Genomic DNA, 100,368 nt, shown 5'->3' with positions numbered 1-100,368 from the left:
ACCTCTCCACACCCACCACTTCCTTTTGGATATACAGTGGCTAAAAGAACATGAAAAAGGAGCAGTAGTTCAGTTGGTTAGAATACCTGCCTGTCACGCAGGGGGTCGCGAGTTCGAGTCTCGTCTGTTCCGCCATTATCATTCCTTCCTAAGGTCCTTCTAATTTAATCTCATCAAATACCACTTATAAATTTTATTTTTGTTTGAAAAATATTTTTTAATTTTTCATGCTATTTACATTTCTAGAGAAGAGCTGCCGTTTTAATGGTAAAAATCTAGCAGCTAAAGAGAGCGGATTAATAATTGAAAGTTTAGCTTTAACAGCTTCGTTAGATTAATTTGTTTTCAATAGCATATTTTGTGAGGCCTGCTGCTGAGTGAATGCCTAATTTATTTTTTAGATTTTGTCTGTGTGTCTCTACCGTTCTTACACTTATGTTTAAATTTTTCGCGATTGTTTTATTGGCAGCACCTATCGCTAATTCTTTCAATACAGCAAGTTCACGCTTTGTTAGTTCTTCTTTTGTATCTTCTTGGCCATGAAAAAGAGCTTGAGATGCACCAGAGCTAAAATAACTGCCGCCTCTCATGACGGTTTCAATAGCAAGAACAAGCTCAGCTGCGGGTACATCTTTTAATACATAACCGCTTGCGCCTGCTTGAATGAGCGATAAAATGTATTCTTTGTCCTGATGCATGCTTAACATAAGGATCTTTATATCAGGCTGCTCTGACTGAAACCGTTTTGCTGCTTCTATACCATTAAGTACAGGCATAGAAACATCCATTAATACAACATCAGGTTTTAGCTTTTTAGACTGCTCTAGGGCTTCTAACCCATTATTAGCAGTTCCAAGTACCTTAATGTTGTTTTCTAGCTCTAATCTTGCTCTAAGGCCGTCTAAAACGAGTATGTGGTCATCAACGAGAAGTACATTTATCGAAGACATGCTGTGTATCCCTCAGAATTTAGTTTTTTGTTTTTATTTTAAGATATTACTTTCAAGAGTTGCTGTAATTTTAGTTCCGCGTTTAGGTTGAGATCTGCAATTATAGTCCCCCCCAATCAGTTCAATGCGCTCTTTCATATTGATAAGGCCAATGCCTTGTCGTCTTGTTTTAATCGCTTGTTTGTTTTGGCTAAAACCAATGCCGTTATCGATACATTCAAACTCTATTCTTTGATTAAAGAGAGAAAGGTGAAAGGATACTTTGTTAGCTTGCGCATGTTTTTCGATATTAGACAGGCACTCTTGAGCAAGGCGATAAAGTGTTATTTCGGCTTCGTCAGATACACTGTTTTCATCAAACTGAATAAATTTCTTAACTTTAATATTGGTTCTTTCTTCAAACTGATCAAGAAGTGAGTTGAGAGCGGTTTTTAAACCTAGATCATCTAGTGCTGTTGGACGTAGGTTATGGCTTATTTGTCTTATTTCTTGGATGCTTTGAGTGATTACTTCTTCAGCTGTATCTAAATGAGCCTCAACTTTATTTGTATCGTGAGCCTTGATTAGAGTATTTTTGGCTAACTCAATACGAAACTTACAAGAAACTAATAATTGATTGATGCCGTCGTGTAAATCTCGTGAGAATTTTCGTCTTTCACTCACTTGTAGCCTGACAAAGCGTTTTACTAAGGCTTTAAGGCGATCATCTGCTAATTTGTGCTCGTGCAAATTGATGGCCAAGCTTAGTAGAATAACTAAAATAATGGTTGCCGCAATGATGGCTAGAACAGTGAAAAAACTTTCTCTAATATTTTCATTAATTGTGGCATCCGCTTTAGCTAGTTCAGCATAAATGTCATCTAAATAGAGGCCTGTGCCAAACATCCAGTTCCAGCGCTCAATTTGAGATACATAGCTTAGTTTCTCCTCTTGACGCATGCTGCTTGGCTTTTCCCAGATATAACGATGAAATCCACCGCCATCTTTGGCTGCAGCTTTGAGTAAATGCTGGATTAATAAATTACCGGATGAATCTTCAAAACTCCAAAGGTTTTGGCCAACAAAATTTGGTTGAATAGGGTGGACCAAGTTAGTTCCATCTTGGGTGTAGGCAAAAAAGTACCCTTCATCACCATAGGTTAATTTATCAAGAATTTGTTTAACTTGTTCTTTAGCGCTTTCTTCATCCAAATTTGGATTTTCTAACGTGCTTTGAATGGCCGAGAAAGCGAGGTCAACCTGGTCTTTTAAGGCTTCTTTTTTTACCTTAATGAGGTTGTTTTCATAAATTCTGAGTTCTTCGCGTGCAAGTTCTTTGGCTGATGTGAGGCCAAGGTAGGTAATAATTGCGGTTGCACACAATAGGGGGACCACAGTCAAAAATAAAATCTTAACTTTTAAGTTCACGAACTTTGCCTTATTTATTATTTTTATTTTGGATCCCTCCAACTTGAAAAGGCCGCCCATTAAATGAGCAGCCTTGTTTTGATCTTAAATCATTTAGCTATCCCATGCCATAAAAGTCAGGGAATAGAATGATACTAATGAGTACTAATACCTGAATTGCTATGAAGGGTAGTACGCCCTTATATATATCCATGGTTGTAATTGATTTGGGTGCAACACCTTTTAGATAGAAGAGACTAAAACCAAAGGGTGGTGTTAAGAATGAAGTTTGTAAGTTCATTGCGATTAATACCGCAAACCAAATCATATTGATGCCTAGTGTTTCAGCAACAGGTGCTAAAATTGGCACTATGATAAAGGCGATTTCTACGAAGTCGATGAAGAAGCCAAGAATCAAAATCGCGACCATAGATAGGATAATGAAGCCCCACTTTTCACCAGGTAAAGATAGTAATGCTTCTTCAACAATATAATCACCACCAGTGTAGCTAAATGCCATAGAAAAGGCTGTGGCGCCCATTAATATAGCGAATACCATAGCTGTCACTTTTACTGTTTCTAGGCTTGAGTCAAACAGCATTTTAAGATTGAACTTCCTATATAGGATAGCTAGGATCAATGCGCCAACTCCGCCTAAAGCAGAAGATTCAGTTGGTGTTGCAATACCTGTGAAAATTGAGCCCAATACAACAAGTACAAGTGTCAGAGGCGGTACAATTGCTTTTAAAGCAGCAACAACCTGTTGGCTACGCGTACCATCTTCTTCGTTATAAGGAATTGCAGGTGCTGATTCAGGGTTTAAAAAGGTAGTGACTAAAATATAAACAATGTAGCAACCAATTAAGATCATGCCTGGTGCAATTGCAGCCTGGAATAAGTCTCCCACAGGAATACCAAGGACATCACCTAAAATGATTAAAATAATCGAAGGAGGGATGATTTGACCTAGTGTGCCTGACGCACAGATAGTGCCGCATGCTAAAGACTTGTTATATTTATATTTAAGCATTACTGGTAGGGAAATTAATCCCATTGCTACAACACTGGCTCCTACTACGCCTGTTGATGCAGCAAGTAAAGCACCTACTAAGATGGTTGAAATTGCTAAACCGCCACGTACACCGCCAAATAATTTACCCATTGCTTCTAATAGCTGCTCAGCAAGCTGGGTTTTTTGTAGCACTATCCCCATGAAGACAAAAAGAGGTACTGCCATCATAACAGTGTTTTCCATATAGCTTTGTATACGGAAAGGCATGAAGGCGAACATATCAAAACCTTCAGCAAAAACACCAAAAATTAAAGCTATGCCGCCAAAAGTAAAGGCAACCGGAAATCCAAAGAGTAGCATTACCAATGCTACGAAAAACATTATTATACCTATCATACTTCTTACCTAATCTTTTGCTTATTATCTTTATATTTATCTGTAATGTAGAAATGAGCTTTTTTGTTAGTGCTGGATTGGATCGTGGTCAAACCCTGTTTTACTCAAGCCACGAATTGCATTAATGCACCTTAGCAACATGCCAACACCGCTGATAGCAATAGAAAAGAAAGCGAAAGGAATAACGGCTTTGATTATCCAGCGATAAGGTAGGCCGCCTGGATCTCCACTTGTTTCACCTAATTTAAAGGCTTCTGTTGCAAAACCAACACCGTAATAGGCAACGAGTGTGGCGAAAGGGATAAGTAAAAAAAGGCAGCCGAAAAGATCTATCCAAGCTTTACCTTTAATTGATAAGCGCTCGTAAAATAAGTCGACTCTTACATGGCCGCCTGTAGCGAGGCCATAGGGGATACCTAAAAGAAAAATAGCAGCGTATAAGTGCCATTCTAACTCTTGCATGCCAATCGATACGTCATTAAAAACGTAGCGCATTAACACATCGTAAAATACGTTTAGTAGCAATAAGATGAATAGCAGGGCAGAGAGCTTGCCAAGTAATATGCTATAACGAGATATCACTCGTTCAAGATTAAGTAAAAACATAGATGCACCTGGATTTAGGTTAATGCTAAAAGGAGAGAGGACTAGAATAAAACTTCTTTATTCTAGTCCTTAAAGCGGTTGATTCTAGTTGGCTGTGTCGTCTAGGCCATCAAGATATGCGCGGTCGGAAATATTTGTCCAAACACGTGCTTTTTTCAGATATGCCGCTTGAGATTCAAGAATTTCTTTTGCTAATGGGTCAGCTGCCGCTTTCTCATCAAGTAATTCTTGGTTTGCTTTACGCATAGCATTGAGAACATCTTTCGGGAAGGTTTTTACTTCTACATTTGGATATTCGGTTTTCATTGTTGCCCAGTTTTCACCACTTTCATGATATGACTGAATGTACATGTCATAGGCAGATACTTTCATTGCGGTACGTAGAATTTCTCTTAGGTCGTCAGGCAATTTTTTCCAAGTACGCTGATTGACTAAGAATTGAAGTTCAGTACTTGGCTCATGCCAACCTGTATAGTAGTAAGGTGCAATTTTGTGGAAACCCATGCGTAGATCTAGAGATGGACCTACCCACTCAAGCGCATCGATAGTACGACGCTCTAGTGCAGTGTAAAGCTCACCAGATGCTATGTTAGTTGGTTTAGCGCCCAATTTAGCCATGACTTCACCAGCAAAGCCTGGAATACGCATTTTAAGACCTTTTAAGTCTTCAACAGAATTGATTTCCTTTTGAAACCAACCGCCCATTTGGTTGCCAGTGTTACCACCTGGGAATGATAGTAAGCCAAATGGCTTATAAACATCTTGCATTAAGCTCATACCACCACCGTAGTAGAACCAACCATATTGCTCAGGAGTAATCATACCGAATGGCATAGTTGTGAAATAAAGTGTGTTAGGTACTTTCCCTTTCCAGTAGTAAGACGCTGAGTGTCCCATGTCGTATTGACCAGAACGAACCATGTCAAAAATACCAAAGGCTGCTTTGTGTTTGTTTGAAGAGTCTATAGTGATTTTTAAACGGCCACCTGACATCTCTTCAGCGATACGAGCCATGTTTCTTGGTGCGTCCCCGAAGATAGGAAAGTTAGCAGACCAAGTTTCAGCTAGCTTAAGTTTGTAAACTCTATCAGCTGCAAAGCTTGGCATTGTGAAAGCACTCGCAAGTACTGCGGTTGTTGCAATGAGGGTTTTATATTTTAAATTTTTCATTATTTTTATTGTCCTGCAATATGTTTATTGTTTGCTGGTATTACAAAAGCACTAACACTATCGCTTAGGAAGTGATCAAAATAAATTGGCAAGAATACGTAACTTGAGAGGGAGATTACTGAGATCGAACTCGGTATTAATACGTAGTTTTCGTATTTTAAAAACGGAAGAATTTGAGGTGATTAATGAACTTTAATCTTGTGCTTTAAAAGCAAAAACCCAGCCGAAGCTGGGTTTTTTATATAACTTTCTTTGTAAGGCATTTTCGTTAGAAAGTGGTGTTAACCGCCAATGCAAAGATGTTAGCGCTGATGTCATAGTCAGCTGAGAATGAACCACGTGATGCATCTTCACCAGTTCCGTCTTTGTCAACCTTCGCAGGGTCCGATGTTAGGTGAATGTATGAAAACATAACTTGAGTAGATTCAGACACATTATAAGTACCGCCTAATGTTATCCATTGTCTGTCACTACCTGGAGCACGTGCCGAAAGGTTATTTGGATCAGAAGGGGAGTTATCAACTGCATAACCTGTTCTTAAGATTAGATCTTCAGAATAATCATAAGTTAGACCAGCTGAGTAAAACCAGACATCTTTATAATTAAGCGTTACTGTTGAGTTACTCAAGCTAGTTGTTGCGTCATCATAATCAATGTCTAGTGCTTGAACTGAGCTCCAGCCGGTACGCATAGCGGTTAAGCCAAGTGTTAAATCATCTGTTAACTCTTGCTCTAAACTAAGGGTTAATAGTGAAGGAAGCGTATTATCAGCTGTAATGTTTGCATCAACAGTGCCTAAGTTCGTCTGAGCAGTGGTACTCATGTTGGAGAAGTCGACTTTACCTTTTTGGTTAACATCAACTTCGCTGCGATAACCGATACCAACTCGTGTACCTTCTTGTGGTTCCATTGCTATACCAACAGACCAACCAAAAGATAAATCATCTTCAAGTTCTTGGCTGCCATAGCCATCAGCATCCCAATCAATAACTTCTGCTTCGAGTGTCATTGAGGCACTGTGAGCTTGAATACTTGCACCTACATCTATCCAATCATTAACACGATAAGCAGCGCTTAATGATAAAGAAATATCTTGTAATTCTGTTTTGGTGGCATGGTATTTACCAGCCCAGTCATCATCATAATCACTTGAAATAGCATATGGAATGTTTAAAGATACACCGACAACTGTTTTGTCATTGATCGGAACGGCTAAATAAATAGAAGGGATAATTGCGCTTTCTGAAGGGTCAGAGCTTCCTTCAGTTGAGCTAACTGTCGGTCCGCCAAAACCTGATATTGATGAGTTTGTCGCTGTTTGGTTCTTCATTTCTACAGATGGTGAAACATAAGACCCATTAATATATAGAGAGGTCTCAGTTGCATTGGCAAATAGCGCAGGGTTCCAATAACTGAATGAGATATCCGTATCACTTGCAGCATTACCAGCGAGCGCTGTACCTGATGCTGTTGCACTTTGTTCGTTTACCGCAAAGCCAGCTGCAGAGATTTGTTGAGAGATTAAAGTCGCTGTTGCAAGGGTTATTCCAGCAACAAGTTTGGTTTTCTTGAACATAGTAAATTCCTCATTATTATTTTTATGCTTGCGATTACTCTGCGGTAATTCAGCAATCCTTTCTTATTACGCTTACATAAATCTCATGAAAACTATGAAGTTACTCATAAAAGACTAAATGGATAAGAATCAAGGCAGACTCAGTATTTAGTATTAAGAAACCCATAACAACGTCATAAAAGGTCAAAAAGACCAACAAAAACGTTCAGAATTCGTTCAAGATATTACTGTAAGCTATTCAGAGAGTGATACTTTATTCTTTACAGGCATTAAAATAAATATGAAATTGGTATTTTTACTTATAAATTACGCTAAATTTCATCAATTAATTTCATTATATGAAAAGTGGGTGAAGTTTTACCAACTTGGTGAATATAAAAAATTTATTTTATCAATAAATTTTGTAGGAATTGAAATTGAGTTGTATGTAAAAATCAATTTTAGGTTTAAATGCCATCGTAACTTTGATGTGACTATAGATAAATTAACTGAAAATTTGGTTAAAAAAACTTCTATTTAGCCCTGCTTGAATAAGCTGGTGGATTGATAAATTACTAGATATAAAAATCTAAAAAGGATTTGTTTTATGCTTGCTATATAGCAACAGTAGGAAGAATTCCTCGATAAATGAGAGGAATCAATAATTGGTTTTTAGCTATCCAAATTTAGTTGATGTTTTAAGATGAGTAAGGGCTTAGTAAGTGTCTTTAATCCTTAAAACACCATACGAAGCTGTTTTGCTTTCTCGTTATCATTGTTAGTCCATTCTTGCATTGGTGTCGGTTTTCCAAAGTAATAGCCTTGAAGAGTGTTACAGCCAAGTGAACCAAGCAGGGTTGCTTGCTCTTTCGTTTCTATGCCTTCAGCTACGACTTTCATATTAAGAGACTTAGCCATTTCTATTGTTGATTTGACAATATCAAGGTGTCTTTGATCAGAAGGAAGAGGGGCAACAAAGCGACGGTCAATTTTCAAAATGTTGGCAGGAATGTCAATCAATTGGCCTAAAGAGGCCTGGCCTGTACCAAAGTCATCTATGGCAATTGAGAAACCATATTGAGATAAAGTCCTTAGGCGCTTATGAATAAGTTGGTTTGTCATCACACTACTGGTTTCTGTAATCTCAAGCTCAAGCATTTCGCTTAACCAAGCATAATCAGCACTTAAAGACATAAGTAAGGCAAAGAAGGTGTCATCCATTAACTCTTGGCCTGCAAGGTTAATGGCTACAGGTGTCTTGATATGTTCTTGATGCCAAGAAGCTAATAAAGAAACAAGCTCTCTCAGCAAGTTTTCAGCAAGCTTAGGCAGTAGTCCTAAATTCTCTGCAATACGGATAAACACCATAGGTGATATGTGTTTACCATTTTCCAACTGCCATCTTGCAAGAGCTTCAAAAGAAACTATGGTGCCGTCTGCTGAAACCTGTGGCTGTAGCCACAAATGTATATCGTTACGTTTAATTGCTTCACTTAATAAAGTACCAAGTTGGTACTCTTCAATCAGATTAGATTCTCGAGTGTGATTATAATATGCGAGCCTGTCTGCGCTAGTGGCATTTTCTAATGCCATCTCACAATGCTCTATTAACTCTTGTGCACTTTTGCCGTCAGCAGGTGTATAGCTAATACCAACATGGTATTCCAAATTGATTGCTTCACCGTTTAACTTTAATTGAGTAGGTAAAACAGATTGAACAAGGGCAGATAAATTTCGCTGTATTAAATAGGTGTGCCCAATAGGGATAAAGCAGGCAAATTTCACGCCCCTTAATCGGCCTGTAATTGTCTTATCTGAGAGGTTTTCTTGTAATTTTCGGGCAAAGCTAACAATGACCTGGTTGGCTCTTTGTTGGCCAAACTGTTTATTTAACAGCTTGAACTGGCTAATGCGGATAATAAACATTGCCCCTGTTTTATGTTCCTGGCCTTTTGTTATTTTCTCATTTACTAGTTGGCAAAAATTAGCATGATTAGGGAGTTGCGTCAGAGCGTCATATTTAGCTAAACGAGAGTTCTTTTCTTGCGTATGGTTCAGAACCTTTCGCATTGCTTTGAGATGAGTCACATTCTGTAGGTGCATGACGTAATAGCCATGGGTTGTCAGGTTTGATCTATGGAGTTCGAAGTGAATGCTTTCATCAGACCTTAACTGGCAATTGCTGGCGTTTGATTGCCAAAAATATTTTTCACTCGATTTACCTATTGGTGATAACCAACGATTTATAAAGGTTTCTTCGAGTTGGTTGTTATCTTCAAAGCCAAGCAAGCTGGTTGCTTTTTGGTTAGCTTTTAATATTTGTCCATTTCGATTGCATAATAAGGTTGCAGTACCAGTATGCTCAAAAATTTCTTCGTAGAGTTCATTGTTACGGAAAATCTTATGATTTAGCTTTTCCATTTGCTTTGCATTCGCTTCTAAAGTGTAAAAAATACGGGAAATGGCGAGTGGTATAGCAATATTAATAAAGATAAATACAGCCGTATGAAAATGAATATGGGAGTCAAAGACTAAAACGTTTTCTCCAGCAAAAGGCAGCTTTGTTCCAAAGTCAGTCACTATATAGGCATAAGTAATAAAGTTGAATGCCATGGCAAGTAAAGACGCTTTAACACCAAAGAATAAACGAGCAAGTATGGGAATGCTGTACAAAAACATAAGGCCATAGGTGAGCGTTTGATCGTCTTTAATAAAAGGAATAGTCAGTAGTGAAAAGGTAAGAAGAGAAATGATAAAGGTGGCTGAAAGTTTGCTTGAATAATGTTTGCTGGCTTTGAGGAGGTAGAGAGTGAGTAGAATAAAACTGATATTCAAAATAACGAGTAATGGACCCTCATTATGCCAGGTTTCTATCCCTGAAAAGAGCGTAATGCAAGAGGCAAAGCTCAAGGCTGCGACGAGAAGAATACGTAACGCACTTTTACGAAAAGTATCCTTATCATGCAGAGCAAGCTGCTCTTCTTTAATTAAAAAAAAATCTTTTAAAAAACTTATCAACATCAATCAACTTTTAGGTATAGCGTGGAACAGGTATAAAAACCTTAACTTTGAAACATAGATATAGCAAACCTTAATATTACAGGTCTGCTTGTATTTTGCAAAAATATCTAAAAATCAGATGCTTAAAAAGAGAGAAGAACAAATTTTATGTAAAAGTTGAATGTTTTTTGAACATCTGTTCACCACTTATATCATTAGACCCTAAGTTTATGTAGGTGATTATCCCATTTCCATTTCGGCATACGAGCCAGCGTTAGCTTGTCATTTGTAATGGGATTCACAAAAATGCGTTTTCCTTTACCTGTGGTAATTAAAAACTCATTTGGGTTCTGGCTAGGAGAAAGTCCACACACATCTTGAAAATTATGATGTGTAAGGTACTTCCAAGAGCTTGCTTGCCAATAGACGACTAGATCGCCCCTTGGTGAGGAGATAGCCAAAGTTTCACCAGAAGCGTCATAGGCTACACTACCGCAATAATGTTTAAGGCGGCGGTTTATATCCTGAGGGAGCGGCAAGAATTGAAACTGATTAGAGTTAATATCAGCGACTGCAATTAAAGGGACATCATCCCATTTATCACCTTGATATTGGAAACCTACCGCAACGCTTCCTTCTTTATTTATATCTAGGTGACGAATGCTTAGTTGATGAAGCTCCTCATTTAAAGTCAGCTTGTTTATCAAGTTTCCAGTCTTCAATGAGATAAAACATAGGCTTGCTTGCATTGTCTCTAAATTGAGGATTCTTCTGTCGTTATCTGGGTGGGTTTGTAATCCACCGTTAGCAACAACAAGCGTATCACTATCAAGCAGGCATGATTCATGTGGTCCAATACCATAACTTGAAAACTGATTAACGATTTCACCCGTCGCAACTGACCTAATAAATATTTTTCCCTGACCACTTGGGTAGTGATTTTCTTGGGTAATAAGAAACAGGCCATCTGGAGAGAATAAACCATGCCCATAAAAATGGTGATCCATCTCAGGTGTAATTCTACTTATGCGTTTACCGCTATCAACATCGTATAGATCGATATAAAAACCAGGTCGTCGTGCGACAACCGCAATGATAGATTTATTTGGATGAACAATTGGAGCATGAGCCCTTTCTGGTAGCGCTTGCTGCCACTTTATCTTTCCTTCTTGGTCGAAAACTGAAAAAAAGTGCTGATCTTGATTAAGGCTAAAAGCAGAAGCAAATAACACTTTCTTGCTTGAGTCATTACCTGCTAATACTTTCCATGAAGAGAGCCCAGAAAGGGCAGCTCCTCGTGTTAATAGTTGACGTCTAGTTAACACCTTAATCTCCGTCGCGGCTATTAAAGCCAATCTGGAAACCAAGTTTAGTAACAAGACTTAGTAATTCATTTTGAGCTTTAGAGAGTGCAGAAACGACGGGTTTAGCTAGCTCAACTCTAGTGTTTTTAGCCAAGGAATCTGAATAAAAATCATCAGGTAATTTACTGGCCTCTACTAGAGCTTGTTTAAATGATTCATCTAGTTGCTTCGCAAGCTTAGGTTCAGTTGCTAATGCTTTTTGGTAGAGAGAGTTTTCTCCTGCGTGATACAAGGCATTATATAAGGTGATGTTTTGCTTAATCGCATTAAGAGATTGCTCACTGCGATAAAACTCAGCTAATTTAAGGTTGGCTTTACCACGCCAACCTATAGGCGCTTCAATTTTACTCTCTTTCACCATAGACATGTGTTCAAGCCATTGTTGAATCATTTTTTCAAGGCTAAGTGAAACAATATCACCTACTTCATCTTCATCTAAGAAAGTCCAATCGGCCAATTGACCTGTTTGCCATTCTTGATAAATTCTGTCGGTACTTTGTTCATGGTGTTGGCCAACTTGAACAAGTAATTGGCAATATTCAGGTTTGTTCATTGGGTCAAATTGAGAGCGATACAATAATGATTCTATGGCCGTTAAACCTCGAACAGCAATACTGGCAGAACGCCAAAACTTGTCATCTGAGGTATCAACATCATTTTTGATCAAGCTTGTAAGCTGTCTTTGCGTTAAGCCTTTTTTGTCTGGCCAATATTCGAATGAATAATAGCGCATAAATAATGTCACAGGCCCAAAGTTAAGCCATTGTACTTGTTGCCAATCTTGTAAGTTATCCGCAAAGGCAGTTTGAGTATGAGAGAGTTTCTCTGCATTTGGTTGTTGGCAAAATGCTTCGATACTGCGACTTAATTTCGCAGCAGATTGAGAGAAATCAAGATAATTTGGTGAAATAAGCTCTTTGTTAATACCATTAAAGGTATCTAGCCAAGGGCTTTGTTTTTCCATATCCGCTGCGCTCACAGCGAAAGGAAGACTTAAAGAAAGGAGTGTAATAGGAAGCTTTAACAATGTTTTCATCTATAGGGATTCCAAAAAATAAATTAAGTCGTTTCTTTGTGTTTTATTTAATTGTAAAAAGCCTAATTGGCTTTGCTTTGCTTCACCGCCATGCCAAGCAATTGCTTCGACTAAATTTCGTGCTCGACCATCATGTAAATAACTTTCTCTACCTGAAGTTATTTTATTAAGCGCATTTCCCCATAAAGGGGGTGTACGCCATTCTTGTCCATTGGCATTAAACTCATTACCTGTATCTGCAAGGTCCGGCCCCATTTCATGTAAGAGGAAGTCACTAAACGGATAAAAAGTCTTGCTGGCAAGCACCTTATATTCAGTCTTATTGCTTGTTGTCATTTTTGGTGTATGGCAACCAGCACAATTAAGTTGGTCAAAGACTAACTTACCTTGCATGAATTTTTTGTCAGAAAGGTTTCTAATTTTGCTTGGGGCAGAAAGAGCAGAAAACTTATTTACTAAGAGCATTATTTGGTTACTTACTTCAAGATTATCCAAATGTTCGCTATTACCGTTAGCTAGATTCAAACAGGCTGTTTGGGCTTGCGTACAATCACCATAAGGAGAAGTAACAAGTGGCGTAGATAATCCAAGATCACCATTAAAAGCGCTTTGATTTTGTTCAGATAAAGTGGCGACTGTGGCTTTCCAGCCAAACTTGCCTACAGCCCAAGTCTGGTTGATCTTATCCCAAACTCGATTTGCTCTACCACTAATGCCATCACCATCTTCGTCATGGATATCTTCATTAGCCAGTATTGTTTCTTCATCAAGAGCATCAATTAGACCTACGCCAGTTAAAGCAGGGGAAACCCTTCCAGATAAAAATGTGTCTTTATTAAACTCGCCGTACCCTAATTTATTTAGAGAGTAGTTTGGCTTCCTTAACTCAATGGGCGTGTTATCGATAAAATTAAGGGTGGAATACTCATATTCAACAATTAGCTCAGCTTCTGGTGGCAGCTCAGTGGTTGATAATGTTTGGAGTTGAGTGCCGTAACGAGTGTCTCCTGTTACCGCGGTTTTGGGATCGAACCCAGTAGGGCGTGGCCAACGTTTGAGCCTGACAAAGAATGAAGGCGTTGTTATCGCACTTTGTAGATTTGCTGGAGCATGACCTTTGGCATTATTTAAATGGCAGCTGTGACAAGAGCGAGCATTGTATAAAGGACCTAAACCATCACTTGCAGTGGTTGAAGAGGGTGATGCAACCCAAAATTTTTCGAATAGTGATCTACCAATGCTATGGTTAAATTTCTCTTCAGCGGAAAGGCTTGCAAAAGGTTGCTGGAATGCGTTTGCATCAATTTTGCTGGTGGCAGCATTTGAGCTAGTCGAAAATGCAAAAAAACTGGCAACAAGTAAACTTGCTCCAGCATTATGGAATAAAGCGTTCAATGTTAGGCTCTGCATTAATTCATGAGGTAACTAAAATCGTATCGTATCTTTATATATGTAAAAAGAGACAGCAAAAATTGCTGCCTCTTTTTCAGTCTTTTTAGAATACAGCGCTTGGGTTATCCAAACTGTCTGATCCTTCAAGAGTAATATCTTCAAGATCTAATAGACGAATGATTTCTTCAGTTGTTCTTGTTTCAGCAACTAGAGAGTCAACGAAATCTTGTACCAACTGGTTACCAGCTTGGTTACCCATGCCGATTAGAACGTCAAATGTTTGACCTACTTGTGCAGCGTCAACCATAGCCTGACCAGCAGTTTGGGTGTTTTCTAGTTTACCTTTCATTTCAGCATCTAGAATAGAGTCTTGCGCGCTAACTAATGCAGATAGAGAAGCACCTTTAACCCAAGAACCATCAACACGTTGGTACTCACCTAGGTAAACATTCTGAATGCCTTTTGCATCGTAGAAGTGTGAGTAGTGAGTGTTGTCAGAGAAACAATCATGCTCTTCTTCTGGATCGTGTAGCATTAGGCCTAACTTAGTACGTTCACCACCAAGTTCACCGTAAGCCAAGCTACCCATACCTGTTAGGATTGTTGCCAAGCCTTGCTTGTCACCTTGGTCTAGGATTGCTTGACGAGCTTCACCGTTAGCACCCCAGTTAGCAGCCATTTCTTCAAGATCTGTGATTAGCAAATCAGTTGCCGCAACAAGGTAAGCTGCACGACGGTCACAATTACCACCAGTACAGTTGTTTACATCGTAATCAGTAGCAGGGCGCTCACCTGCACCAGGGTTGGTACCGTTCAAATCTTGTCCCCATAATAGGAATTCGATTGCGTGGTAACCAGTTGCAACATTGGCTTCAACTTCATCAGCTTCGTGAAGTTCTTGTAGAAGAGCTGGTGTAATGTCGCTTGTATCTACTTGTTTGCCGGCAATTGTCAAAGAGGTAGAAGCAACAACGTTTGCAGTATAAAGAGGGTTTACATCTGAATCAGTACCATAATCAGTTGCAACATAGTCAATCAGACCTTCATCAAGAGGCCAAGCGTTAACTTTACCTTCCCAATCATCAACAACAGCATTACCGAAACGATAAACTTCACTTTGCTGATAAGGTACACGTGAATCAATCCAAGCTTGACGAGCTTTCGCCAAGTTAGCTTCTGTTGGGTTTGCAACAAACTGATCAATAGCAACTTTCAGTGTTTGAGCCGTTGTTAAAGAGTCAGTGTAAATTGCTTGCGCAATATCAGAGTAATTAATTACAACATCATTTGCTGTGATTGTTTTGTTAGGCTGAACGCCCTGTGATCCACAAGCAGTAAGTAAAGTTGCAGCAACACATGCCGCAATCGGTGTAACAAAACGTTTCATTTAAAAACTCCAATTAAGTAATATTTTAGTTAACTTAATAGGTATCGTAGTTAAAATGAAAATCATTATCAAGTGCATTATTGAACTAAATTCGTTTTTTAGAACAATTGCTTGCTTATCTATAACAAGATTGACCAAAGTCATTAATTGCTAAATCATCAAAGTTTAAAAGACAGCCTTTTTCTCTTAAATGCGATTCATTTTCCCAAGAAACTTTTAAGTTTTGAGGCTTACTTGTTGGATAGCTAGGGATAAATCGATAAGAGGCTAACAACTCCAATTCTGTATTCGGTGCTAACTTAACCGTACTTCCAACTAATTTTTGGCGTGTCTCGATATTGTATAAGCTGTAGTCAGTTGTATATTCGGTTGCCCCATTGGCATGTTCAAAGGTTAACCAAATCTTTTTAAAGGACTTACTTTCGTTACTTGGGTTACTTAACTTTATACGTGTATGTATGACTTGAGCTGTATAACTAGGTTGGTTATTAGAGGTATTTACATAGGTGTAATTATTATTCTCAGCTTGCCAAGGTAAGCGATTACCAAAAGAGATGTCTACCAGTTGGATGCTCTCATTTGCAAACTGCTTAGCTGTCCAACTAAGCATATCTTTTACAGGGGAATAGGCGGCTAATAAAAAGAGAACAAGAATAAGGTAGATATTATTGAATAGACCTAGCTTTAATAATGAGTTTTTCATATCTGCAATCTCGGTAGCTGTTTATTTGTACAGTACTGTATAAATAAACAGGCGGTGCGTCAAGACTCAATTTTTATAGATATCCACACACTCTGTAATAAAAATATAATTTTTTTAAATTTAATTTTGCAAATGAGGTGACAGTCTGACCTATGGGTATTTTAAGAAAAAAAACTACTGTTTAAATAAACAGATTCGGAAAAAAAACAGCACAAAAAGAGCAAATTTTTTTTCTTAAAAAATATTGACAGTTGAATTTAAGAAAATCCTTTTTAACCACGATTAATTATTAAGATTATGTTTTATAAAGAAAAAAATGTAATTCCCACAGATTTTTTCACGGATTTTGTGGACAGAATTATTGTCAAGTGACTCCATGAATTGAAAGCAATTTTTTTGAGCATAATTTCATGCTAAATCCTGCTAAACCAAGTTAGCAAATCTTTCCTTACTTACCTTGCAGCACGGGTTTTATCTGTATTTTGAGATTGAGTTTTGTTTTTAATTTGCCTGTGGATAACTTTTTTTTGTAATAAAAATTTAATTTGTTTATAGCGTGGGGCTGCATTGAAATGAGCGAATCTCTATAATGCCTGCCTCAGTATTTAGGTGATCAGCAATTGAATAAAGTAGATGTTTTGATAATAGGTGCAGGCGCATCAGGTTTAATGTGCGCAGCAAATGCGGCTTATCGTGGTAGGTCAGTCACACTGATAGACCATGCAAATATGGCAGGTAAAAAAATTATCATGTCAGGAGGAGGCCGCTGTAACTTTACGAATATGGATGCTTCTCCTAAACATTTCTTATCTCAGAACCCCCACTTTGTGATATCGGCTTTAAAACGCTATGGGCCAAGTCATTTTGTAGAGCTAATGGACAGGCATGGCTTAGAGTATGTTGAAAAAGCACCTGGTCAGCTATTTTGTCAAAAGAGCGCAAAAGACCTACTGTCTATTTTGTTGACTGAATGCGAATGGTCAGGCGTAAATATCTCTTTAAACACCAAGGTTGTTAAAGTGACAGACTTGGGTGAGTGCAAAGAAGTAGAAACAAACCAAGGTACCTTTATTTGCGAATCCTTAGTGATCGCAACAGGAGGGCTATCCATCCCTTCTAAAGGAGCGACTGGGTTTGGTTATCAAATTGCAGAACAGTTTGGCCTTGAAGTGTTACCCACAAGAGCAGGCTTAGTGCCGGTCACCTTGCAACCAGATTTGAAAGCGAAATTCGAACCCTTAGCGGGTGTAAGCTGTGATGTGTCTGTAACAGCCAATAAAACAAACTTCACAGAGCCCATGCTATTTACTCACAGAGGTTTAAGTGGCCCTGCTATTTTACAAATATCCAACCATTGGCTGCCGGGAGATGAACTTAAAATCGACCTTTACCCTGCTGAGTCTATCTACTCATTATTGGTAGAAGCGAGAGAAAAGAACCCGAAAAGCCAAATTGATAAAGTGCTATCCCAGCTATTACCAAAACGCTTGGCCAGTATGCTAATTGAAGATCATAAGTGGCAAGGTGTTCTAGCTGAATATGGTAATCAAGCATTCGAAGAAATCGCCGAAACACTGCATAACTGGGTCATTAAACCCAACGGCACAGAAGGCTACCGCACAGCTGAGGTGACCTTAGGTGGGGTGGATACCAACTATGTATCTTCAAAAACCTTCGAAGCAAAAGAGGTTAAGGGCTTATTTTTTATTGGTGAAGTGCTTGATGTCACAGGTTGGTTAGGTGGATATAACTTCCAATGGGCTTGGGCGAGTGGTTATTGTGCTGCGCAATATGTGTGATGGCTTATCTATAAATTAATAAGTGACGTTCTCTTTATTAGCACTTTTTGCAGAAGCGCTTTTCTCTGAAGTACTTTTTCTGAAACACCTCTAAAGCCGAAACCATCGTTTCGGCTTTTTTGTATCTTATTTGTATAGCTTATCTGCTTGGCTTATGTGGACGATGAAGCGAAGGCCAAACTTAAGTGCGTGTCGATGGTTAACAAACTAGAGTCTTTTTGGAAGTGGATGCGTTTTGTTGATTTTAGATTGACTGTCTGTTGAAGTGTTGATTGATGAGCCAATGCGTACATTATGCGCCCAAGTAAAAGGGGGGGCACTTTGGTTTAGTCACTAGCCACATAGTGAAGTATCGCGGGAATAATGTCTGTCATGGTATTGATGAGCCTTTGCATACTGTTTCTTCTGGTGGCAATCACCTTGGCGAAGTTCGGGCCTTCCTCGTTGAATACTATGGAAACGGTGTGGCCCATTCCCTAGAAAAGCCTTTGCACACACTCACCACAAGAGACCGTTTTGCTTTGGTAATGGTGAAAGGCGTGGCTTATCAAATCGTCGATATTGGAATCAGAATGTTACAACCTCATGAGCTTTTCTTAGCCATGGGCTTTCCTGCAGATTATAAAATATCTCATGACTCAGAAGGTAAGAAGCTTTCAAAAACCAGCCAAGTTGCCCGTTGTGGTAATGCGGTTTGCCCACCACTGGCCGAAGCCTTAGTGATTGCCAATTACCAAGAATCTAACAAAGTGCAGGTGGCTGCATGAGCACTAGATCTAAGTAAATTGAATGTGTGTTCAGTTTTAGATTGCTGATAGGATGCGGGAATAGTCTATAGATCAATGGGTTAGGGGGGATTTTGAATATTCATCTGTTTTTAATTTTAAAGAAGAGGATAACTAATGTTTGTTAACTTTAAAAAAGCAGCAAAGAGTAATTTTTTAGAATATGGTTGGAGTCCATTAGTACTCTTCATTGCGTATTATTATTTATTTTTTTCGTCAGAGTCTATTAACCAAATTCTTTACTTGTCTTACTGGATTGTATTAGTTGCTTTATTAATATCGGCCATATCTAAAATGCGATCATCTCTTTATCCAAATGAATTTGGAAAAAGAGTTTTAGATTTTACAATTTTGGTAGTTATTTCAATTTTTTTGTTTGCTTTAAAGTACAAAAGTACTGGCTTAGTTGGACCTGATGGTATTTCTCATAGTCCAGAAGATAGTCTTTATTTTTCTGTGGTAACTTGGACCACGTTAGGTTATGGCGATTTTAGAGCTGTTGGAGAGGCAAGGACTTGGGCTGCCGCTGAGGCTTTAGCTGGTTATTTTGTTTCAGCAATCTATATTGGAATCTTTCTTAAATGGATCAATAAGGATAGAGAGAAAAGTTAAGTGAGCTTGTAGAAGTAACTTTCTTTAAACCTAATTAAGCTCGTATTATAAAATGTTGGAGGAATAGATAGATTGGAAACAGAAATGGAGTTTATGAAATATCTTGCACCGCTTGTAGGGGTGGTTCTAGGGGCACTAATCGCACCTTGGGCTGAGCAGCGAAAAAGGACATACGAAGTTAAAAGCAAAATGAAGACGTTGCTTCTTGAGGTATCCGATTTGAAAACTGATGCAGAGCGTATGCTTGATATAGCATATGAAACTTACTCTAAATCTGTTTTAGCGGAATTTTATGGGTTGAATAATGGATACACTAGTAGTTATTCAATACCGAGAATAATAGAGCTTTACTCTATAGATCAGACTTTCTCAGAAGTTTATTCTTCACTAACTTATGAGCAAAGAAATGCGATTAAATCTATTTTCAAAATAGTTGATTTTATAAATAATAAAATCGAAATACTTGCTGAATCAAGTGACGGCGAAGCTAAAAAATTAGATAAAAATGCTGCTAAATCAATAGTTAACACCCTCTCAACTCTAATTTATCTTACTTCTAGAATGCACTACGAAAATGATCGTTTTGTATATTATAGAGAACTAGAAGATAAAGCCATGATTGAAAAAACTTTAGAAGCATATGGGTATTCATTAGAATTAACCGATATTATCGACAGATATAATGAAGGAAAAATATCTACTAAGTGAAAGCGAGCCATAAAACAAGAATTACATGTCTTTCATTGACACAATGAGAAAACAACCGCTACGCATTACAATTCGCTGGAAAAATCCAGCGAGGGGATTCTTACCCTGTTTTACCATAGCGACTTAAAACACGCACCGCGTGTTTTTTTGTGGACGAGATTTGCTTGTTAGGATACGTCTTTATTAGTTCGGCTTTGTCCAAAAGCAGAGCGCTTGAGTTCAAAAAACTATCTAATCTGATCTAAAAATTAGTTCTTGATTCAAAAAATACCCGCACGTCAGAATTGGCGAGCGGGAATCACTGTGCGTCAAAAGCCTATTTTATCTTGCTACTTTATTGATTGAGTGCGTCGTTTTAAAACCCCACTCAATCACCTAATCAGGTGGTTTTAAGCGTAATAATATCAATCGCTTCAGCTAGCCTTTCTGCAATGGTATCGACTTCTTCTCCTGTAATAATGAGCGGAGGAAGCAGGCGGATAGTTGACCCAAAGCGGCCACCGAGTTCGACAATTAAGCCTAACTTGAGAGCTTCTTGTTGTATTGCTCTAGCGCGTTCGCCATCCACAGGATATTGCCCAAGGCCATCTTTTTCTGCAAGTGGGTTAACTATCTCGACCCCAAGCATGAGTCCACGACCACGAACATTACCTACTAAAGGGCTTTTGATCTTGGCTAAATGGTTTTTGAGTCTAGCGCCCATGTCTCTTGCATGCAGGTGAAGTTTTTCTTCTAAAAGATGGCGCATTACAACACGGCCACTAGCGAGGGCTAATTGGTTACCTCTAAAGGTTCCTGCGTGTGCGCCTGGTTTCCAAAGGTCAATTTCACTCTTGTACACAATGACAGCCATTGGTAGACCGCCGCCAATCGCTTTTGATAATACGATAATGTCTGGCTCGATGCCGGCGTGCTCAAAGGCAAAAATTTCGCCCGTTCTTCCCATGCCTGCTTGCACCTCATCAACTATGAGTAAAATGCCATGCTTTTGAGTGAGTTTTCTAAGGCCTTTTAGCCATTCGTTATCTGCAGGAATCGCACCTGCTTCACCTTGCACCGCTTCAAGTATGATTGCAGCAGGTTTTAGTACGCCAGATTCTGGGTCAGTCAGCATGGTTTCAAGCTGATTTAAGCTGGCTTTTACGCCGTCTTCACCAAGGCCATAAGGGCAGCGTGGTGCATAAGGGTAAGGCATAAATTGTACATCGGGCACTATGGCACCAATTGCAGATTTAGGGCCAAGGTTACCCATAATGGAAAGGGTGCCTTGGGTCATGCCGTGATAAGCACCGGAGAAAGCAAGAATGGTGTTTCGGCCTGTTGCTGTCTTCGCAAGCTTGATCGCCGCTTCTACAGCATCAGCGCCACATGGGCTACAAAATTGCACGCGCGCTTGTTTCGCTATGTTAGCTGGAAGTAGCTGAAACAGTGAGTCGATAAACTCTTCTTTAACAGGCGTGGTGATATCCAAAGTTTGAAGAGGGACACCACTGTTTAAAGTTTGCGTAATGGTTTCTGCTATTTCAGGATGGCTATGACCTAATGCGAGTGTTCCAGCAGCCGCTAAACCGTCAATGAAGACTTGCTGTTCTGTGTCTTGTAAAAATATGCCTTGGCCTCTGGTTAGCGCTAAAGGGATACGTCGAGGATAGCTACGTGCGTTTGATTCCCTATTTTCTTGATTCTCTAAGTGAATAGTCGATTCTAGAGCGCGGGTAGGTTGCTCTAAAAATGTATTTAAATTTAATGGCTCTTTATTCGAACCCTTGATCGATAACATCGTTTGATCGTGCTTTGGTACGACGATCTCGCTATTGGTGTAATTCACTGTGACTCCAAACTATAAAAAATACACTTAGAAATTTTTTGCTCTAACTGAGTGCAAAGGCTATTTAACCAGTTTTTAACTTATTGATTAGCCATTGCGTCCTGAAGGCTTTTAGGGCGCATATCTGTCCAATTTTCTTTAATCCAACTTAGGCACTCTTCTTTGTTTCCTTGTTTTCCAGCCTGGCTCCATCCAGCAGGAATGTCTTTGTATTCAGGCCATATTGAATATTGTTCTTCACTGTTAACGACGACACTGAATGTGGTGTTTGGATTATCAAGACTCATGTTTTTCTCCGAATTCTGTTCCATAAAAAACGCGTGTTTTTAAAAAATGATATTTATGAATGAGATTAAAAACGTAGTTTATAATTTAAATGCAAATAATAATCAATCTTATTCTGTTTTTTGCATAAATTGTGTATGATCCCCCGCAATAACGCTAATAAAGCTTTGCCTAATAAAGAAATTGGCGTTTTTCTGATAAATATTTTTTAGATTTGTAGGGTTTTTTTAATGCTAATTCAGAAGGAAGAGATTGTTGATTTGAGTGTTTCTACTCGTCAGTTGGAAGGCCAAGGTCTTTTACCTCTTGTAATAGAACCTAGAGCAGAAGCGGACTGGCGCACTTGTTTTACTGATATTAAAGAAGTGATTGATGCTCAGCTAGAAAAGGTGGGTGGTGTTTTATTGCGCGGATTCAAAGTTTCTGATGAAAAAGACTTTCAAGAGTTTGCGAAAGCCTTTGGTGAAGAACTTTTAAGTTACGACTATGCCTCGACACCTCGCAGTAATGTGGAAGGTAAGGTTTATACATCAACAGAATATCCTTCTCATCAAGTGATCCCCTTGCATAATGAACAAGCTTATACCTTAAGTTGGCCAATGAGAATTTGGTTCTGTTCGTTGAAAGTGGCAGAAGAGGGTGGTGAAACACCGATTGCCGATAGTCGACAAATTTATAATTTAATTGATCCAGACATTCGTGCTCGCTTTGAGCAAAAAAAGCTCATGTATGTTCGCAATTATGGTAATGGTCTGGACTTGCCATGGGAAAAAGCCTTCAACACTGAAAGCAAGGCGCAAGTTGAATCCTTCTGTAACGAGAATCAAATCGAATTTGAATGGTTAAGTGATGAAGAATTGCGTACCCGCCAGATTTGCCAAGCCACCATGTCTCACCCAAGAACAGGCGAGAAAATTTGGTTTAACCAAGCACACCTTTTCCACGTATCTAATTTACAACCTCATGTACGTGAAACCTTAATTTCTATCGTAGGTGAAGAGAACCTGCCTCGAAATGTTTATTACGGTGATGGCACTGCCATTGATGAAAAAGATCTAGACCATGTGCGCCAAGTAATGGACGACTGTGAAGTGAAATTCTTGTGGGAAGAAGGCGACATCATGATGCTGGATAACATGCTAACGGCTCACGCGCGAGGCACCTTTAAAGGTGAGCGCAAAGTGGTTGTGGCTATGGCTGAGTCAAATCAATAACCCAGTAGGCAGCGAATTTCATCCGAAATCTAAGTTTTTAAAGTCCAAATTGTCAGGGCACTAACGTCATTTTAAAGCGACCTCTAAAAGAGATGAGGTCGTAGGAGAGTTTTCATGGGTCAGGATTATCTGATTGATACCCCTTCTTATTCAAATCTTATCGAACTGTTGGAGCACCAAGTAGCTTCTAATGGTAATAAAACTTGTTTTACCTTGCTGGCGAATGGTTCTGATGTCGCTGAAACGATTAGTTATGCCGAGTTAAGTACGCGTGCGCGTGCCATGGCGGTTGAGTTGAGGGCGTTTTCTGACCCGGGCGATCGAGCTATGTTGTTAATGCCAAATGGTATCGACTATATAGTGGGCTTTTTTGGCTGTATATATGCTGGGCTTATTGCAGTAACTGCCTATGCTCCGCAACAACGTCGTCGTGATTGGGGTCGTTTGAGTAGTATTTTGAAAGATTCAGATGCAAGCCTCGCGCTTTGTAGTGCTGAACATCAAGATCAGGTGAAAGCTTGGTTAGAAGAAGGTGACCAAAACTGTCAGCAATTTGTTGTGGGTGAAGAGAAAATTACCTCAGCAGAACAATGGGTCATGCCAAACATTCATGCTGAGAGTGTGGCTTATCTACAATACAGCTCAGGTTCAACCGGTTCACCAAAAGGTGTGATGCTGGGGCACGGTAATTTAATACACAATACCGCGTTAATCGTTCAAGAGTTCTCAATGACCGAAACCACAAATGTGGTGACTTGGCTGCCTATGTACCATGATATGGGGTTTGTAGGTGGTGTCTTGGCGCCTATATGTGCTGGTACCTCTGTATGGTTACTGCTCCCGCCTGTTGTTTTGCAAGCACCATTCCTTTGGCTTAAGGCCATTTCTGATTATAAAGCGGTTGTGAGTGGTGGGCCGAACTTTATCTATGAGCATTGTGTTGCACGAGTCAGTGAAGAGCAAAAACAAGTTTTAGATTTAAGCCATTGGCGTTTTGCAGCAAATGGTGCTGAGCCAATTCATACAGCGACTTTGGAAAAGTTCAACCAAGCTTTTGCTGAATGTGGACTGTCTGAAAATACACTAAAACCTTGTTATGGCATGGCAGAGACCTGCTTGTTTGTCACTACTACGGCCAGTGATCAGCCTAGTCGAAGTGTTCAGCTTGATAAGGCCGAGCTGCAAAAAGGTAAGCTGGTTAGAGCAAATGTTACTCACTCAAACGATGACGCCTTGTTGGATGAGCTGGTGGCTGTACCTTCTTCTGGTCGTTTGAATGACCAAATGTCGGTTTGCATTGTTGACCCTGAAACTAAGCAAGTGCTTGCAGATGACAGAGTGGGTGAAATTTGGATTCGCGGTGGCAGCGTAGCACAAGGTTATTGGAACAAGCCTGAAGTGAATGCTGAAGTATTCAATAATGAAGTGCTTTGTGATCCACAAACTACCAAAGATGTTGCTGACAATAACGGAGGCTATTTACGTTCAGGTGATCTTGGCTTCATTCTAGATGGCTGGCTTTATGTCAGTGGTCGTGCAAAAGAAGTTGTCATAGTGAATGGTCGAAATCTTTATCCTCAAGATATTGAAGCAAGTGTACAGGCGGTTGATGAAGGTCTAGCGCCACATGGTGGTGCTGTGTTCCAAACAACAGATAATCAAGTTGTCTTGGTGCAAGAAGTCACTCGCCAAGGCATGCGTAGCAAAAACTATGAAGAAACTATTCTAAGCATTCGCCAAGCGGTAGCTGAAGAATATGAAATTAGCCTGTCTGCGGTGGTGTTAATTAAACCTGTGTCATTGGCAAAAACGACATCGGGTAAAATTCAGCGCCTTAAAAACCGCGATTTGTACGAACAAGGTGCCTTAAATGCGGTAGCGCAATGGAGGAAAGATGGTGAAGCAGAAAACACTCATAAAGAGAAGGTGTCTGATGAACCTGAACTGAAATCAGGTGATGCAGAATCGATTTCTCATTGGATGTGTTATTGGATCGCACAGCGTTTGCAGGTTGCTATTGATGATGTGAGTCCAGAGCAAAAGCTAGCTGGAACAGGGCTTGATTCGGTTGATTCAATGACATTAACCCACGAGCTCTCTCAACGGCTGAATCTTGATCTATCAGCGGAATTAATTTGGCAATACCCGACCACCAAGGCGTTGGCAGCATACCTTGCATCGACACCGGTTATTTCCAAGACTCAGGAAGTGGATCTAGATGTAAATGAAGACGAATGTCTGCTTGAGGGAGAGATTTAATCATGGTTTCTCAAATAAACAGCGCTCAGACAAGCAGTACTCAAACCTTCCTTCCACTACTTAGAGAGTGTTGGTTAAAAGGCGTCACCTTAACGCTAAACCAAGGTAAGTTAACCTTTAAAGCGGCAAAAGGTGTGATGGATCAAGCGCTGCTTGCTCAAATACGGACTAATAAAGCGCTTATTATTGAGGCGCTAACTCAGCAGCCAGATTATTTTACACCAAGACCTTTAGGGCTTAATGAGAAATCCCTTTGGTTCTTATATCGCATGGCGCCTGAGAGCTCTGCTTATAACATGGCTTACGCAATTAAGCTGAATAGCTGTGTAACCCTTGACGCAGTTCAACAAGCCTTTGTTGAATTATTAAAACGTCATCCTATTTTACGTAGTGCTTATGGGGAGCGAGATGGTGACCCTGTTCAATGGTTGGCAACGTCAGATAGCCAGCAGGGTATAGAAGGTATAGAGAGCAGTCATAGCCTGTCTGTACTGCCGCTAAATAATGCTAACCAAAAGCAAATTAATGGCTGGGTGTCCCGTGAAGCGGACAAGGCCTTGAAGTTGGATGAGGGGCAGGTGTGCCGTGGTGCGTTACTGGCCAATACCCTAGGTGACGAGCAACATCTTTACTTAACTATGGTGATTCACCATATCGCGGCGGACTTCATGTCATTTGAAGTCTTGCGCCAGGAGCTTGTGCAATTATTAGGTGGCCAAAGCATTGATAAACTGGACGCTCAGCCTGTTGAAAGCACAAGTTATCGTGAGTGGTGTGCCAAGCAGCAACAAAGCGTATTAACAGGGGAAGCGACAGAGCAATTTTGGTTAGCAGAGTTGGCCGACTTGCCGCAACTTAATTTACTAACAGACTTCCCGCACAGTGCTAAAACAGGCTCAGACGGGGAAGAGATTCAATTTAATTTGACTAAATCCCAAGGGGCGCAATTACGACAGCAATGTCGTCAATTGGAAGTGACGCCTTATGTTTGGTTTATGTCTGCGTTTCAATGGTTTATGGGGCGTTTATCTGGCCAAGATGATTTTATTATTGGTACCCCAAGTTCTGGTCGATTGTCCTCAGAAGATGCTCGACTAGTTGGGTATTTGGTTAACCCATTAGCCCTAAGGTGTCGACCTGATTTACTTCAGGGTTTTGATGCTTGGGTCGCGCAAGTTGATGAACAAACACAGCAGGTAATGAGGCATCAAGGATACCCATTTTCTGCCTTGATCGAAAAGTTAGACGTGAAACGTGAAGCAGGTCGATCACCTGTTTTCCAGCATATGTTTACTCTAAACCACGAGAGACCAGAAGCAGGTATGCAAGGCATCGTGGAAGCTGAACTGCTAGCGGAGCAGCGGGGTGCTGCCCATGATTTGAACTTAGTCGTTGTCGATAATCGCACCGGTTTTCTTGGCAAATGGCGTTACAACAATAGTTTATATCGCCGTGAAACTGTTGAAAGTATTCGTGATAGTTTTATCCATTTTATCAATCAGCTGCTGACAAATGTGTCACAACCTTTGGTATCTTTGGATTTAGCAAGCACAGAGACAGCGTCGGTATTAGTTGGTGAAACACTTGCGCCAGTGACAGACACAGCATGGAATGCATTTGCAAACATTGCTCAAACACAGCCAGATAATATTGCTCTAAAAAATGAAAGTCAGTCCCTGAGTTATGCTGATTTGATGCAAAAGGTCGATCTTGCTGCTGTGTTTTTGAAGCAAAAAGGGGTTAACTCCGGTAAACGTGTAGGTATCTGTTTAGAGCGAAGTGTTGAGCAGATCGTTGCTATGTTGGCTTGTTGGCGTTTAGGGGCAACCTATGTGGCGATGGATCACAAGTGGCCTGATAGTCGATTGCAGTTTATCTGCCAAGATGCAGAGTTAGCGCTTGTGGTGGGCCATGATGAAGGTGCTTTTGAGAGCTCAGAAAAAACAGAAAGCCTAGAAAAAACTGAAAGCCTAGAAAATACAGAGACTCCAAGTTGGTTGCCTAAAGCCTGTCTTTGGGTAAATCAGTCTACGTTCTCTTCTGAATACGCTCTTTCTACTCAAGAGAGGGGCGATCTTTCGCAAACAGACGCTTTGGCTCAAAGTCAGCTTCCGGGTGAAAAGGATGTGGCTTATGTGATTTACACCTCAGGCTCAACTGGGCAACCTAAAGGGGTAGAAGTTAGCCAATCTAACTTGATTCACTATGTCACTGGTGTATTGGATCGTTTGCAATTGTCTGAGAAGGCAAGCTTAGCGTCCCTTGCCAGCAATGGTGCTGATCTTGGTTATACCGCCATTTACGGGGCATTATTGAGTGGCCGTACACTGCGTTTGTTAGCAGAAGATTTGGCCTTTGATGCTGAAGCGCTGGCGGAGGAGTTAGCTGAGTCTCCAGTAGATTGCCTTAAGATTGTGCCTTCTCATTTAAATGGCATCTTGCTGGCAACAGCGCGTTCAGAGTGGTTACCAAGTGAAGCCTTGATTCTTGGCGGTGAAGCCATATCGCCAGAGCTTGTTGCCAAGGTTTCGGTTCGCAAAAAAACCATGTCTATTTTTAACCACTATGGCCCGACAGAAACGACTATTGGCGTCGTGGCTAAAAAGCTTGATTTATTTAGTGAGGGTGTCGCCCTAGGACGACCTTTAGCGAACGTAGAAACACGCGTTGTTGATGCCTGTGGACGAATTGCACCACAAGGTTTTGCAGGTGAATTAGAAGTCTCTGGTCCGACCTTAGCAAATGGCTATCTTGGTCAAACAGAATTAACCAAAGAGCGCTTCCATCAGATCGATGGAAAGTCTTGGTATCGTACGGGTGATAGGGTGAAGCAAGTGGGTGAAGCGCTTTACTTTATTGGTCGTAGTGACTTTCAAATTAAGATTCGAGGCTATCGTGTTGAGCCAGGCGAAGTTGAAGCTTGGCTAAAGCAGCATCTTGATGATGCTGTCGTACTGAATGTGCCTGATGCAAGACAAAATAATCGACTCGTCACTTATATTGTTACTGATGAAGAAGGTAAGGCTTCTTCTATCAATGAGAAGTTGGATTCTCTTAAAGCTAATATGTTGTCTGAATTGCCGGACTATATGGTTCCTGCTGTTTGGATTCCGCTAGAGAGCCTGCCTCTTTTAGGAAACGGAAAGCTAGATCGCAAAGGCTTGCCTGATGCAGATGCTTATATTGAAAAGGCCAATCTAGTTGAATCTAATGTCAGCGAAAGCGCATCACTTACGCCTACAGAAAGTACCTTACTGACTATTTGGCAGACATTACTGGGTAAGCCTGCGCTGACCATACATGATAACTTTTTTGCAAATGGTGGCGACTCGATTCTAGGCTTGCAGATTATTGCCAAGGCGAAAAAAGAAGACATCACTCTAACACCTAAAGCCATTTTTGAGCATCAAACCGTTGCTGAGCTTGCCTTGGTAGCAAAAACACCTGAAAAGCCAGAAAACAAACTGGAAAAGGCTTTACTTGAAATTGCTAAAGACGTGTTAGGGAAGCCAAACCTAACCGCAAAGGATAATTTTTTTGCGGTCGGTGGTGATTCAATACTGAGTTTGCAGATCATAGCGAAAGCCAAAGCAGCTGGTATTGCATTGACACCAAAGCAGGTGTTTGAACATCAAACAATGGCAGAGCTCGCCCTTGCAGCGCAAGAGGCAAATACCGCTATGGCTTCATCAAATAAAGCTGAAACAAGTTCGAAAGAAATTATTCTTCCTACTGAGCCATTTGCGCTTACCCCAATACAAGCATGGTTCTTTGAGCAGCAAAGCGAGACACCGCAGGAAAATTTATCCCATTGGAATCAGTCGCTTCTGCTTGACGCTAGTATCGACTTAGATTTAGTCGCTTTACGTGCAGCCGCTCTGAAATTGGTAGAGCGTCACCCAAGCTTACGTTTGGCATTCTCTAAAGGAACAGAGCAATCCTTTGAAGCTTGGCAGCAGATTTATCAGCCGATTAAGTCAAACTGGGGAGAGCGTTTAGTTCAGGAATATGATGGCGAAGATGTTAACGCAGAGGATGTAAATAGTCCTGTTCTGGCCTCACTGCAATCTGATTTTAAACTCGATCGAGCACCTCTTGTTAAATTTGTGTGGCTGTCAAAATCTAAGCAACTGCTATGTGCCGCTCATCACTTGATTATGGATGCGGTCAGTTGGCAAGTATTACTACAAGATCTTCATGCTTATTATAAAGCTGCGTTAACTAACCAGTCTGACGTTTTATCTGCAACAGATGTAGCGCGTTTCGATCAGTGGCAAGATTACCTAGCTGAGCGAGCAAGCCAACTGGATGTGGAGGCGGCTACTGCTTATTGGGCATCTCAGATTCAAATTGAGTTGCCACAAGTGGATGCCAATAATACTTATCAAAATAGTAAACAGCTTAGCCTTAGTTTAAGCCAAGAACTCACTCAGAAATTGCTAGGTGATGCCAATGTGGCTTACAAAACCCGTGTGCAGGAGTTATTACTGACCGCCTTGACAAAAGTGCTAGGTCAATGGCAGCAATTGCCAGAAGTGACCATAGAGCTTGAAGGTCATGGACGAGAGTCTGGTGACAGTGACTTGGATTTATCCACCAGTATTGGTTGGTTTACTAGCCGCTTCCCGCAGAAATTATCTGCCGTAGTGGACTGGGAATCTGCATTGATTCACAACAAAGAGCAACTGCGCCGCCTACCGGAAAAAGGCTTGGAATATGGCCTATTAAGGTATTTGAGTCTCTCTGGCGATGGTACAGACACTGGCTCTCAAGAAGCAGCAGCCAAGCCAAGCTTTAAGCAAACCTTTAATGAGAGAAGTCACAGTTTTGTGTCCTTTAACTATTTAGGGCAACAAGACGGATTAGCGGGGGATAGCCCATTCTCATTATCCACGCCTTTATGTCCTGGCATGAAAGCCGCGACAGCACTACGACCTCATGTTTTAGATATTAATGCTGTGATCTTGTCGGGTGAGTTACATCTTGAATGGACTTACCCAGCATCAAATCAACAGGGAAATAGCGAAAACAGCCATGACCTTTATGCCTGTGTACCTGAGATCGCTGAGAACTATATGAATGAATTGGTCTTGCTGATTGAGCATTGCTGCCAGCCAAATACGGGTCGTGCGACGGCCGTAGACTTTCCTGACGCTGACATCACAGATGCGGAATTTATTGATTTACTTGCAGAATTGGAGGCCTGAGAGCGAAAGCTCTCATAAGACTGACTATGAAGAACCTAATGACTTCAATTTCTCATGCATCACCAGAAATGAATGCTTTGTCGAATAAAATTGAATCGATTTACCCACTTGCCCCTATGCAAGAAGGCTTGTTATTTCATACCTTGATGAACCCTGAACAAGGTATGTATCTACTACAATATCGCCACGTTATGGAGATGGAATCTCTTGATTTTGAGGCGTTTCAGCGAGCTTGGAATGCGGTAGTACAGCGTCACGAACTGCTTAGAACGGCATTTGTCTGGAAGCAACAAAAGCGTCCTTTGCAAGTTGTTTTTAAAGACGTTGATTTACCTGTTGAGTTAATGGATTGGCGTGGTGTCAGTGAGCAAGAGCAGCAACAAAAGTTAGAAGCTCTGTTAGCCCAAGAAAGACAAGAAGAGCTGGACTTTAATAAAGCGCCAGTTATGCGTGTGCGTCTTATTCAACTGGATGAAAAGCGTTATCAGTTTGTCCGTAGCTATCATCATATCTTGATGGATGCTTGGTGCTTCTCATTAATCATGATGGACTTTTTGACTTATTACCGTGCTTTTGCAAAAGGAGAGCTGGTAACACTGCCAAAACCACGTCCTTATCAAGACTTTATTCGTTGGCTACGTGAACAACCTGCTGATACCCACAAAGGTTTTTGGCAGCAAAGGCTCGCTGGTTTTGATGTGCCTACATCTCTTGGTATCCGTGAGCCTAAACAATATTTAGAGGCTGATTCTGTTGTTGACCTTGTCGAGCATCTAAGTGTTGATGACACTGCCAAACTACAAGCTTTAGCGGCACAAAATAAAGTGACGCTTAATACCCTAATACAGGGAGCTTGGGCGTTATTGCTAAACCGATACAGTGGTGAGCAAGACCTGCTTTTTGGTGTGACTGTGGCAGGTCGTCCGACGCATATGGAAGGTATTGAATCCATTGTTGGCTTGTTTATTAATACTTTGCCGCTGCGCTGGAATGTCAGCCCAACCGCTTCTTTAGGTGAATGGCTGCGTGCCTTACAAACTGAAAACCTTGCTTTGCGTGAGCATGAAACCAGCTCCTTAGCTGATATTCAACAATGGAGCGATGTTGAGGGGCAGGATCTATTTCAAAGTTTGTTCGTGTTTGAGAACGCACCAATGGATGCGGGTTTGAGTCAGGAAAACCTTGAGTTTATCGTCCAAAATGCGACTAACAGAACCCATACTAACTACCCAATTACTGTGGTGATTATTCCTGGTGAGTCTCTGCATTTGCAATTGACCTATCAAGGCCAAGACTTCTCCCATGATGCAGTAAGTATCATGTTGGGCCACTTTAAAACCCTATTGCTGTCTATGTTGACGCTTGATTCAAAGGCGACTTTGAGTCAATTGCCTATGTTGCAAGCCGAAGAAGTCGAGCAGCAAAAACTATGGTCTGAAGGTGACAAGTTTGATTTGGGCGAGAGCTATATTGAGCGTTTTGATGCGCAAGTTAAAGCTAATCCAAATAAAATCGTAGTCAGTGATGGTGAAACAACACTGACCTATGAGTCATTGAATCAACGAGTTAATGCCTTGACTCAGAATTTAATTCAGCAAGGAGTCAAACTAGATAGCGTGGTTGCACTGTTAGGTGAGCGTAATAGCGATTTTCTGGTCATGATCTTAGCGGTACTAAGATCTGGGGCTGCGTATTTACCACTCGATCCTAGTCATCCTTCATTACGTATTGCTCAAGTCTTAAAACAAAGCCGATCAAGCTTAGTATTGGCTAATCGTCAGTTTGAAGGCTTGGCCCTAGAAGCTTTGTCAGAAGGTGCTTTGTCAGAATCTGCCATGTCAGAGAGAGATTTAGATGCTGATAAACCGAGTGTCGCAACCTATGAGGCAGGCGAATGGTCTACTAATTGTGATTCTCCTATAAACAGTGAATTTGTTTTTGATTCTGCTAAAACGCCAGATCATAAGCTGGCTGGGCAAAACCTAGCCTATGTGATTTTCACTTCAGGCTCTACCGGAACACCAAAAGGTGCCATGGTGACCCGAAATGGCATGTTGAATAATATGCTGGGTAAATTTGCGCCTTTGCAATTAACCGATCAGGATGTCATTGCTCAAACTGCCTCTCAGTGTTTCGACATCTCTGTCTGGCAGTTTTTGATTGCGCCTATTCTTGGGGCAAGAGTCGAAATTCTGCCTGATTGTATAAGCCAAGATCCTGCTCGATTAGTCACTGAAATTGATCGTCGTGGTATCACCGTCTTAGAGCCAGTGCCAGCCTTAATTCAAGGCATGCTTGCTACTGAAACACCAGACTCTAAGTTGTCTTTGTCGACACTAAGATGGGTCTTACCAACAGGTGAAGCCTTACCGCCCATATTGGCTCAGCAATGGATAGAGCAATATCCTGCTATTCCTTTAATGAATGCCTACGGCCCGGCTGAGTGTTCAGATGATGTTGCCTTTTATCCTATTGTGGATCGCCTTAGTGACCAAGTACTGCACGTGCCAATTGGTTCTGCAACAGCGAATAACCGTCTTTATTTATTAAGCCCTGACCTTGAGTTGGTGCCAATCGGTGCGATTGGTGAAATTTACGTGGCAGGTACGGGCATTGGTCGTGGTTATCTTAATGAGCCTGAGCGTACTGCAGGTGTTTTCCTACCGAATCCGTTTTCGAATAATGGCGAGCGTTTATATCGTACGGGTGATCTTGCCCGTTACTTAGCAGATGGTAGTTTGCAATATGTAGGGCGAGTCGATTATCAGGTTAAGGTGCGTGGTTATCGTATTGAGTTGGGTGAAATTGAGTCTAGATTGGCTCAGCACCCAGATGTTGATGAAGTGGTATTGCTTGCGGCGAATGACAAAAAACGCGGTAAAGTGCTGGTGGCATACATAGCAGGTGAGACGCTAAATAGTGCTGCAAAAGAGCAGAATGAGCAAAATAACTGGAGCGAACTGCGTGATTTTGTGGCTCAAGGTTTACCTGATTACATGGTACCGAGTGCGTTTGTTTGCTTGCCAAAACTGCCTCGTAATAACAACGGTAAAGTCGATCGTAAGCAGCTACCGAGTGTGGACTTTAACAAACAACTAGGGGCAGGCTATGTTGCGCCTAAAACGGATTTACAAGTGTCCTTATGTGAGACTTGGCAATCGTTGCTTGGCTTGGATCGTATTGGTATCCATGACAACTTCTTTGAGCTGGGTGGACACTCCTTATTAGCCACTCAAATGGCGGGACAATTAACGCGCTTATTGAGCCAAGAGGTGCCCCTTCGAAGTATATTTGAACAGCCGACAATTGCTTTACTGGCGAGCTGGATTGACGCGAATGAGGGGCAAAATGCACTGCCACCACTGAAATCTGCGCAAGAGAATAACAAGCCTTCCAGCCAAAATGAGAATGTAAAACTCTCTTGGTCACAACAACGCATGTGGTTCTTACAGCAATTGGACCCAGAAAGTGCCGCTTACAATTTACCGGCAGCGATTCGAGTTCATAAAACGGTTGAAGGCAAAAAACTCAGTGTGACTGTGGCTGAGCAAGCCCTGAATAGTATTATTTCTCAGCATGATATTCTGAGAACTCACTTTGTCGTTGAGCAGGGTGAACCTGTTCAGGTGATTTCACCAAAGGGTGACATTTCAATTTCTGTATCGCACCTAGAAACAGAGAATGAATCCTTATCTGAATCTGCAGTCTTAGATAAAGCGCTCAAAGCGGATGCCATGCAGCCGTTTTCATTGGATCAAGGTCCTTTGTTACGTGTGAGTTTGTATGAGCTTGAGCACAGCCAAGTGTTGGCATTTAACTGTCATCATATTATCGCTGACGCTTGGTCTTTGCGTCTTTTGGTTGACCAGTTCTGCAAAATTTATCAAACCATTGTGAATGACCAAGCCGTTGCTTTGGTAGCCCCAGAATTACAATACTCAGACTATGCACTTTGGCAAAGAGAGCTGATGGATGATGGCCATTTAGAATCGCAACTAGACTACTGGAAAACGCAGCTTCAGCCAAAAGAGCAGTCGACGCCTGATGAGTCATTAGCACTGCCTGTTTTATCCCTTAGTAGCGACTATCCAAGACCAGAACAGCCAAGTGGAGAAGGCAAACGTTATGTGACCACCTTGTCAGCGAGTATTGCCCAAAAGCTGACTGACTTTGATCGCACGGCAGGGCGCAGTCATTTTGCCTCTACCATGGCGGCATTCCAGTTGCTATTAGGTGCTTACAGTGGTCAAAAAGATATTCTGATTGGTGTGCCAGTGGCTAACCGTCACCATGCACAGACACAAGATATATTTGGTTGCTTCATTAATACCTTGGTACAGCGCGCTGATCTAACGCCGACTCAAAGTGTTGAGCAGTTAATTGAATCGATTGTCGAGCAGGCGCAACAAGCCCAAGCGAATCAAGACTTGCCTTTTGATTACTTGATTGACCAGTTGGGCGTTGATCGTCAGACAAGCTATAACCTGCTATTTCAATCCATGTTTAATTACCTGTCTGGTAAGGCGCTAGATCAATTAGATCTTGGTGGCCTTGAGGTAGATGCCATAGATAACCGTCCAGAAACGGCATTATGTGATTTTAAACTGGATGTACAGGCCCATGAAGGGACATTTAATTTAAGCTTTGAATACAGTACTGAGTTGTTCCATCCAGATACGGTTATTCGTATGGCGAATGACTTTGAGCGTATTTTGGAATGGATGCTTGAGAACCCAGAGTCTGAGCTGACTCAAATGGATTTATGGCAACCGGCTGCTGCTGAGATATTAGACGTTGAGTTGACTCCTAAGGCCAAGAGTGTTTTGAGTCAGTTTGCAGAGCAGGTTAGAAATCAGCCTGATGCTATTGGTGTTCAAGGTGGAGAAGCGGGTTCAAGCCCGCTTACTTATGCCACGCTTGATAAGCATAGTGATCGTTTAGCGATTCAGTTACAGAAATCAGGCATCAAACAAGGTGATCGAATCGCTCTTTGTGTCGACAGAGATCAACATATGTTGGTGTGTATCTTGGCGGTGCTTAAGTCTGGTGCTGCCTATGTGCCGATTGAACCTGAATGGCCAGCAGATCGTATGGCTTATGTTTTAGCGCACTCAAGCCCAACGCTCTGTTTGGTGAATGGGAAATATCAAAGCAAGGTAACAGAGCTTCAGCCTGAGTTAGCTTGTTTGGCTATAGGTGCTGAGACTTGGGTTGAATTAGCCAATGATGGTAACGATAGCCAAGTAACAGAAGAGCAACGGCTGATTCAGACAGAAAAGCCAGATCAACTGGCTTATATTCTGTACACATCAGGGTCAACAGGGCGACCGAAAGGGGTGGAGATCAGTATCGATAACCTTGGGCATTTATGCCGTGAGTTATCAGGCCGTGTTCCGCTTTCTGCGAAGGACAAGGTACTGTCTCTGACAACCTATTGCTTTGATATTTCCATTGTTGAGCTCTTGTATCCATTGACACAGGGCGCCAGCATCTTGGTCGCAACCAATGAACAAGCGAAAGATCCTCGTCTCTTGGATCAGTTGCTTGATGCGTCTGCAAATCACACCCCTGTCAGCTTAATGCAAGCAACACCTGCCACTTGGAGTATGTTGTTAGCTCGCTCTCGTCGCTCCCTTGATGGGGTGACGGCAATTGCTGGTGGTGAAGCCTTGAGCGCAGAACTAGGTCGTCAAATTTTGATGCGTGGCGCAAAGCTGATTAATGGCTATGGCCCGACAGAAGTGACGGTTTATTCTACCTTCCATCCTGTCACACTTGCTGATTGTGATGGTGCAACAGCGAGTGTAACGCTACCAATCGGTAAGGCAGTAAAAGGGTTATCTGCCCATGTCTTAGATGGCGCAATGCGTTCTGTGCCTGTGGGTGTAACCGGTGAGCTTTATTTGAGTGGGGACGGTGTAGGTCTTGGTTATCATAAGGCCGCTGACTTAACCGAAAAAGCCTTTGTTGCTAATCCCTATAGCGCTGCACTTGCTGGACATGAACGTTTCTATAAGACAGGTGACTTAGTGAGTCGTCGAGTTGATGGCACGTTAGATTATCTAGGACGAAATGACTTCCAAGTGAAATTGCGTGGATTCAGGATTGAGCTAGGTGAAATAGAAGCCTTGTTGCCTCAACTTGATGGTGTTGATAATGCGGTTGTCTTGTTAGAGGGCAAAGGTGATCAAGCAAAATTAGTCGCTTATTGGAGCGGTGAGCAAGACGAATCTACTGCCTTGCGCGAGCATCTTGCCAAGAGTCTGCCTGAATATATGGTGCCTACTTTGTGGCAATGGCTAGAAGTCTTGCCACAAAATGCCAATGGCAAGGTAGACCGAGCAGCACTACAGACTTTGGCTCTTCCGAGTTTGGCGAGTGCGCAGTCTCAAACCGGCGAGAGAACAGCCCCTCAAAGCCTTTGGGAAAAACGTCTTGCTGGCATATGGAATCAGGTCTTGTTGGGTCGCACTGATGAGCTTGTTGATAAGACTCTTGATAATAACAGTGAGCAAATGGACATTGCCCGTGAAGATAATTTCTTCTCGCTCGGTGGTCATTCCCTATTAGCTGCACGTATTGTGGCGGCTTTGGCAGAAGACTTTGCGGTGGATGTGCCGCTTCGTAGCCTATTTGAAAAGCCGACCTTAATGTCTCTAGCGGCAGAGATTGAGCTGCTTGAACAGTCGACAGATGATAGCCGACCTTTCATTATCCCGTCTCGTAAGATGGCTGAAGCATCATCAGGTGCGAACCTGTTTCCTATGCATGCGACGCAAAAACGTCTTTGGTTCTTAGAAAAGTTCAGCGGTGCAAGCCGAGCTTATCAGCTGACTTTATCTTTAAGAGTGAAAGGTAAGCTTAATTTAACCGCCCTACGACAGGCGCTAGCCGTATTAATGTCAGAGCAAAATAGCCTACGTACTATTTTTGTAGAGCAAGACGGCGACTTGTATCAAGAAGTACTTGCTGGCACAGAGACTTGTCATCTTATGGTACCGCTTAATGTACATACTCTTGATTCGAGCTTGTTTGAACAGGCGAGTGAGACATTATTGGTGGATACTTTGCGTGATTTATCTAATCAAGCATTTACCCCAGAAGAAAAGCCACCATGGCGTTTAGACGTGCTTGAATCTGAGCAAGGTGAAGAGCATGTTTTACAGCTGTGTATGCACCATCTCATTGCAGATGCTTGGTCTTTAAAAGTCTTCTTTGATGAGTTGCAGGCTTTGTATTCTGACTCAGTGGCAGATGTACTCAATATTGAAGAACGTGAATCACTGCCTTATCAATTTGGTGATTATGCAAGCTGGTGGCAAGGTTCTGAAACCCGTAACACGCTTCAGCAGCAGCTTAACTATTGGAAAGAGAAACTAGCAGGCGAGCAGCCGTTATTGGACTTGCCGACGGACTTCCCTCGACCAAAACAGTTGAGTTCTGAAGGTCAGCGTTATCGTTTCAAGTTACCTGAGAATCTGGTGGCTCAGCTAAAGCAGCAAAGTTCACAACGTCAGGTGACAGCCTTTGTTCCTTTACTTAATGCATGGCAGTTATTGCTGTCTCGTCACAGTGGCCAAGATGATATTCAGATTGGTATCCCAGTGGCGAATCGTCAACAGGCTTATAGCGGCAAATTAATTGGCTATTTTGCCTCTACCCAAGTGGTTAAAGCGCCACTTACGTTACAGGATAGTGTGGAAACAAGCTGGGAGCGTCTACAGCAAACTCTGACAGAGGCGCAGCAAAATCAGGATCTTCCTTTTGAACAGCTGGTTGAAGCACTTGATTTACCAAGAGATAACGGCCGTGCACCTTTGTTCCAGTCTCTATTTAATCTGATTCAATTGGATTCAGATTCTCACTTTGCTGGCTTCACTACTGAACGAATCAAGTTAGATGAAGGTACAGCGTTGAGTGAAATCGGAATGCAGATTGAGCAAGGCGAAAGTGAATGGTTCTGTGTGTTGGAATACAGCAGCGAATTATTCCTGCAAGACACCATAGCGCGTTACGCTCGCCACTATCTAAACCTGTTGAAAGGCATGCTGTCTGAGCCGCAAAAACGCTTATGTCAAATAGAGATATTGTCCGAATCAGATGGCCATTTAAATGGCAATTTAGACGAGACGTTAGGACAAGGCTTTAATGATACAAGCGGTGAGCTGAAAGACGATTATGACTTGGTCCGTCGTTTCGAATCACAGTTGGAAAGCACGCCAGAGGCGATCGCTATTCGCTTCCATGATGAATCTATGAGTTATCGTCGCTTAAATTCTGAGGTTAATCAACTTGCTCATTATCTGATGGATAAAGGGGTAAGGGCAGAGCAAAAAGTGGCTATCTTGCTTGATCGTGGCCCGCTAGTGCTGATTGCTCATCTAGCTGTATTAAAGGCTGGGGGGGCTTATGTTCCACTTGATCCTGCTCAACCTGCAGAAAGGCTGAGTTATATCTGTCAGCATGCAAAACCTAGTTTGTTAATCACTCAGAAAGAAAACAGTGGTTTGGTTGACTCTAGTGTTGATGTACTTTCTCTGAACTCCCTTCCTAGTGAAGGTGGTTTAGCCTTCAATCAAGAGGGTGTTTTGATCAATCATGATTGGAATCTAAACCCATCTAGAAGCATTCACTATAGCCAATTAGCCTATGTGATTTACACCTCGGGCTCTACGGGTAAGCCTAAAGGGGTGGCTATTAGTCGAGGTAACTTAGCGAACTTCCTTCATGGTATGGGACAAAAAATCGCCATTTCTGAAACGGATTCTTGGTTGGCGGTTACGACTACCTCATTTGATATTAGTGCCCTCGAAATCTACTTACCGCTATTACAAGGTGCGACGCTCTTGTTAGCTGATAGCCAGCAAACTATGGACGTTGATGCTTTGTTTGAGCTGCTCAGTCAAGCCACAGTCTTTCAGGCGACGCCGACAACTTGGCAAATGCTATTGACCAAGAATGACGCTGTTTGGCCAGCATTGAAAGGCATTGTTGGAGGAGAGGCAGTACCTAACTATCTGGCTAAAAAGCTGATGGAAAAAGGTGTCACTCTAGTCAATGCCTATGGGCCAACTGAAACCACAATATGGTCAACGACTCTTTCGTTCAATGAGAAAGGTGTTGTTGAAAAAGGCATAAGCGAAGACGGTGTGGCTGCCATTGGTACGCCTATTCTGAATAACCGCTGTTACATATTGGATGATCATTTGCAGCCTGTGCCACTTGGTGCAACCGGTGAATTGTATATAGCGGGTGAAGGTGTGGCACGTGGTTATCAAAATGCCCCAGATCTTACTGCGAGCGTCTTTATGCCAGACCCATTTAGCCAAGATGGCTCACGTTTATATAAAACGGGCGATCTTGTGCGTCTTGGTGTGAATGGCGTGCTTGAATACATTGGTCGCAGTGATTTTCAGATTAAGGTTCGTGGCTTCCGTATCGAGCTTGGTGAGATTGAAAACAGCTTGCGCAAATTTGAGGGCGTGTCTGAGGCTGTTGTCGTTGCAGATGATAAACAGCGTTTAGTGGCCTTCCTGCAAACACAAGAAAGTATCTCCAGCCTAACCATGCGTGAACGATTAGAGGCTGAGCTACCTGCTTACATGGTGCCTTACCAGTGTGTTTGTGTGAGTGAGTTTGTCCTTAACAGTAACGGTAAAATTGATCGTAAAGCGTTGACTTCTCAAGCCTCAGAACTTGAGATTCAAAGCACATCAAATATGGCGCAAAGCCGCGCGCTAGAAGGGGATGTTGAACACTGTCTTGCTGATATTTGGCAGGCATTACTTGGCACCTCACCAAGAGCAGAAGATAGCTTCTTTGCACTAGGTGGTCACTCTTTACTGGCTATGCAAATGATCGCGAAAGTGGAAGCCGAGTTTGGCATTCGTTTGGCACTGCAATCCCTTTTTGAGAAACCGACAATTGCTGCATTAGCAGAACAAATTACTGGCTCTGATGAGCAACAAGATGATGAGCTGGACTTTATGGATCAGTTGCTCAGTGAATTTGAAGATTAGGAATACTTTTTGATATGAAACAAACACGCTATTTAGACATCGCGAAACGTTTAGCGAGCCTTCCTAAAGAAAAAAGGCAATTATTTCGTGAAAAACTTGCCCAACAAGGTATTGATAGTTGGCAACTACCTATTGTACCGACAGAGCAATCGGGCACACAATTGTCATTGGCTCAGCAGCGCTTTTTAGTTGCAGAACAGATGTCAACTAGGGCGCTGTATAACCTTTGCTCGGTACTGCGATTTGATAATGGCTTAAATATAGAGGCACTAACGCAAGCCATTACAGCCCTTATTGAGCGTCATCAAGTATTACGCACTCGATACATTATGGATGATAGGGGAAGCTGGACACCTGAAGTGATACCAGCACCTAACTTATCATTAGCGCCAAAAGCCGTTTCCTTGGCGAATGATATTGCACTGAAAAACTGGTATCAAACACAGTATGAGCAAGAACTTGAGGTGCCTTTTGACCTAGGTAATGAACACCCCTTAAGAGTCGAGCTTTATCAAGTGTCCTTGGAAGATGAGTCCTTTGAAGATGTCTCTTTGAAAAATAGCTCTGAGACTGATGATAATGTGAGTTATTGGGTGTTCTTCACCATACATCATGTGGCCTTCGATGCTTGGTCATCTCAGCAATTAAATCAGGAACTTAGCTTACTTTATAGTGCTGCAGTAGACAGTAAGAGCACTCAGGGTGAGGCATTGCAATTACCTGAGCTGGCGATTCAATATTCGGATTATGCCAGTTGGCAAGCTGAATGGCTGGAAGGGGATGATTATCAGCGCCAGTGTGATTATTGGAAGCAAAACTTAGAGGGCGCCCAAAGATCATTAGCTTTACCTTTTGACCGTACACGCAAACCCAATCATGAACGCAGTTATGCAGGTGCTGTGCAAGGGATTACCTTGCCCCATGAGTTTTCAGAGTCCCTACGAAAAAGGGTCAATGACACCAATAATACCCTGTATATTTATTTTCAAACGGCTTTTAGCTGGTTGTTATCAAGCTACAGCCAACAAACCGATTTTTGTTTTGGTAGTTCTGTTGCAAGCCGTGGTCGAGAAGAACTTAGACCCTTGGTCGGGCCTTTATTAAATACGCTCGTATTGCGCCAACAGTTGGATGCTAATCCGAGTTTTGATGAGGCGTTGAAGCGCACTCAAACCGTGACAGCCGGTGCCTTTGATAATCAAGATTTACCGCTTGAGCAGTTACACGACTTGCTTAAATCTGATGACGAAAAAGTAGCAGAAGCGGCCCAGTCTCTGTTTCAAGTCATGTTTGTCCATGTGGCATTGCCTGACAGTCAGAGTGTTAGCTTACCTGGTACACAAGTTGATATCATAGTGCCAGAGCAGCGACATGCACGCTTTGATTTAACCTTACGAGTGTTGGAGCCATCAGGCGGTGATATTCGCCTTGAGATGGAGTATAGCGCTGAGCTGTTTGATGCGAAAACAGTGGCTCGTTTGCTTAATCATCTAGAACAGATATTAGTGCAGACTTTAGCTAAGCCAATGATACGTTTATCTGAGGTTGCATTGACATCAGGCTTAAGTCATCAGCTTGGCGAGACCTTATCTCATAAGGCTCAATTGATGAATCAGGTGATGGGACATTGGTCAAAGTCTGAACACAATGGGCGTATTGCGCTCGATACTGGCAAGCAACAAATTACCTATCAAGCACTTGATAAAGTTGTGACAAACCTTGTGGTTCAGCTTAATCAAAAAGGCATCAAAAAAGGCGATAACGTTGCCATCTTAATGCCAAGAGAAGCACGTCAAATAGCCAGTTTACTTGCTTGTTGGCGTATAGGCGCCATTGCTTTGATGTTAGATCCAAGACAGCCCGAGCAAAGACTTAAAGACTTGGTAGAAGAGTCAAATACTTCATTAGTGATTCACGCCCTGTTGCCAAGTGATGCTTCTTACTCTGAGCACACTAAGTGGCTATTTAGTATCGAAAATGGGCAAAGTGAAGGTGTTTCTAGCCTTTCATTGGCCCCATGGAATGACTTAAACGTACAAAGTGATGAGACTGCTACCGCTGATATCTCGGTTCTTGACCTTGCTTCTGAGGGCATAGCACCTGAAGACATTGCTTACATTCTTTATACCTCTGGCTCAACAGGCAAACCAAAAGGCGTATTAGTTTCTCATGGTGCACTAGCCCATTATTCAGCAGCTATCTCTCAAGCGGTTCTTTCTGTAGAGGATGGGCGTTGGTTAACGCTGGCGACCGTGGCAGCAGATTTGGGCTTAACCTCTGTGCTAGCAGCACTTTATCAGGGGCAAACCTTATTGCTACCAGAAGAAGAGCTTGCTTTTAATCCACCTGAATTAGCGGAATTTTTACGTCAGCATCCAGCGGATTATCTAAAAATTGTACCTTCTCATTTGAAAGGTCTACTGAGTGTCTCTTCTCCAATTGACATATTGCCAAAGCGTGCCTTGATCAGTGGTGGTGAAGGGATGGATGAGGCCTTATTAAATCAGCTTCATAGCCTTGCGCCAGACATGGCAGTCTTCAACCATTACGGCCCGAGTGAAACTACGGTCGGCGTGAGTTATATCGAACTGAATGATCAAATTACTGACTCTTTTGAAGGGATGAGTTCGGTTGCGCCTTTGGGTCGAGCTTTACCTGAATCTTGTTTAGAAATTCGCGCTAAAAACGGCGTTTTATTACCTCAAGGGGCAATGGGTGAACTTTGTATTAGCGGTCCGCAACTGGCTAACGGTTACTTTGTAAAAGGGGATGCTCAAGCTCAAACCGCAGCTAAGGATTTGAATGCAGCTTTTGTAGAAAGTGTTGCTAGCTCTTCAAACAGCGCCACAAATCAAAGATATTACCGAACAGGTGATAGAGCTCGCCTTAATAATCAAGGGGTGTTTGAGTACCTTGGCCGATTAGATGATCAAATTAAGCGACGTGGTTATCGTTTAGAGTTAGGTGAAGTCAGTGGTTGGCTGCAAGTTCAGGCTGAGGTTTCTCTAGCTTCTGCGCTTGTGCTTGAACGCAACGGACGATCCTTATTAATTGCAGCCATTGAACTCTCCAATACGCATATAAGCACAGATATAAACACGGATATCAATGAGAGCAAAACAGCCGATGAATTATTGGTTCGTATGAAGTCTGCCATGCCGGATTACATGGTGCCTGATAATCTTGTTTTTGTGGACAAGATAGCGCTTAACGCGAACGGCAAAATAGATCGTAAAAAAGTAATTGATCAAGCTTCTTTTGAATTAGAGAGGCTTCAGTTAGACAAGCTTGATCGGGAAGAGCAACAAAATAAGCCATCATCCACTGATACAGGAATGCAAAGTGATGCTTTGCAGATGAATGTTAACCAAACCTTATTAGCGGGTATTTGGTGTCAGTTGCTTGGAATTGATGCGGTTGCTTTAGATGATGATTTTTATGCGCTAGGTGGTGATTCGATTCTAAGCCTTCAACTTATTGGCTTAGCACGACAGCAAGGTGCTGTTTTGACGCCGCTTAATGTGATGAAGCATCGCACCTTGAGGGCAATGGCATCTTGTCTTCCATTACCTGAAGCGGATGTTGAAGACTCTGTGGTAGATCCAGTGGCTATCAAGTTGAGGGATTTATACCGAGATATTTTGAGTAAGGCAGAGCTTGATCATAATGCCGATTTTTATCAAGCCGGTGGTGACTCAATCCTGAGTTTGCAATTAATTGCTCGTGCTCGAACTGCAGGGGTGACCTTGTCTCCTAAATTATTGGCGCAACATAAAACGCCAATGGCTTTGGCTAATGTATTGTCTGACGCTGCTTCTGATAAGGGTGAAACTGCCAAAGACGTTGCTATTGCTTCAATAGATAAGAACCAAGTAGATAAGAGCCAAAAGGCTTCTTCTTTGCAGCAAACTTCGCTTAAGCGAGTCGATAGAAGCCAACCTCAGCCTTTATCTGATGCGCAAAGACGTATCTGGTTTATGCAGCAAATTGCGCCAGAAAGCAGTGCTTGGAATGTAATGCAACGCTTGTCTATCAAGGGTGAGCTGGACCTTAAAGCGCTAGAAGTCGCCTGTCATGCCATTATGAATAAGCATGACATTCTACGTACAAGCTTTATCAGTCAAGATGATCAAGTTGTGCAGCAGGTACTGCCAATTGAGCAAGTAATGAATCAAGTTGATTCTCCTTTTACCTGTCATCAAGTGTCTTACGCTAGTTTGGATAACTTGGTTGAAGAGAAGGAAAATCACGTATTTGATTTAGAAACGGGCTTATTATGGTCCTTGGATGTCTTTTGCTTGCCGGGTACTGATTCTCTTCCTGAGTATCAGCTTTTGATCAATATTCATCATATTGCGACTGATGGTTGGTCAATGGGCTTGTTAGTACAAGAGTTCCTCGCTTTTTACTCGCAAAGCCTTGCGGGTCATTCAGTTGAGCTGCTTGAGTCTAGTCAATCAGAAGGCACTACCTATATTGATTGGGTTGGTTCCAAACAAGCAGAACAAACCTCTGGCGTTGAGTCTTACTGGCTTGAACGTTTAACAGAAATGCCTCAAACGATTTCATTGGCGACAGATTATGCTTATCCAGAAGTGCAAACAGATAATGGCGCCCGAGTAGAAGGTGTTATACCAACTGAGTTAATCGCCCAATTAGATCAGAAAGCGCAAAACTTAAACGTTACTCCATTCCAATTATTGTTTGCCGCATGGAAGTTTTTGTTATGGCGTTATAGTGGTCAAGATGATTTTGCCGTTGGTGTGCCTGTTTCTGGCCGAGATGATTCACAGACTCAGAATATGGTCGGTGTTTTTATCAATACCATGGTGTGTCGCAGTCAAATTGATGCCAGTTTGCCATTAGATGAGTGGTTAGTTGCGACAGCGACTCGCACCATGGAAGACCTTAACGAATCGATTCCGTTAGAGCGCTTACTTGAGATTATGCAGCCAGAACGTAATATGGCGCGACCTGCCTTGTTCCAAACATTGTTTAATTATCAAGTGGATACAAAAGGGCAAAGAAAGCTTGCTTTACCTGGTTTAGCCATCGAAGCCATAGAGCAAACGCACATCAGCAGTAAAAGCGAGCTGAGTTTGAATCTGTTCCGCCAAGACAGTCTTGGGGTTCAGCTTGAATACAATCGAGATGTATTTTCTGAAGCGACAGTGACACAGATTTTTGAAGACTATCAAGCTGTTATCTCTCAAATGGTGGGTGTTGATGGTGCTGTGAGAAAAGCGCTACACGAATTACAACTGCCTTCTATGGCACAAGGCCAAGCGCAAGGTGCTGTTTACTCAGTAAACTCGCAAGATGCTTTCATTCAACGTTTTGAAGTCCAAGTTGAAGCGACGCCAGATGCATTAGCCTTACAGGCTTGTGATAGAGCGCTGTCTTATCGAGAGTTAAACCATGAGGCAAATCGTTTAGCCCATTGGTTGATAGGGCAAGGTGTGAGAAAAAATGGCATATCAGAACCCTTATCTGAACCTTTAGTCGCACTTTGCTTGCCAAGAAATAGTCAGCTTTTAGTGGCTCTTTTAGCTATTCAAAAAGCCGGTGCAGCCTATGTGCCACTCGATCCAGCTCAACCAAAAGCGCGTTTATCTATGATAGCTGAGCGTTCGGGTGCAACACTTTGTTTATGTGACAGCACCACGATTCAGACATTCGAAGCGTTAGACGTTGATAGTTTAACTCCGATTAGTTTGGATGCGCTCACTGAAGAATTATCGACTCAATCAAATCTTAATACCGCGCTAGTCGTGCCGGAGCAGTCTCTTGCTTACACCCTATATACATCGGGTTCGACTGGTGTGCCAAAAGGAGTGCAGCTTGAGCGTCGTCAATTTGCGAACTTTTTGCGAGCGATGGAGCGTGTTTTACCGCCTTTCAATAAAGTCTTAGCACTCACCACAATTACCTTTGATATTGCAGGACTAGAGCTTTTCTTACCGCTTGCCAATGGGGCCGCTGTTATTTTGGCTGATGAGGACGCGCGTCGTGATGGGGAGCAAATTGGTCGCTTAATATTAGAGCATGATATTGATTTGATACAGGCAACGCCGTCTGGTTGGCGCTTGTTAGATGAGGTGTCGGATGATGCATTATCTAATGTCGTGGCGCTCGCGGGTGGTGAGGCATTAGACAGTGAGTTGGCAAGCAAGCTAAAACGTCAATGTCGAGATTTGATTAATGTCTATGGACCAACAGAAACGACAGTTTGGTCATCCTCTTACTTGGTACAAGATACATCTTTGCCACTGACACCCATTGGCGCACCTTTGTTGAATAATGATTTGCATGTACTGGATGCGCAATTACAACCTGTTCCACAGGGTGTCATTGGTGAGTTGTATATTGCAGGGGAAGGCGTTGCTCGAGGTTATCAAGGGCAAGCGGATTTAACCGCAGAACGCTTTTTACCAAATCCATTTGGTGATGGGGGTCGCTTGTATCGCACAGGTGATCTGGTTAAACACTTGGCAGATGGCACCTTGTATTTTGTTGGACGAGTGGATCAGCAGGTGAAGTTAAGAGGATTTAGAATTGAGCTGGGTGATATTGAGGCCGCACTTTTAACTAATCCAAATATTAAACAAGCTGCCGTTACCATTGAAAAAGAAAGACTGATTGCTTGGTGTGTTGCTGTGCCTACTTCAGAGCCTAGCTCAGAGTTGGATTCTCATTCAGCTTTTGAGTCCTTAGAAACCATCAAAAAACTACAAGCTGAATTAGCCTTAATTTTGCCAGAGTACATGTTGCCACAAGGGTATGAATGGCTATCGTCTTTGCCGTTAAATGCCAGTGGCAAAGTAGATAGGAATGCACTGTCTAAACGTGAGCTTTCTGTCACAAGCCAGTTTGGTTTAAATGAGGTAAGTGAGAAAGCGTTAAATGATCAAGCTGAGCAAGCTTTGACCCAATACGAAGTCATTGTCAGTGATATTTGGACGGCGTTACTGAACTTAGAGACAGTAAATAAGCAAGATCACTTTTTCAATCTTGGTGGTCACTCACTGATGGCTGCACAGGTGCGTTCTCGTTTGCGTGCTCAAGGTTATGACGTATCGCTGAAAACTTTGTTTGAAACACCTATTTTGAGCGAGTTAGCAAAGCACCTGTCTTTGCTTTCGCATCACGTTTCTGATCAGTCTATCCCATTAGTACAACGTCAAGAAAAGATGCCATTATCAGATGCGCAGCGTCGACTTTGGTTTATGCAACAACTGAAGAAAAATGATGCAAGCTTCAATATGAGTAGTGTGGTCGAGCTGGCGCTTCAATTAGACGACAAACCGCAAGGTAAGTCAGAAGCGGAACTAGGAAAAACAGTAACTAATGGACTGAATACGGATGCTATTCAAGCAGCGCTTTATGCTGTTACAGAGCGCCACGAAATTTTACGCGTTACCTACCATGCGGATGCCAATGGCGAAGGGTATCAGCGTGTTGATTCTGATTTAACCCCTGCTTTTTCTGTTGTTGACCTTACTGCTGAAGGTCCTGTTCAACGTGAAGTGATAGTGGGTGATTTGATCCTTGAAGCATCAAATACGCCATTTGATTTAACTGCTGAAAGCCCTTTACGACTTGTACTCTACAAACTAAGTGAAAGCCGTTGGTTAGTACAGCTGGTGCAGCATCATATTGCCTCAGACGGTTGGTCAATGGCTTTGCTGATTAATGATCTTATTGAGGCTTATCAGCAAGCTATTCAGGGCCAAAGTGTGGCTTTAGCAAGCTTGCCTGTTCAATATTTGGATTACGCCGCTTGGCAAGGCAGCGAAGAGGTCCGTGCCAAACAACAAGCAGGGCTAGACTACTGGCGTCGCCACCTGACGGGGATGCCAGAGCAATTGGCGCTACCTTTAGATCGCTCTCGTACTGCAACCGCTGGAGACCAGGGGGGCGCGGTAGATTTGCTTATTCCTGAGGCATTAACCGCATCGCTTAATCAGTTAGCGAATGAGCAAGGTTGTTCCTTGTTTATGCTGCTGATGGCCGCTTATACGGCGCAACTGCATCTAGAAACAGGATCACAGGATATCGTAATGGGAACAGATGTTGCCAACCGTGATCATGGCGATACGGAGAACATTATTGGCTTCTTCGTCAACCTAATCGCACTGCGTATGAAGCCTAATTCAATGCATTCTTTCGAAGATTATCTACAGCAGGTTCGTCAAGTTTGCCTTGAAGGTTTTAGCTATCAAGATACTCCATTTGATCGTGTTGTCGAAGCGGTACAGCCTGCCCGTATACAGGGAAGTCACCCACTAATACAAGCGCTGTTAGTGATGCAAAATACACCTAATGCACGACAGGATTTAGGTGATTTACAAGTCACTCCAAGAATGAATGTTCAACAGCATTCTAAATTTGATATGGCTTTGTTTGCCAGTGAAGAAACGACGACTAAGGGAGAGCAGCTGGCATTACGCTGGGTGTATCGAACGTCACTTTTCGAAACTTCGACAATGGAGCGTTTAGGCCGTGATTTACTCGCCTTGCTTGAGAATATTGTCAAAAACATCAATGTGCCTCTTCTGTCTTTAAAACGAAGTGCTTTAACAAAAAATGCAGACGGTAACCCTAATATGGACACAAAATCTCCAACAAAACGTAAGCTAAACAAGCTTAGTAAAATGAAAAAAACCAAAGAGGCGCCAGCGGTGAAAGTGCCTCTTGTGAGTACTCGCCCTTTAAATGATGACGCACCTTTTCCTTTGTTAGTGGAGAGCAATGAAAAAGGTCTTGATCCTAATGTATGGGCACAAGCTAACCAAGCTCTGATTATGGAATGGTTAGAAGTGCATGGTGGTATCGTATTCCGTGGCTTCAATTTGCCAACACCCGTTGAGTTTGAGCGTTTCTGCGAGGGGATTTACCCCGAGTTATTTGGACAATACGGGGATCTTCCAAAGAAAGAAGTGGGTGAGAAAATCTATCAGTCGACACCTTATCCCAATGATCAAATGATCATGTTCCATAACGAAAGTTCTCATCAGCATAAGTGGCCTCGTCGACAATGGTTCTACTGTGAGATTGCGGCTGAATCAGGCGGTTGTACGCCGATTGTGGATTGCCGTGCCTTATACCAAAAATTACCAGAAGCTGTGCGTAAGAAGCTACAAGAAAAACAGCTTAAATACGTCCGTAATTTTAGTGGCTTGGATGTGAGCTGGCAGCATTTCTTTAAGACAGAAGATCGCGCTCAGGTTGAAGCTATTTGTCGTGAGGGCAATATCGAATTTGAATGGTATGGAGAAGATACTTTACGTATTAGTCAGGTATGTCCTGCTGTGATCAGCCATCCTGTGACGGGTGAAATGAGCTTTTTTAATCAAATACAGTTGCACCATTATAGCTTCTTGGAGGCTGATATTCGTGAGCATTTCTTGTCTGTTGCAGGAGAAGAAGGTTTACCTCGCAATGTTTATTACGGGGATGGTGAACCATTAGAGCAAGCAACCGTTGATTTAATTAGCGAGTTATACGAAGCCAATGCAGTGCGTTTCGATTGGCGTCATGGTGATGTTGTTATGTTGGATAATATGTTGGCAGCTCATGCTAGAGACCCGTTTGAAGGGACGCGTAAAATGGCCGTTGCTATGGGGGATATTTACCATAGAGAGCAGCTAGAAGAAAAGGTTAATGCTGAGGCCCAAACTCAGGTTAAGGAAGAAGTATTATGAGCTACGACAATAATCAAGCGGGTGTCGCACTTACTTATCAACAAAGTCTTATAGTGAAGGGTGATGAGTCGCCAAAATATAGACGCTTCTGGTTAAACCTTGGGGATGCTGTCTCAGATGAGGTTGAATCACGTCTTCGTATCTTGGTGGAAAACCAGCAAGCTTTAACGACAGATTTTAGTATACCTGAGGGTTTCAATGTCTTGCGTCAACAGGTTCAGGCGGCGCGTGTAAATTGGTCTCTTGTTCAAAATGATGATGTTAATAATGGCATTACTAATGGTGACATTAACAACAGCGCATCGACTGACAAAAAAGTACAACTCGAAGTGAAAGCTGAGCAAACTTTTGCAGCAGAGAAGCCGCATTTATTGGCTTGGTTTGTGCAAGCTTCAGAATGGGAAGATAGCCAAAATAGATTACTTCTTATTGGTTCAGAACTTGTGCTGGATGAAGGGACGGCAGCGCGTATTCGTGAAGTGCTAATAGGCGATCGTGAAGCGGATATTGAGCCAGAAATGCAGTATTTAGACTATGCAAACTGGATTAATGAACTGCAAGAAGATGAAGATGCGGCGGATGCCGTGTCTTTCTGGAAAGGCTTTCAGTGGCAGGATCTGCCTGGTATTGAGCTGAACGAACGTCTAGCCAGTTTTGACAGAAATCTAGAGAAAAGCGTTGAAGGAAAAACAGAAAGCAAAGCAGCAAGTGTGCGAGTGCCTTTCTCCCAGGAAATGCAAAACCTTCTAGTGCAAAAATCTGAGACAATGGAGGTTGAGCCACAGACGATTGGGTTAATCACATGGGCCGCATTATTGCAAAGAGTCAGTGGTCGAGAGCAATTCCAACTAAGTCATTATCATGATTGTCGAGACGATTATGAAGAGCTAGACGATTGCTTTGGCTTGGTGCAGCAGAGACTGCCTGTGCCTTTCTACGATATCTCTGCAATGAGCTTGGAAAAAGCACTCATGGGCTTTCAGCCTTTATTAGATGAGCAGGCTGAATATCAAGAATATGTGCAACAGGTGTCTGAGACTGTTGTTAATGCCTATTCGGTGAATTTTCAATTTGTGACGCAATCTAGTCTTGGGAATCTTGAAACTAGCGCGTACCTGCCTAAAGGGGATGCATTACAACTACAGCTTGTTGCCACAGAAAGTGGGGCTGGTGAATGGGTCCTGACTTATGATGAGAGCAAATACAGCGCTTTATCCATGGTTTGTTTAGTAGAAAGATTACCTGTCATGCTGGAGCAAGCTTTGAGTGCGCCAAATGAGCCTTTGGGTTGCTTGAACGCATTACTTGAGAGTGAGCAAAACGCACTTGTTAGCTCTTATGTACATGATGCTGATGATAAAGCACATGACCTGACATTAGGTTTAGTTGAGAGCATCCGTCAACATGCCTCACATAATCCAGATGCGCCAGCGTTAAGAGAGGGGGATAGCTTATTAAGTTATGCAGATTTAGATCGCCAAAGTGATCTTGTTGCAACGAATTTAGTAAGAGTGGGAGTAAAAACAGAAACAGTTGTCGCCTTGTGCTTGCCTCGTAGCGCTGAGCTGGTTCTTGCTATGTTAGCTGTGTTGAAATCAGGCGCTGCGTATTTGCCGATTGATCCTGAGTTACCTAAGGCGCGTATCGAAAGTATTTTGAACGATGCTAAAGCCGTTGTGATTGTCACATCTGATGTAGCTCAGAGCAATTTAGATCAGGCAGTTAAAGCCTCTGCAGATGTCTTACTCAAAGAAGGGCATGAAAGTGAAGTGATGGCTTGGTCTCAGCTTGTTACAGAAATACCTTATGAAGAGACTGTGGCTCTCACTGATACATTGTCGCTTACTTTAGCGAATATAAAACCCAGTAATCTTGCCTATTTGTTATATACCTCTGGTTCAACAGGAAAGCCAAAAGGCGTTCAAGTCACCCATGAAAATATTCTTCACTATAGTCAATCTGCGATTAGGGCATTAGAGCTACCTAAAGAAGGGCACTATGGTCTTGTTTCTTCTTTGATGGCGGACTTAGGCAATACCATGTTGTTTCCTGCTTGGTTACAAGGTGGATGTGTGCATCTTATTGGGCGTGAAGAAAGTACCGACGCTACCGCTTTGGCCAAGTATTATGAACAATCTCCATTAGATTGTCTGAAAATTGTTCCTTCTCATCTATCGGCGCTATTGAGTGGTTCTGATGCGAGTGCTTTATTACCAAAACAAGTTTTAGTGCTAGGTGGTGAGCGAATCAGTGATGGCCTTTTGGCTCAATTAAAAGCGTATCAAGATGATGAGTTAATGAGTTGTAAGCTGTTTAACCATTATGGCCCGACCGAAACGACAGTAGGGGTATTGTGGAATGAAGTTGATTTAGATACGGGTGATGCTGCTCTCGGGGGGGTTATGGGAGATACGCAAGTTTACCTTTTAGATCAGTCAATGACCCCTGTGATATCTGGACAAGTTGGTGAGCTGTATATTGCTGGGTCTAACCTAAGTCGAGGTTATTTGAATGCCTCTGATCTTACTTCGGACCGTTATCTTCCAAACCCCTTTGTTGCTGGTGGACGCTTTTATCAATCGGGTGATCTTGCCATGCGTCGCGCAGATGGCAGTATTGATATTCTTGGTAGAGCGGATCAGCAGGTTAAAATTCGTGGATTTCGTTTGGAGTTGGAAGAAATTGAATCACTTCTAGCATCTCATCAAACTGTCCAGCACAGCTCAGTATTACTACAAGGAGAGGGGGATCAAGCGCATTTAGTCGCCTTTGCTGTACCTTATGTGGGCGGTGTTCTAGATGAAGAGGCTCTTAAAGTTTGGTTGGCAGAGCAGCTGCCTGATTATATGGTACCGACTCAGTTAATTGGCGTTAAATACCTGCCTTTGAATGCGAATGGCAAAGTGGATAGACACAATTTGTTAGAGCAAGCGCGACAAAAATCTCTTCGTACTTATGTGGCACCTCGTAATGATACTGAGCAAACACTCTGCGAGTTATGGCAAGAGATTTTGCAGCAACCTAGTATCAGTGTGACGGATAAGTTTTTTGATATTGGTGGTCATTCCCTTGCTGCGATTAAAGTGGTTGCTCGTATGAGACAAATTTTTGCTCAGGAATTTCCAACAGATTTACTGTTTCGTAAACAAAGTGTTGAAGCACTTGCTGAGTTTATCGGTGAAGCATCAAGTCATGAAAAGCCCTCTGAATCTCGCCTAGTAGAAATAAGTCGCAGTGAAGAGTCTGACGTTTCAATTGTGGTGATGCATTCCCACGGTGGTCATGTGAACTACTATGAGCCACTTTTTGAAAACTTAACAGGCAAGGCCAACATTTATGGTGTCTTGTCTAATCCTGAGCTGTTATCAAGTGCAGAGGAAAGTGATTTTGAAAACCTCATGGATGACTATGCTCAGCAATTTAATGCCCTTAAAGGTGAAAAAATTGTATTGGCAGGTTGGAGTTTAGCAGCTCGTCATATGATGCTTTTAACCCACAGATTACAAACAGAAGGGTTTGATATTAAGGCTGTTTCTATTATTGATTATGACCCATTGCAAACCTTAGATAATCAAGATGATGACCTTGTGCAGATAAAAGCCGATTTAGAGCACTACCTCGCAATTCATAATGGGCATTATGATGCGAAAAAACTCGATCTTTTAGTTAATGATTTAACAACAAAAGCATCCGCTACTGCTGATTATAAGCATGTGCTTAAAGAAGCCCTTGATAACCCTGATGTTCAACAGTTACTAGGAGAGGAGTTACCAACGGATTGGGTTTATCAGACTGTGTTGCAGCGCTGGGTTTTGAAAAAAATCTTCTATGCACAAGCTATTCCAGTTGTTAATGTGCCGCTTTGGGTTTGGTGCAGTGATAATAATATCTCAGGAATAGAGGCATGGCGTGCCTTTACCTCAGATAAAGTCATAGGAAACAATATCTTGTCAGATCATTTTAGTATTTTGTTTTCAAACGAAATGGCGCAGCAATTGCTGACATTAGTTGATGAGATTCAGCTAACTAAGCCTGTTAACGATTTAGAAAAAGAGAGTGCCTAATGTTGGTATACAGAGGAGAGTTTTAAGGTGGAGATGATTAAACAGCTGTTGGCACAGTCTCGTCGTACTATGTTATTGGCCATTGTTGCGAGTGCTTTAAGTGCTGTGGCAGGGGTCATGATTATTGGTGGTGTGAATCATGCCTTGGAACATGGCTTTGAATCTTTGACAAATACTGTCATTGCTTATGTTGTTATGGTCGCCATTTTGTTTATGAGTGGTGTTTGGTCTCAATCTTTATTAGTCGGATTGGGTCACCGCATGGTGTATCAGTTACGCTTGCAACTTGTTAGGCGGATTCTAAATACCTCATTAGAGCGTCAGGAGCAGCTTGGAGGGCCCGCTCTCTATAACGTTCTAACACGAGATGTCACCATGGTGGCTAATGCGACCAAGCAATTACCTATTTCACTCTACAATGGCCTTTTGTTATTGGCAGGCATTAGTTATTTGGCTTGGCTTTCGCCTTTATTGTTTCTTTGTACCCTTGTATTGGTTGCCTTGGGAGTCTGGGGTGACTTTAAGTTAGTGGGGCGTACTAAGGTCATGATGGCGGATGTGCGTCGTTATGATGAACGTCTCTTTGAGCAATATGAAGCTGTGATTGAGGGTCGTAATGAATTGGGCTTAAGCCAACCAAGGCGTCAGCATTTATTTGATAAACGCTTCGAACCTGCGGCAAAAGGCGCTATGGATACGGCTGTTAAAGCAGATCTATTGTGGGCGATTAACTTAAATTGGACCACAGTACTGGTGTTCGGTTTGATTGGTTTGGCTTTTTTCTTGGGCATGACTCAGGCATCTATCACACAGGATGTGGTGGTTGGTTATGTACTGACAACCATGTTTTTACGTACACCCATCGCCATGATTCTTGAAGCGATTCCTTCAGTAATTCGAGGAACGGTTGCCCTTAAAGCGATTGATAAATTAAAGCTTGCTGATGCTGATTGCACAGATGTAGAAACAGGAAACGGTGCAGATAAGCCTGTCGTGGAAGCTAAGTTTGAGTCTCTGACCTTGGTTAATGCTTGTTATCAATATCCAAGTCAGGGAGAAGAAATTGGATTTACCTTAGGGCCAGCGAATTTAGAGCTAAATCGAGGAGAGTTGATCTTTTTAGTGGGGGGGAATGGTAGTGGTAAGTCTACATTAGCCAAGTTACTAACGGGCTTGTATTTGCCGACAGACGGTCTTGTTAAGTTTAACCAAGAGCCAGTTACTTCTGGTAATGTTGCCCATTATCGCAGTTGTTTCTCGACTATTTTCCCGAACTTCTTTCTATTTGATGATGTGTTAGATGGTTCACATAAAGCAAATTCAGGTAACCATGATAATGATTACTTTAAAGAAAGAGTCGATTACTACTTAAAGCGTTTAGCCATAGATCATAAGGTGAGTATTGAGAAGGGTAAGCTATCTACGACCTCTTTGTCTCAGGGACAACGTAAGCGTTTGGCGTTACTCTTAATGTATATGGAAGATAGACAGGTGCTCTTGCTGGATGAATGGGCAGCTGATCAGGATCCAGTATTTCGAGATGTTTTCTACAGAGAAATTTTACCTGAGTTGAAAGCAGCAGGAAAAACCATTATTGCTATTAGCCATGATGATCGTTATTTTGATGCCGCTGATAAAGTGTATCGATTGGATCGAGGTTGTATTAGTGCGTTTGATCTCAAAACGGACTCTTTATTTCACACTCCGATTGAAAAAACAGCAACAGCTTAAAGAAAAGTATAAAAGTCTATGAGGAAGAAAGTTATAAATGGATGCTATTGATACTCTCATGAGTCGTCGCTCATATGCTCGTGGTAACCTTGCTGCACCTGCGCCAGATAAGGCGCAAATTGAAACAATACTGCAAGCAGCGATGACAGTGCCTGATCATGGAAATTTAAAACCTTGGCGATTTATCCTAGTGCAAGGACAGGGGATTCAAGATCTGTCTATGTTGGTGAAAGAGAAATATTCAACCAGTATGTCAAAAGAGCACCTTGACGCTTTTGTGGAGGAGATCGCCGCAGTACCCATGATGATCTTTGTGTGTTCTAACCTTACTTTAGAGCATCATGTGCCAGTGTTGGACCAACAGCTTTCAGGTGCAGCGGCTTGTGAACATATTTTGTTGGCGGCTCATGCACTTGGTTTTGCGGGGATTTGGCATACTCTAGAGTCTGATGATGCATTACGTTATCTTCTCAATTTAAAAGAGAAAGATGAGGTTTTAGGTGTGTTGTCTATTGGTACACCGAAGAAAACATCTAGGGCTAAACGACAAGCCTTTTCTGACTTTACTCAAACATGGGATAGTGAAAACGGGTTAACAGCTTGGAAGCGCGTTTAGATTTTCTTGTTCTTATCGTTTAATTAATATGATGCACGCTAAAGAATTTAGAGTGCATCATGATTTTCTTTTCAAAAAACGTGTTAAACATTGGCATTGGCCTCTGTTCGAACAAGGTCACTCTTTTATCAAAAACAAATCAAAGACAAATCTTATTTTTAAACCAGTCTAAAAAAGACGCTTCTTGTAAATAAAAATGCCCACCTTGAAATTCAAATTGCTCAAACCGCAAATCCGAGTATAGGCGCCATTCTGATAAGGTGTCATAAGCGACTTGCGTATCCTCTTGCCCACCTAATGCAATGATTGGAACTGATAAGATTGGGCGCGCTTTATGCTCTTGGTGAAACACGTAATCATCATGCAGTTTAAAATCGGCTCGAATAATTGGCAGAAGTAAGGCTTGGAATTCAATGTTGTTTAAGAGCTCTTCAGGAGTGCCACCCATCTCTTTTAATAATGCCAGTAATTGAGTGTCATTTAAGTCACTTCTGCGTTCTGTTGAGGGTTTAAAGTGAGGTGCTTTTCTTGCTGAGACCCAAAGATGTTGAGGTAGAGGGTAGTTGAGCTTTTCTAACTCAAGCGTGATTTCCCAGCTGATGACCGCACCAAGACTATGCCCAAATATACTGAAATGAGTAATTTTAGTTTGCATTATCGTATGAGCAATATCTATCGCTAGGGATTTTATATCTTCAGCAAATGGTTCGGTAAATCGAGAGCCTCTACCAGGGTATTCAACCGGGATTACCTGAATCTTTTGTAAATTTTTTTGCCATTCGCGATACATGGCAGCAGACCCGCCTGCGCTTGGTAAACAAAATAGGGTGGGGAGGTTTCCTTGTATCTGTGTATTGATTGGAAAAACAGGTGTGTGTTTTTGCATTTTACGCTATTGCTCCCTAGATCGAGACTTTTAAGTTTTGTGGTTTCATCTCTTCGTTCATTGTCAAAATGAGCACTGATTCATTCACTTTATAGTTTGTAATTCACTTTTGGGGTGATTCTCCCTTGAGGCCGTATATTGTTTATATAAAAATTAACAAAGACAATAACTTAATTATTGTTGACAATAATGAGCGAAATGATAATAATTCCCATTATTGCGAATTATGAATTACATTAAAACTTTCTATAACTCTTACACATATTGAATTAAGGAATTAGTACATGAAGAGAACGGTTTTGGCTCGTTTAGTTAGTCGTGAAGTGCAACTTAAGGTGATGCGAGCATCTATTTTATCTTTGTTTACTGTTCCTTTAGCAATGGCAGAAGAGAATACAGAAGAAGTAAATGTTGAATTAACGCCTATCGTGGTTCAAGGCACTAAACTTAGCCGTTATGAGTTTGATGAAGCTGAGTCTGCGACTGGATTTGTGACTGACATTGATGAAGTGCCGCGTACAATTCAGGTTATCCCTGAGCAGTTAATTCTAGATCAAAACTCAGAAGACCTTAATGACGTGTTATCTAACTCGGCAGCGGTTACTCGTTCTGATGGTTTTGGTGGCGCTGAAACAGAAGTGAATATTCGTGGTATTGGAAACGAATACCTGTTTTTAGACGGCAGCCCTGTTAGCTCACGTTACAATATTGATGTTGCCAATATTGAAAGTGTTGAAGTGGTTCTTGGGCCAGCATCAATTTTACATGGACAAGTGAGTCCAGGTGGCCTTATTAACGTAGTAACGAAAAAGCCACAGGAAGAAAGTGCTCATTCTGTACAGATGGATGTGGATGAGCATGGTAAGCAAAAACTAACAGTAGATAGTACTGGTTCTTTGTCAGATACGACTCAGTATCGCATTGTGATTAGTGGAGAAGATACGGAAACTTACCGTGAAGTAACGACAGAAGATGGTACCTTCAATACAGAGCGAAAGAGTTTGACTGTGTCTCCTTCGATTAGCTACACACCAGATGATCAAAATACCTTTACCTTACGTCTAAATCACTCGGAGCAAGAACTACCGATTGATCGTGGTACGGTAATGGTGAACGACGGAAGTGGTAATCTTTCCATCGCAGATATTCCGTATGAAAGAGCTTTGGGTACGGAATTCGATATCCGTGATAGTACAGATGATCTTATTCAGTTTGACTGGGATTATGAGCTAGATAATGGTTGGACTAATAAATTCAAAATAGGCTATTACGAAAAAGAGCTTGATGATTATCAAACGCGTGGTATTCGAGGTTTGAATGATGGTACATCCCTTACTGCGGGTTCAAGTGTTTTAGATATTTTAGGCAGTAGCGGAGATATCGTTTCAAGTTCTGTGCAAAGTAATAATTTACTGCTGCGTCGTACAGACTCTAATGAGATGGAGCTGAGTGATATTTTCTTATCAAATAGCCTAACGGGTGATTATGAGTTAGGCGGGTTAGATAATACACTCTATATTGGCGTGAATTACCACAGTCAAAAAGAAGATGTGACTGACGGTTTGGCTTTCGTTGACATTGGTGGAACCAAATATATTAATGCCGATATCATTAATATTACAGATTCAGCATCTGCTTCAAACTCCAAATTGACGACAACAGATATTAGTAACAGCGATACCACTACTGATGAATTCGGTTTGTCTATTCAGAACTTAACTTATGTGACAGATCGCTTGAATGTGCTAGCGGGTGCTCGTTACGATTATTATAAGATTGAAGGGGATGCCACTTCTTACTATACGACAGCGAATAAAATCGCTTATACAGAGGTTTCTGATCCTGAGGCGGTAGCGATTGATAGTTCAAATAGCCATATTAGTGGTCAGTTGGGTGCTATCTATGATGTTTCAAATGACGTTTCTGTTTACGTTTCCTATGCAGAATCTTTTAAGCCTAACTTCCCGTCTATTACAGAAGGTGTTTACAGCGGTGACTTTGACCCTGAAACAGCGAAACAAATTGAAGTGGGTCTAAAATCTAGCATGCTTGATGACAAGCTACGCTTAAGTGTTGCTACCTATGCATTAGAGCGTAAAAATGTGGCGACAGTTGATGGTAGTTTAAACACGGTTCTTAATGGCGAAACAGAAACAAATGGTGTTGATGTAAGTGCTTCTATGCAGTTCCTAGAGGGCTTAAATGTACTGGCTTCTTACTCTTATATGGATGCAGAAATTATAAAATCTGATGATGGTAATGATGATGGTAATACACCATACAATATTCCTGATCATAAAATGCGTCTTTGGGGTTCTTACGAAATTAAAGGTGGCGACCTAGCTGGCTTAGGTTTTGGTATGGGGTCTGAATATGTGAGCAAACGTTATGGTAATGATACCAACACCTTTAGCCTGCCAAGCTACACAACTTACGACGCATCAGTTTGGTACTACTTACCTCTATCAGAAGAGACTCAATTACGACTTAACGCCGGTGTGAAAAACCTAACGGATGAAGTTTATTACACAGCCAGTGGTAGTAACACTTATCGAATCAGCCAAGGTGATCCTCGTACCATTTATGCGACAGCACGTATAGATTTCTAGCCTTTAAAAATTAGGAAATATCGTATCAGTGCCACTTTTTAAGTGGCGCTGATTTTTTGTTTATATGAAATGGAACATTTGAATGCTGGTTATCGAGCACCTAAATGCAGGCTACAAGAATAAACAGGTTTTAAAAGACATTAATTTGACGCTATCGGAAGGTGGCTTTATTACGTTAATGGGTGCGAATGGGTGTGGGAAAACAACCTTGTTGCATTCTATCTCGGGTTTATTAAAGGTCACCAAGGGTGATGTTTTTTTGAATGAGACTAACTTGTTAACGTTGAAGCGCAAGGATGTTGCTCAAAGGCTGGCACTCTTGCCTCAAATCGCTACGACGCCATCTGGTTTAACTGCACGTGAATTGATTATGCAAGGACGTTTTCCTTGGCAAAATTGGTGGAAACAATGGTCAGATGCCGACGAGAAAGCAGTTAATGATGCGATTGAAGTGACCAATGTAGGGGACTATTTGGACCTACCTTTAGAGCAACTTTCAGGTGGGCAGCAACAGCGTTGTTGGATCGCCATGACGCTTGCACAAGATACGCCAGTTTTATTATTAGATGAACCTACCACCTATTTAGATGTGGCACATCAAGTTGAATTGATGAACTTGATTTCATCCCTTAAATCCAAGGGGAAAACAATCATTGCGGTATTACACGACTTGAATCAGGCCGCGACCTATTCAGATTATCTTGTCATGATGAAAGAAGGTGAAGTCTATACACAAGGAAAAGTAAAAGATGTATTTACCAAAGAGAATCTAAACTCGGTGTTCGGGCTGAACGCTAATATCATCACTGATCCTTACAATGACACGCCTATTGCGCTTCCTGTGGTGGCATCGTCTGATGCTGAGGCTTCAACAACAAATCTGAACAATAGGCAGCAAATGCATTATGCGTAGTACCGTGGAAACTCATCGTATGAGTGGCTTTCCAGTTGCTCGTGTAAGTGGTGTTGTATTGCTGCTTTTGGCTGTCGTTATCGCTGCATTTTTACATCTTAGTCTTGGCGCAAAAGATATTGATTGGATAACTATCTGGCAGGCCTTGTTCGACTATAACACTGCAGATATGGATCAGGTAATCATAAGAGAAAGTCGTCAGGCACGCCTTATTGTTTCCGTAGTCGTGGGGGCATCACTTGCCTTAGCAGGTGTGATTATGCAAGCGATCAGCAGTAACCCTTTGGCTGATCCAGGATTACTAGGCATTAACAGCGGCGCTGCATTTTTTGTTGTGGCTAGCTTGTTATTTTTACCTATGTTTGGACAAGGTTATGTGCCTGTTTTTGCATTTTTAGGTGCAGCTTTTGCCGCATTTCTTGTCATGATGCTAAGTGGTTGGGAGCAAGGATCTGAGAGGCTGGTGCTAGCAGGTGTTGTAGTAACCGCATTATTCTCTGCTATGACAGCCATTTTATTACTGATTGATCAACAGGGTCTTGAGAAAGTTAGGCATTGGCTAACTGGTGCTATTGGGGCATCTGATCTTAAAAAGCTGCATTGGGTATATCCCTATTTAATCTGTGCCATGGTAGGCTGTTTTGCCTTGGTTCGTTCTCTAAATGCGTTTCATCTGGGAGAGCGTGTCGCGGCCAGTTTAGGTGTGAATGTTTTACTGCTAAAGATAAGCGGATTAGCTTTAGTCGTCGTGCTGTCAGGTTGTGTGGTTACTGTCGCAGGCCCTATTGGCTTTGTTGGATTAGTGGTTCCGCATCTTGCAAGATTATTGGTTAGGAATAGCTATGCTTGGTTGTTTATCTATTCCTTATTGATTGGCACCTTATTGCTTATTCTTTCAGATATTGCCGCACGGTTTGCTTTGCGCCCTTACGAAATTAATACCGGTATTATCACTGCTTTTGTTGGCTCTCCCGTCTTTATTGCACTTGTGTTGGGGAGAATGAAGTGAAAAAAATATCAGCTTCTTCTCGCCCAATCCACATAAAGCTGTTTCCAAATGTGAGCCTTTATGCCAGATCAAATGATGTCTTTTGGTTAGCTTTCTTTAGTTTATTATTATTGTTTCTGCTTCTTTGGGGCGCAGCAATAGGTAGCTATCAATTAAGTATCCTAAAAAGCTGGCAGATTATTCTTGCACCTGAATTGGCACCTGAAAAATTGGTACGAGTGGTTTGGGAGTTTCGTTTACCTCGCTTGCTGGTAGCCGCTTTATGTGGTGCTGCACTTGCGATTGCGGGTGTGATTTTGCAATCCATCACGCGTAATGCTTTGGCATCACCGGGTCTCATCGGTGTTGAGGCGGGGGCGAGCGCCACCATGTTGGTTTTTGTGGTGATTGTTCCGGGTATCATTCCAGTCTTCTTGTTACCCGTCTTTGCCATGATTGGCGGCTTTATTGTCGCTTCATGTGTCTGGCTATTGTCTTCTTTACGTGGTTATTCTCCCATCCGATTAGTCCTGATAGGTGTTGGTATTACTTCCATGCTAAGTGCATTTTCAGAAATGCTGATTACCTATGGCGATATTGATTTGGTTGAGTCTGCTTTGATGTGGTTTGGGGGGAGCTTACATCAGGCCTCTTGGCCGCAGGTTAAAGTCATGATGTTTTGGTTATTGATAGCAGGTAGTTTAGCTTGGCTATGTTTTAGACAGCTTAACCTTTTGATACTGGGCGATAAAGTTGCCTTTTCAAGAGGTGTTAATAACCGTAAAGCATTACCATTTTTGCTGTTTTTATGCGTCGCTTTGACGTCTGCTTCTGTCGCCACGGCAGGAACTTTGACCTTTGTTGGATTAATTGCGCCTCATATAGCGCGACGCTTTTGTGCGAATCGTCATGGTGCTTTGATTCCTCTGTCTGCCGTGATTGGCGCCTGTTTAGTTGTTTTAGGAGATTCATTAGGAAGGAGCATGTTTGCACCATTGCAATTGCCTGCTGGGCTTGTCTTGGTGTTAATCGGTGCTCCTTATTTTATTGTTTTGATTAGCCGTCTACGTAAAGCGTAGTCATTTTATATAGGAATAAATAATGTTTAAAAAGTTAGCGGTAGCTTGTGTTGGTTTGGTTGGACTGAGCTTACAAGCAGCAGAAGTGCAAACCTTTGAAAATCAATATGGCAAAGTGGAAGTGCCAGTCGCGCCTGAGTGTGTCGTGTCATTACATGACTTTAGTTTAACTATTCAGCTATTTGAACTGGGTGTTCAACCATGTGGCTCAGTCGCTAGAAAAAGACTATGGTCTGACCCTATTTTTAGGGGTGTCCAACACCGTTTTAATACGGAAAGTTTAACCTATGTTGGTAGTCATAAGTCACCAGACGAAGAGGCGATTGCCGTACTTGAGCCGGATTTAATTGTTGGCCTTTCTTATCAGAGTAAATTTAAAGATAAGTTAGATCAGATAGCCCCTGTGGTGATTCTTCCAACCAAGGTTAAGACGATCAAGGAATGGGCGCGTCAGTTAGCAGAGTTGACGGGTAAATCAGCTCGTTTTGAAGACCAGCAAAAAGAATATGATTGGATTATCAGTGAATTTAAACGTCTAGTGCCTGAGCCAGAGAAAATTACAGTGACGACACTGGAGATTTATGAAGATAATTTCCAGCTAATTGGCCGCGGTGGATTAGATGAAGTGATTGCCGATATGGGCTTGGGTCGACCTCAAGGTTATTTGGATGCTAAAAAAGGCATTAATTATAGCTTAGAGCGTATTAGTGATATGGATGCGGATATTATTATCGACACTTATGAGCCTATGTTAGACAGCAGAGAGGATACAGAAGATTTTCGTAATTCGGCTCAATGGAAAAATCTATTTGCGGTTAAAAATGACCAATTTTTATATTTGAATCGAAGCCGCTATGGGGATTCTATGGGCGGGCTAATTGGGTCTGCTTACCTACTTCTTTCTCATGTGGCCGAGAGAGACTTTAAAAAGCAATAGCCTTTACTGTCTATGGTGAGTTGTATGGCCATAGAGTTAGTTATTTGTATGTGTAAAGGTTGTTAGAAGAGCCAAATGATACTTTCTTTATTAACTCGTTAGTTTTAGAAAGTCTCATTTAGGCTCTTTTTTGTTTTCATTTGGGGTGAATGAGGTGAGTAAAAGAATGGCTTCTTTCTATTCAGTTTATTTAAAAGGTGTTTCTAACAAAGGGTTTAGGTTATTCGAGATTAGGGAAGAGGGTCTACTGTAAGGGCTTTACGTTTTGGTTTATCGTTTTGTCAGAGCCGTTTTGTTTTCTTCATCAACACTATAAATCGTCCAACGTTTTAGAGAGGCTGTTTGTCTTGAGAATACTTCTGCGACAACACGACGGTTAGCTTCACGGCCTAAATCAGTCTCGTTACTAGTAATTGGAGCGGTTTCCCCAAAGCCTTTTGGTTCTACTCTGTGTTTAGCGATACGGAATTTACTGGTCAATACATCTGCAATTGCTGATGCACGACGTTGTGATAAAGCTTGATTACTTTGAGCTGAACCAACGTTATCTGTGTGGCCTTCAATCACAACCGCACTGGCTGGGTTTTTTCTTAGAAAGCTAGCAAGCCTTCTAAGTTCTCCATAGAAAACAGGTTTTACTTCATGCTTACCTGTATCAAATAATACTTTTAACTCAACTGATAAAAGCTTGGTGCTTGTTTTGCTGCAACCATAGTTGTCTACCTTAGCGCCATATAAGGTGTTGTTACATCTGTCTCTAATATCTATAACACCATCTTTATCAGTATCTGCAAGGCGCGAACGAACCTTGTCTCCATATAAGGAGCCGGCATTTATCTGAGAACAGATAAGTAACGTCAGAATGAATAGAAGATGCTTTTTCATAATGTCTCGATAATGAGTCCTAATAAAAATTACCAGAGTAACTATTGAATAATAATAAAGTATTGCTAGAAAAAGTTTTATACGAAAAATGTAGCAAATTTCAATGGTTTGCAGAACTTTGTGTAATTTGTGTTAAAAAGACGAGGTTTGTAATTTTGATTGGATAGGAATGTTATTGAATGTAGCTTTTGATCTTATTTGTAATCGTTATTTTAGTTGTGAAATTATTTTTACTTATAGGTGAAATAGCAAAAGCAGATACCAGTCTAGCTTTTGCTATTTTCAATAGTTTAGTGTCTTGAATATCAGACTACCAAGAACCTGTGTTCTCCATTGATTGCCAAGGCTCGGTTGGTGCGAGATGTTCGCCTTCTTGCAATAGTTCAATAGAAATACCATTAGGGTCTTTTACAAAGGCCATATGACCGTCTCTTGGCGGGCGCAAAATACTTACACCCATATTACTTAGGGTTTCGCATGTTTTGTAGATGTCGGACACACTAAAAGCAAGATGACCAAAATTATCTCCATTAGAGTAGCTTCTGTCATCCCAATTATGGGTTAGTTCAACCTCAGGAGCACCTTGTTCTGTTGCGTAATAGATAAGTGAGAACTTTCCTGACTCACTATCAAATTGACGGGTTTTAATAAGACCTAAGCCTTTGGTGTAAAATTCATGGCTGGCTTCTGGCTGAGATGTTCTAATCATGGCGTGAAGATATTTTATGCTCATTTACGATAGGTCCTTGTATTACGCGTGTTTAAATTGCTTTTCTCGTTGTTAAAGTGATTTAGCTTTCTTCCCAATACCAGCGAATAGGGTCGCCAAAATCATCATATACGATGACCTTTTTACGGCGTTTAGTCACTGGTGTTTTAGTATTCGATCCATTCTTTCTTTTTTGCATTTCAGCAACAACATGGTTTAAAGGCGTTCTTTCTTGCCTTGGTTCACCAAAACCTATGTGGCTTGTATTATATTTGCCGTCAACAAGCCCAGATTCACCCATATCTGCTTGTTTAATTTCCCCTTTAGACTTTAAGAATGCCTCAATTTGATCGGCAATTTCTTGTCTGGTTTCCTTTTTCGTCGGTTTGGGTTTTACCATAATAAAGGGACTTGCTCCGCAAAACGTTTTAGATTTAAAGCGATTGTTTTACTGATTGTCTAACTAGTTGATTAATTACAAACAGTTTTATTTATTTAACTAGATAGATTGGCATGAATGCAGCAAAATACAAGGCTAATAAAACAGAATACTTTAAGAGGCTAATAGTGTCTATTTCGAACCTCATTGTTCACGAAATACAAAAAAATAGTTCCAACGATAAAGCACTCCTGATTGCTCGACCTGAAGAAATGGTTGTTGATGATCAAGCCTTAGCATTATCACAAAAAATTAATGACTTATTTAATCGCTCTGGGATGAATACTGGCCGCTTTAGTAATCCAGATGGAAGTGAAGAAGGGTCTCAGTTACCCGGCTTAATTAAGCAGCATTTTGATGGTTCAGGCTTTAATGACTTTGTTGGCTTCACCAAAGCTTGTGCGGCTGAATATGTTAGACACTTAGAACCTGTAGAAGATGTAGAAGGTGGGCTTTTATGGTTCCATCATTATCAAGTTCAAGATACTAGCTTCTTATTAATTGTTTTACTCAAACGTAAACAAGGTGTAGTGCTTAATTCAGATTTGAGTCTTGAGCAAATTAACCAAATTGAAATGGATAAGTTGCATATGGCCTTGCGTATTAACTTATCGGCTTGGAAAGCGGAAGGCGAAGCTCGTTATATTGCTTTTCGTTTTGGACGCGCGCCACGCCATGAAAGTGATTATTTTACCGCTTTCATTGGATGTAATGAGCCCGCAGCTGCGGCAAAAGAAACCCGCAAACTTGTGGATTTAACATCAGCATTCTGCCAAGAAATGAATGTACCGCAAAAAGCCGCTGTCGAGTTAAAACGAGTCGTTGCTGATCGTTGTCTTGAGAAAGTCGAAGATAAAGAGCCAATTGAACTTAAAGAAATCGCTGCCGAAATTGAGACTCAGTTTTCGGCTGATCAAGCCAGTAAGTTTTTGGATCTTGCTGCTTCTGAAAGCTTCAATCTTGAAAAAGAAATCTTTGTCGAAAAGGCTGGTTTGAAAAAACTAACACGTTACTCTGGTAGTAACAAAACACTCACTCTGAGTTTTGATAGTGATTTATTAGGGGAAAGCATTTCATTTAATGAAGCGACTCAGTCATTAACCATTAATGATTTGCCTAGAAGCTTACTAAAACAATTGCAAAAGGATTTAGCTAAATAGCCGTTTTGTTAAATCGCTATTTGGCGAGATAGGCCCATCTCTTCTAGTTGATGTTTTAGTTCTCTCATGGAATCAAAGCATCGACTAGCGCCTGCCTTTAATTGCTCACTCTCATTCATTTGCTCGCTAAAGGCAAATACTGTCATTCCAGCTGCGACACCCGCTTTGATGCCAGCAATTGAATCTTCAATAACCAAGCAGTCTTTTGCGTGAACGCCTAAATTTTTTGAGGCAAGTAAGTATAAGTCTGGTGATGGCTTAGGTTGTTTAACATCTTCAACGCAGAACCTTTGAGTGAAAATTTGGTTCAGCCCAAGTTTTACAAGCTTAAATTCCATATCTGATCGATGAGCGTTGGTCGCCATAGCAAAAGGGCAGTTTAGACTCTGAAGTATTTCAGGAATACCCGGAATGCATTCAAGGTGCCTTTCCATTTCAGCTTGATAGGCAGCTTTTAGTTCAGACTTAAAATTCTTAGGCAAGGAATAGCCAAGAATTTCAGTAACTGTTTCTAGGTTTTTCTCTGTTGTATAGCCAGTAAATAAGGTTTGAATATCCTGATCTGTTAAAGAGTGCCCCAAAGCCGCAAGTTTCGCCTGAAAAATATTATTAGAAATAGTTTCTGTATCAACTATGACGCCGTCACAATCAAAAATAATGGCTTTAAATGACATCTTCTACTTCCTTAATAAATAAAGGCTAAGCTTAGATTGTATATTATTACTTTGACATAAAATCTAGTTTGTTGATTTTGTTAATTAATTCAATTCTTGAATCTAGATCAACAGGGTTCTGCATGGTCAAATCACTCAGTTTTTCAGGGCTTGTGATCATGTTTTTGATTTTAACTATGTATTCTTTTAGTGTTGCAAGAAGAGTAAAAGTGTTTGAGTCATAAATTTCCGTGCTTGATATGTTGTTCATTTTGTTTCTCTGTAAGTTGGATTAATGTCTATCTGCGGTGGATTATAGATAGCCATTTTTATTTCAACAAACGATGCTTTTTCAACAAATAGGTGAATTTTTTTCATCTATCAGGTTTTATATGAGGCTTTATAAAAGCAGTGCGTACTTATGTTAAATTTGACCTATTTGCTGTATCTTATGATCTATAAAATGCGTGTTTCTAATCGACAGAAATTCGCCCTCTAAATTGTTAGGAAATCAAATTTTAAATGCCTTACCAACCGCTTGAAGGCTTTGCTAAAGCCTGGATATTCAAACGTTCAGACCCTTTTATCCAACCTGAAGATCTCGTTCAAATTAAACCTTTTGCTGAGCTTAGAGCGAATCAAGTATGGCGAGATTACATTAGTCAAGAACGTACTCATCCAGACCATCTTAATCAAAAGGATTGGTCTCAAGACCCTGAAGCAATTGGCCTTAATTTAGATTGGCAAACACGTTGGGAGTCTGATGATGAGCCATTGCCTGAAGAGGTGTTGGTGCATTTAGAAAACTGGCAAGACGACAATATTATTTATTTCTGTTATCACCAAGATGATGTGATTGAAACAAGCTATGGTGTATTTAAACGTAGTTGGAAGAACTTCCTTTTCTTTGATAATGGCCCACTTCTATTAGGGAAAAAGAAGAAGCAGGCTGTTCAATTTTTTAGTGATGGTACCTGTACCTTATTGTCTAAAAAATCTTAAGTAGTCGCTCTTATCTGCCCAGACCTTTTACGACTCATCAAACAGTGCTGATTAAAAGTTGCATTGTATTGCATGAGTTGGCTAGCTTGCTCCTGATGGCCAAGAGCGTTCAGCGCCATGGCCGTCACTTCAGCTGTCGCAAACTGCATGTCATGCTTGGCATGGCGCACTAAGAAGGCTTTTTGCTTCTCCATATTAATGTTTAGACAAGGGTAGTCTCTTAGCCATTTGCTTAAGTGAAACATCTTGCTGGCTTGCTTCCATGTTGCATCAAATAAAATGAGCGTTATTTTTTTAGTGCTAGACGTGTTTGCCTCAGGTTTAACCTCAAATGATAGGTTCTTTTTCTCTGTATCAGGAAAAAGTAAAACTATCTCTCTATCTTCTTCATTTAAAAGGTCAAGTAACTTAGGCTCTGGGTCTTTGCGCGACCACAAGAAAGCATGAGTCTGTTTTGGGAATAGGTCTGCAATTAAACGGCCACTATTAGTTGGTTTGTGAATTTCATCCCTATGATATAAGAGCACGATTTCAATGGGTAAGTTGGATTCTACTCTAGCATCACAAAAACAGGCATCATGTGCCATAAGGCACGAGGGGCAGCGTGTAAGGCTTGCTCCTCTAGCTAGAAAAGGGCGGGTTGATATGGACTGGCAGTATTGCCTCAAATAATCAACCTGATGCAGATTAAAGCGTGTTTTAGAGTCTGTCATAGAGAGAGTGTGCCAAGAAAATCGGCTATTATGAGGCAAGATTATTTTAAGTCCAGCTCTCTCAGTTTTTTATAAAGGGTGTTACGGCTAATATTGAGCGCTTTTGCTGTCCTGGAAACATTTCTATCATTTGCTTCAAATATGGCTAACCAGTTATCTTGCCTTTCTGGAGGGGTGTCATCGATATTTTCTTCAACTTGACGCTGCTCTTCTTCTACTTCTTGAATAAAGTCATCAGGCAAATCCATAAGCTGGATGCTTTGGCCATCAGACATTATCTCGGCAATTTGTAAGACGCTGACAAGCTGTCGGATATTACCCGGCCATGAGTAACTACCAAATAGTTTAGTGACACTGGCTGATAAAAGAGGAGGAATATTCGCTTCTGAATAATGGTTAAGCACCTGTTGGAAAAGTAGTTGCTTATCTTCTCTTTCTCTTAAGGCAGGTAAAGAGATATTCAAGCCAGACACTCGATAGAACAAATCTTGTCTAAACTCTCCAAGAGCAACACTCTGTTTTAAACTCTTATGGGTGGCAGAAATTAAACGAACATCGACCGAATAGTTCTCTGTGCTACCCAATGGGGTGACCTGTCTTTCTTGTAGTACTCTCAAAAGCCTTGCTTGAACATTATGTGGCATGTCGCCAAGTTCATCTAAAAAGAGAGTGCCTTTATGGGCTTTACGAATGAGGCCAATCGACCCTTTATTATTGGCACCTGTGAAGGCGCCTTTTTCATAGCCAAATAATTCTGATTCGACAAGGTCTGCTGGAATCGCTGCACAATTGAGAGCGACAAGAGGCATTTGTGCTCGGCTACTAGAGTTGTGTAGGGCTTTAACAAAGACTTCCTTACCGACACCTGTTTCGCCATGAATCAGGATAGGGATGTCTTTTTCGATGACACGGCTTGCCTGATCAATTGCTCGTTTAAGCTTAGAGTCCCCAAGGTTTATGCTTTCTAAAGTAAAGGCTTGAGGAACGGGCTTAATTTGCTTTCTAAAATCAAGCTCTCGTGGTTTTGGCATATTAGGACGCTTTAACATGCCATAGATACGAAATTTATTGCAGGCAACTAGGTCTAGTGGCAGTTCTTCTGGATGGTTTTTTAGCTCTCTCAAACTAATGTTTAAAATACTCTCAATATTCAGCAAAGCTAAATCTTGCGCTAGCAAGAGTTCGGCACGACGGTTGGCTGAGATAATCGAACCTTCCTCGTTAAATACAATTAATCCAGACCATTGGCTGTCTAGAATATCTAAGTTGGTATTAAAGGTGAGGGTAAAGGCTTCGTCTTTAAACATGGAAATGATTAGACGATTTTCAACCGATTGCGTCATCATTTTAACCATGCCAAGCGTATGCGCTTGAGGTAAATAAGCATCACTAGAAACGTCAATCACACCTACCAACTCTCTATTGACGTCGTAAATAGGCGCAGCTGAACCCACCATAAAACGGTTGGCTTTTAAAAAATGTTCATCTCTTTCTATCTGGACAGGCTGCCCTGTTGCTAAAGCTGTCCCTATTGCATTGGTGCCTAAGGACCTCTCTTGCCAAGCTACCCCTTGTTCAAACATGGCTTTACGTTCGGAATTCATAAATCTTTGGTCACCCCAAGAGTCGAGAACCCGGCCAGAGTGATCTGCCAACATGATTAGGCATTCAGTATTGGACAATATGTGTTCATAGTAGGGTAACACTTCAGTGTGCGTGGTATGAACAAGGAAGTTATTGGCTTCAACAATATCTGATATAACGTCAGCTTGAGGACGATTGATATTGATTTCACTGCTGTGAGTTAAACCATATTTTCGACACCTATCCCAAGAGTTATCAATGATTTCCTGGTGTGAATCGGGTTTTTCAGTGGCCATTTTTCATCTGCCTTAAGCGTTGATAGCAGTTTTTATTATCATTCTACTAAATCCATTTACAGAATCAGTTTGAACAGTGTCTCTCTTCTCACTGTTCAGTGTCAACTGTTCAAAATTGAACAATTATACAAGAAATGAACACTTTTTAAGGCTTCTTTACAATCGCTTTTGTTCGCTTTTTGTTACTCTTATTCGAATTTATTATTGATTTATTGCTAATTTTTAGAGGGTTAGGTAGTTTTGCTGGTCTAGTTAGTTGGTGAAGCTCGCAGAATTACTCGTGTTTAGGCAGTTTAACGACGACACTTAATTAAATAGAGATCAATTCAGTTAGTGCGTTTTAAATAAACCTGTGTTTCTAAAGGGCTTTGTAAAGGAACAAAGATCGAATGGCAGAAATTGAATTAAAAAATATTGCTCATAGTTATCAGTCTTCTCAATTTAAAGACTCTAACATTGAAGATTTTGTTATTCATTCCATGGATCATGTTTGGGAGCATGGTGGAGCCTATGCTTTATTAGGTCCATCTGGTTGTGGTAAATCCACTTTACTGAATATCATTTCTGGCTTGTTACAACCCTCTCAAGGGGAGGTGCTATTTAATCAAGAGTCTGTGAATCAAGTACCGCCCGAATCGAGAAATATTGCCCAAGTTTTCCAGTTTCCTGTTGTCTATGACACCATGTCTGTATATGACAATTTGGCTTTTCCTTTACGTAATGCTGGATTACACGAATCTAAGGTGAGATCTAAGGTTAATGAAATTGCCGAATTGCTAGAGCTTCATGGGGTGCTGAACAAGCGAGCTAAAAAGCTCACTGCTGATGAAAAGCAAAAAGTTTCTATGGGAAGAGGGCTTGTTCGTGATGATGTTTCGGCGATTCTATTTGATGAGCCTCTGACCGTGATTGACCCTGCTTTAAAGTGGAAATTACGTCGAAAGTTAAAGCAAATTCATGGCAAGTTTAATATCACCATGATCTACGTAACCCATGATCAGTTAGAAGCTTCTACTTTCGCTGATAAAATTGCAGTTATGTATGAAGGTAAAATAGTGCAATTTGGAACACCAAAAGAATTATTTGAAGATCCTGCTCATACTTTTGTAGGGCATTTTATTGGTAGTCCAGGGATGAATATCTTCCCTGCTAAATTGAACTCAATGGGAGTCTCAATCGGTAATTGTCATCTTGCATTAGAGCAAAAAGTCATCGCTGAATTAAATAATAAAACCGATAGCTCGTTAAAAGTCGGAATAAGACCAGAGTTTGTGCATGTGTGGGATAAGCCCTACGAGGATGCTTTATTATGCGATGTAGAGCGATGTGATAACATGGGAACTTATAAACTATTGCACTTACGTATCTCTGATTTTGCTTTTATTGCCAGGTTAAGAGAGGAACAAAGCGTGCCAAAAATAAAAGCTTATGTTAGCTTCCCACAGCAATGGTTGAGACTTTACTTGGATGATTACTTATTATGAGTGATATTAGTGAATCGAATACTAACACGAGTTATTTGATAAGTTTGTGGCACAATTCTGTAAGTAAAATGGCCTGTAAAAGATAATTATGCAAATAAAAAGGAATCAATCTTGAATCGCTTTCCCACCTCTATTTTCTACTCTCTCTCCACGCTATTGTGTTTTTAAAGAAGAATATTTGAGTTATATATGCAACGTTTCATTCCAATTACATTATACGGATTAATTATTTTGGCCGGTTCAATGGCCTTTGTTTCAATAGCGGGGGTTCGAGTAGGATTACTAGAACCTGTCGTTGGTTTTATACTGATTAAAAAAACTGTTTTAGCGGCTATCTTTCTTTTCTTCTTTTCTATTTTTGCTTATTGGAAATGTCAGGAAGCCTGTAATAAGGAGAAGCGTTGCTTTATAGCAGCCTGCATTCTTTTCTCAGGTTTATACTCTGGTGCTTGGTTATCATTTTATGTTCCTAAAATGAATTTGCCTTTAATTAACGATATAACAACGGATACGAAAACACCGCCTGCTTTTATTACCATGAGTAGCTTCAGGCATGCTGGAGACAACGAAATCAGTTATTCGAAAGAGTTTGCAGCCATCCAAGAAAAGGCCTACCCACAAGTACAGCCTGTTATCACAGACGAATCTTCAAGCCTTGTTTTTCGTAAAGTAGTGGACCTTGTCAGGCAGCAAGGTTGGCAAGTGGTATCTTTATACCCAACTGCTGGGGTGATAGAGGCAACTGCGACAACTCCTGTATTCTGGTTTATGGATGATGTGGTTGTTAGGGTGAGATCAGTTGATGGTAAAACACGAGTAGATATGCGCTCTTGTTCACGCATTGGTACTCATGACTTTGGTAAAAATGCTCATCGTATAGAAGATTTTATGTCTGAACTTAGGTTAAGTTTAGAAACACTAGATGAATCTTAGATACAAATCGGACCTTTAACGAAAATATTCATATTAGAGCTAGTTAGGTGTTATTTATCTAGCTCTAAATCAGCATTGATCAACCTCATATTTTTCCTAACATTTCTTTTTAATTCGCTTTAATTCTCTTAAGAAACATCCTTTTTTTACTTTAAATAATTCCTTTTAGAACTGTTCCTACCTTCTTTTTATTTCGATATTGACTCATGAAAGTCTTAATAAAACGGCTTTTAAACTTAGCTACCTATGCTTGTTTTCTTAAGTTGTTTTTAAGTCATAAAAGTTAAAACTTACAATAGCTTAGGGTTTGAATCTAACACTTTTAAGACGTTCATAAGCTTAAAGATTCTACGTCTTATTAAGGGGTTCTAATGATTCGACTCACTCTAAAAAATCATTATCTCTCTTTTTACCCCATTAGTGACTAGATTTTATTTATCCAAAAAAATAGGCTTGCATGAGTATTCACAACTGTATACAGTTGTGAATACCAATTGACGTAGATCATATTAATACAATAAAAAAAGAGAGAACCTATGAAAAATTTAATGAAAGTCATTTCTGTATCTAGTTGCTTGTGCTTTTCAAGTGTCGCTTTGACGGAGACAATTGAATGGACATCTGGGCAATTAGGTGGCGGTTGGTACAGCATGTCGTCCGGATTGGCGAACATTATTAAAAAGGATAATCCAGATTTTAATATCAAGGTTGTGCCTGGTGGCGGTACTGCTAACCCAACTAAGGTAAACCGTGGCCGAAGTCAGCTAGGCTGGGGGCTTGATACTTTTACCTTCCAGGCTCATACAGGCACAGTGTTGTTTGATGGCAAAAAACACGATGATCTTCGCACTATCGGCATGAGTTTTTCTGATGTTTATACCCATTTCATTCGCGCCAAAGATGCAAAATACACCACTATCGAAGAAGTCTTAGCTGGGGAAGATGTAAAAATTGGCGTTATTCAGCGTGGTTCATCAGGTGAACAAGCATTTCGTTGGATTCTAGAAGCGAATAATACTGACTACGACACACTTCGTAAGAAGCAAGGCTTTAAAATCAACCATGGTAGCTTCTCTGAACTAAGCTCTCAGTTTAAAGATGGTCAGGTAGATTATGTATTCGGCAACTTAGGACTACCAGGTTCAGTTGTTATTGAAATGAACCAATCAAGACCAGTCGACTTTGTTAACTTTGGGGTAGAGCAGTTGTCTAAGCTTTATTCTAACTATGGTTTCCTAGATGCACGTATTCCGGCTAATACTTATTCAAATGTTGCCCAAGACGCAAGCACAATTAAAATGTCTACAACCTTGATGGTAAGTAGTAAGGTCTCAGACGATACTGTTTATAAGATCACTAAATCGATTTGTGAAGATCAGAACGCACTTTCGACCATCCATAACAGTATGTCCGTATTTGATTGTAAAATCGCTATGCAAAGCGCACCTGCGCCAATTCACCCTGGTGCTGCCAAATATTATTCAGAACAAGGTTATATGTAAGTTGTAAGTGATTCTCCCTAGGTAGCTTTGGTTATCTAGGGGGATGTTTTCTGAATAATAAGAGGCAATATAATGATTTCATTAGATGCATCATCTCCATTGAAACAACGCTTATTGATGCAGTTTGTATTTATTTGGGCGTTTATCGGTGCGGCTTTTCACCTATATAGCGCTTTTATTGGCTATCTTGAGCCAAGAACGCAAAGATCCATTCATTTATTTTTGATGGTATCCCTCATATTTTTACTTTTCCCCGGAAAACGAGGGGCGAACACAGATAATTTTTGCCCTACTTGGTCAAACATATTCGTTTTTCTCGTTGCTCTTTTACCTTTTGCTTATTCTTGGTTGGAAGCAGATCGAATCAATTTCCGTCTTGAAGGTGTTGATGACACCCTACCGATGGAAATGGTGATGGGAACCATTGCTACGCTAGTCATCCTAGAAGGTATCAGGCGTGCAGTATCACCTGTGCTCGCAGGTTTAGTAACAATTTGTATTCTTTACCTGTTTGTTACCGACTACATGCCAGGCGTCTTCCACTATAGGCCGATAGGTTATGGTGAAATTATTGAGACTTTATATCTAGCGACTGGACAAGGAATATTCGGCTCAATTACAGGGATTGCAGCCACCATGGTTGCCATCTTTATTGCCTTTGGCGCCTTCATGGAAAGCAGTGGCGTGGGCCGTCTCTTTACTAATGGTGGAGAGTTATTAGCGGGCCGATATTCTGGTGGTCCTGCTAAAGTATCAGTGGTTACCTCAGCATTTTTTGGCACTATGAGTGGCTCGGCCTCATCTAATGTATTTACCACGGGTTCATTTACTATCCCTATGATGAAGCGGATAGGGTATCGCCCTCAGGTCGCTTCTGGCATTGAAACAGCGGCCAGTGTGGGTGGACAAAGTGCGCCGCCAATAATGGGGGCTGGTGCCTTTATTATGTCAGAAATGACGAATACACCTTACTCAGACATTATTGTTGCTGCTGTCTTGGGGTCTTTTTGTTTTTTCTCTTTGGTTTTTATCTCAGTGCATTTAGAGGCTAAGAAAAACAACTTAAAAGGCATGAGTGCAGAAGACTTACCAAAACTTAAAGATATTCTAAAAGACATCCACCTTTTAGTACCAATTGTTGTGCTAGTTGTTTTACTCATGATGCATTATTCGCCTCATACAGCTGCACTTTACTCAATTGTATCAACCTTGATCATTACCTTTTTCAGAAAGAATACTCGTTTTTCAGTAAAAGCGCTGTTTAATACCTTGTATAAAGCAGGTGCAAATACAGCGCCGATCGCCATCGCCTGTGCGGGCGCTGGCATTATAGTTGCTGTGCTGACTAAAACCGGTCTTGTTGTTTCTATCGGTGGCATTATTGCAGATGTTTCTGGTGGCAACCTTTGGATGGCGGCATTTATCTTAATGTTTGTTGTACTGATTATGGGAATGGGAGTACCAACGACAGCAGCTTATGTCATTACCGCAGCAGTCGGTACGCCTATGTTGATTAATGACTTTGGGGTACCTATTTTAGCGGCTCACATGTTTGTCTTCTATTTTGCGATTTTGGCAGATGCGACACCACCGGTATCTATAGCGTCTTATGCAGCGGCTTCAATTGCGAGATGTAATCCATTAGAAACAGGCTTGCAGGCTTCTCGAATGGCGATAGCAGGATATTTTGTCGGCTTAAGTTATTTGTTTGTACCGGAAATGCGAATGGAAGGAGAGTGGCAGAATATCCTTGGTCACCTAATCGCCATTATTGGGGGACTTACCATGGTTGCTGGGGCCATAGCTGGATATCTTGGTGCTCATTTGCATCTTTATCTACGCATTATTCTACCTTTTGTTGGAGCTTATCTCGCGCTTAACTCATCGCTCGAACTTTCGGTCCGAGTGATCAGTGTAGTTGCTATTTTATCCTGCCTGATTCTGGCACCAAAACTCATGACTAAGAAGAAGTTAAACCTAGATAGCAAACCTTAATAGTAAAAGAACTCACGCCTAGATGGATCAGCCAGCTGGCTGATCAAGAACTCAGCTTAAATTTGCTGTGATAGCTGTCTGCGTCCTGAAAAAGCTAAAAGACAAGATAAAAAATAATAAATTGATTGAATTAGATTATTGGAGCAATTCATGAAAACGAATGAAGTGGATTTAAATAAAGCGTCAGAAAGTGTTATTAACCAAGAAGAAACCATTAAAAATACTGAATATGGTGTGGTTAAAAGTATTTCGAAAAATGATATTCCCGTGATTGATATTTCTGACTTTTTATCAGGTGAAGGCATTGAAAAAGTTGCAGCGCAAATATTAGATGCGGTGACAACAAAAGGTTTTTTCTATGTCTCTAATCACGGTATTCCGCAAGATGTTATTGATACTGCTTCAAAGGGAATGCGTGACTTTTTTGATAAACCCGCTGAGCTTAAAAACGAAGCGCCTGTCAATACCAGTCAACGTGGTTGGTTAGGGCCGGGTATGGCGACACTTAAAGGTGCTAAAACCCATGATCTAAAAGAGATCTTTTTCTGGGGGCCTGAAAGCTGGACAGAAGCACTGAATAAAAAGCGTAAAGAGTTACCCCTTATTGCAGATAATATTTGGCCAGATAAAGAGTCTCCTGAATTAAAGCAAACCTTACTGCCATATTATGATCATGCTTGTAATGTCGGTCATAAAATCTTGTCAGCTATCAGTCTGGCATTAGGTCTAGAAGATGATTTTTTCTTAAAGCGTTATCAAACACCTATGGCAAGAGGGCAGCTTGTTTATTATCCAGTGTCGACAGCACAAGATGAAAAAGAAGAAAGATATGGTTCTGCGCCACATACAGACTATGGCGTATTAACGCTTTTATTACAGGATATGAATGGCGGCTTAGAAGTTTTAAATAAAGACAATGAATGGGTTACTGCTGTACCTATTCCAGGGACTCTTGTGTGTAATGTGGGTGACCTTTTACACCGTTGGTCTAATGACAGGTTCAGCTCCAACCTTCATAGAGTTATCAATAAATCAGGGAATGAGCGTCATTCTATTGCCATTTTCTTTGATCCAACTCCCGATACGGTTATCGATCCAAAGGACATGGGGTTAGGTGAAAATGATGTTGTGAAATACGCGCCTATTATTTCTTCCGATTATGTAAATGAGCAAAACAAGAAATCATTTGCACAGTATAAAGATATGTAATTTGCACCCTTTCGGAGTGGCCGAGAGGCCGCTTCGCTTTTTAATTCTTTGGAGTGGACATGCAAGATAATCAAAATAAAGCACAAGATGATGTGAGAATCTTAGTCATTGGATGCGGTAAAATGGGAACTGCGATTGTTAAAGGTTGGATTAAAAGTGGGGTTGAAGGTAAACAAATTTATATTGTGGATTTTAATGCGCCTTTGCTTGAAGAAATGCAAAAAAATCATGAGGTAAATTTATTTACTGCTTCTGATGAATTACCAGCGCTTACTCTTGACTATGTCATGGTTGCCCTTAAACCCCAACAGATAGCGGCAACACTTTCTAGCTACGATGCTTGGATTGATGGTAAAACACAATTGATTTCAGTTGCAGCAGGTATCACTTGTGATGCATTACATAAACTGTTACCTAGATTAGCGAATGTTATTCGTATAATGCCTAACACCCCTTGTCTTATCCAAAAAGGTGTCTCTGTAGGTTATACAAGCTCTGTTATGGATGCATCAAGCAAAGCTTTTTGTCAGTCTTTGTTCTCGCCCTTAGGTTTCTTCTCTTGGGTAGAAAGCGAAGCGCTCATCGATGATGTGACTGGTGTAAGTGGGAGTGGCCCTGCGTATTTATTTCAATTTGTTGAAAGCTTTGTGAAAGCAGCTGAAAATACCGAATTACCTGCAGAGTTAGCGAAAGAGCTTGCTATCAGCACGGTATTAGGCGCAGCTCATTTGTTAGAATCTCAAGATAAAGAGCCTGCTCAGTTACGTAAAGATGTCACCAGCCCTAAAGGAACAACAGAAGCAGGTTTGAAGGTTCTAATAAAGGATAGTAGGCTTGATAACTTAATGAATGATGTCGTCCAAGCGACAAAAAAACGCAGTGAAGAGTTAGCTAAACTTATCTAATAGAGATGGGGTTAGTATCTTCTGTATGTTTAAAAATATAGGTGTCATAATGCAGCTTAATAGCCAGTGCTTTACCCCTAAGAATTGAATGAGAATAAAATGGAAGCTAGTCAATTGACTTCAAAATCAGATGTTTACAATGTGATTCGTAATATGGCGATCTCTTATGATTTTAAGCCAGGAGAACGTATTAATGAAGTGCAATTGGCTAAGCAGCTAGGAGTGAGCCGAACACCTTTACGTGAAGCTATGCAAAAGTTGGTGTCAGAAAAACTACTAAGGTGGGAAAGAAACAAAGGTTTCTTTTGCCACATGCTAAATGAAAAAGAAGTGTTTAACCTCTTTGAGTTTAGAAAAATTATTGAAGAGCAAGCCGCATATTTATCAGTGAAGCGAGCTACGGATGACGAGCTATTAGCCGTGAAAAAAATAGCCCTTGAATACTCTAATATTTCAAATGATGTAAGCAAAGAGAAGCTCATCGCTATGGATCAACAGATTCATGAAAGTATGGTTGCTTTATCAGGTAATCACGAATTGCTTTCGACCTTGCGCCAGATTAATCAGCGTATCTACTTTATCCGCTGGGTTAATATTGCCAATCGTCCAACGGATAATCACACAGATCATTTGGATTACATTGATGCCTTGTTAGAAAGAAATGCCGAAAAAGCGGTTTCTATTATTTCGCAACATATTGAACGCCGACAAGAGCAAATTGCTGAATTTATCAGAGAAGGTTATGGCATGATATACACAGATAATCGTCCTAAAATCGTTGAAATTAACGATATTGCCTTTTAGAAGAATGAAACGTGATATATAGCTTTTATCATCAAATCCTTTAAAATAGCGGGCATTATTTTATCTCTTAGGTTGTGTCATGTCAGCGAAGACAAAAATGCCCAATTCTCGCCAACAGCAAAAAGCGAATACCCGATCAAAGCTTAAGCAAGTCGCGAAGGCATCCTTTTTAAAACAAGGAATAGAAGCAACAAATACTCGAGCAATCAGTGCGCAGGCAGAAGTTGCTGTGGGAACCTTCTTTGCTCACTTTCCTGATAAAATGACCTTAATTAAAGAAATTTTCTTTGATGAGATGGATGCCTCGTTACATCAATCTGCCAATGAGTTAAGCGCCACACCAAAACCTCATCCTTGTGATTTTTTATACCATTATTCGCAGAACCTATTTGATTTCTATCTTGAGTATCGTGAGTTTACCTTACTCGTGCTGGGGCAAAGCTTATTACAAAAAGGTTTTTTTCAGACTCAATTACAGGTACTGACGCAAGGTGTGATGCAACGATTTGATGCCGTTGGAGTAGACGAAACTTCATCGCGCATTTTTGCCGAGAACATGGTGGCAAATTTTCAGCAGGTTTTATTGGATATGCTGGCAAGCCAAGCAGACACAAAAAATGCCTGGCTAACCCGTTTATTGCAACTTAACAGGCCATTCGAACATATGTATCAAACGGCCGAAGAACGCTTTAAAGGTTAAGTTAAATCGCTAGTAAGCGAGAGAGTGGTGCTATCGTTAAGCTCTTTCATTATGAGATAGCTGGTTAGCTTTGCGGTAAGCGCCTTGATAATCAAATAGCCTTTGGGTCACTTTCCAATAATGTTGTGATTTACGCGCAATAACAAAATCAGGGTGAGGTAAATAGGGTAAAAAGGGCGTAATTTCCTTTGCTTGGCTTATGGTGACTTGGGTGATGCCAGAGGCGATACGTTTAACAAAATCTTGTTGAAAGGCTTTTCTTCTCGCTAGATTATTGAGTTTAAAGTTCTCAGAAAGCTCATTCCCATCTTCATCAAAGTAGCGCACAAATACGGTATTTTCTTTTTCATTTAATTCAACTTTAATACCTGCGCAGCGAATAACTTTCGCATCTTTTAGATTCAATGCTTTTTTAAGTAACTCATCGGGGTCAATAATATCCTTGTGGCAGGTTTGGCACACTCTAGCGGCAATGTCATTTTCACCATCGCAATGAGGGCAGCTTTTAAATTTAAAGCGGTAGTCGCAAGCTTCTTCACCGTCTGGGGTTTCAGCGATACCATGGCAACGACGGCCATAATGCTCAATAAGTTGACCTTCCTCGTCTGTTTTACCCCAAAACGTATTTTGAAAACCACATTGAGGGCATTCTACCATCACAGCTTCGCTATCTTTATTTGGCTTTTTCTCGCCAACTTCTGGGGCAAATAGATCATAGCCGTTACCCGCATAATCCAGAATTAAGCAGCTTTCTTTACCTTCATCTAAACGTAGGCCACGGCCAACAATTTGCTGATAAAGACTAATGGATTGCGTTGGTCTTAATACTGCTATCATGTCCACATGGGGCGCATCAAAGCCTGTGGTTAATACGGATACATTAACCAGAAAACGATAACGCTTTTGTTTAAAATCTTGGATGATTTGATCTCTGTCACCATGACTGGTGGCGCCTGTAATTAACGCGGCAGATTCAGCTGACAGATAACCCATTATCTCATTTGCATGTTTTACGGTGGCGGCAAAGATCATTACACCAGTACGCTTTTTTGCTAACTCAATTACTTGTTCCAAAATGGCTTGAGTCACTCTTGGGTATTGACCAATTAAATGGTTTAAATCCTTTTCACTTGCATTGCCAAAAGCATTGGTTTCAAGCGCACTAAAATCGTAGTTAGCGATAGTGGCGTCATGGACTGTTGGCGGTGTGAGGAAGCCATGTTTGATCATATAACGTAGTGGCAGTTCGTAAATACACTTCTTAAAGACAGTCTCTTTTTGGCTGCGATTAAAGCCATGGTAGTGGTTTTGATAAATCCAACCAAAGCCAAGTCGAAAGGGGGTTGCTGTTAGGCCTAAAGTTTTAATATCTGGGTTAACTTGGCTTAAATGAGCCAATATTTTTTGATACTGGCTGTCTTCATCCATGGCAACCCTATGACACTCGTCAATGACCAATAAGCTAATAGGGTCTTTAAAATCTGACAGATTAGGTAAGACAGACTGTACACTGGCAAACGTGACTTGATGATCCAAAGACTTTTGTTTTAATCCAGCTGAGTATATCCCAGCAGAACGTCCTGTTAGACAAAATTTTGCATGGTTTTGCTCAACTAACTCTTTCACATGGGTAAGGCAAAGTACTCGACCTCGGGCAATATTGGCAAGTTCGGCGATAACTAAGCTTTTACCTGCACCTGTTGGTAAGACGATAACCGCTGGGTCTTGGGTTTGCCGAAAGTGGGATAAGGTTGCATTGACTGCATCCTGTTGGTAGTCCCTCAATGTATAGGGTTTTATAGAGTCTGACATTGCTGTGATCTTAAACTTGGATAAATTCTTCGTTATTTAGTCTCATTACTTGGTCATGGCCCAGATTGAAATCAAGGTTTGTGCCTCTACAAGTAAGATAGTTTCGCGTATTATGCGCCTTCACTGGATTCTAACCTAATGTATTTTTGGAATATTTATGCAATTTGATGCAGATATCACGGGCTTTTTACAAGCCGAAGCTTTGACCCAATTGATTGAAGATATTCGCTTACAAGGGTATAGCATTCAGGATAACTTGCTTGATGATAGCTTGGTAAGCAGATTACAAAACGAAGCCGAATCCCTTGATGTCAGCCAAATGAAGCTTGCAGGTGTTGGGCGCAAACAAGATTATATACAAGAGCAAGATTCAAGACGTGATTATATCTGTTGGTTAGAAGACTCTCATTCTGCGGGCCGTGACTTCATTCAAGCTATGGATCTGCTTAAGCAGATTTTAAACCGCCAATTCATGCTGGGTTTGTTTGACTATGAATCTCATTATGCCCGCTACCAAGCGGGCGGTTATTATGAAAAGCATCTTGACGCGTTTAAAGGCAAAAGCAATCGAGTGCTCTCTACCGTGCTTTATCTCAACGATAACTGGCAAGCTGAAGATGCGGGTGAGTTTGTATTATTTGATGAACATGACCATGAAAAAGAAGTTGGTCGTTATTTACCAAAAAAAGGCCGATTAGCGGTATTTTTAAGTGAAGATTTTCCTCACCAAGTCATAGCCGCAAATCGCCAAAGACACAGTATTGCAGGCTGGTTTCGTATTAATAATTCAGTATCTGGTACCATAGATCCTACACGTTAGTACTGATATAAAGTTAAAGGTATAGCTTAAATCCAACTTAAGCTCACTTTTGTCAATATTGAATAAAATGCTCTGATTTACATCATGATTATGGGACTTAGAGCCTAATTAGGGATAAAAAATGCTTACCTCTGATGTAGGTCAGACCCTGCTCTCATTTACATAGATATACCAAATCTAAAGGCGTAGCTTTCTCCTATAGCGATATACCACTATAGGAGGGTGCTAATGGCTAACAAGCAAAATACCCCAACCCCGCGCACTAAAATGGCAGAGTTAAACACCTCTCTGTTCCTTACATTTATTCTAATTCCATTACTGACAATAGGTGGCATCGCCGCTTATGGTTTTGTTGTTTGGTTTTTGCAGATTCTTAATGGTCCACCAGGTAGTTAAGGGTAAGTTATGCAAATTAACCACTCCAGACGAGCGCTTTTTTTAAAACCTTTTGCGGTTGCCGAGCACACTAGTGAGCACAGCTATTTACCTTTAAGACCTCCTTGGTCTTTAGCTGACAGTGACTTTCTCGATCAATGTAGCCGCTGCCACCTATGCATTGATACTTGTGAAGAAAACATTATCAAAGTAGGGGATGCCGGTTATCCAGAATTAGATTTTAGCCAAGGTGAGTGTAGCTTTTGTGAGGCCTGTGTGAAGACTTGCGAAGGTCAGTTTAAGCAAGGTTTGCTTGATGGAAATCTCAGTAAAAGCTCGCCGGCTATTGTAAAAAAAACCGGTTTAGCTCCTTTCTATTTTGATTTGAAAATCGACGATACCTGCTTAAGTAAACACAAAGTTGCTTGTCAAAGTTGTCAGGAGGTATGTGAAAGCGAATCTATTTCGATGAGATGGTTGTCTTCCATTCCTGTCCCGGAAATAGCGTTAGATGATTGTACTGGTTGTGGAGCCTGTCTCTCTATCTGCCCCTCTAATTCTTTCATGATGTCAGCACTGGCATCACCCAATACGTTAGGACACTCATGATGAACAGCAATGATAGTCACATTAGTAGTTTTATTCTTTATTGTCGTCCAGAAAAACAGCAATCCGTTGAGCAAGGATTAAGTGCTGTTGAGCATGTTGAGCTTCATGGCAAGGACGGTAACGGCAAGTTTGTGCTAGTCACAGAAGCCCCGCACCAAGGCATTATTTTAGATCGTATTGAACAAATTAATCAGCTAGATGGCGTGATAGATGTCTCCATGGTTTATCACCAAATCATGCCAAATAGTGAGTTAGGTGATCATGTGCAAGAGGAAGAGGCGAGCCAGCTAATAAAGGCTAAAGACGCCATTCAATTTTGTGAAAAAGAGGTGTCAGCCATTAGCAGTTAAAGCTGATTCTAACTCACTCAAAGTAAGACGATAGAAAACATAGAAAGTTACAAGAAAACAAAGTTTGTGTGTCACAAGCCTGTAAGAGCTGGAGAAACCGAATGAAATTAACCCGCCGAGATGTCATTAAAGCCCAAGCTGCAACTGTTGCGGCTTCTGTCGCTGGAATTAGCTTGCCAACAAGTGCGAGTAACCTGATTACCTCAAGTGCTGCGAATGAACTAACCTGGTCAAAAGCACCGTGTCGTTTTTGTGGTACTGGCTGTGGTATTAGCGTTGCAACTAAAAATGGCAAGGTTGTTGCCACTCATGGGGATGTGAAAGCCGAGGTAAATAAAGGGCTTTCGTGTGTTAAGGGGTACTTTTTATCTAAAATTTTGTATGGCAAAGATAGACTAACTCAACCTTTATTGCGCAAAAGAGATGGCGTTTATCATAAAGAAGGTGAGTTCACACCCGTGTCTTGGGATGAAGCTTTCGACATCATGGCTGATAAATGGAAAGCCACGTTAAAGGCAAAAGGGCCAACTGGCATAGGTATGTTTGGTTCTGGTCAATGGACGGTTCATGAAGGTTATGCAGCAGTAAAACTGATGAAGGCGGGGTTTCTGTCTAACAATATTGATCCAAATGCTAGGCACTGCATGGCATCAGCTGTGGGTGGTTTCATGCGTACCTTTGGTATCGATGAGCCTATGGGGTGTTATGACGACTTTGAGAACTCAGATGCTTTTGTGCTTTGGGGTTCTAATATGGCAGAGATGCATCCTATTTTATGGACGCGTATTGCTGACCGTCGTTTGAGTCATCCTCATGTAAAAGTGGCTGTGTTATCTACCTATAAACACAGGTCATTTGATTTAGCGGATATTCCGGCGATTTTTACACCGCAAACTGATTTAGTTTTGCTCAATGCGATTGCGAATTACATTATTGAGAGCGGCAATGTAAACCAGTCATTTATTGAAAAACACGTGAACTTCAGAGAAGGGGTAACCGATATTGGTTATGGTTTAAGACCGACTCATGAACTAGAGAAAAAGGCTAAAAATGCGAACAAAGCAGGGGCATCTAAAGCCATCGATTTTGCCGCCTTTGCTGAGTTTGTGAAACCTTATACCTTTGAATATGCCGAAAAAATGTCTGGGGTGCCAGCGGCCAATATCGAAAAAATTGCCAAGCTTTACGCCGACCCAAGTACCAAGGTGATGTCTTTGTGGACTATGGGGGCCAATCAGCATACCCGTGGAGTATGGACAAATAACCTGCTTTATAACATTCACCTGTTAACAGGCAAAATATCAGAGCCAGGTAATGGTCCCTTCTCATTAACAGGCCAGCCTTCTGCATGCGGTACTGCCCGTGAAGTCGGGACTTTCTCTCACCGTTTGCCTGCTGACATGGTGGTTGCTAACCCAGAGCATAGGACTTATTCAGAAAAGGTATGGAAACTACCTAAAGGGATACTTAACCCTAAACCTGGCGCGCATGCGGTTAAACAAAGCCGAGACCTTAAGGACGGCAAGATTAATGTTTACTGGTTGCAGGTAAATAACAACATGCAGGCAGGTCCTAACATTAACGAAGAAATGTTACCTGGCTATCGCAATCCAGATAACTTTATCGTCTGTTCTGATCCTTATCCAACGGTTACTGCTGAAGCCTCCGACTTGATTTTGCCAACTGCCATGTGGGTAGAGAAAGAAGGCGTTTATGGTAACGCTGAACGTCGAACTCAAGCTTGGTATCAGTTGGTTAACGCACCAGGTGAAGCGCGATCTGACCTATGGCAGCTGGTGGAGTTTTCTAAACGCTTTACCACGGAAGAAGTGTGGCCAGCCGAAGTCTTGGCTAAGAACCCTGCTTATAAAGGTAAAACCCTGTTTGATGTGCTCTTTAAAAATGGCCAAGTGGATAAATTTCCTCTGTCACACATTAGCCAAGACTATGAGAACCAAGAGTCAAATGACTTTGGCTTCTACTTGCAAAAAGGCTTGTTCGAAGAATATGCCGCCTTTGGACGGGGACATGGACATGACCTTGCTGATTATGACAGGTACCACAAAGAGCGAGGTTTACGCTGGCCAGTGGTGAATGGTAAGGAAACCCAATGGCGTTTTAAAGAAGGCTCAGACCCTTATGTAAAAGCGGGGACTGGTTATCAGTTTTACGGCAAACCGGATAACCGAGCTGTCATCTTTGCTTTGCCATATGAACCACCAGCAGAAAGTCCAGATGCTGAGTTTGATATGTGGTTAAGCACTGGACGTGTGCTAGAGCACTGGCACACAGGCTCTATGACTCAAAGGGTGCCTGAGCTTTATAAGTCTTTCCCTGATGCGCTTTGTTATATGCATCCTAAAGATGCTAAGCAACGGGGCTTACGCCGGGGTGATGAGGTACGTGTGATCTCCCGTCGTGGTGAGATTAAAACGCGAGTTGAAACCCGTGGCCGTAACAAACCACCCGTGGGCTTAGTTTTTGTGCCTTTCTTTGATGCGACTCAGCTTATTAATAAGGTGTGTTTGGATGCCACAGATCCAATTTCTAAGCAAACAGACTTTAAAAAATGTGCTGTCAAAATTGTTAAAGCCTAAGTGAAGGAGAATGATGATGTTTAAAATTTTCACCCAAAAATGGCTAACAGGTTGCTTTGGTTTAGGATTGCTTGGCTTAAGTCTGTTTGTATCCAATGTACAAGCACAAGACGTCCAAGTAGCCACTATGCGTGACAATATCTTATTAACCGAGGAGGTTACGCCGCCGGCAATTGCTAAGGTAGAAAATAAAGACTTGAAACGTATGCGTGATTACCCGCAACAACCACCAACCGTGCCTCACATTATTAGCAAATATCAAATTGATAAAAATGTGAATCAGTGTATGGAATGCCATGCTAGAGATAAAGCCAGTGATGTTCAGGCGACACCTGTAGGTGTTAGCCATTACCTCAATCGTGAAGATGAGTACCAAGCAGGCATGTCACCAAGACGTTATTTCTGTACTCAATGTCATGTGACTCAAACAGAGTCAAAGCCTTTGATAGACAATGTGTTTGTTGATGTAAATGACTTGATGAAACCAGCAGCTAAATAAGTAGGTCGAGTATGAAAAATATTTTGGCATTAATTAAGTTTGGCTGGCAGATACTATCTCGTCCAGCGGTGCATCTTTCTCTTGGATTTTTGGTGATCACAGGCTTTGTGTCTGGGGTGATTTTTTGGGGCGGATTTAACACGGCTATGGAATTAACTAATACCGAAGCTTTCTGTATTAGTTGTCATGAGATGGAAGACAACGTCTATATGGAGCTTCAGAGTACGATTCACTATAGCAACCGCTCTGGCGTGAGGGCGATTTGTTCTGATTGCCATGTTCCTCATGCTTGGAGTGACAAAATAGCCCGTAAAATGCAAGCTTCAAAAGAGGTCTGGGGTAAAATTTTTGGCACGATTAATACACGTGAGAAATTTGAAAATAAAAGACGAGAATTAGCTGAGCATGAGTGGGCAAGGTTAAAAGCAAACAATTCATTAGAGTGTCGTAATTGTCATGAGTTTGACTCAATGGACTTTACTCGACAAAGCAAACGAGCGGCTTTTCAGCATTCTGGTGCACTTGCCAGTGGTGAGAAAACCTGTATCGATTGTCATAAAGGGATTGCTCATAAATTACCTGATATGGCTGGGGTTCAAGGGATAAGTCACTAACCTTTTTAGATAAACCTGCCTATCTCAAGGACACTATTATTGGCTGTTTAACATCACTACTAATAGTGTCTTACAGATAGGCGCGCTCTATCAATTCTATTGGATAATTAATTGCCTGACAGAAGGCTTTGGAGACACCATGGGAAACCATGTAAGTAAAGAGTTTGTTCCTCTACGTATTGCTGTTTTAACCGTATCGGATACCCGCACAAGGCAGACAGATACATCGGGGAAACATCTTGTTGAGGCGCTTCAGAGCGCTGGTCATCATTATGAAGATAAAATCATCTGTAAGGATGATATTTATGAAATTCGTGCCTATTTATCTGCGTGGATCAGTGCTGCTGAGGTCAATGTGGTTCTGATAACAGGTGGTACAGGTTTTACCAGTCGTGACTCAACCCCTGAGGCGATTACGCCTTTACTTGATAAAACCATTGATGGTTTTGGTGAGTTATTTAGATACTTATCTTATGCTGATATTGGTACTTCTACTGTACAGTCTCGCGCGTTAGCTGGACTTGCTAATAATACTTTAGTGGTGGCTATGCCGGGATCAACAGGAGCATGTGATCTGGCTTGGCAGGGCATCTTGAAAGAGCAGCTAGACTCTCGTCATGGGCCTTGTAATTTTGTGCCTCATTTAGCGGCTGATGCTAAGTGTTGTGAAACTCGTCTCTAATATCAGTCAGTAAAATACATAAAGAAAGTACACTTCAAAAAGAAGAATCGGGTTTTTAGATATTTTGTTTAAAAACTCGAATTCTTTGACGAATATCACTATAATGCGCGCCTTAATTTTAACTGCTCTGGTTTTACGTTCCAGACCGCATTGGAGTGATACATGTCTCAATCTACCCGTACTAATACCCCCACAGCAAATACAGAACAGGTTGTTGTCTGTGCTTTATACAAGTTTGTTACCTTAAAAAACTATGTTGAGTTAAGAGAGCCTTTATTAGCTTGTCTTACTGACAATGAGGTACGTGGTACCTTGTTATTAGCTGAAGAGGGTATTAATGGCACTGTGGCAGGAAGCCGTGCTGGTATTGATGCTATGTTAGCTTGGTTGGATCAACAACCTGGTCTAGAAAGCATTGTCTCGAAAGAATCTTATGATGAGGCGATGCCGTTTTACCGCACTAAGGTAAAACTGAAAAAAGAAATCGTTACCATGGGCGTAGAAGGCATAGATCCAAAAGAAGTTGTTGGCACTTATGTGAAACCGAAAGATTGGAATGCTCTTATTTCTGATCCTGATGTCGTTTTGGTTGATACACGTAATGACTACGAAGTACAAATCGGTACCTTTAAAAATGCGGTAAACCCTAAAACGGATACTTTCCGTGAGTTTCCTGCTTATGTTGAAGAAAACATGGATCCAGGCAAACAAAAGAAAGTGGCTATGTTCTGTACGGGTGGTATTCGTTGTGAAAAATCGACAGCTTATATGAAAGAGCAAGGTTTTGAAGAGGTTTACCACTTAGAAGGCGGTATTCTTAAGTATTTAGAAGAAGTGCCAAAAGAAGAGACACTTTGGGAAGGTGACTGCTTTGTTTTTGATAACCGAGTCTCAGTGAATCACGACCTTGAAAAAGGTGAATATGACCAGTGTCACGCTTGCCGTATGCCAATTACCAAAGAAGAGCAAGAAGATGAGCGTTTCCAACAAGGTGTGAGCTGCCACCATTGTTTTGATAAGTACACAGATGCACAACGTCAGCGCTTTATCGAACGTGAACGTCAAGTACAGTTAGCTAAAGAACGTGGCGAAGAACATATAGGAGCAGAAGTCTCCGATGCTGTGATGAAACACCGCCAAGAAAAGCAGGATGATAAAGAGCGTCAGCGCCTGTTAAGAGAAAAAAGACAAGCGAAAAAGGCGTAATTTCAATTAATTGAAATTAGGTTCATTGTAAAAGCCAGTATGAAGTGTCTTCATACTGGCTTTTTTTATGTTTTAAATTTTGTTGTTAAGATAATTTTAAGATGTTTTTTGTCATTTGGCTTTTTTGAATTCTCATAATAAATTAAATTAAAACAATGTCTTATAAGTTATTTTTTTCATCATATGTGACTGTCTGTGTTGCTTCTTAAAATTGGCTTTTGTGATAAAGGATTAAGGGAAAATTGAGTTCGCTTATGGCTTGAGCTAAGGAAAATGTCAAAACTATACTGTTTCGCACCTTAAGAGGGCGGTATGCCAAGCAGAGCCCATAACAATAAAATTTTATAGGGAATGAAAATGAAGAAACAAATTGCGCTATTAACCACGCTCACTAGTGCCTGTTTTTATCCTCTGATGTTAGAGGCAAATCAAGCCAAAACAGTGAACGTGATGGCTCCATTAGAAATTACGAATGAGGCTGCTTGGAATACCTTTCAAAACCAGCTCTATACCGCTAAAAATATGGGCATAGATGCTGTTTCTGTGGATGTTTGGTGGGGTAAGGTGGAAGCCGCTGGCGATCAAAACTTTGATTGGACCTACTATGACAAGGTGGTTGAAAAGTTAGAAAACGCCTCGTTGCATTGGGTACCCATTATTAGCATGCACCAATGCGGTGGCAATGTTGGGGATGACTGTAATATCCCACTACCGAATTGGATTTGGACTGCCTATGGTTCAGTTAATCAAAATGACCTTAAGTATTTGAGTGAGCAGGGTAACTACTCCCAAGAAACGGTTTCGCTTTGGGCAGATGATCTTGTATTACCTCAATATCAGCAGTTTTTAGAAGCGTTTGAATCACAATATGCCAGCAAAGCGAGCATGATAGACGAAGTTAATATCTCTATGGGGCCCGCAGGTGAGTTGAGATACCCTTCTTATAATAGTCATGATACGGGAACGGGTTACCCTACAAGAGGGGCTTTCCAAGCTTATGGGGCTAGAGCTGTAACAGATTTTCAAAATTGGAGCATGACGAAATACCAAAACTTGGCGGGTATAAACCAAGCTTGGTCATTATCTTTGACCAATATTAATCAAGTGACACCACCATCAAATGCAGATTTCTTTATCAATCAAGGGGATCAGTTCAATACTCAATATGGTAAAGACTTTATTCGTTGGTATCACGAGAGTTTGGTGGCACATGGCAAACGTATGATGGATATGGCTATTACCAGCTTGGATGGCGCCCTTAACAATGTTGAGTTAGGTTTTAAAATCCCTGGTATTCATTGGAAAATGGGGATTACAGATAATACTCGTCGATCAGCAGAAATGGCAGCGGGTTTGATTCCTTCTGATATCGACTTAACAAGCCGTAATACGGCCCATGGTTATGAAACCATCTTATCCTTAGTTGAAAGTTATAAAGCAAACCCAAGGTCTGTGATATTACACTTCACGGCTCTTGAAATGGATAACCAAAACTTTGCACCACAATATAGTTTGGCTAAAGATTTAGTCTTTTGGGTGGCAGAAGGTGCGGCCGATAAAGGCGTTGTGATTAAGGGAGAGAATGCACTTGCAGGTGGTGTTGCAACCCAAACAGGCTGGAACAATATCGAAAATGCCTTTCGTTATGCCAGTTACGAAGGCATGACGGTATTACGTATTGGCGATGTGACTAACGGCGGCACAGGTCAATCACGTTATAGTCAATTTATTACTAACTTCAAAGCTGATACAAACCAAGGCAGCCAAGCCTATGTTAGCTTTAGCTGTAATAATGCGACAACCTATTTGGGTCAAAGTGTTTATGCGGTGGGCAACATTGATGCTTTGGGTAATTGGCAGTCAGCTCAAGGGGTTAAGTTAGACCCAGCAAATTACCCAAATTGGCAAGGTATTGTATCAGTACCTGCGAATACTCAAATCGATTGGAAATGTGTGAAGCGTGAAGACACGGATGCTAGTGCAGGTGTTGAATGGCAAGGTGGTGCTAACAATCAAATCACCTCAGGTAATCTTGGCCAAACAGTACAATCTAGCGCTAATTTTTAAGTTTTTCATAAAAGTTTAAAGCAGGCTTTAGCTTTCTAGGGAAGTAATTCGGTTTACCCTTACTTCCCTAGATTCTTATTTAGTCGGCGATTTAAGCTTAAAGAGTGAGCTGAGGAAAAATAGGTCGGTACAATATCTTTAACCCATAAATAATCCATACAGAAAGGACAAATGGTGCAGTTAAAGCGGGTAAGTCTACAAAGCTAAAGGCATGGGTAATTAATACACTCAAGCAGGTACCAAGAGTCATCATTATTAGCTTAGATTTACATTTCTCGACTAATGCTATGCACACTAATACAGCGTTGTAACTATAAATACCTTGCTCAATACCATCCTGAGATAACCCCAGACTTAATGCAAAAATGACACTTAAAGCTGATGCGAATATTGTCCACATGGCCATTTTATGGGAGTGGATAGCGATAGCAATGACGCAGAATATACTGGCTATAAGGCTATCTAGAAAAACAACTTGTCCTAAACCTTTAATACTCGTGAATGAGTCAATACTCATACCTGATGTGTCGATAATAAGGCTAACTGGAGCAAGGTTTAGGTAGGAACTTAGTAGTATGACTAACCAAGCAGTAAGGATATAAGGGCTAGTATAAGGAGGGATTTTCGTCCCTAAAAGAGTGCTTATTTTATCTGTAATAAGCGTGCTGAAAATACTGGCAAGGATTATGATGGCACAAGTTGTAAGGCTGAATTCATAGAATGTTAGAATCATCATGCCAAGCAAAGCAGGGTTATAACCAAATAAGCCTAAATCAATTTTATGCTTATCTAATTTCATCAAACTTGCCGTGACCACACCTGTCGTTGCCCCTAGAAGGCAGCCAACTAATAAGCTGGGTGAAAATAAGGCAAGTGTGATGACTATTACAAAACCAATAACAGGGTTACTCAGTAAAAAAATTTGGCTAAGCCCATGTAAGTACGAAACTGAATACCGCATGCTTGACTTTATCCTCTTACTGATACGAGACGCTGTTAATAATTCGGGCATGCTAACTGAAAATTAACTGAATAATAAGTATCTTTATCGCTAAATGTGAAATTAAAATTTCACATCTTGGTTTTTAGAATAATTGGTACAAACTTGTTTTAGTTAGATAGTATTAGGGGATCTGTCGTAATTAGAGCGGTTTTAATTAAAAAAGTGCGATATAGAAATAAGAGGACAAGGGCATGAGTTACCAGTCAGTATTGGATTTTTGGTTCAAAGAATTGTCGGCGAAACAATGGTTTGCCAAAGATGATGATTTAGATAAAGCCATTAGCGAGCGCTTTTCAGTATTACATCACCAAGCAAGCGTGGGTGAGCTAAGCCATTGGCGAAATACCCCAAAATCGGCTTTAGCAGAAATTATAGTATTGGATCAATTCTCGCGAAATATGTTTCGAGGAACGCCTAAGTCATTTGCTTTTGACAGCTTAGCCTTAGTTTTAGCACAAGAGGCAATCAGGCGTGGGGACTATAAAGAGTACAAACCTGAAGAATTTAATTTTATGATGATGCCCTTTATGCATAGTGAATCAGCTTTAGTTCATGAAGAGGCGTCAACTTACTTTCAATTATCTAATAATGAAAATATGAAAGAATATGAACAAAAGCATCTGGACATTATTAACCTCTTTGGTCGTTATCCCCATAGAAACGAAATTTTAGGTCGTGAATCTAGCCAAGAGGAACTCGACTTTTTAGTGGATAACCCAGGCTTCTAAAATGCTTTTATAACCCCCATTTCACAATGATTTTTGAGTAGGCCTCTGATTGTTTGAAATCAATTAGAGCCTGCCTAAGCTTTCTAATTAAAGCATCAGATGTTGTTAGGCTTGCTGCTAAGTAATATCCTTCTTGAGAAATCTCATCTAACTTAAAGACGTTTTGAATCCAGTTGTTAGGCTTATCACCATATGAGGTAACGACGTGATTCATAACGGCATTTGGCATAGGCCAAAGATCTATTCGGCCTTGCTTTAACTGTTTATAGTGTTGCTGGTAAGTGTTTTCGCCACTGAGTCGCTTTAGGTTCACAAAATCAAGTCCCTTGGTTAATAGGAATGTTTCCCTAGCATCTTTATAAGTGGTTCCTATTGTGAAGGGCTTCATGTCTTCAAGCGTATTTATTTTAATATCTGTTCGGCTTTTAAGGGCAAATACGGATTGATTAGCAGGAACTAAAACACCGACCCATTTAAATAATTCTTCTCTACTTTTACGACGACTAATAGAAAAAATAAATGCGTTTTTCTTGCTTTGGCTGATATGCATAGAGCGGGCCCAAGGAAAGCTTTTAATTTCATACTCCTGTTCAGTGATTTGCATGATGGCTTCTACTACTTCGGTTGAAGCGCCAATAAATTTCCCTTTATCTGTGTAGTTAAAAGGGGGAAATTCTTCACTATAAAGAGTGATGGGGGCTGCCACTAGAGGAGGAGTTAAGAGGATTAACAACAAGGCAATACTGAACTGGTTAAATAACATAAGCGGCCTCAGTAAAGGTTACAGGGTATAACTTACTTTTTAGCTTAGCAGGTTTCGTCAAATTTTAAGGTCAAGCGAATACAGAAAAAGTTTAATTTGTTATTATTAACAAGGTATTACACTCTATTCTTGGGCTTATAGCAGCAGGTTGATAAGGTGGGTTTGATAGTGGTGAGTCTATGAATATTAATGATATGTTAGTTTTTGCTGAAGTGGTCGCTAAAGGTGGTTTTACTGCAGCTGGCGAGTCGCTTAATAAGCCTAAATCCAACATAAGTCGCACGGTAACGCGGTTAGAAGAGAGTCTGGGGGTGACGCTTTTGCAAAGAACCACGCGTAAACATACCTTGACTGAAGTTGGCCAAATCTATTACCAGCATTGCTTGAGAATTAAAGAAGAGTTGGAATCTGCCCAATACTCTCTTGAAACATTGACACAAACACCAAGAGGCACATTAAGAGTGAGTGCTTCTGTGGCAGTTGGGCAGAACTTGATAGCGCCTTTAATGACAGGCTTTATGAAAGCCTATCCTGAAGTGAGTGTAGATTTTCGCCTGATTAATCGTCGTGTTGACGCAATAGATGAAAACTTTGATATTCTCATTCGCGTCGGAGAGTTAGCCGATTCAAATTTGGTGGCCAGTTCTCTGTGTTGCCGCCATCTAAATTATTATGCTGCCCCTGAATATTTAGCCGGCAAGCCAGAACCTCACATTGCAAATTTACATGACTTTCAATTGCTGCATATGAATAGTCTGAATAACCCTCCCTTGTGGCTTTTTGAAAATCAAAATCAAGAATTCGAATTTAAATTTAAACCGAGTTTTGAATCGGATGATTTTAGTGTAATAAGACAGGTTCTGATAGATGGATTTGGAGTCGGACAATTACCAGACTATATGGCGGAAACCTATGTGGAAGATGGCAAACTCGTTCGCGTTTTACCTAATTGGCATAGGCCTCAGGTTGCATTACATTCATTGGTTCCAAGTCGCAAAGGTATTACGCCAAAAGTCAGGGCGTTTTTAGATTACATAAAAGAGCGTGTTTAAACCAACTTGATTTTCAAAGCAAGCTTAAGACTAAAGTTTAACTATAGAGCATAAAATATGAGCCAAATTGAAACCCCAATCTATGACATTTCTATTTTTGGTGGCGGCATTGTGGGGCTATCAACGGCTTGGCAATTGCAACAAGCTTATCCAGATAAAAAAATAGTCCTGATTGAAAAAGAAGCTGAATTTGGTTTGCACCAAACAGGGCACAATAGTGGGGTGATTCATGCAGGCGTGTATTATCAGCCGGGTAGCTTAAAAGCGCAGTTCTGTAAGCAAGGGGCAGCTGCCACTAAAACTTTTTGTGCAGAACACAAGATTGACTTTGATGTGTGCGGCAAACTTTTGGTTGCCACGAATGCCTTAGAGCTCTCACGACTAGAAGCATTAAAACTGCGATGTGATGAAAATGAAATTCCTATTCAATGGTTAGACCAGCCTGCTTTAAGAGCTGAAGAGCCTAATATTAAAGGGCTTGCGGCGATTTTAGTTAAAGATACAGGTATCGTAAATTATCAAAAAATATGTGAAAAACTCGCTCAACTCTTTACCGAATTAGGTGGCATTCTAATGACTTCAAGTGAAGTTATAGGGTTGAAAGAAACAAATGACGCTGTGCATATTGAAATAGATCAATCTGGTGCTAAACAGGCTCCCACAAAAAGCTGGATTACTAGCCAGTTTGTAGTGGCTTGTACCGGCTTGATGGCTGATAGAACCACAAAAATGTTGGGTATAAAAACCGATTTTCAAATCATACCTTTTAGGGGGGAGTATTACCGCCTGAATGCCAAGCATGATCAAATTGTGAAGCATCTCATTTATCCTGTGCCAGACCCAGAGCTTCCCTTTTTAGGTGTGCATCTTACTCGTATGATAGATGGCTCAGTGACAGTGGGGCCAAATGCAGTACAAGGGTGGAAACGAGAAGGTTATGGCAAGCTTAACTTTAGTTTGAAAGATGTTTGGCAAATGGTGTTATTCAAAGGCTTTTGGCGTTTGTTAGCTCAACATTGGAAAACGGGTTTAAAAGAAACTCGCAACTCTTGGTTTAAGCAAGGCTATTTAAAGGAAGTTCAAAAGTACTGTGACCAAATCAATCTAGATGACTTAGAAAGCTATCCAGCGGGGATAAGAGCGCAAGCCGTTATGCAAGATGGTAGCTTGGTACATGACTTTTTATTTGCCCAATCTAAACGCTCCCTACATGTCTGCAATGCGCCTTCTCCGGCAGCTACTTCTGCATTTCCGATAGGTAAGTACATTATTGAAAAGCTGGAAGGGCTGGTGGAAGCTAATCAAACTAAAAAATAAAGGTATCAAGATGAAGGGTATAATGAGTTTATACCCTTTAACAGCTTCTAACTCAGTCGGTTTTTTAACGTAATTTTTAATCGATTTTTCATATTTTCAAACACTCTTACCAAGTTAACGTTAGTTTCCATCTAATGCCAAGGAAACTATCATGTCAGACTCCGACTTCTCACAATCAAAAATTGATTTTACCTTTATTTCGAAGCTTGAAGGTTCAAGTAATAAGGGCTATGTACCTGATCCAAAAACAAGTAAATCAGGCGTCACTATAGGGTCTGGCTTTGATATTGGCCAGCGTACTCAATCAGAACTAAAGCAGGCTTTCACTGGTGACCTATGCAAAAAACTACTGCCTTATGCTGATAAGATTAAACAAAATGCCTGTGATGTACTGGCAGAATATCCGCTTACGGTTACGACTGAAGAGGTGGACTGCATTAATGAATTCAGCCATAAAAATGCACAGTTTAATTTAATTAGAGAATGGCGAGCTGCTGATACTTATGCTGACTTCGATGCGCTATCTTCTCAGTGCCAAACGGTTATTGCTTCTGTGTCGTTTCAATATGGCAGTCTTAGATTAAAAACCCCTAATTTTTGGCGTCAAGTAACGTCAGGGGATTGGCAAGCAGCATGCAAAAACTTGCGTAACTTTGGTGATAAATATCCTAGTCGACGTAATAAAGAAGCGGACCTTCTAGAAACTTGGCTATCTTAGTAACCAAATTAATTTAGAGTTTTGGCTTTATTTTGAGTGTTTCTAAAATACTGTGACTAATTTGTTCTGCCCAAACTTGATAACCCGCCTGGTTTGGATGGTAGCCATCAATTGCCATCCACTTGGGTTGAATAGGTAGGCTTGCCTCAATAAAAGTCCAGTTTGAGCTAAGGCATAGTTTCTTTAAACACAGGTCGAGTAATTGAGACCTTAAACCAATAAAGCGGTTTAAAGGGAAGGGAAGTGCTGGAAACAGTGCCATGTCTGGTACTTGAGTAAAAAATACCTGACTATTTGGACCAGAAAACTTATCGACGCATTGCTTTAACTGTATCAGCCAGTTTTTTGTCGAAGTAAACTTGGTTGTATCATTCACACCGACAGTAATTAATAAAATATCAGGATTAATTAAGTCAGAGCTAAGTTGATTCAATTGAGATAGGGTTGCACCATTTTCAGCTAGAATATGCCAATTAATAGAGCCTGAATGAACTTGGTTGAGTCTATCGATAATGCCCTTGGTTAATCCTTGTTCGAGTTTATTAACACCAACACCTGCTACAGTACTTTCCCCTATATGCAATATATTTAAACAGGCATTTGGGGAGTGAGAGACTTGCTTTCCATCTGCAATGGGTAAGCGCAGAGTATTCGCTTTTACCTTTTTTGCTTGAAAGATAATGAGAGGAAATAAGGGAATGAATCCTATTAAGCGAATAAAATAGTTAAGACTCTGTCGGTTAGTCACTGGATATCCCTATCATTTGTATCTAAAACAGTGCTTCTATTGATACCAAGCTATTAATTTGACTCTGGCATTCATCTAATGATGAAGACTCGTGTACACTTTCTTTGTCCGCTAGGAAGGCAGACATACTTTAGCTAATTTTTTAAGCAAATGACAAGGAGTCTTTATGTTGCTTAGGTATTTAACAGATTTAACCTCTCTTATATTTAACCTCATCTCAAGAGCACAAATCTTGTGTGCTTTAACCTGCTTAGCTTTATTTTCCCCGCTTCTAAAAGCTGAATTGCCAGTGCAATTAGTGAGTGTGTATCAATCAAATATTCATCTTGAAGATTATCTTGTTAGTGAAAAATTTGATGGTGTGAGGGCAATCTGGAGAGAGGGTAAATTAGTCACGAAAAATGGTAATCCAATTCATGCACCAACTTGGTTTATAGAGGCCTTGCCTGATGTTTGGTTAGATGGTGAGCTATGGTCTAAGCGACAAGATTTTGAATTTGTTGCTTCTACCGTATTAAGTAAGAAGGTAAATCAAGAAGCATGGAAAAAGATCACCTATAAAGTGTTTGATATGCCTGATTACCAATCGCCCTTTGAAGTAAGGGCCAAAGCTTATACGGCTTTACTCAATGAGTTAAATACTGATTTTATCAAGCCTATTGAGCAAATCACTATAAAAGATAATGATGCTTTAAGTGAGATGTTAAAGGACTACACAAAAAGAGGGGCTGAAGGGCTTATTTTACATAGAAAGCAGGCAAAATTTGCGTCTGGTCGAAGTGATAATGTCCTCAAACTTAAACCTTATCAAGAGTCACAAGCGAGAGTGAAGGCGTACGTGCCTGGTAATGGAAAATACCAAGGACAAACAGGCGCTTTAGTCGTGCTTTGGCGAGAAAATCATGACAGCCCAATAATACGTTTTAAGATTGGTTCGGGCTTAAGTGATGAAGAGCGTATTGCTCCTCCAGAATTGGGTAGTCTGATTCGTTTTAAGTATCATGGCTTAACTAAAAATAAGATCCCAAGGTTCGCAAGTTATATTGGTTTAGTTAGACCTCAATAATGGCGATGCCTATGCGTTTTAAAGTTAAAATTCATAGGCATTTAAAATCATTATTTGAAGGCGAGTGACGTATCACTATGATGGTCTGGTTTGCGCCATTTTTTGTGCTTGGTAATAGATGACAATAATGGCTAATACACACAAGAGACAAACCACAAATAGGCTAACT

At 41.1% G+C, this 100,368-nt stretch carries 69 protein-coding genes and 1 tRNA gene (1 of these 70 cut by a window edge); 43 read left to right on the top strand and 27 right to left on the bottom strand.

Features of this window, described 5'->3' with window-relative positions; genetic code table 11:
* Positions 1-58 precede the first annotated feature (58 nt).
* A tRNA-Asp gene (locus tag TW85_RS21460) sits at positions 59-135 on the top strand.
* 194 nt (positions 136-329) lie between these two features.
* On the opposite strand, the gene TW85_RS21455 is transcribed toward TW85_RS21460, so the two are convergent.
* The 12 genes from TW85_RS21455 to TW85_RS21395 all read right to left on the bottom strand — a co-directional run bounded on the left by TW85_RS21455 (position 330) and on the right by TW85_RS21395 (position 15,957).
* Complete coding sequence (locus TW85_RS21455) at positions 330-950, bottom strand: response regulator transcription factor (RefSeq protein ID WP_046019190.1); 621 nt, start codon at positions 948-950, stop codon at positions 330-332.
* A 33-nt stretch (positions 951-983) separates the two neighbouring features.
* Complete coding sequence (locus TW85_RS21450; RefSeq protein ID WP_046019189.1) at positions 984-2,357, bottom strand: cache domain-containing protein; 1,374 nt, start codon at positions 2,355-2,357, stop codon at positions 984-986.
* A 97-nt stretch (positions 2,358-2,454) separates the two neighbouring features.
* Positions 2,455-3,744 carry a TRAP transporter large permease subunit gene (locus tag TW85_RS21445; RefSeq protein ID WP_046019188.1) on the bottom strand — a complete coding sequence of 430 codons (1,290 nt, stop codon included), beginning with the start codon at positions 3,742-3,744 and terminating at the stop codon, positions 2,455-2,457.
* 66 nt (positions 3,745-3,810) lie between these two features.
* Positions 3,811-4,350: a TRAP transporter small permease subunit gene (locus TW85_RS21440; RefSeq protein WP_046019187.1), complete on the bottom strand. Its 540-nt coding sequence runs from the start codon at positions 4,348-4,350 to the stop codon at positions 3,811-3,813.
* Between the two features lie 84 nt (positions 4,351-4,434).
* Positions 4,435-5,520 (bottom strand): TRAP transporter substrate-binding protein, encoded by a 1,086-nt coding sequence (locus TW85_RS21435; protein ID WP_046019186.1) that lies wholly within the window; start codon positions 5,518-5,520, stop codon positions 4,435-4,437.
* A gap of 268 nt (positions 5,521-5,788) precedes the next feature.
* Entirely contained in the window at positions 5,789-7,096 is a 1,308-nt protein-coding gene (locus TW85_RS21430; RefSeq protein ID WP_046019185.1) for an outer membrane protein transport protein, read from the bottom strand.
* A gap of 714 nt (positions 7,097-7,810) precedes the next feature.
* Complete coding sequence (locus TW85_RS21420) at positions 7,811-10,096, bottom strand: EAL domain-containing protein (RefSeq protein ID WP_046019183.1); 2,286 nt, start codon at positions 10,094-10,096, stop codon at positions 7,811-7,813.
* A gap of 194 nt (positions 10,097-10,290) precedes the next feature.
* The gene (locus TW85_RS21415; protein WP_046019182.1) at positions 10,291-11,400 is read right to left on the bottom strand and encodes a DUF1513 domain-containing protein; all 1,110 of its coding nucleotides are present in this window, start codon (positions 11,398-11,400) and stop codon (positions 10,291-10,293) included.
* A 1-nt stretch (position 11,401) separates the two neighbouring features.
* A complete protein-coding gene (locus TW85_RS21410; protein ID WP_046019181.1) occupies positions 11,402-12,475 on the bottom strand; it encodes an imelysin family protein in 1,074 nt (357 codons plus the stop codon).
* Complete coding sequence (locus TW85_RS21405) at positions 12,476-13,870, bottom strand: di-heme oxidoredictase family protein (protein ID WP_046019210.1); 1,395 nt, start codon at positions 13,868-13,870, stop codon at positions 12,476-12,478. It lies immediately after the preceding gene.
* A gap of 100 nt (positions 13,871-13,970) precedes the next feature.
* Positions 13,971-15,254 (bottom strand): imelysin family protein, encoded by a 1,284-nt coding sequence (locus TW85_RS21400; protein WP_046019180.1) that lies wholly within the window; start codon positions 15,252-15,254, stop codon positions 13,971-13,973.
* Between the two features lie 115 nt (positions 15,255-15,369).
* Positions 15,370-15,957 (bottom strand): hypothetical protein, encoded by a 588-nt coding sequence (locus tag TW85_RS21395; protein ID WP_046019179.1) that lies wholly within the window; start codon positions 15,955-15,957, stop codon positions 15,370-15,372.
* A 620-nt stretch (positions 15,958-16,577) separates the two neighbouring features.
* On the opposite strand from TW85_RS21395, the gene TW85_RS21390 reads away from it, so the two are divergent.
* The 4 genes from TW85_RS21390 to TW85_RS21375 all read left to right on the top strand — a co-directional run bounded on the left by TW85_RS21390 (position 16,578) and on the right by TW85_RS21375 (position 19,861).
* Positions 16,578-17,756 carry an NAD(P)/FAD-dependent oxidoreductase gene (locus tag TW85_RS21390; protein ID WP_157197000.1) on the top strand — a complete coding sequence of 393 codons (1,179 nt, stop codon included), beginning with the start codon at positions 16,578-16,580 and terminating at the stop codon, positions 17,754-17,756.
* A gap of 344 nt (positions 17,757-18,100) precedes the next feature.
* Entirely contained in the window at positions 18,101-18,523 is a 423-nt protein-coding gene (locus tag TW85_RS21385) for a DNA cytosine methyltransferase (protein ID WP_052702350.1), read from the top strand.
* A 135-nt stretch (positions 18,524-18,658) separates the two neighbouring features.
* Positions 18,659-19,153, top strand: coding sequence for an ion channel (locus TW85_RS25700; RefSeq protein ID WP_052702349.1), 495 nt, complete (start codon positions 18,659-18,661; stop codon positions 19,151-19,153).
* 72 nt (positions 19,154-19,225) lie between these two features.
* Positions 19,226-19,861 (top strand): hypothetical protein, encoded by a 636-nt coding sequence (locus TW85_RS21375; protein ID WP_157196998.1) that lies wholly within the window; start codon positions 19,226-19,228, stop codon positions 19,859-19,861.
* A 379-nt stretch (positions 19,862-20,240) separates the two neighbouring features.
* Here the strand turns inward: TW85_RS21375 and TW85_RS21370 are convergent, their stop codons facing one another.
* Positions 20,241-21,689, bottom strand: a complete 1,449-nt coding sequence (locus TW85_RS21370; RefSeq protein ID WP_238326277.1) for a diaminobutyrate--2-oxoglutarate transaminase — start codon at positions 21,687-21,689, stop codon at positions 20,241-20,243.
* Between the two features lie 80 nt (positions 21,690-21,769).
* On the bottom strand, positions 21,770-21,976 hold the full coding sequence (locus TW85_RS21365) for an MbtH family NRPS accessory protein (RefSeq protein ID WP_046019177.1): 207 nt from the start codon (positions 21,974-21,976) through the stop codon (positions 21,770-21,772).
* Between the two features lie 228 nt (positions 21,977-22,204).
* Between TW85_RS21365 and TW85_RS21360 the strand changes: the two genes are divergently transcribed.
* The 8 genes from TW85_RS21360 to TW85_RS21325 all read left to right on the top strand — a co-directional run bounded on the left by TW85_RS21360 (position 22,205) and on the right by TW85_RS21325 (position 56,788).
* Positions 22,205-23,188, top strand: coding sequence for a TauD/TfdA family dioxygenase (locus TW85_RS21360; protein WP_046019176.1), 984 nt, complete (start codon positions 22,205-22,207; stop codon positions 23,186-23,188).
* 114 nt (positions 23,189-23,302) lie between these two features.
* A complete protein-coding gene (locus TW85_RS21355; protein ID WP_046019175.1) occupies positions 23,303-25,447 on the top strand; it encodes an AMP-binding protein in 2,145 nt (714 codons plus the stop codon).
* Positions 25,448-25,449: 2 nt separating this feature from the next.
* A complete protein-coding gene (locus TW85_RS21350) occupies positions 25,450-30,654 on the top strand; it encodes a condensation domain-containing protein (RefSeq protein ID WP_046019174.1) in 5,205 nt (1,734 codons plus the stop codon).
* Positions 30,655-30,692: 38 nt separating this feature from the next.
* Complete coding sequence (locus tag TW85_RS21345) at positions 30,693-40,673, top strand: non-ribosomal peptide synthetase (protein WP_238326276.1); 9,981 nt, start codon at positions 30,693-30,695, stop codon at positions 40,671-40,673.
* 14 nt (positions 40,674-40,687) lie between these two features.
* On the top strand, positions 40,688-50,377 hold the full coding sequence (locus TW85_RS21340; protein WP_046019172.1) for a non-ribosomal peptide synthetase: 9,690 nt from the start codon (positions 40,688-40,690) through the stop codon (positions 50,375-50,377).
* Complete coding sequence (locus TW85_RS21335; protein ID WP_046019171.1) at positions 50,374-54,441, top strand: amino acid adenylation domain-containing protein; 4,068 nt, start codon at positions 50,374-50,376, stop codon at positions 54,439-54,441. Before TW85_RS21340 ends, TW85_RS21335 begins: the two co-directional genes overlap by 4 nt.
* A 33-nt stretch (positions 54,442-54,474) precedes the next feature.
* Positions 54,475-56,172, top strand: a complete 1,698-nt coding sequence (locus tag TW85_RS21330; RefSeq protein ID WP_084616466.1) for a cyclic peptide export ABC transporter — start codon at positions 54,475-54,477, stop codon at positions 56,170-56,172.
* 37 nt (positions 56,173-56,209) lie between these two features.
* Positions 56,210-56,788, top strand: coding sequence for a nitroreductase (locus tag TW85_RS21325; RefSeq protein ID WP_046019169.1), 579 nt, complete (start codon positions 56,210-56,212; stop codon positions 56,786-56,788).
* A 139-nt stretch (positions 56,789-56,927) separates the two neighbouring features.
* Here the strand turns inward: TW85_RS21325 and TW85_RS21320 are convergent, their stop codons facing one another.
* A complete protein-coding gene (locus TW85_RS21320; protein WP_046019168.1) occupies positions 56,928-57,674 on the bottom strand; it encodes a thioesterase domain-containing protein in 747 nt (248 codons plus the stop codon).
* A gap of 284 nt (positions 57,675-57,958) precedes the next feature.
* Between TW85_RS21320 and TW85_RS21315 the strand changes: the two genes are divergently transcribed.
* The 5 genes from TW85_RS21315 to TW85_RS21295 all read left to right on the top strand — a co-directional run bounded on the left by TW85_RS21315 (position 57,959) and on the right by TW85_RS21295 (position 64,200).
* The gene (locus tag TW85_RS21315) at positions 57,959-60,283 is read left to right on the top strand and encodes a TonB-dependent siderophore receptor (RefSeq protein ID WP_046019167.1); all 2,325 of its coding nucleotides are present in this window, start codon (positions 57,959-57,961) and stop codon (positions 60,281-60,283) included.
* An 82-nt stretch (positions 60,284-60,365) separates the two neighbouring features.
* Positions 60,366-61,196, top strand: a complete 831-nt coding sequence (locus TW85_RS21310) for an ABC transporter ATP-binding protein (RefSeq protein WP_046019166.1) — start codon at positions 60,366-60,368, stop codon at positions 61,194-61,196.
* The gene (locus TW85_RS21305; protein ID WP_052702348.1) at positions 61,189-62,205 is read left to right on the top strand and encodes an iron ABC transporter permease; all 1,017 of its coding nucleotides are present in this window, start codon (positions 61,189-61,191) and stop codon (positions 62,203-62,205) included. The genes TW85_RS21310 and TW85_RS21305 overlap by 8 nt, the downstream gene beginning before the upstream one ends.
* Positions 62,202-63,263, top strand: coding sequence for an iron ABC transporter permease (locus TW85_RS21300; RefSeq protein ID WP_046019165.1), 1,062 nt, complete (start codon positions 62,202-62,204; stop codon positions 63,261-63,263). Before TW85_RS21305 ends, TW85_RS21300 begins: the two co-directional genes overlap by 4 nt.
* A 22-nt stretch (positions 63,264-63,285) precedes the next feature.
* A complete protein-coding gene (locus TW85_RS21295; RefSeq protein WP_046019164.1) occupies positions 63,286-64,200 on the top strand; it encodes an ABC transporter substrate-binding protein in 915 nt (304 codons plus the stop codon).
* A 270-nt stretch (positions 64,201-64,470) separates the two neighbouring features.
* Here the strand turns inward: TW85_RS21295 and TW85_RS21290 are convergent, their stop codons facing one another.
* The 3 genes from TW85_RS21290 to TW85_RS21280 all read right to left on the bottom strand — a co-directional run bounded on the left by TW85_RS21290 (position 64,471) and on the right by TW85_RS21280 (position 66,194).
* On the bottom strand, positions 64,471-65,085 hold the full coding sequence (locus TW85_RS21290) for an OmpA family protein (protein WP_046019163.1): 615 nt from the start codon (positions 65,083-65,085) through the stop codon (positions 64,471-64,473).
* A 310-nt stretch (positions 65,086-65,395) separates the two neighbouring features.
* Positions 65,396-65,818, bottom strand: a complete 423-nt coding sequence (locus TW85_RS21285) for a VOC family protein (RefSeq protein ID WP_046019162.1) — start codon at positions 65,816-65,818, stop codon at positions 65,396-65,398.
* A 58-nt stretch (positions 65,819-65,876) separates the two neighbouring features.
* Complete coding sequence (locus TW85_RS21280; RefSeq protein WP_046019161.1) at positions 65,877-66,194, bottom strand: hypothetical protein; 318 nt, start codon at positions 66,192-66,194, stop codon at positions 65,877-65,879.
* A 167-nt stretch (positions 66,195-66,361) separates the two neighbouring features.
* On the opposite strand from TW85_RS21280, the gene TW85_RS21275 reads away from it, so the two are divergent.
* A complete protein-coding gene (locus TW85_RS21275; RefSeq protein WP_046019204.1) occupies positions 66,362-67,393 on the top strand; it encodes a nucleoid-associated protein in 1,032 nt (343 codons plus the stop codon).
* 8 nt (positions 67,394-67,401) lie between these two features.
* Here TW85_RS21275 and TW85_RS21270 read toward each other — a convergent pair whose 3' ends face one another.
* Both TW85_RS21270 and TW85_RS21265 read right to left on the bottom strand, forming a co-directional pair.
* Positions 67,402-68,067, bottom strand: a complete 666-nt coding sequence (locus TW85_RS21270; RefSeq protein ID WP_046019160.1) for an HAD family phosphatase — start codon at positions 68,065-68,067, stop codon at positions 67,402-67,404.
* A 46-nt stretch (positions 68,068-68,113) separates the two neighbouring features.
* Entirely contained in the window at positions 68,114-68,317 is a 204-nt protein-coding gene (locus TW85_RS21265; protein WP_046019159.1) for a hypothetical protein, read from the bottom strand.
* 251 nt (positions 68,318-68,568) lie between these two features.
* Between TW85_RS21265 and TW85_RS21260 the strand changes: the two genes are divergently transcribed.
* Entirely contained in the window at positions 68,569-69,048 is a 480-nt protein-coding gene (locus TW85_RS21260) for a DUF2947 family protein (protein WP_046019158.1), read from the top strand.
* On the opposite strand, the gene TW85_RS21255 is transcribed toward TW85_RS21260, so the two are convergent.
* Both TW85_RS21255 and TW85_RS21250 read right to left on the bottom strand, forming a co-directional pair.
* Complete coding sequence (locus tag TW85_RS21255) at positions 69,045-69,761, bottom strand: tRNA-uridine aminocarboxypropyltransferase (RefSeq protein ID WP_046019157.1); 717 nt, start codon at positions 69,759-69,761, stop codon at positions 69,045-69,047. The genes TW85_RS21260 and TW85_RS21255 overlap by 4 nt on opposite strands.
* Before the next feature lie 41 nt (positions 69,762-69,802).
* A complete protein-coding gene (locus tag TW85_RS21250; RefSeq protein WP_046019156.1) occupies positions 69,803-71,641 on the bottom strand; it encodes a sigma-54-dependent Fis family transcriptional regulator in 1,839 nt (612 codons plus the stop codon).
* Between the two features lie 389 nt (positions 71,642-72,030).
* Between TW85_RS21250 and TW85_RS21245 the strand changes: the two genes are divergently transcribed.
* From TW85_RS21245 to TW85_RS21210, 8 genes are all read left to right on the top strand, one after another.
* Positions 72,031-73,125 carry an ABC transporter ATP-binding protein gene (locus tag TW85_RS21245; RefSeq protein ID WP_046019155.1) on the top strand — a complete coding sequence of 365 codons (1,095 nt, stop codon included), beginning with the start codon at positions 72,031-72,033 and terminating at the stop codon, positions 73,123-73,125.
* A 189-nt stretch (positions 73,126-73,314) separates the two neighbouring features.
* Positions 73,315-74,058 carry a DUF1499 domain-containing protein gene (locus TW85_RS21240; protein ID WP_046019154.1) on the top strand — a complete coding sequence of 248 codons (744 nt, stop codon included), beginning with the start codon at positions 73,315-73,317 and terminating at the stop codon, positions 74,056-74,058.
* Between the two features lie 536 nt (positions 74,059-74,594).
* Positions 74,595-75,560 (top strand): TAXI family TRAP transporter solute-binding subunit, encoded by a 966-nt coding sequence (locus TW85_RS21235; protein WP_046019153.1) that lies wholly within the window; start codon positions 74,595-74,597, stop codon positions 75,558-75,560.
* Positions 75,561-75,632: 72 nt separating this feature from the next.
* Positions 75,633-77,555 carry a TRAP transporter fused permease subunit gene (locus tag TW85_RS21230; protein WP_052702346.1) on the top strand — a complete coding sequence of 641 codons (1,923 nt, stop codon included), beginning with the start codon at positions 75,633-75,635 and terminating at the stop codon, positions 77,553-77,555.
* Between the two features lie 150 nt (positions 77,556-77,705).
* Positions 77,706-78,764 carry a 2-oxoglutarate and iron-dependent oxygenase domain-containing protein gene (locus tag TW85_RS21225; RefSeq protein WP_157196997.1) on the top strand — a complete coding sequence of 353 codons (1,059 nt, stop codon included), beginning with the start codon at positions 77,706-77,708 and terminating at the stop codon, positions 78,762-78,764.
* Positions 78,765-78,823: 59 nt separating this feature from the next.
* The gene (gene proC / locus TW85_RS21220; RefSeq protein WP_046019152.1) at positions 78,824-79,669 is read left to right on the top strand and encodes a pyrroline-5-carboxylate reductase; all 846 of its coding nucleotides are present in this window, start codon (positions 78,824-78,826) and stop codon (positions 79,667-79,669) included.
* Between the two features lie 99 nt (positions 79,670-79,768).
* Positions 79,769-80,473 (top strand): GntR family transcriptional regulator, encoded by a 705-nt coding sequence (locus tag TW85_RS21215; protein WP_046019151.1) that lies wholly within the window; start codon positions 79,769-79,771, stop codon positions 80,471-80,473.
* Positions 80,474-80,552: 79 nt separating this feature from the next.
* Entirely contained in the window at positions 80,553-81,173 is a 621-nt protein-coding gene (locus tag TW85_RS21210; protein ID WP_046019150.1) for a TetR/AcrR family transcriptional regulator, read from the top strand.
* Between the two features lie 36 nt (positions 81,174-81,209).
* Here TW85_RS21210 and TW85_RS21205 read toward each other — a convergent pair whose 3' ends face one another.
* A complete protein-coding gene (locus TW85_RS21205; protein ID WP_046019149.1) occupies positions 81,210-82,985 on the bottom strand; it encodes a DEAD/DEAH box helicase in 1,776 nt (591 codons plus the stop codon).
* 157 nt (positions 82,986-83,142) lie between these two features.
* Here TW85_RS21205 and TW85_RS21200 point away from each other — a divergent pair, with 157 nt between their 5' ends.
* The 10 genes from TW85_RS21200 (at position 83,143) to TW85_RS21160 (ending at position 92,804) form a co-directional block, all read left to right on the top strand.
* On the top strand, positions 83,143-83,805 hold the full coding sequence (locus TW85_RS21200) for a 2OG-Fe(II) oxygenase (protein ID WP_046019148.1): 663 nt from the start codon (positions 83,143-83,145) through the stop codon (positions 83,803-83,805).
* Between the two features lie 228 nt (positions 83,806-84,033).
* Positions 84,034-84,201: a periplasmic nitrate reductase, NapE protein gene (locus tag TW85_RS26050; protein WP_082827908.1), complete on the top strand. Its 168-nt coding sequence runs from the start codon at positions 84,034-84,036 to the stop codon at positions 84,199-84,201.
* 9 nt (positions 84,202-84,210) lie between these two features.
* Complete coding sequence (locus TW85_RS21195; protein WP_046019147.1) at positions 84,211-84,789, top strand: ferredoxin-type protein NapF; 579 nt, start codon at positions 84,211-84,213, stop codon at positions 84,787-84,789.
* A complete protein-coding gene (locus TW85_RS21190; protein ID WP_052702345.1) occupies positions 84,789-85,139 on the top strand; it encodes a chaperone NapD in 351 nt (116 codons plus the stop codon). Before TW85_RS21195 ends, TW85_RS21190 begins: the two co-directional genes overlap by 1 nt.
* 101 nt (positions 85,140-85,240) lie before the next feature.
* A complete protein-coding gene (gene napA, locus TW85_RS21185; protein WP_046019146.1) occupies positions 85,241-87,736 on the top strand; it encodes a nitrate reductase catalytic subunit NapA in 2,496 nt (831 codons plus the stop codon).
* Positions 87,737-87,752: 16 nt separating this feature from the next.
* A complete protein-coding gene (locus TW85_RS21180) occupies positions 87,753-88,235 on the top strand; it encodes a nitrate reductase cytochrome c-type subunit (RefSeq protein WP_046019145.1) in 483 nt (160 codons plus the stop codon).
* 11 nt (positions 88,236-88,246) lie between these two features.
* Entirely contained in the window at positions 88,247-88,849 is a 603-nt protein-coding gene (locus TW85_RS21175) for a cytochrome c3 family protein (RefSeq protein WP_046019144.1), read from the top strand.
* A 139-nt stretch (positions 88,850-88,988) separates the two neighbouring features.
* A complete protein-coding gene (gene moaB, locus TW85_RS21170; RefSeq protein WP_046019143.1) occupies positions 88,989-89,531 on the top strand; it encodes a molybdenum cofactor biosynthesis protein B in 543 nt (180 codons plus the stop codon).
* Positions 89,532-89,693: 162 nt separating this feature from the next.
* Entirely contained in the window at positions 89,694-90,737 is a 1,044-nt protein-coding gene (locus tag TW85_RS21165) for a rhodanese-related sulfurtransferase (RefSeq protein ID WP_046019142.1), read from the top strand.
* A gap of 357 nt (positions 90,738-91,094) precedes the next feature.
* Complete coding sequence (locus TW85_RS21160) at positions 91,095-92,804, top strand: family 14 glycosylhydrolase (protein ID WP_238326275.1); 1,710 nt, start codon at positions 91,095-91,097, stop codon at positions 92,802-92,804.
* 97 nt (positions 92,805-92,901) lie between these two features.
* On the opposite strand, the gene TW85_RS21155 is transcribed toward TW85_RS21160, so the two are convergent.
* Positions 92,902-93,765, bottom strand: coding sequence for an urea transporter (locus tag TW85_RS21155; RefSeq protein ID WP_046019140.1), 864 nt, complete (start codon positions 93,763-93,765; stop codon positions 92,902-92,904).
* A gap of 233 nt (positions 93,766-93,998) precedes the next feature.
* On the opposite strand from TW85_RS21155, the gene TW85_RS21150 reads away from it, so the two are divergent.
* The gene (locus TW85_RS21150; RefSeq protein ID WP_046019139.1) at positions 93,999-94,535 is read left to right on the top strand and encodes a DUF924 family protein; all 537 of its coding nucleotides are present in this window, start codon (positions 93,999-94,001) and stop codon (positions 94,533-94,535) included.
* 7 nt (positions 94,536-94,542) lie between these two features.
* Here TW85_RS21150 and TW85_RS21145 read toward each other — a convergent pair whose 3' ends face one another.
* Positions 94,543-95,298, bottom strand: a complete 756-nt coding sequence (locus TW85_RS21145; RefSeq protein WP_046019138.1) for a transporter substrate-binding domain-containing protein — start codon at positions 95,296-95,298, stop codon at positions 94,543-94,545.
* A 179-nt stretch (positions 95,299-95,477) separates the two neighbouring features.
* Here TW85_RS21145 and TW85_RS21140 point away from each other — a divergent pair, with 179 nt between their 5' ends.
* The 3 genes from TW85_RS21140 to TW85_RS21130 all read left to right on the top strand — a co-directional run bounded on the left by TW85_RS21140 (position 95,478) and on the right by TW85_RS21130 (position 98,385).
* Positions 95,478-96,350 carry a LysR family transcriptional regulator gene (locus TW85_RS21140; protein WP_046019137.1) on the top strand — a complete coding sequence of 291 codons (873 nt, stop codon included), beginning with the start codon at positions 95,478-95,480 and terminating at the stop codon, positions 96,348-96,350.
* Between the two features lie 57 nt (positions 96,351-96,407).
* Positions 96,408-97,667 (top strand): L-2-hydroxyglutarate oxidase, encoded by a 1,260-nt coding sequence (lhgO, locus tag TW85_RS21135; protein ID WP_046019136.1) that lies wholly within the window; start codon positions 96,408-96,410, stop codon positions 97,665-97,667.
* Positions 97,668-97,818: 151 nt separating this feature from the next.
* Complete coding sequence (locus TW85_RS21130; protein WP_046019135.1) at positions 97,819-98,385, top strand: pesticin C-terminus-like muramidase; 567 nt, start codon at positions 97,819-97,821, stop codon at positions 98,383-98,385.
* A 13-nt stretch (positions 98,386-98,398) separates the two neighbouring features.
* Here TW85_RS21130 and TW85_RS21125 read toward each other — a convergent pair whose 3' ends face one another.
* Positions 98,399-99,133 (bottom strand): SGNH/GDSL hydrolase family protein, encoded by a 735-nt coding sequence (locus tag TW85_RS21125; RefSeq protein WP_046019134.1) that lies wholly within the window; start codon positions 99,131-99,133, stop codon positions 98,399-98,401.
* Between the two features lie 166 nt (positions 99,134-99,299).
* Between TW85_RS21125 and TW85_RS21120 the strand changes: the two genes are divergently transcribed.
* Positions 99,300-100,199: a DNA ligase gene (locus TW85_RS21120; protein WP_052702344.1), complete on the top strand. Its 900-nt coding sequence runs from the start codon at positions 99,300-99,302 to the stop codon at positions 100,197-100,199.
* Positions 100,200-100,274: 75 nt separating this feature from the next.
* Here the strand turns inward: TW85_RS21120 and TW85_RS21115 are convergent, their stop codons facing one another.
* Positions 100,275-100,368, bottom strand: the 3' portion of a protein-coding gene (locus TW85_RS21115) for an MFS transporter (RefSeq protein WP_046019199.1). It continues 1,151 nt past the right edge of the window; only the last 94 of its 1,245 coding nucleotides appear in the window; the start codon falls outside the window, past its right edge — the gene reads right to left on this strand; it ends in the stop codon at positions 100,275-100,277.

Origin of the sequence: Marinomonas sp. S3726, from assembly GCF_000967665.1 — a bacterium.
Classification (GTDB): domain Bacteria; phylum Pseudomonadota; class Gammaproteobacteria; order Pseudomonadales; family Marinomonadaceae; genus Marinomonas.
This window is presented reverse-complemented; position numbering and strand designations above follow the sequence as displayed.

What these genes read in the sequence shown, in the direction of transcription:
- TW85_RS21455 (WP_046019190.1), bottom strand. Translation starts at nt 950, where the DNA reads ATGTCTTCGATAAATGTACTTCTCGTTGATGACCACATACTCGTTTTA.
- TW85_RS21445 (WP_046019188.1), bottom strand. Translation starts at nt 3,744, where the DNA reads ATGATAGGTATAATAATGTTTTTCGTAGCATTGGTAATGCTACTCTTT.
- TW85_RS21440 (WP_046019187.1), bottom strand. Translation starts at nt 4,350, where the DNA reads ATGTTTTTACTTAATCTTGAACGAGTGATATCTCGTTATAGCATATTA.
- TW85_RS21435 (WP_046019186.1), bottom strand. Translation starts at nt 5,520, where the DNA reads ATGAAAAATTTAAAATATAAAACCCTCATTGCAACAACCGCAGTACTT.
- TW85_RS21430 (WP_046019185.1), bottom strand. Translation starts at nt 7,096, where the DNA reads ATGTTCAAGAAAACCAAACTTGTTGCTGGAATAACCCTTGCAACAGCG.
- TW85_RS21420 (WP_046019183.1), bottom strand. Translation starts at nt 10,096, where the DNA reads ATGTTGATAAGTTTTTTAAAAGATTTTTTTTTAATTAAAGAAGAGCAG.
- TW85_RS21410 (WP_046019181.1), bottom strand. Translation starts at nt 12,475, where the DNA reads ATGAAAACATTGTTAAAGCTTCCTATTACACTCCTTTCTTTAAGTCTT.
- TW85_RS21400 (WP_046019180.1), bottom strand. Translation starts at nt 15,254, where the DNA reads ATGAAACGTTTTGTTACACCGATTGCGGCATGTGTTGCTGCAACTTTA.
- TW85_RS21395 (WP_046019179.1), bottom strand. Translation starts at nt 15,957, where the DNA reads ATGAAAAACTCATTATTAAAGCTAGGTCTATTCAATAATATCTACCTT.
- TW85_RS25700 (WP_052702349.1), top strand. Translation starts at nt 18,659, where the DNA reads ATGTTTGTTAACTTTAAAAAAGCAGCAAAGAGTAATTTTTTAGAATAT.
- TW85_RS21365 (WP_046019177.1), bottom strand. Translation starts at nt 21,976, where the DNA reads ATGAGTCTTGATAATCCAAACACCACATTCAGTGTCGTCGTTAACAGT.
- TW85_RS21360 (WP_046019176.1), top strand. Translation starts at nt 22,205, where the DNA reads ATGCTAATTCAGAAGGAAGAGATTGTTGATTTGAGTGTTTCTACTCGT.
- TW85_RS21355 (WP_046019175.1), top strand. Translation starts at nt 23,303, where the DNA reads ATGGGTCAGGATTATCTGATTGATACCCCTTCTTATTCAAATCTTATC.
- TW85_RS21350 (WP_046019174.1), top strand. Translation starts at nt 25,450, where the DNA reads ATGGTTTCTCAAATAAACAGCGCTCAGACAAGCAGTACTCAAACCTTC.
- TW85_RS21345 (WP_238326276.1), top strand. Translation starts at nt 30,693, where the DNA reads ATGACTTCAATTTCTCATGCATCACCAGAAATGAATGCTTTGTCGAAT.
- TW85_RS21340 (WP_046019172.1), top strand. Translation starts at nt 40,688, where the DNA reads ATGAAACAAACACGCTATTTAGACATCGCGAAACGTTTAGCGAGCCTT.
- TW85_RS21335 (WP_046019171.1), top strand. Translation starts at nt 50,374, where the DNA reads ATGAGCTACGACAATAATCAAGCGGGTGTCGCACTTACTTATCAACAA.
- TW85_RS21330 (WP_084616466.1), top strand. Translation starts at nt 54,475, where the DNA reads ATGATTAAACAGCTGTTGGCACAGTCTCGTCGTACTATGTTATTGGCC.
- TW85_RS21325 (WP_046019169.1), top strand. Translation starts at nt 56,210, where the DNA reads ATGGATGCTATTGATACTCTCATGAGTCGTCGCTCATATGCTCGTGGT.
- TW85_RS21320 (WP_046019168.1), bottom strand. Translation starts at nt 57,674, where the DNA reads ATGCAAAAACACACACCTGTTTTTCCAATCAATACACAGATACAAGGA.
- TW85_RS21315 (WP_046019167.1), top strand. Translation starts at nt 57,959, where the DNA reads ATGAAGAGAACGGTTTTGGCTCGTTTAGTTAGTCGTGAAGTGCAACTT.
- TW85_RS21310 (WP_046019166.1), top strand. Translation starts at nt 60,366, where the DNA reads ATGCTGGTTATCGAGCACCTAAATGCAGGCTACAAGAATAAACAGGTT.
- TW85_RS21305 (WP_052702348.1), top strand. Translation starts at nt 61,189, where the DNA reads ATGCGTAGTACCGTGGAAACTCATCGTATGAGTGGCTTTCCAGTTGCT.
- TW85_RS21295 (WP_046019164.1), top strand. Translation starts at nt 63,286, where the DNA reads ATGTTTAAAAAGTTAGCGGTAGCTTGTGTTGGTTTGGTTGGACTGAGC.
- TW85_RS21290 (WP_046019163.1), bottom strand. Translation starts at nt 65,085, where the DNA reads ATGAAAAAGCATCTTCTATTCATTCTGACGTTACTTATCTGTTCTCAG.
- TW85_RS21285 (WP_046019162.1), bottom strand. Translation starts at nt 65,818, where the DNA reads ATGAGCATAAAATATCTTCACGCCATGATTAGAACATCTCAGCCAGAA.
- TW85_RS21280 (WP_046019161.1), bottom strand. Translation starts at nt 66,194, where the DNA reads ATGGTAAAACCCAAACCGACGAAAAAGGAAACCAGACAAGAAATTGCC.
- TW85_RS21270 (WP_046019160.1), bottom strand. Translation starts at nt 68,067, where the DNA reads ATGTCATTTAAAGCCATTATTTTTGATTGTGACGGCGTCATAGTTGAT.
- TW85_RS21265 (WP_046019159.1), bottom strand. Translation starts at nt 68,317, where the DNA reads ATGAACAACATATCAAGCACGGAAATTTATGACTCAAACACTTTTACT.
- TW85_RS21260 (WP_046019158.1), top strand. Translation starts at nt 68,569, where the DNA reads ATGCCTTACCAACCGCTTGAAGGCTTTGCTAAAGCCTGGATATTCAAA.
- TW85_RS21255 (WP_046019157.1), bottom strand. Translation starts at nt 69,761, where the DNA reads ATGACAGACTCTAAAACACGCTTTAATCTGCATCAGGTTGATTATTTG.
- TW85_RS21250 (WP_046019156.1), bottom strand. Translation starts at nt 71,641, where the DNA reads ATGGCCACTGAAAAACCCGATTCACACCAGGAAATCATTGATAACTCT.
- TW85_RS21245 (WP_046019155.1), top strand. Translation starts at nt 72,031, where the DNA reads ATGGCAGAAATTGAATTAAAAAATATTGCTCATAGTTATCAGTCTTCT.
- TW85_RS21240 (WP_046019154.1), top strand. Translation starts at nt 73,315, where the DNA reads ATGCAACGTTTCATTCCAATTACATTATACGGATTAATTATTTTGGCC.
- TW85_RS21235 (WP_046019153.1), top strand. Translation starts at nt 74,595, where the DNA reads ATGAAAAATTTAATGAAAGTCATTTCTGTATCTAGTTGCTTGTGCTTT.
- TW85_RS21230 (WP_052702346.1), top strand. Translation starts at nt 75,633, where the DNA reads ATGATTTCATTAGATGCATCATCTCCATTGAAACAACGCTTATTGATG.
- TW85_RS21225 (WP_157196997.1), top strand. Translation starts at nt 77,706, where the DNA reads ATGAAAACGAATGAAGTGGATTTAAATAAAGCGTCAGAAAGTGTTATT.
- proC (WP_046019152.1), top strand. Translation starts at nt 78,824, where the DNA reads ATGCAAGATAATCAAAATAAAGCACAAGATGATGTGAGAATCTTAGTC.
- TW85_RS21215 (WP_046019151.1), top strand. Translation starts at nt 79,769, where the DNA reads ATGGAAGCTAGTCAATTGACTTCAAAATCAGATGTTTACAATGTGATT.
- TW85_RS21210 (WP_046019150.1), top strand. Translation starts at nt 80,553, where the DNA reads ATGTCAGCGAAGACAAAAATGCCCAATTCTCGCCAACAGCAAAAAGCG.
- TW85_RS21205 (WP_046019149.1), bottom strand. Translation starts at nt 82,985, where the DNA reads ATGTCAGACTCTATAAAACCCTATACATTGAGGGACTACCAACAGGAT.
- TW85_RS21200 (WP_046019148.1), top strand. Translation starts at nt 83,143, where the DNA reads ATGCAATTTGATGCAGATATCACGGGCTTTTTACAAGCCGAAGCTTTG.
- TW85_RS26050 (WP_082827908.1), top strand. Translation starts at nt 84,034, where the DNA reads ATGGCTAACAAGCAAAATACCCCAACCCCGCGCACTAAAATGGCAGAG.
- TW85_RS21195 (WP_046019147.1), top strand. Translation starts at nt 84,211, where the DNA reads ATGCAAATTAACCACTCCAGACGAGCGCTTTTTTTAAAACCTTTTGCG.
- TW85_RS21190 (WP_052702345.1), top strand. Translation starts at nt 84,789, where the DNA reads ATGAACAGCAATGATAGTCACATTAGTAGTTTTATTCTTTATTGTCGT.
- napA (WP_046019146.1), top strand. Translation starts at nt 85,241, where the DNA reads ATGAAATTAACCCGCCGAGATGTCATTAAAGCCCAAGCTGCAACTGTT.
- TW85_RS21180 (WP_046019145.1), top strand. Translation starts at nt 87,753, where the DNA reads ATGTTTAAAATTTTCACCCAAAAATGGCTAACAGGTTGCTTTGGTTTA.
- TW85_RS21175 (WP_046019144.1), top strand. Translation starts at nt 88,247, where the DNA reads ATGAAAAATATTTTGGCATTAATTAAGTTTGGCTGGCAGATACTATCT.
- moaB (WP_046019143.1), top strand. Translation starts at nt 88,989, where the DNA reads ATGGGAAACCATGTAAGTAAAGAGTTTGTTCCTCTACGTATTGCTGTT.
- TW85_RS21165 (WP_046019142.1), top strand. Translation starts at nt 89,694, where the DNA reads ATGTCTCAATCTACCCGTACTAATACCCCCACAGCAAATACAGAACAG.
- TW85_RS21160 (WP_238326275.1), top strand. Translation starts at nt 91,095, where the DNA reads ATGAAGAAACAAATTGCGCTATTAACCACGCTCACTAGTGCCTGTTTT.
- TW85_RS21155 (WP_046019140.1), bottom strand. Translation starts at nt 93,765, where the DNA reads ATGCGGTATTCAGTTTCGTACTTACATGGGCTTAGCCAAATTTTTTTA.
- TW85_RS21150 (WP_046019139.1), top strand. Translation starts at nt 93,999, where the DNA reads ATGAGTTACCAGTCAGTATTGGATTTTTGGTTCAAAGAATTGTCGGCG.
- TW85_RS21145 (WP_046019138.1), bottom strand. Translation starts at nt 95,298, where the DNA reads ATGTTATTTAACCAGTTCAGTATTGCCTTGTTGTTAATCCTCTTAACT.
- TW85_RS21140 (WP_046019137.1), top strand. Translation starts at nt 95,478, where the DNA reads ATGAATATTAATGATATGTTAGTTTTTGCTGAAGTGGTCGCTAAAGGT.
- lhgO (WP_046019136.1), top strand. Translation starts at nt 96,408, where the DNA reads ATGAGCCAAATTGAAACCCCAATCTATGACATTTCTATTTTTGGTGGC.
- TW85_RS21130 (WP_046019135.1), top strand. Translation starts at nt 97,819, where the DNA reads ATGTCAGACTCCGACTTCTCACAATCAAAAATTGATTTTACCTTTATT.
- TW85_RS21120 (WP_052702344.1), top strand. Translation starts at nt 99,300, where the DNA reads ATGTTGCTTAGGTATTTAACAGATTTAACCTCTCTTATATTTAACCTC.